Source organism: Streptomyces hygroscopicus, assembly GCF_026168105.1.
In the GTDB taxonomy this organism is placed as follows: domain Bacteria; phylum Actinomycetota; class Actinomycetes; order Streptomycetales; family Streptomycetaceae; genus Streptomyces; species Streptomyces hygroscopicus_D.
Window position 1 is genome coordinate 1 of the sequence record NZ_LBMW01000032.1, and the last position, 94681, is coordinate 94681.

87 protein-coding genes and 2 riboswitches are annotated in these 94681 nt (G+C 71.1%); of the genes, 35 read left to right on the top strand and 52 right to left on the bottom strand.

Annotated features, from left to right (window positions below):
- Positions 1 to 100: 100 nt before the first annotated feature.
- Positions 101 to 718, bottom strand: a complete 618-nt coding sequence (locus AAW14_RS26570; protein WP_265566467.1) for a septum formation initiator family protein — start codon at positions 716 to 718, stop codon at positions 101 to 103.
- Between the two features lie 210 nt (positions 719 to 928).
- On the bottom strand, positions 929 to 1885 hold the full coding sequence (rsmH, locus tag AAW14_RS26575) for a 16S rRNA (cytosine(1402)-N(4))-methyltransferase RsmH (protein WP_265566468.1): 957 nt from the start codon (positions 1883 to 1885) through the stop codon (positions 929 to 931).
- 440 nt (positions 1886 to 2325) lie between these two features.
- On the opposite strand from rsmH, the gene AAW14_RS26580 reads away from it, so the two are divergent.
- The 4 genes from AAW14_RS26580 to AAW14_RS26595 all read left to right on the top strand — a co-directional run bounded on the left by AAW14_RS26580 (position 2326) and on the right by AAW14_RS26595 (position 8015).
- Positions 2326 to 2868, top strand: coding sequence for a beta-class carbonic anhydrase (locus tag AAW14_RS26580; protein ID WP_265566469.1), 543 nt, complete (start codon positions 2326 to 2328; stop codon positions 2866 to 2868).
- 274 nt (positions 2869 to 3142) lie between these two features.
- Entirely contained in the window at positions 3143 to 4171 is a 1029-nt protein-coding gene (locus tag AAW14_RS26585; protein WP_265566470.1) for an AAA family ATPase, read from the top strand.
- On the top strand, positions 4171 to 5529 hold the full coding sequence (locus AAW14_RS26590) for a DUF58 domain-containing protein (protein WP_265566471.1): 1359 nt from the start codon (positions 4171 to 4173) through the stop codon (positions 5527 to 5529). Before AAW14_RS26585 ends, AAW14_RS26590 begins: the two co-directional genes overlap by 1 nt.
- On the top strand, positions 5526 to 8015 hold the full coding sequence (locus AAW14_RS26595) for a transglutaminase TgpA family protein (protein WP_265566472.1): 2490 nt from the start codon (positions 5526 to 5528) through the stop codon (positions 8013 to 8015). The genes AAW14_RS26590 and AAW14_RS26595 overlap by 4 nt, the downstream gene beginning before the upstream one ends.
- Before the next feature lie 398 nt (positions 8016 to 8413).
- Here AAW14_RS26595 and AAW14_RS26600 read toward each other — a convergent pair whose 3' ends face one another.
- From AAW14_RS26600 to AAW14_RS26610, 3 genes are all read right to left on the bottom strand, one after another.
- Positions 8414 to 8797, bottom strand: coding sequence for a DUF3040 domain-containing protein (locus tag AAW14_RS26600; RefSeq protein ID WP_265566473.1), 384 nt, complete (start codon positions 8795 to 8797; stop codon positions 8414 to 8416).
- A gap of 277 nt (positions 8798 to 9074) precedes the next feature.
- Complete coding sequence (locus tag AAW14_RS26605) at positions 9075 to 9845, bottom strand: methyltransferase (RefSeq protein ID WP_265566474.1); 771 nt, start codon at positions 9843 to 9845, stop codon at positions 9075 to 9077.
- 204 nt (positions 9846 to 10049) lie between these two features.
- Positions 10050 to 10589, bottom strand: a complete 540-nt coding sequence (locus AAW14_RS26610) for an SAV_6107 family HEPN domain-containing protein (RefSeq protein ID WP_265566475.1) — start codon at positions 10587 to 10589, stop codon at positions 10050 to 10052.
- Positions 10590 to 10789: 200 nt separating this feature from the next.
- On the opposite strand from AAW14_RS26610, the gene AAW14_RS26615 reads away from it, so the two are divergent.
- From AAW14_RS26615 to AAW14_RS26630, 4 genes are all read left to right on the top strand, one after another.
- Positions 10790 to 11770 carry an ATP-binding cassette domain-containing protein gene (locus AAW14_RS26615; protein ID WP_265566476.1) on the top strand — a complete coding sequence of 327 codons (981 nt, stop codon included), beginning with the start codon at positions 10790 to 10792 and terminating at the stop codon, positions 11768 to 11770.
- Complete coding sequence (locus AAW14_RS26620) at positions 11742 to 13826, top strand: YhgE/Pip domain-containing protein (RefSeq protein WP_265566477.1); 2085 nt, start codon at positions 11742 to 11744, stop codon at positions 13824 to 13826. Before AAW14_RS26615 ends, AAW14_RS26620 begins: the two co-directional genes overlap by 29 nt.
- Before the next feature lie 56 nt (positions 13827 to 13882).
- Positions 13883 to 14515 (top strand): TetR/AcrR family transcriptional regulator, encoded by a 633-nt coding sequence (locus AAW14_RS26625; RefSeq protein WP_265566478.1) that lies wholly within the window; start codon positions 13883 to 13885, stop codon positions 14513 to 14515.
- 457 nt (positions 14516 to 14972) lie between these two features.
- The gene (locus AAW14_RS26630; RefSeq protein ID WP_265566479.1) at positions 14973 to 16466 is read left to right on the top strand and encodes a phytoene desaturase family protein; all 1494 of its coding nucleotides are present in this window, start codon (positions 14973 to 14975) and stop codon (positions 16464 to 16466) included.
- A gap of 94 nt (positions 16467 to 16560) precedes the next feature.
- On the opposite strand, the gene AAW14_RS26635 is transcribed toward AAW14_RS26630, so the two are convergent.
- The 6 genes from AAW14_RS26635 to AAW14_RS26660 form a co-directional block, all read right to left on the bottom strand.
- Positions 16561 to 17484, bottom strand: coding sequence for a hypothetical protein (locus AAW14_RS26635; RefSeq protein ID WP_265566480.1), 924 nt, complete (start codon positions 17482 to 17484; stop codon positions 16561 to 16563).
- A gap of 56 nt (positions 17485 to 17540) precedes the next feature.
- Positions 17541 to 18464: a methylenetetrahydrofolate reductase [NAD(P)H] gene (metF, locus tag AAW14_RS26640; RefSeq protein WP_265566481.1), complete on the bottom strand. Its 924-nt coding sequence runs from the start codon at positions 18462 to 18464 to the stop codon at positions 17541 to 17543.
- Between the two features lie 174 nt (positions 18465 to 18638).
- Positions 18639 to 19289 carry a thiamine phosphate synthase gene (gene thiE, locus AAW14_RS26645; RefSeq protein WP_265566482.1) on the bottom strand — a complete coding sequence of 217 codons (651 nt, stop codon included), beginning with the start codon at positions 19287 to 19289 and terminating at the stop codon, positions 18639 to 18641.
- Positions 19290 to 19397: 108 nt separating this feature from the next.
- Positions 19398 to 19763, bottom strand: a complete 366-nt coding sequence (locus tag AAW14_RS26650) for an Rv2175c family DNA-binding protein (RefSeq protein WP_265566483.1) — start codon at positions 19761 to 19763, stop codon at positions 19398 to 19400.
- Positions 19764 to 19985: 222 nt separating this feature from the next.
- Positions 19986 to 21212 carry an NAD(P)/FAD-dependent oxidoreductase gene (locus tag AAW14_RS26655; protein WP_265566484.1) on the bottom strand — a complete coding sequence of 409 codons (1227 nt, stop codon included), beginning with the start codon at positions 21210 to 21212 and terminating at the stop codon, positions 19986 to 19988.
- 32 nt (positions 21213 to 21244) lie between these two features.
- Positions 21245 to 21595 carry a hypothetical protein gene (locus AAW14_RS26660; protein WP_265566485.1) on the bottom strand — a complete coding sequence of 117 codons (351 nt, stop codon included), beginning with the start codon at positions 21593 to 21595 and terminating at the stop codon, positions 21245 to 21247.
- Between the two features lie 52 nt (positions 21596 to 21647).
- Positions 21648 to 21759, top strand: a riboswitch (TPP riboswitch).
- Here AAW14_RS26660 and thiO point away from each other — a divergent pair.
- From thiO to AAW14_RS26685, 5 genes are all read left to right on the top strand, one after another.
- Positions 21758 to 22924: a glycine oxidase ThiO gene (gene thiO, locus AAW14_RS26665; RefSeq protein WP_265566486.1), complete on the top strand. Its 1167-nt coding sequence runs from the start codon at positions 21758 to 21760 to the stop codon at positions 22922 to 22924. It overlaps the preceding riboswitch by 2 nt.
- Positions 22921 to 23121: a sulfur carrier protein ThiS gene (gene thiS / locus AAW14_RS26670; protein ID WP_265566487.1), complete on the top strand. Its 201-nt coding sequence runs from the start codon at positions 22921 to 22923 to the stop codon at positions 23119 to 23121. Before thiO ends, thiS begins: the two co-directional genes overlap by 4 nt.
- A 3-nt stretch (positions 23122 to 23124) precedes the next feature.
- Positions 23125 to 23919, top strand: a complete 795-nt coding sequence (locus AAW14_RS26675) for a thiazole synthase (RefSeq protein WP_265566488.1) — start codon at positions 23125 to 23127, stop codon at positions 23917 to 23919.
- A gap of 112 nt (positions 23920 to 24031) precedes the next feature.
- Entirely contained in the window at positions 24032 to 25942 is a 1911-nt protein-coding gene (gene pknB, locus AAW14_RS26680; RefSeq protein WP_265566489.1) for a Stk1 family PASTA domain-containing Ser/Thr kinase, read from the top strand.
- 159 nt (positions 25943 to 26101) lie between these two features.
- The gene (locus AAW14_RS26685; protein WP_265566490.1) at positions 26102 to 26983 is read left to right on the top strand and encodes a deoxyribonuclease IV; all 882 of its coding nucleotides are present in this window, start codon (positions 26102 to 26104) and stop codon (positions 26981 to 26983) included.
- A 35-nt stretch (positions 26984 to 27018) separates the two neighbouring features.
- Here AAW14_RS26685 and AAW14_RS26690 read toward each other — a convergent pair whose 3' ends face one another.
- Entirely contained in the window at positions 27019 to 27651 is a 633-nt protein-coding gene (locus AAW14_RS26690; protein WP_265566491.1) for a sulfite oxidase-like oxidoreductase, read from the bottom strand.
- A 152-nt stretch (positions 27652 to 27803) separates the two neighbouring features.
- Here AAW14_RS26690 and bfr point away from each other — a divergent pair, with 152 nt between their 5' ends.
- Entirely contained in the window at positions 27804 to 28283 is a 480-nt protein-coding gene (gene bfr, locus AAW14_RS26695) for a bacterioferritin (RefSeq protein WP_265566492.1), read from the top strand.
- Between the two features lie 50 nt (positions 28284 to 28333).
- Here the strand turns inward: bfr and AAW14_RS26700 are convergent, their stop codons facing one another.
- Both AAW14_RS26700 and AAW14_RS26705 read right to left on the bottom strand, forming a co-directional pair.
- Positions 28334 to 28591 carry a (2Fe-2S)-binding protein gene (locus tag AAW14_RS26700; protein WP_265566493.1) on the bottom strand — a complete coding sequence of 86 codons (258 nt, stop codon included), beginning with the start codon at positions 28589 to 28591 and terminating at the stop codon, positions 28334 to 28336.
- 139 nt (positions 28592 to 28730) lie between these two features.
- Complete coding sequence (locus tag AAW14_RS26705; protein ID WP_265566494.1) at positions 28731 to 30083, bottom strand: class II 3-deoxy-7-phosphoheptulonate synthase; 1353 nt, start codon at positions 30081 to 30083, stop codon at positions 28731 to 28733.
- Positions 30084 to 30183: 100 nt separating this feature from the next.
- Between AAW14_RS26705 and AAW14_RS39865 the strand changes: the two genes are divergently transcribed.
- Positions 30184 to 30246: a trp operon leader peptide gene (locus tag AAW14_RS39865; RefSeq protein ID WP_416223381.1), complete on the top strand. Its 63-nt coding sequence runs from the start codon at positions 30184 to 30186 to the stop codon at positions 30244 to 30246.
- A 109-nt stretch (positions 30247 to 30355) separates the two neighbouring features.
- Positions 30356 to 32272, top strand: a complete 1917-nt coding sequence (locus tag AAW14_RS26710) for an anthranilate synthase family protein (RefSeq protein WP_265566495.1) — start codon at positions 30356 to 30358, stop codon at positions 32270 to 32272.
- Positions 32273 to 32522: 250 nt separating this feature from the next.
- Here the strand turns inward: AAW14_RS26710 and AAW14_RS26715 are convergent, their stop codons facing one another.
- From AAW14_RS26715 to AAW14_RS26730, 4 genes are all read right to left on the bottom strand, one after another.
- Positions 32523 to 33551, bottom strand: coding sequence for a 6-phosphofructokinase (locus tag AAW14_RS26715; RefSeq protein WP_265566496.1), 1029 nt, complete (start codon positions 33549 to 33551; stop codon positions 32523 to 32525).
- A gap of 150 nt (positions 33552 to 33701) precedes the next feature.
- Positions 33702 to 34349, bottom strand: a complete 648-nt coding sequence (locus tag AAW14_RS26720) for a response regulator (protein ID WP_416223382.1) — start codon at positions 34347 to 34349, stop codon at positions 33702 to 33704.
- 97 nt (positions 34350 to 34446) lie between these two features.
- On the bottom strand, positions 34447 to 35682 hold the full coding sequence (macS, locus tag AAW14_RS26725) for a MacS family sensor histidine kinase (RefSeq protein WP_265566498.1): 1236 nt from the start codon (positions 35680 to 35682) through the stop codon (positions 34447 to 34449).
- Between the two features lie 57 nt (positions 35683 to 35739).
- On the bottom strand, positions 35740 to 36492 hold the full coding sequence (locus AAW14_RS26730) for a lysophospholipid acyltransferase family protein (RefSeq protein WP_265566499.1): 753 nt from the start codon (positions 36490 to 36492) through the stop codon (positions 35740 to 35742).
- 163 nt (positions 36493 to 36655) lie between these two features.
- Here AAW14_RS26730 and AAW14_RS26735 point away from each other — a divergent pair, with 163 nt between their 5' ends.
- Complete coding sequence (locus tag AAW14_RS26735) at positions 36656 to 37435, top strand: alpha/beta hydrolase (protein ID WP_265566500.1); 780 nt, start codon at positions 36656 to 36658, stop codon at positions 37433 to 37435.
- Complete coding sequence (locus tag AAW14_RS26740) at positions 37428 to 37997, top strand: hypothetical protein (protein ID WP_265566501.1); 570 nt, start codon at positions 37428 to 37430, stop codon at positions 37995 to 37997. Before AAW14_RS26735 ends, AAW14_RS26740 begins: the two co-directional genes overlap by 8 nt.
- Positions 37998 to 38003: 6 nt before the next feature.
- Here AAW14_RS26740 and AAW14_RS26745 read toward each other — a convergent pair whose 3' ends face one another.
- From AAW14_RS26745 to AAW14_RS26770, 6 genes are all read right to left on the bottom strand, one after another.
- On the bottom strand, positions 38004 to 38759 hold the full coding sequence (locus AAW14_RS26745) for an endonuclease/exonuclease/phosphatase family protein (protein WP_265566502.1): 756 nt from the start codon (positions 38757 to 38759) through the stop codon (positions 38004 to 38006).
- A 117-nt stretch (positions 38760 to 38876) separates the two neighbouring features.
- The gene (locus tag AAW14_RS26750) at positions 38877 to 39830 is read right to left on the bottom strand and encodes an ROK family glucokinase (protein ID WP_265566503.1); all 954 of its coding nucleotides are present in this window, start codon (positions 39828 to 39830) and stop codon (positions 38877 to 38879) included.
- A 171-nt stretch (positions 39831 to 40001) separates the two neighbouring features.
- Entirely contained in the window at positions 40002 to 40520 is a 519-nt protein-coding gene (locus AAW14_RS26755; protein ID WP_265566504.1) for a DUF5304 domain-containing protein, read from the bottom strand.
- Positions 40521 to 40616: 96 nt separating this feature from the next.
- The gene (locus tag AAW14_RS26760) at positions 40617 to 41786 is read right to left on the bottom strand and encodes an ArsA family ATPase (RefSeq protein WP_265566505.1); all 1170 of its coding nucleotides are present in this window, start codon (positions 41784 to 41786) and stop codon (positions 40617 to 40619) included.
- Positions 41787 to 41908: 122 nt separating this feature from the next.
- Complete coding sequence (locus AAW14_RS26765) at positions 41909 to 42352, bottom strand: SRPBCC family protein (RefSeq protein WP_265566506.1); 444 nt, start codon at positions 42350 to 42352, stop codon at positions 41909 to 41911.
- A gap of 130 nt (positions 42353 to 42482) precedes the next feature.
- A complete protein-coding gene (locus AAW14_RS26770; RefSeq protein ID WP_265566507.1) occupies positions 42483 to 43280 on the bottom strand; it encodes a metallophosphoesterase family protein in 798 nt (265 codons plus the stop codon).
- Positions 43281 to 43586: 306 nt separating this feature from the next.
- On the opposite strand from AAW14_RS26770, the gene AAW14_RS26775 reads away from it, so the two are divergent.
- Positions 43587 to 45383 (top strand): AMP-dependent synthetase/ligase, encoded by a 1797-nt coding sequence (locus tag AAW14_RS26775; protein ID WP_265566508.1) that lies wholly within the window; start codon positions 43587 to 43589, stop codon positions 45381 to 45383.
- A 19-nt stretch (positions 45384 to 45402) separates the two neighbouring features.
- Here AAW14_RS26775 and AAW14_RS26780 read toward each other — a convergent pair whose 3' ends face one another.
- Both AAW14_RS26780 and AAW14_RS26785 read right to left on the bottom strand, forming a co-directional pair.
- Positions 45403 to 46989: a GMC oxidoreductase gene (locus AAW14_RS26780; protein WP_265566509.1), complete on the bottom strand. Its 1587-nt coding sequence runs from the start codon at positions 46987 to 46989 to the stop codon at positions 45403 to 45405.
- Between the two features lie 111 nt (positions 46990 to 47100).
- Positions 47101 to 47901 (bottom strand): helix-turn-helix transcriptional regulator, encoded by an 801-nt coding sequence (locus AAW14_RS26785; protein WP_265566510.1) that lies wholly within the window; start codon positions 47899 to 47901, stop codon positions 47101 to 47103.
- A gap of 158 nt (positions 47902 to 48059) precedes the next feature.
- On the opposite strand from AAW14_RS26785, the gene AAW14_RS26790 reads away from it, so the two are divergent.
- Complete coding sequence (locus AAW14_RS26790; protein ID WP_265566511.1) at positions 48060 to 48797, top strand: SDR family oxidoreductase; 738 nt, start codon at positions 48060 to 48062, stop codon at positions 48795 to 48797.
- Positions 48798 to 48935: 138 nt separating this feature from the next.
- Here the strand turns inward: AAW14_RS26790 and AAW14_RS26795 are convergent, their stop codons facing one another.
- Entirely contained in the window at positions 48936 to 50078 is a 1143-nt protein-coding gene (locus AAW14_RS26795) for a glycosyltransferase family 4 protein (RefSeq protein WP_265566512.1), read from the bottom strand.
- Between the two features lie 140 nt (positions 50079 to 50218).
- Between AAW14_RS26795 and AAW14_RS26800 the strand changes: the two genes are divergently transcribed.
- Positions 50219 to 51451, top strand: a complete 1233-nt coding sequence (locus AAW14_RS26800) for a glycosyltransferase family 87 protein (RefSeq protein ID WP_265566513.1) — start codon at positions 50219 to 50221, stop codon at positions 51449 to 51451.
- Positions 51452 to 51580: 129 nt separating this feature from the next.
- Here the strand turns inward: AAW14_RS26800 and AAW14_RS26805 are convergent, their stop codons facing one another.
- The 5 genes from AAW14_RS26805 to AAW14_RS26825 all read right to left on the bottom strand — a co-directional run bounded on the left by AAW14_RS26805 (position 51581) and on the right by AAW14_RS26825 (position 57255).
- Entirely contained in the window at positions 51581 to 52801 is a 1221-nt protein-coding gene (locus AAW14_RS26805; RefSeq protein WP_265566514.1) for a hypothetical protein, read from the bottom strand.
- Between the two features lie 66 nt (positions 52802 to 52867).
- Positions 52868 to 53887, bottom strand: coding sequence for a C40 family peptidase (locus AAW14_RS26810; RefSeq protein ID WP_265566515.1), 1020 nt, complete (start codon positions 53885 to 53887; stop codon positions 52868 to 52870).
- A gap of 339 nt (positions 53888 to 54226) precedes the next feature.
- On the bottom strand, positions 54227 to 55261 hold the full coding sequence (locus AAW14_RS26815; protein WP_265566516.1) for a C40 family peptidase: 1035 nt from the start codon (positions 55259 to 55261) through the stop codon (positions 54227 to 54229).
- Between the two features lie 370 nt (positions 55262 to 55631).
- The gene (locus AAW14_RS26820) at positions 55632 to 56981 is read right to left on the bottom strand and encodes an NYN domain-containing protein (RefSeq protein ID WP_265566517.1); all 1350 of its coding nucleotides are present in this window, start codon (positions 56979 to 56981) and stop codon (positions 55632 to 55634) included.
- A 34-nt stretch (positions 56982 to 57015) separates the two neighbouring features.
- The gene (locus tag AAW14_RS26825) at positions 57016 to 57255 is read right to left on the bottom strand and encodes a hypothetical protein (RefSeq protein WP_265566518.1); all 240 of its coding nucleotides are present in this window, start codon (positions 57253 to 57255) and stop codon (positions 57016 to 57018) included.
- Positions 57256 to 57411: 156 nt separating this feature from the next.
- Between AAW14_RS26825 and AAW14_RS26830 the strand changes: the two genes are divergently transcribed.
- Both AAW14_RS26830 and AAW14_RS26835 read left to right on the top strand, forming a co-directional pair.
- Positions 57412 to 58143, top strand: a complete 732-nt coding sequence (locus AAW14_RS26830) for a rhomboid family intramembrane serine protease (protein WP_265566519.1) — start codon at positions 57412 to 57414, stop codon at positions 58141 to 58143.
- Positions 58140 to 58421, top strand: a complete 282-nt coding sequence (locus AAW14_RS26835) for an Lrp/AsnC family transcriptional regulator (RefSeq protein ID WP_265566520.1) — start codon at positions 58140 to 58142, stop codon at positions 58419 to 58421. Before AAW14_RS26830 ends, AAW14_RS26835 begins: the two co-directional genes overlap by 4 nt.
- An 84-nt stretch (positions 58422 to 58505) precedes the next feature.
- Here the strand turns inward: AAW14_RS26835 and AAW14_RS26840 are convergent, their stop codons facing one another.
- The 6 genes from AAW14_RS26840 to AAW14_RS26865 form a co-directional block, all read right to left on the bottom strand.
- On the bottom strand, positions 58506 to 59867 hold the full coding sequence (locus AAW14_RS26840; protein ID WP_265566521.1) for an aminotransferase class V-fold PLP-dependent enzyme: 1362 nt from the start codon (positions 59865 to 59867) through the stop codon (positions 58506 to 58508).
- Positions 59868 to 60064: 197 nt separating this feature from the next.
- Positions 60065 to 60181, bottom strand: a riboswitch (SAM riboswitch).
- A gap of 420 nt (positions 60182 to 60601) precedes the next feature.
- Complete coding sequence (gene trpD / locus AAW14_RS26845) at positions 60602 to 61666, bottom strand: anthranilate phosphoribosyltransferase (RefSeq protein ID WP_265566522.1); 1065 nt, start codon at positions 61664 to 61666, stop codon at positions 60602 to 60604.
- Between the two features lie 135 nt (positions 61667 to 61801).
- A complete protein-coding gene (locus AAW14_RS26850; RefSeq protein ID WP_265566523.1) occupies positions 61802 to 63439 on the bottom strand; it encodes a cytochrome b in 1638 nt (545 codons plus the stop codon).
- Positions 63436 to 64494, bottom strand: a complete 1059-nt coding sequence (locus tag AAW14_RS26855) for a ubiquinol-cytochrome c reductase iron-sulfur subunit (protein ID WP_265566524.1) — start codon at positions 64492 to 64494, stop codon at positions 63436 to 63438. The genes AAW14_RS26850 and AAW14_RS26855 overlap by 4 nt, the downstream gene beginning before the upstream one ends.
- Positions 64491 to 65303, bottom strand: a complete 813-nt coding sequence (locus AAW14_RS26860) for a c-type cytochrome (protein WP_265566525.1) — start codon at positions 65301 to 65303, stop codon at positions 64491 to 64493. Before AAW14_RS26860 ends, AAW14_RS26855 begins: the two co-directional genes overlap by 4 nt.
- A 113-nt stretch (positions 65304 to 65416) precedes the next feature.
- Positions 65417 to 66037, bottom strand: coding sequence for a cytochrome c oxidase subunit 3 (locus AAW14_RS26865; RefSeq protein ID WP_103843096.1), 621 nt, complete (start codon positions 66035 to 66037; stop codon positions 65417 to 65419).
- Positions 66038 to 66224: 187 nt separating this feature from the next.
- Here AAW14_RS26865 and AAW14_RS26870 point away from each other — a divergent pair, with 187 nt between their 5' ends.
- On the top strand, positions 66225 to 66626 hold the full coding sequence (locus AAW14_RS26870) for a hypothetical protein (protein WP_265566526.1): 402 nt from the start codon (positions 66225 to 66227) through the stop codon (positions 66624 to 66626).
- Positions 66627 to 66715: 89 nt separating this feature from the next.
- Here AAW14_RS26870 and AAW14_RS26875 read toward each other — a convergent pair whose 3' ends face one another.
- From AAW14_RS26875 to coxB, 4 genes are all read right to left on the bottom strand, one after another.
- Positions 66716 to 67975 carry a L,D-transpeptidase gene (locus AAW14_RS26875; protein WP_265566527.1) on the bottom strand — a complete coding sequence of 420 codons (1260 nt, stop codon included), beginning with the start codon at positions 67973 to 67975 and terminating at the stop codon, positions 66716 to 66718.
- 131 nt (positions 67976 to 68106) lie between these two features.
- Positions 68107 to 68505: a cytochrome c oxidase subunit 4 gene (locus AAW14_RS26880; protein ID WP_265566528.1), complete on the bottom strand. Its 399-nt coding sequence runs from the start codon at positions 68503 to 68505 to the stop codon at positions 68107 to 68109.
- Positions 68502 to 70238: a cytochrome c oxidase subunit I gene (gene ctaD / locus AAW14_RS26885; protein WP_265566529.1), complete on the bottom strand. Its 1737-nt coding sequence runs from the start codon at positions 70236 to 70238 to the stop codon at positions 68502 to 68504. The genes AAW14_RS26880 and ctaD overlap by 4 nt, the downstream gene beginning before the upstream one ends.
- Positions 70235 to 71194 (bottom strand): cytochrome c oxidase subunit II, encoded by a 960-nt coding sequence (gene coxB, locus AAW14_RS26890; protein ID WP_265566530.1) that lies wholly within the window; start codon positions 71192 to 71194, stop codon positions 70235 to 70237. The genes ctaD and coxB overlap by 4 nt, the downstream gene beginning before the upstream one ends.
- Before the next feature lie 257 nt (positions 71195 to 71451).
- On the opposite strand from coxB, the gene AAW14_RS26895 reads away from it, so the two are divergent.
- Positions 71452 to 72828, top strand: coding sequence for a cysteine desulfurase/sulfurtransferase TusA family protein (locus tag AAW14_RS26895; protein WP_265566531.1), 1377 nt, complete (start codon positions 71452 to 71454; stop codon positions 72826 to 72828).
- A gap of 31 nt (positions 72829 to 72859) precedes the next feature.
- On the opposite strand, the gene AAW14_RS26900 is transcribed toward AAW14_RS26895, so the two are convergent.
- The gene (locus AAW14_RS26900; RefSeq protein ID WP_265566532.1) at positions 72860 to 73834 is read right to left on the bottom strand and encodes a carbohydrate kinase family protein; all 975 of its coding nucleotides are present in this window, start codon (positions 73832 to 73834) and stop codon (positions 72860 to 72862) included.
- 130 nt (positions 73835 to 73964) lie between these two features.
- On the opposite strand from AAW14_RS26900, the gene AAW14_RS26905 reads away from it, so the two are divergent.
- Together AAW14_RS26905 and AAW14_RS26910 are read left to right on the top strand one after the other, a co-directional pair.
- Positions 73965 to 74174 (top strand): hypothetical protein, encoded by a 210-nt coding sequence (locus tag AAW14_RS26905; protein ID WP_265566533.1) that lies wholly within the window; start codon positions 73965 to 73967, stop codon positions 74172 to 74174.
- Between the two features lie 165 nt (positions 74175 to 74339).
- Positions 74340 to 75860: a hypothetical protein gene (locus tag AAW14_RS26910; RefSeq protein WP_265566534.1), complete on the top strand. Its 1521-nt coding sequence runs from the start codon at positions 74340 to 74342 to the stop codon at positions 75858 to 75860.
- An 83-nt stretch (positions 75861 to 75943) separates the two neighbouring features.
- Here the strand turns inward: AAW14_RS26910 and erpA are convergent, their stop codons facing one another.
- Positions 75944 to 76300 carry an iron-sulfur cluster insertion protein ErpA gene (gene erpA, locus AAW14_RS26915; protein WP_265566535.1) on the bottom strand — a complete coding sequence of 119 codons (357 nt, stop codon included), beginning with the start codon at positions 76298 to 76300 and terminating at the stop codon, positions 75944 to 75946.
- A 335-nt stretch (positions 76301 to 76635) separates the two neighbouring features.
- Here erpA and nadA point away from each other — a divergent pair, with 335 nt between their 5' ends.
- Positions 76636 to 77820, top strand: a complete 1185-nt coding sequence (gene nadA, locus AAW14_RS26920) for a quinolinate synthase NadA (protein WP_265566536.1) — start codon at positions 76636 to 76638, stop codon at positions 77818 to 77820.
- Positions 77821 to 77906: 86 nt separating this feature from the next.
- On the opposite strand, the gene AAW14_RS26925 is transcribed toward nadA, so the two are convergent.
- From AAW14_RS26925 to AAW14_RS26945, 5 genes are all read right to left on the bottom strand, one after another.
- Positions 77907 to 81005: an efflux RND transporter permease subunit gene (locus tag AAW14_RS26925; protein ID WP_265566537.1), complete on the bottom strand. Its 3099-nt coding sequence runs from the start codon at positions 81003 to 81005 to the stop codon at positions 77907 to 77909.
- A 189-nt stretch (positions 81006 to 81194) separates the two neighbouring features.
- Positions 81195 to 81875 carry a response regulator gene (locus AAW14_RS26930; RefSeq protein ID WP_265566538.1) on the bottom strand — a complete coding sequence of 227 codons (681 nt, stop codon included), beginning with the start codon at positions 81873 to 81875 and terminating at the stop codon, positions 81195 to 81197.
- 22 nt (positions 81876 to 81897) lie between these two features.
- Positions 81898 to 83160, bottom strand: a complete 1263-nt coding sequence (locus AAW14_RS26935; RefSeq protein ID WP_265566539.1) for a sensor histidine kinase — start codon at positions 83158 to 83160, stop codon at positions 81898 to 81900.
- 228 nt (positions 83161 to 83388) lie between these two features.
- A complete protein-coding gene (gene pspAA / locus AAW14_RS26940; protein ID WP_265566540.1) occupies positions 83389 to 83667 on the bottom strand; it encodes a PspA-associated protein PspAA in 279 nt (92 codons plus the stop codon).
- A 49-nt stretch (positions 83668 to 83716) separates the two neighbouring features.
- Positions 83717 to 84511: a PspA/IM30 family protein gene (locus AAW14_RS26945; protein WP_265566541.1), complete on the bottom strand. Its 795-nt coding sequence runs from the start codon at positions 84509 to 84511 to the stop codon at positions 83717 to 83719.
- Positions 84512 to 84811: 300 nt separating this feature from the next.
- Between AAW14_RS26945 and AAW14_RS26950 the strand changes: the two genes are divergently transcribed.
- The 3 genes from AAW14_RS26950 (at position 84812) to AAW14_RS26960 (ending at position 87368) form a co-directional block, all read left to right on the top strand.
- Positions 84812 to 85441, top strand: a complete 630-nt coding sequence (locus AAW14_RS26950) for a DUF3043 domain-containing protein (protein WP_265566542.1) — start codon at positions 84812 to 84814, stop codon at positions 85439 to 85441.
- Between the two features lie 83 nt (positions 85442 to 85524).
- The gene (locus AAW14_RS26955) at positions 85525 to 86226 is read left to right on the top strand and encodes a class I SAM-dependent methyltransferase (RefSeq protein ID WP_265566543.1); all 702 of its coding nucleotides are present in this window, start codon (positions 85525 to 85527) and stop codon (positions 86224 to 86226) included.
- A 71-nt stretch (positions 86227 to 86297) separates the two neighbouring features.
- Positions 86298 to 87368: a S1C family serine protease gene (locus tag AAW14_RS26960; RefSeq protein ID WP_265566544.1), complete on the top strand. Its 1071-nt coding sequence runs from the start codon at positions 86298 to 86300 to the stop codon at positions 87366 to 87368.
- A 46-nt stretch (positions 87369 to 87414) separates the two neighbouring features.
- Here AAW14_RS26960 and AAW14_RS26965 read toward each other — a convergent pair whose 3' ends face one another.
- Positions 87415 to 87627 (bottom strand): hypothetical protein, encoded by a 213-nt coding sequence (locus AAW14_RS26965; protein ID WP_265566545.1) that lies wholly within the window; start codon positions 87625 to 87627, stop codon positions 87415 to 87417.
- A gap of 150 nt (positions 87628 to 87777) precedes the next feature.
- Here AAW14_RS26965 and AAW14_RS26970 point away from each other — a divergent pair, with 150 nt between their 5' ends.
- Positions 87778 to 88986 carry a bifunctional adenosylcobinamide kinase/adenosylcobinamide-phosphate guanylyltransferase gene (locus tag AAW14_RS26970; RefSeq protein WP_265566546.1) on the top strand — a complete coding sequence of 403 codons (1209 nt, stop codon included), beginning with the start codon at positions 87778 to 87780 and terminating at the stop codon, positions 88984 to 88986.
- Positions 88987 to 88993: 7 nt separating this feature from the next.
- Here AAW14_RS26970 and AAW14_RS26975 read toward each other — a convergent pair whose 3' ends face one another.
- Positions 88994 to 90076 (bottom strand): class I SAM-dependent methyltransferase, encoded by a 1083-nt coding sequence (locus AAW14_RS26975; RefSeq protein ID WP_265566547.1) that lies wholly within the window; start codon positions 90074 to 90076, stop codon positions 88994 to 88996.
- A 138-nt stretch (positions 90077 to 90214) separates the two neighbouring features.
- On the opposite strand from AAW14_RS26975, the gene cobT reads away from it, so the two are divergent.
- The 3 genes from cobT to AAW14_RS26990 all read left to right on the top strand — a co-directional run bounded on the left by cobT (position 90215) and on the right by AAW14_RS26990 (position 93973).
- Positions 90215 to 91306, top strand: a complete 1092-nt coding sequence (gene cobT / locus AAW14_RS26980; RefSeq protein ID WP_265566548.1) for a nicotinate-nucleotide--dimethylbenzimidazole phosphoribosyltransferase — start codon at positions 90215 to 90217, stop codon at positions 91304 to 91306.
- 137 nt (positions 91307 to 91443) lie between these two features.
- A complete protein-coding gene (locus AAW14_RS26985; protein WP_265566549.1) occupies positions 91444 to 93243 on the top strand; it encodes a phosphatidylglycerol lysyltransferase domain-containing protein in 1800 nt (599 codons plus the stop codon).
- 28 nt (positions 93244 to 93271) lie between these two features.
- On the top strand, positions 93272 to 93973 hold the full coding sequence (locus AAW14_RS26990) for a hypothetical protein (RefSeq protein ID WP_265566550.1): 702 nt from the start codon (positions 93272 to 93274) through the stop codon (positions 93971 to 93973).
- Here AAW14_RS26990 and AAW14_RS26995 read toward each other — a convergent pair.
- Positions 93910 to 94674 (bottom strand): hypothetical protein, encoded by a 765-nt coding sequence (locus AAW14_RS26995; protein ID WP_265566551.1) that lies wholly within the window; start codon positions 94672 to 94674, stop codon positions 93910 to 93912. The two genes, AAW14_RS26990 and AAW14_RS26995, sit on opposite strands and share 64 nt — an antisense overlap.
- Positions 94675 to 94681 lie beyond the last annotated feature (7 nt).

Genomic DNA, 94681 nt, shown 5'->3' on the forward strand with positions numbered 1-94681 from the left:
GGGCGGGCCCCGGGGCCCGGACGGCGCCGGGCGTCTGGTCGCGCGGGGCGACCGGGGCCGGGCACGCGACGGCGGGGCGGTTCCCTGTCGGACACTTCCGTCACCTGCCGTGGGTCGCGGAGGGATGTGCGGGCGGGGTGGAGGGCGGGGCCGAGGCGCGGGCTGCCGTGGGGGCGCTCCGCGACGGCGACTGCCTCTGCGATGGCGACGGCGACGGCGACGGCGCGGGCGACCGCGACTGCGAGGGCGACCGCGACTGGGAGGGCGAGGGCAACGGCGAACCCTTCGGGCTCGGGTACGGATCGAGCACCTCGGGCGGGCGCAGGGCCCCGCCGCTCACCGAGGACTGCTGGGCGGCGGCCTGCGGTTCGCCCTTGACGGTGCCGCCCGGGCCGAGGAAGGCGGGGTCGCCGCCCGGGACCATGCCGAGTTCGCGGGCGCGGCGCTGAAGGGCGTCGGGGGCCGAGTAGGCGTCCACGTCCCGTTGGAGAGCCTGCTCCTCGTCGGTGAGGCTCTTGGTCTGCCTCTGCAGGTCGTCGACCTTGAAGGCGCCTTCGCTGAGCGCGGAGTTCAGCACGAGCAGCCCGATGAGGCCGCCGCCGAGCAGCGCGACGACGAGCAGCACGAAGGGGGTACGGGCGGCGCCGCTACCACCGCCGGCGGGAATCAGCCGCGCGAGCCGGGCGGCGCGCCCCCTGAGTTCGGGTTTCCTGCTCACACACCCTCCCGCCGCGCTTCCCCGCCCCTGTGTCCTGTCGCCCGGTGCGTCACCCGGTGCCGGGATGCGCCAGGCGGCCCGGTGGGAGTGGAGGGCTGCTTCGGGCGGGTCGGGGTGGGGGCACCCGGCCGGGCCGGGCGCGCTTCGCCGGCCTGCGCGCCCGCGTACCGCTCGCGTCTGCTGCTCACTCGCCCGCCCCCTTCGTCCGGCTCACTCGGCGTCCTCACGGATGCGCTCGGCGCCGCGCAGGCGGGCCGGGGCCGCTCGGCGGTTGTCGGCGACCTCTTCCTCGCTGGGAAGTTCGGCACCACGCGTGAGGAGCTTGAGCCGGGGCTGGTAGCGCTCGGGGACCACTGGCAGTCCGGGGGGAGCGGTGGTTGCGGCGCCGGCCGCGAACACCTGCTTGACCAGGCGGTCTTCGAGGGAGTGATAGGAGAGGACGGCGATCCGGCCGCCGACGGCGAGGGCCCTGACGGCCGCGGGGATCGCCCTTTCCAGAACGGCGAGTTCGCCGTTGACCTCGATACGCAGCGCCTGGAACGTGCGCTTGGCCGGGTTGCCGCCGGTCCGCTTGGCCGCCTGCGGCAGCGCGTCGCGGATCAGTTCCACGAGGCGCGCACTGTTCGTGAACGGCTCCTTCTCGCGCTCGCGCACGATCGCCGACACGATCCGCTTGGCCTGCTTCTCCTCCCCGTAGGCGCGCAGGATCCGTACGAGCTCGCCCGCCGGGTAGGTGTTGAGGACCTCGGCGGCGCTGACGCCCGCGGTCTGGTCCATGCGCATGTCCAGCGGGGCGTCCTGCGCGTACGCGAAGCCGCGTTCCGCTTCGTCGAGTTGCATGGAGGAGACGCCGAGGTCGAAGAGGACGCCCTGGACGCGCGCAATGCCCAGGCGGTCGAGCACTTCGGGGAGTTCGTCGTAGATCGCGTGCACGAGCGTGGCACGCTCCCCGAAGGGGGCCAGCCGCTCCCCGGACAGGCGCAGCGCCTCCTTGTCGCGGTCGAGCGCGACGAGCCGGGCCTCGGGGAACCGGGTGAGGAGCGCCTCGCTGTGGCCGCCGAGCCCCAGGGTGCAGTCGACGACGACGGCCCCCGGCTCGGCGAGGGCCGGGGCCAGCATGTCCAGACACTGCCGGAGCATGACGGGCACGTGTCGACTCTTGCTCAAGGGGGCCTCTCAGATCCGGCGCGCCGGGTCCGCACGGCCGGTCCCCCGCCTCCCCGGCCGACTCCGGGTTGCCCCGCCGAAAGGGAAGCCTGCCGGGGCCGGAGCGTCAGCCGACCGGGTGCGGGAGGAGGCCGAGCCGTACGTACGCGCCGCGCACGCGGGGAGATACCGGCGCGCGGCCGATGCCTCCGGGGTGAACAGTCCGCAGGGAGAGCGTCTCGCCTCCCGCTTCGCGTCACTTTAGTCCACCCTGTCTTGCGGTCAATCAACCGGCCTGCGCGTCGCGCACCCTGGCCGTCGCGGCCGCGCGGCACGAAGGCATTCGCCCGTCCGGCGGAGGTTCCGCTTTCGTGTGGGTTACCTCACAACAAGACGGGGTGGCGTTCTTTGTCCCCTCTCACAGCAGGCCCGGATCGACGGTGACCAGTAACGTCATGGGTATGACGACTTCTGCATCCGTACCCACCGATCCCGAAGGCGCCATAGTCGGCTCCGTCACCGGCCGCCTCGTGGACGCCAACCAGCGATACGCCGCCGCGTTCACCGATCCCGGCATGGACGCCCGGCCCGTTCTGCGGGTCGCGGTCGTGGCCTGTATGGACGCCCGGCTCGACCTGCACGCCGCGCTCGGTCTCGAGCTGGGCGACTGCCACACCATCCGCAACGCGGGCGGTGTCGTCACCGACGACGTGATCCGCTCCCTCACCATCAGCCAGCGGGCGCTCGGGACCCGCAGCGTGGTCCTCATCCACCACACCGGCTGCGGTCTGGAATCCCTGACCGAGGAGTTCCGGCACGAGCTGGAGATGGAGGTCGGCCAGCGCCCCGCCTGGGCGGTCGAGGCCTTCCGCGACGTCGACCAGGACGTACGGCAGTCGATGCAGCGCGTGCGCACCTCCCCGTTCCTGCTGCACACCGACGACGTGCGCGGGTTCGTCTTCGACGTGAAGACGGGGCTGCTGCGGGAGATCGATCCGGCGTAACCCGTCCGGCACCGGCACCCCACCCCGTCACCACTCCACCACTTCGCGAACATTCTTTCGGGCAAAAACCCCGGCTCGGCTCTGCCGAAAAGATCGTAAGGCCGACATATCGCAGCCAGTTATCCACAGGCGAGTGACACGAACCGGTAACGGCAACAAGAATGCGGGTGTGGCATCACGCGGAACCATCCACGCGTGGTGTCCGTGTTTCGGGGTGGGCCGGTCAGCATCGCAGAGCGACGGCCCGGAGAAAGAACGGGCCGAGGAGGGCCGGGTGACGACCTATGACGATCGAGCGAGCCTTAGTGATCTGACCGCCACTGTGGAGCGAGTCCGCAGCTCGGTGGAGGGAGTGATCGAGGGCAAGCCCGAGGTCGTACGGCTTTCGCTGACCGTACTGCTCGCCGAGGGACATCTGCTGATCGAGGATGTCCCCGGCGTCGGCAAGACCATGCTCGCCAAGGCGCTGGCGCGCTCCATCGACTGCTCGGTGCGACGCATCCAGTTCACGCCCGACCTGCTGCCCTCGGACATCACGGGCGTCTCCATCTGGGACCAGCAGCGCCGCGACTTCGAGTTCAAGCCGGGCGCGATCTTCGCCCAGATCGTGATCGGCGACGAGATCAACCGCGCCTCGCCCAAGACCCAGTCCGCGCTCCTGGAGTCGATGGAGGAGCGCCAGGTCACCATCGACGGCAAGACCTACGAACTGCCCAGCCCCTTCATGGTGGTCGCCACCCAGAACCCGGTGGAGATGGAGGGCACCTACCCACTCCCCGAGGCACAGCGCGACCGCTTCATGGCCCGTGTCTCCATCGGCTACCCCAGCGCGGACGCCGAGCTGCAGATGCTCGACATCCACGGCGGGGTGAACCCGCTGGACGACCTCCAGCCGGTGGCGCACGCGCACGAGATCGTGAAGCTGATCGAGGCCGTCCGCGGCGTCCATGTCGCGGATCCGGTCCGGCGCTATGCGGTGGACCTGGTCGCCGCCACGCGCACGCACCCCGACCTCAGACTCGGCGCCTCTCCGCGCGCCACCCTGCACCTGCTGCGCGCGGCGAAGGCATCCGCGGCCCTGAGCGGCCGGGAGTACGCGCTGCCGGACGATGTGCAGGCCCTCGCCGTGGCCGTGCTGGCCCACCGTCTGCTGCCCACCGCGCAGGCCCAGCTCAACCGGCGTACGGCGGAGCAGGTCGTCCAGGAGATCCTGCAGCGCACCCCGGTGCCCGCGTCGCCCCAGCAGCAGTCCGGCCTCACGATGAGCCGTGGCTTCGGCCAGCAGCCGCCCCGGAGGCTGTGATGGCGTACGGGGGGACGACGCGCACCGCCGAGGAGGAGGGAGGCGGGCTGCGCACCGCGCTCGCCGGACTGACCACGCGCGGGCGCTCTTTCCTGGCCGCCGGCATTGCGGCCGCGATCTGCGCGTACGTGCTGGGCCAGGCCGATCTGCTGCGGGTCGGGCTGTTGCTCGCGGTGCTGCCCCTGGTGTGCGTCACGGTGCTGTACCGCACGCGGTACCGGGTCTCCGGCAGCCGCCGGCTCTCCCCCTCCCGCGTCCCCGCCGGCTCCGAGGCCCGGGTCCATCTGCGGATGGACAACGTCTCGCGGCTGCCCACCGGACTGCTGATGCTCCAGGACCGGGTGCCGTACGTGCTCGGGCCGCGTCCCCGGTTCGTGCTGGACCGGGTGGAGCCGGGCGGCCGCCGGGAGGTGTCCTACCGGGTGCGCTCGGACCTTCGCGGCCGCTATCCGCTTGGCCCGCTCCAGCTGCGCCTGACCGACCCGTTCGGGCTGTGCGAACTGACCCGCTCCTTCTCGTCGTACGACACCCTGACGGTCATCCCGCGCGTGGAGCCGCTCCCCCCGGTCCGGCTGACCGGCGAGGCGAAGGGGTACGGCGACGGGCGGCAGCGCTCGCTGGCGCTGGCCGGCGAGGACGACGTGATCCCGCGCGGGTACCGGTACGGCGACGACCTGCGCCGCGTGCACTGGCGCTCCACCGCACGCTACGGCGAGCTGATGGTGCGCCGCGAGGAGCAGCCGCAGCGGGCCCGCTGCACGGTGCTGCTCGACACCCGGGCAATCGCCTTCCAGGGCGCGGGCCCGGACTCGGCCTTCGAATGGGCGGTGGGGGGCGCGGCATCCACTCTGGTCCACATGCTCGAACGGGGCTTCTCCGTGCGGTTGTTGACCGACACCGGCAGCTCGGTGCCGGGCGAGGGCGCGGACGGGTTCGCGGGCGCCAGCCAGGAGTCCGCGGACGCGGCCGGGCTGTTGATGGACACGCTCGCGGTGATCGACCACTCGGACGGCACGGCCCTGTCACGCGCCTACGAGGTGCTGCGCGGAGGCAACGAGGGAATGCTGGTGGCGTTCTTCGGCGATCTCGACGAGGAGCAGGCCGCGATGGCCGCCAGGATGAGCAGACGCAGCGGCGGCGCGCTGGCCTTTCTGCTGGACGGCGACGCCTGGGTGCGCGAACCGACCGATGTGCCGGGCGCGTTGAACCGGAGTGAGGACCGGGTGCGGATGCTGCGTGAGGCGGGCTGGACCGCGCTGACGGTGCCCCGGGGCGCCTCGCTGACGGAGCTGTGGCGCGAGGCGGACCGGCTGCGTACGGGCGTGGGCGTCGTGAGCGGGGCGGAGGGACGGTCATGAGCGGGCGTGCGCGGCTGGCGCTGTGTGCCGCGGCGGCCACGCTGATGGCGGCGTGCGCCCTGCTGCCGCTGGTGACCCCGGCGACCTGGATCTTCGAGGCGGCGATCCTGGTGGCGGTGCAGACCGGTGTGGGGGCGCTGACCCGGCGGGTCCCGCTGGCGCGCCCCCTGACCCTCGTCTGCCAGGCGGCAGCCGGCCTGATGCTGCTCACGCTGACCTTCGCCCGGGCCCAGTCGATCGCCGGGTTCCTCCCCGGGCCCCAGGCGCTGCGCCACCTCGGGGTGCTGCTGCAGTCGGGCTCGGAGGACGTAGGGCGGTATGCGATCCCGGCGCCGCTGACCCCGGGGATCCGGCTGATGATCGTCGGCGGGGTTCTGCTGATCGCCTTCCTGGTGGACGCACTGGCGGTGACCTTCCGCGCCGCGGCACCGGCCGGACTTCCGCTGCTCGCGCTGTACTCGGTGGCCGCGGGCCTCTCCCAGGGCGGTGCCGACTGGCTGTGGTTCCTCGGTGCCGCGGGCGGCTATCTGATGCTGTTGCTGGCCGAGAGCCGGGACCGGCTCTCCCAGTGGGGACGTGTCTTCAGTGGCGCGCCCCGGACCACGGGCCCGGACTCCGGCGGTGCCCTCGCCCCCGTCCGCAGCGGGCGGCGCATCGGCGCGGTCGCGCTGGGCATCGCCCTGGTGGTGCCGCTCGCCCTGCCCTCACTGGAGGGCGGACTGCTGAACGGCGCGGGGGACGGCGTCGGAGCGGGCATCGGCGACGGCAACACGATCTCCGCGGTCAACCCCCTGGTGTCGCTGCGCGACAGCCTGAACGTGAACCAGGACCGCCAGGTGATGGTGTACCGCACCAACACGGACAACACCCAGGACATGTATCTGCGGATCGTCGCCCTGGACGACTTCGACGGTACGACCTGGAAGCCCGCGCAGCGGCACATCACCGCCGTGCCGGAAGCGTGGCCCACGCCGGCCGGTCTCGCGGGCGGTGTGCGGCGGACCGAGATCGACACGAAGATCTCGGCGGCGGGCTGGTACGCCCAGGACTGGCTGCCGATGCCCTACCCCGCGACAGGCGTGAAGATCAAGGGCAGCTGGCGGTACGAGCCGGTGGGCCGCACCCTTGTCGGCGACCACGGGCAGAACACGCAGGGGTTGCAGTACGACGTCAAAAGCCTGATCGTGCAGCCGACCGCGCAGCAGCTGGCGACGGCGCCCGAGCCGCCCCCGGCGCTGAAGCGCGAGTTCACGAAGGTGCCCGCGTCCCTGCCTGCGGTGGTGGCACAGACGGCCCGCAGGGTGACCGCGGGCTCGGCCAACCACTACGAGGAGGCGGTCAAGCTCCAGGACTACTTCGCGGCCAACGGCGGGTTCACCTACAGCACCCAGGTGGAGGCCGGCAGCGGGGCGGGCGCGATCGCGCGGTTCCTGAAGGAGAAGCAGGGCTTCTGCGTGCACTTCTCCTTCGCGATGGCTTCCATGGCGCGGACGCTGGGGATACCGGCGCGGGTGGCGGTGGGCTTCACCCCCGGTTCGCCCCAGGCCGACGGCTCGATGTCGGTGGGGCTGCGGGACGCGCACGCATGGCCCGAGCTGTACTTCGAGGGCGTGGGCTGGACCCGCTTCGAGCCGACCCCCAACCGTGGGTCGACGCCGACGTACACGCAGTCGGACACGCCGACCGGGGACAACCCGGTCGTACCGCGGCCGTCGCTGTCGTCGTCCACGGTGACGTCCGTCGCGCCGTCGGCGAGCGAGAGCTGCTCGGCGACGATGCGGAAGCTTCAGGCGTGCCCGGCCCAGTCCACGCACGCCGCGGCGGGCTCCGGGAACGACGGACCGCCGTGGTACCAGATCCTCGCCTGGACGCTGCTGGGGCTGGCCGTGGTGACGGTGCCGCTTGCGCCGATGCTGTGGCGGCTCAGGAGCCGGTCGGTGCGGCTGGCTTCCGCCCGGCACGCGTCGTCCGCTCCGCCGTCGGCCCGGGAGCAGGGGGTGGCCGAGACCGGGGAGAGTGTCCCGCAGGGTGAGCGGTACCCGGACGGGATGACCGAGCGGGTCGTGGGACACACCCTGGCCGTGTGGCGCGAGCTCACGGACACGGCCTGGGACTACGGCATAGCCCCGGACGACGCACTGACCCCGCGGAAGGCCGCCGAGCGGATCGTGCGCCTCGGCCGGCTGGACGCGCCGACGGCCGACGCCGTGCACCGGGTGGCCCGTGCCGTGGAGCAGGCGCTCTACGCCCCGCAGCCGCGCCCCCGGGCCGGTCTGGTCGACGATGTGCACACGCTGCGGGTGGCGCTGCGGTCCACGGTCAGCCGGCGGTCCCGGGTGCGTGCGGTCGTGGCACCGCGCTCGGCCGTACGTGCCGTGTGGACCGTCGGCGACCGCTGGGCGGCGGTCAGGGCCCGCTGGGCCGCGCGCTGGGCACGCTGGGCGACCGTGGTGAGGCGCCCGTCGGGGCAGCAGAGCGGCGGCTGACGTACGGCAGCCCGTCCGCTCCGGAAAGGCGAGGGCGGACGGGCTGCCGTACGTGGTCCGCGGTCCGGCTCCGGTTGCTTCGCGTACCTCTGCCCGGCACCGGTCGGGGGAACACCGGAGAGTGCCCGGCATTTGCTTCGCGTACCTCTGCCCGGCACCGGTCGGGGGGAACGCCGGAGAGTGCCCGGCATTTGCTTCGCGTACCTCTGCCCGGCACCGGTCGGGGGGAACGCCGGAGGGATCGCAGCACATGCGAAGGCCGGGGCGGGCCCGCGCCCGGCGGCCTCCCTGTCCGTCGACGCGTCCGAGCGTGCGAGCGTGCCAACAGGGGGCGACCACCTCGTCGGTGGTCGCCCCCTGTGCGTATGTCTTCGGTTGTCGCCCGGGGGGCCGGAGGGCTAGTGGCCCTGCTCGTCCCGGCGTCGCTGCCAGCGTTGTTCGATGCGGTCCATCATGGAGCGTCGCTGCCGGACCTGCCTGCGGACGCCCGGTACTCCCTGCTCGCCCGGCTTGGGGACCTTGCGCCAACTGGTCACGGCGAGCACCGCGCAGCCCAGCATGACGAGAAACCCGACCACGCTGATCCAGATCCGCTGTGCGACCATTCCGGCCATGAGGAGCGCGATACCCACCAGGAAGCCCGCCGCCGCCTGGTAGACCCGTCGCCGGGTGTAGGTACGCAGCCCGCTTCCCTCAAGCGCTGTCGCGAACTTGGGATCTTCGGCGTACAGCGCTCGCTCCATCTGCTCGAGCATTCGCTGCTCGTGCTCCGAGAGCGGCACGGAGTCCTCCTCATCGTGCAGTCGCCGGGGCGACCGGGGGGTCCCCTTCAGGATAGGCAGGGAATCGCCCCCTTGAAACCCGCCCCTCTGCGCCAATTGGCCAACCGGAGACCGCCATGGCCGTCCCGGCTCGCTGAGGCTTCCATTCCCCGGCGGCCGACCCGTCATGCCGGGCGGTCTCCCTCGATCATACGGCGCGGACCGCCCGATCGGGGGGCGTGTGGCGTACTCCATCCGCCGCCAAGCCGCTGATCAGCGGCGCGTCACGGGAGGCGGCTCAGTCCCCGAACGCCCCCTGCGTCTCGCCGAGGACATGGAGTTGCGTGGCGACGGAGTGGAACGCGGGGACCTCGGCTGCCGCCGCCTCCAGCTTGAGCAGCGCCTCCAGGGCGCCGGGTTCCGTGTCGACCAGGACCCCGGGCACGAGGTCCGCGAAGACCCGGACACCGTGTACGGCGCCGACACGCAGGCCCGCGTCCTGGACGAGCGCGGTGAGCTGCTCGGTGGTGAAGCGGCGCGGCACCGGGTCGCCCTCGCCCCAGCGGCCGTTCGGGTCCTCCAGGGCCTGCTTGGCCTCCTTGAAGTGCCCGGCGAGGGCCCGCGCGAGCACGGCACCGCCGAGACCCGCGGCCAGCAGGCTCAGCACGCCGTCGGGGCGCAGCGCGGCGACCACGTTGCGGACGCCTTCGGCAGGGTCGTCCACGTACTCCAGGACGCCGTGGCACAGCACCACGTCGTAGCCGCCGCGCTCGACCACATCGAAGAGGCCGTGGGCATCGCCCTGGACACCCTGGACCCGGTCGGCCACACCGGCTTCGGCGGCCCGGCGCTCGAGGGCGAACAGCGCATTCGGGCTGGGGTCGACGACCGTGACACGGTGACCGAGGCGGGCAACGGGCACGGCAAAGTTGCCACTGCCGCCGCCGGTGTCGAGCACGTCCAGCACGTCCCGCCCCGTGGCCTTGACGCGGCGGTCGAGGGCGTCCTTGAGGACCTCCCAGACCACGGCGGTACGGAGAGAGGCGCGGGGGCGCATCGGGTCCGACACGGCAGTTGACTCCTCGGCGCGGCACCGCCTGGGGTACGGCGGAGCGATCGGACGGCCCTCCTGCCCCGGTACCAGGGCGAAAGGCTTCAGGCGCCTCCACCCTATTGCCTCCAGCGCCGTGCCCCGAGCCCCGACCCACATCGCCTCCCGGGCGGGCCCGCGCGGGCCGGGCGCGCCCCGGCCAACGGCCCCCGGCACATGGGCTCAGCCCGCGTCCGGGATCTCCCGGTCCCCCTCCTTGCGCGGCTGCGGGAGCACCGGCTGGAGGATCAGCATCCGCTCGACCAGACGCAGGAACATCGCCACGTCCCGTATCAGGTCGTCCGCGTCGCGGGTGCCGGCCGCGCCCCGGATGCCGGCCTCGGCGCGGGCGCGGCGGGAGGCGCCGGAGGCGAACAGCGCACTCCACTCGGTGAGTTCGGGCGCAATCTCGGGGAGCACTTCCCAGGCGCTCCTGATCCTGGCCCGGCGTCGCACCGTGGGCTCCGGGCGTCCGCGCGCGGCGAGCACGGCGGCCGCCGTGCGCAGGGCCGCCAGATGGGCCGTCGCATACCGCTCGTTGGGCGTTTCGAGGACGGCCGCCTCCTCGAGTCCGGCGCGGGCCTGGGCGAGCAGGTCGAGCGCCGCGGGCGGGGCCGTGGCCCGGCGCAGCACCGGGTGCACGTCGCTCGCCGGGCCGGTCAGTGAGGGGGCAGGGCCGATGCCGCGCCGCCGGCGTGCGGCGGCTGCGTGGTGACTGGCCATGACGAACCTCCTGTCGTCTGTGTGACGGCACTGTGGCCGTATGTGCCCATCGTGCGGTATGGCACTGACAATCCGTTCTGACCTGGGCTTTTGCTTCGTTCATGGGTTCGGGGTAGTTTTTGCACTGACCAGTCAGTTCAAAACAGGTGCGGGCCCCGACCGGCCCGCCCTGTCAGGGGAACGAGGGGACCGAGGGGAACATGCACACGCAGGAGGCGGCACCGGGGGTAGCCGTCGGCGCCGCGGACTTCGGGCTCAAAGGACCGCGAGGCTGGGCGTTCCGGGGCGTCGGCTTCGACGCGGAGCCCGGCTCAATCATCGCCGTGGCGGGGCCCTCGGGCTCCGGACGGACCTGTCTGCTGCTCGCGCTGACCGGGAGGATGAAACCGAGCGAGGGGCACGCCACGGTCGGGGCGCACCGCCTGCCCAAGGAGATGTCCGCGGTCCGCCGGATCAGCGCGCTCGCCCATGTGCCGGGCGTCACCGACCTCGACCCGGCGCTGACCGTCGGCGAGCACCTACACGAACGGGCCCTGCTGGAAGCCCGGTTCGGGGACTCCCTGCGGGCCCTGCTGCGGCCGCGTGCCGAGAGGGCGGCCGAGACGGGGCGCCGGATCGAGACGGCGCTCGCCGCCGCGGGGCTCGACCCGCGGACGCTGCCCAAGGGCACCCGGACCGCCGTACGCGATCTGGAGCGTCTGGAGGGTCTGCGGCTGTCCGTGGCCCTGGCCCTGCTCGGCCGTCCGCGTCTGCTGGCCGTCGACGACACCGACCTGAAGTTGTCCGACGCCGAACGGACCGAGGCCTGGGACCTGTTGAGGTCGATCGCCGAGGGCGGCACCACTGTCCTCGCGGTGTGCGCCGAGGCCCCCGAGGGCGCGGTCGTGGTGTCGACGACACCCGACGGCGGCACCACACCCGACGGCGGCACCACATCCGACGGCAGGTCCACACCCGCAGGCGGCAGCAGGCCCGAAGAGGGCAGCACGCCCGAAGACGGCGTACGACCGGGCCACCACGAGGACTCTCCGCCTGCCGCGCGCTGCGAACAGGACCCGCCGCACGCCGTGCGCGGCGAGCGGGACGCGCGCGTGGAGGGCACCACCGACGAGCCGTCCGACGACGGCGACGACAACGACAAGGAGACAGCGGATGCGCTCGCCGAAACTGGCCGCGCTTGAGCTCAGGCGGTTCGGCAGGGGGAAGCTGCCCCGTGCGGCGCTGGTTGCCCTCCTGCTGCTGCCGCTGCTGTACGGCGCCCTGTACCTGTGGTCGTTCTGGGACCCGTACGGGCGGCTCGACCGCATCCCCGTGGCGCTCGTCAACGACGACAAGGGGGCGACGGTGGCCGGCCACAGACTCAGCGCGGGCGACGACCTCGTCCAGGGGCTGCGCAAGAGCGACACCTTCGACTGGCACGAGGTGAGCTCCGCCGAGGCCAGGAAGGGCGTCGAGGACGGCACGTACTACCTGTCCCTGACCATGCCGTCCGACTTCAGTGAGCGGATCGGCTCCAGCTCCGGGCACTCCCCCGAGACCGGCGCCCTGCAGGTGCGCACGAACGACGCGAACAACTACATCGTCGGGCAGATCTCCAAGACGGTGTTCAACGAGGTGCGCGCGGCGGCCTCCACGAAGGCCTCGCGGTCGTTCCTGGACAAGATCTTCATCTCGTTCTCGGACATCCACGGGGCGACCATGAAGGCCGCCAAGGGCGCCGACCAGCTCACGGGCGGGATCGGGAAGGCCGAGAAGGGCTCGAAGGACCTCGCCGACGGGCTCGGGGAGGCCAAGCAGGGCAGCGGAAAGCTGTCGAGCGGTGTGAACAAGCTCGACACGGGCGCGGGCGACCTCCGGGACGGCGCGCAGCAGGTCGCGGACGGCACACAGGCGCTGGCCGACCGGGTCCACGGGGCTGCCGACCAGGTGCGGCCCTTCCTGCGGGACAACGGCAGGCAGATCGCCGACACAGCGACGCTGGTGGCCGATTCGGCGGGTGTGATCAGCGGCCACCTCGACACGTTCGTCACCACGGCCCCGGTCGCGGCGGACGGCACCCGCAAGGCGTCCGAGACGCTGGACGCGGTATACTCCAGTCGCTGCACCGGGCAGCTCGTGCCCGACCCCGCGTGCGACGACCTCAAGAAGGCGAAGGACGCGGCGGCCGAGGCCGCACGGCTCGCGGGCGACGTGAACACCGTGGTGCAGGACTACCACCGCGACATGACCGCCATGCAGAAGGACCTCGCGACCCTCCAGCAGCAGGCTCGGGCGCTCGCCCAGGCCGCACCGCACCTCTCCGAGAACCTCGACGACGCGGTCACCAAGGTCGACGCGCTCAACAAGGGCGCGGCCGAGGTCGCCCAGGGGGCCGAGAAGCTGCACACCGGCCTCGGCACCGCCAGGACCGGCGCGGCGGACCTGGACGCGGGCGTCGGCAAGCTGTCGAGCGGGGCGGTCGACCTCAACGGAGGCATGTACAAGCTCGTCGACGGCTCGGGGAAGCTCGCCGGCGGACTGCACGACGGCGCGGGGAAGATCCCCGACTACGGCAAGCAGGACCGCGACCAGCGCACCCAGGTCATGTCCGACCCGGTGCAACTCGCCTCCAGGGCCCTGCACAAGGCACCCAACTACGGCACCGGCTTCGCCCCGTACTTCATCCCGCTGTCCCTGTGGGTGGGCGCGATGGTGGCGTACATGCTCATCCCGCCGCTGAACCGGCGCGCGCTCGCCGCGGGCGCCTCGGCCTGGCGCATCGCGCTTGCGGGCTGGCTGCCGGTGGCCGCCGTGGGCGTGCTGCAGACGGCCGCCCTCATGGCGGTGCTGCACTGGGCGATCGGTCTGCAGATGATGCGTGCGGCCGGGACGATCGGCTTCCTGTTCCTGGTGGCGGCGTGCTTCGGGGCGATCGTCCAGTGGCTGAACGCACGTTTCGGCGCGGCGGGCCGGATCCTCGTCCTCGCACTGCTGATGCTCCAGTTGACGTCGGCCGGCGGCACGTACCCCGTGCAGACAAGTCCCGGCTTCTTCAACGCCATCCACCCCTTCCTGCCGATGAGTTACGTCGTCGAGGCGCTCCGGAGGCTCATCACGGGCGGCGGTCTCGGGCCGGTGTGGCAGGCGTGCGCCGTGCTGGCGGCGTTCACCGCGGGCGCTCTCGCGCTCACCGCCCTGTCGGCCCGCCAGCGGCAGGTGTGGACGCTCGACCGGCTGCACCCGGAGCTGAGCCTGTGACGGCCATGGCCGGGCCTGTGCCCTCCGAGGAGGCGGTGCCTGTGACAATCAGGGCCATGGAACGCAGCAGCGCCGCCGCGGGAGGCGGCTCGAGCCGCCGTGAGGCGACCCGGCAGAAGCTCTACGAGGCGGCCGTCACTCTCATCGCGGAACAGGGGTTCTCCGCGACCACCGTCGACGAGATCGCCGAACGCGCCGGGGTCGCGAAGGGCACGGTCTACTACAACTTCGCGAGCAAGTCCGTCCTCTTCGAGGAGCTGCTGCGGCACGGTGTGGGACTCCTCACCGCGTCCCTCCAGGAGGCGGCCGACACCACCGATCGGGCCGGCGGCACCAAGGTGGACGCCCTGGACGCGATGATCCGCGCGGGACTCGGCTTCATCGCCCGCTACCCGGCCTTCACCCAGCTCTACGTGGCCGAGCTGTGGCGCACCAACCGGGCCTGGCAGTCCACGCTCATGGTGGTCAGGCAGCAGGTCGTCGCGGTCATCGAGTGCGTGCTGCGCGAGGGCGTGGCGAACGGTGAGTTCAGCGACGAGATCGACATCCCGCTGACGGCCGCCGCGCTGGTGGGCATGGTGCTGGTGGCGGCCCTGGACTGGCAGTCGTTCCAGCCGGAGCGCTCCCTGGACGACGTCCACGCGTCGCTGTCGCGGCTGCTGCAGGGGCGTGTGAGCGGCAGCCGGTAGGCCGCACTGGACGAAAGCGCCGGTCCGGGTGGGCCGCGTCCCCCGCGGGCCACCCGGAACCGGCGCTCCCTCGTGCTCCCCCGTTGATCCCCGTTCGGTCGTTCCCCCGGGTCTCCCCCTGTCTCGCTTCCGCCGGACTGGCCGACGGAAGGAGCGGCCAAGGGCGGGCGCCGTTCCGCCGCCCCGTGTCGGCGGTGCCGGAGCCGCACCCCTTTCCGTGTCTCCACTCTCTCGTTCGCGCAGGTCGGCCCCCATCCGCGCGCGTACTCATCTCATCGCCTAGGTACGGATACTCATGTCCGCGCGCTCATCCCCAGGACACTCCTGGGGCGGCCGACGGGCTTCGGGGCCCGCGCCGGCACTCGCCCACTCGGCGGCGAGAACGCTACAGCCCGACGAAACCGCTGGTCAGGGGCGCACGGCCGGATTGTCGGTGGCGGCCGATAGAGTCGCGGACATGGCACGGATTGCGGTGATCGGCGCCGGGACGGGCGCGATGGCGGCCGCCGCCCGGCTGGCCGTCGCGGGCCACCGGGTGGTGGTGTACGAACGTACGCGGACGTACGGAGGCGCGGTGCGCCGTTTCACGCGCGACGGCTTCTCCTTCGACACCGGCCCGGGTCTGCTGCCGCTTCCCGCGGTGTACCGCGATCTGTTCGTCAAGACCGGCAAGGAGCCGCTGGAGTCCTGCGTCGAGCTGGTCCAGGTCGACCCGTCGTCGCGGCACATGTTCGCGGACGGCTCGGAGGTCTCGCTGCCGAACGCCTCGCGGGCGGGGGCCGTCTCCGCGCTGGACACGGCACTGGGCGGGGGCAGCGGCGGTCGCTGGGGCGACTTCCTGGTGCGGGCCCGCGAAGCCTGGGACCGTACGCGTCGGCCGCTCCTGGAGGAGCCGCTGTGGCCCAACTGGCCGGTGCTCGCCGAGCGCGAGCCGTATCCGGCGGTGCCGCACAAGAAGCTGCTGCGCACCCGGCGGGCCGGGACACTCGCGGAGGTCGGCGCCTGGGAGTTGCGCGACCCTCGGCTCGCGGCCCTTCTGGAGTGCCATGCCCTGGCGTACGGCCTGGATCCCCGGACCGCTCCGGCGAGCGCGGCCGTGCTGCCGTACATGGAGCACGCGTTCGGTACCTGGTATGTGCGCGGCGGCATCAGGGAGTTGGCGCGCGCCGTGTACGAGCGGTGCCTGGACCGGAGGGTGGAGTTCGTCTTCGGCGCCGAGGTCACGGGGATCGTCGAGAAGGACGGCCGGGCCGCGGGGGTGGAGCTGGCGGACGGGACGGTGGCGGATGCGGACCATGTGGTGGCCGGGGTCGCGCGGGGTGTGCTGGACCGCCTGATGCCGGGGACGGCCGCGCGGGGTGCGGACGCGGTCACGGCGCAGCGCGCGATGCCCAGCCGTCTGACGCTGCTGCTGGCGCTGCGCGGCGGCCGGCCGGAGGGCACCGCGCACCGGACGGTGGTCCACACGCCCGACCGGGAGGACGAATTGGAGCGGCTCTTCGGCGAACCGGCCGGGCTTCCGGCCGCCCCGACGGTGACCGTGCTGCGTCCGGACGACCCCGCGCTGGTGCCCGACGCCGGGCACGAGGCGGTCACGCTGACGGTCACGGCGCCCTCGGGACAGAGCGTCTCCGACTCCGACGTGGACCGGATCGTCGGTGCCGCCGAGCGCGCGATACCCGGTCTTGGCGACCGCCTCCTGTGGAGGGAGGTGCGGCATCCGGCCGACGTCGCCGAGGACACCGGCGCGCCCGGCGGCGCGGTTCCCGCACCGGCCCTGGCCGCGGCCGGTGGCCGTCTGCTGCACCCGTCCAACAGCACCCGCGTGCCGGGCCTGTTCACGGTCGGCGGCTGGTCGCACCCGGGCGGCGGTCTGCCCCACGCCGGCATGTCGGGCGCCCTGGTGGCCGGGCTCATCGTGGAGGGTCCGGACTTCCGGGGCTCGCAGTGAGGCGCCGGGTGCGTCCGGTGGTGCGCTGAGACCCTGACGCGCCGAGAGCCCGGCGCTCGGCACCGGGCCCTTTGGCGATCACGACCGCGGTCGGTCAGAAGCGATAGTGCTCGTCGAAGCCCTGGCCTTGTGCCGTGCCGTTGCCCTGGTAGGGGTAGTGCTGCTCGGGCGGGAGTTCGCCGCCGGAGGCGTCGTCGGTGGTGCGCTGCTGGGGCACCCAGACACCACCGGGCGGCGTCTGGCCGTAGACGCCGGTCCCGTACTGGTCCTGGCCGTACGTCTGCTGCCCGTACTCCTGCTGGCCGCCGTACGTGGTGTCGTACGAACCGCCGCCGTAGCCCTGCGCGCCGAGGTACGGGTCGGAGTAGCCGGTGTACTGCTGCTGGCCGTTGTCGTAGCCGTACTGCTGCTGGCCGTATCCGGAGTAGCCGTCGTAGGCGTAGGCCTGCTGGTCCTGGGCCTGGCCCGGGCCGACACCGGAACCTCCGTAGGAGGCGTCCGTCGCGGCCGCGTACGCCGCGCCGGTGTAGACGCCGTAGGAGCCGGTGTCCTCGGGCAGTGGCTGCGGCTCGTACACGGCGGTCGCCTCCGCCGCGGTCTCGGCGGGCTGCGGCCGGTTGAAGACGTCGTCGTGATCGTCGTCGTACGCGTTGTTCTGGCGGTACGTACCGGCGGTCGGCTCGAGGTCGGGGGTCTCCGGGGCCGCGTCCTCACGGGCGGGCTCGCCCCGGCGGCGCTTGCTGCTGCCCCCCTCCTCGCGCGGACGGTTGCCGACGGCCCAGCCGGCCACGAAGCCACGGCGGAACGACAGCGTGACATAGGTCTGTCCGACCGCGAACGCGGCCGCACCGAGGCCGATGACCAGCACGGAGGGGATCAGGACGCCGAAGACGACGCCGAGGAAGCCGACGAATGCCAGCAGCCGCCAGCGCAGGCGCGCCTTGTACTGCAGCAGCACCTCGCCGAGCAGCCACAGCGCGACGACGCCGAACGCGATGTAGAGGACCGTCCAGCCCATGTACGCCCCTCTCCCAGTTGCCGCAACGCAGTGTGTCAAATGGCAGTGCGGCCGGTCTAGGCCCGCTGCGGGTGGTGCAGACCCAGGTTTTCGTAGATTTCCAGCGTCGCCGTGGAATTGTTGAGTGTAATGAAGTGCAGACCGGGGACTCCTTCGGCCAGCAGCCTCGCGCAGAACTCGGTGGCGAACTCGATCCCGATCGAGCGTACAGCCGCCGGATCGTCCTTCGCTGCGAGGATCCGCTCTCTCAGACCGTCGGGGATGACGGCGTTGCTGAGCTGCGGCAGCCGCTCCAGCATCCGCACGCTGGTCACGGGCATGATCTCGGGGATGACCGGGGTCGCACAGCCCGCGCCGGCGACCCGGTCGCGCAGCCGCAGATACGACTCCGGCTGGAAGAACATCTGCGTGATCGCGTAATCGGCACCGGCCCGGCACTTGTCGACGAAATGCGTGACGTCCGTGTCCCAGTCGTCGGAGCGCGGGTGCATTTCCGGGAAGGCGGCGACACCCACGCAGAAGTCGCCCGACTCCTTGATGAGCCGGACGAGTTCGGCGGCGTAGGTCAGGCCTTTGGGGTGGCGGACCCACTCGGCCATGGGGTCGCCGGGCGGGTCTCCGCGGACCGCGAGCATGTTGCGGATGCCGGCGTCGGCGTACTGGCCGATGATGTTGCGCAGCTCGGCGACGGAGTGATTGACCGCGGTGAGATGGGCGACCGGCGTGAGCGTGGTGTCCACGACGATCTGCTGGGTCTCCTTGACGGTGCCCGCACGGGTGGAGCCGCCCGCGCCGTACGTCACGGACACGAAGTCGGGGGCGACCGCCTCGACCCTCCGGAGCGCGCTCCACAGGTTCCGCTCGCCCTTGGGCGTTTTCGGCGCCGAGAACTCGAACGAGTACGTCGTCTTGCCGGTGGCGAGGATGTCGCGCACTGTCCGCGCGCGATCAGTCCTCGTGGATGCGGTTCCGAGGGCCATAGTCGCAGGTTAGCCAGGGGTCGACGGTCGCCCAACCGGACGCACGAAATTTGCCCGAATTGTCGATTTGTTGTCCACCTGTCGGACACCGGGGCGTCGACTCGTGCCCGGCGCAGAGCACTGCGTGGCGCTGAGCCGAGCCCCGCGCTGCGCTGAGCCGAGCCCTGCCTCGCGCTAGGCCGTGCGCAGCCGCTTCGCGAACTCGGCGGCCGCAGCGCCCGGGTCCTCGGCCTCCGTGATGGCGCGGACGACCACCACACGGCGGGCGCCCGCCTCCAGGACCTCGTCCAGGTTGCCCAGGTCGATGCCGCCGATGGCGAACCAGGGGCGGTCGGTGCCGAGGGCGGCGGTGTGGCGGACCAGGCCGAGGCCGGGGGCCGGCCGGCCGGGCTTGGTGGGGGTGGGCCAGCAGGGACCCGTGCAGAAGTAGTCCACGCCTTCCTGGACGGCTGCGGCATCGGCCTCCGCCTCGGAGTGCGTGGAGCGCCCTATGAGGACGTCGTCGCCGAGGACGGCGCGGGCCGCGGGAACAGGGAGGTCTCCCTGGCCCAGATGCAGAACGTCACTGGCGGCGGCGTGGGCGACGTCCGCGCGGTCGTTCACCGCGAGCAGCTTGCCGTGGCGGGCGCAGGCGTCGGCGAAGACCTGGAGGTGCTCCAGCTCCTCGGCGGCCTCCATGTCCTTGTCACGCAGCTGGACGATGTCGACGCCACCCGCGAGGACCGCGTCGAGGAACTCGGCGAGGTCGCCCTGGCGCTTGCGGGCGTCCGTGCAGAGGTAGACGCGGGCATCCGCGAGCCGGGCGGAGCGGGCGGTGTCGGGCACGGTGGGTTCCCCGGGGTAGGTGGCGTACGGGCCGCGGCGGGCGCGGTCGGCCGGAGCCGTGGCCCGTGGACCGCGGCCCGTACGCCGGGCGGTTGTTCTCGGATCGGATCAGACGGCGAGCGCCTGCGCGCGGCGCTTCACCTCCGTGCCGCGATTCTCGCTGAGGGCCTGCGCGGGGGTGCCGGGCAGGGTGGGGTCCGGGGTGAAGAGCCACTCGATCATCTCTTCGACCGTGAAGCCGTCGTCCCGCAGGAGCGTCAGGGTGCCGGACAGGCCCTTGACGACCTTGTCCCCGTCGATGAAGGCGGCGGGAACGTGCAGCGCGCGGTTCTCACCACGACGTACGGCGATGAGCTGGCCCTCCTTGACCAGCTGCCGGACGCGCGTCACCTCGACACCGAGCGCTTCGGCGATGTCGGGCAGGGTGAGCCATGCAGGGACGAGAGCATCGATCTTTGCGTCAATCTCGGTCACAGGATTAAGCGTGCCATCCCGGACTGACAGTCGGAAGCGGGGCGCCTCCGGGCGGGGTGCCGGTTGCCTCCGGCGGTGGACAGGGAACCGGCCCGGCGGGTGTTTCGCAGGTGCGGTGGACGCCCTGCCGCCGAGGCGGGGGCCGGCGCCCGGAGGCTTCCGCGGCACGGCGGGGCGTACGGGACGTGACCGTACGGCACCGCCCGGAGACGGAGAAGCACCTCACGCCGTGGCCTCCTTCAGCGGGCGGGACGGATCCGACAGGAGTGCCGGGTCCATGGGGGTGCCCGATTCGATCAGGCGGCGGCCCTGGGCCAGGTCCCGGGGGCGGCCCACCGCCAGCAGGGCCACCAGGCGGCCGGAGCGCAGCCAGCACACCGCCCATGCCGCGCCCTCCGGGTCCCCGCGCCACACGGTGGTGTCGGCGGACGCGTGATGACCCACGTACTGGACGAAGCGGCCGAACTGCTCCGACCAGAAGTACGGCACCGGGTCGTACGCCACCGGCGTCTCCCCGATGATGTTCGCGGCCACCGTGCGCGGACCCTGGAGGGCGTTGTCCCAGTGGTGGACCAGCAGGCGCTGCTCGTAGCGCCCCGACGGGAAGGACGCGCAGTCCCCCACCGCGTACACGTCCGGCGCCGACGTGCGCAGGTGCTCGTCGGCCAGCACCTCGCCGTCGAGGCCCAGCGCGATGCCCGATCCGGCCAGCCACGCGGTCGCCGGACGCGCCCCGATGCCCACGACCACCGCGCCCGCGGGCACCCGGGAGCCGTCGTCGAGCACCACGGCCCCCGGCTCGATGCGCTCCACGCGCGCGTTCGTGCGCAGTTCGGCCCCGCTGGCCGCGTACCAGCCCGCCATCGGCGCCGCCACCTCCGCCGGCAGGGCCCCCGCGAGCGGCCGGTCCGCGGCCTCCACCACCGTCACCGCGCAGCCTGCCTCGCGCGCCGCGGTGGCGAACTCGGCGCCGATCCACCCCGCGCCCACGACCACGATGTCGTGCTGCCGGGCGAGGACCGGCCGCAGCCGCTCGGCGTCGTCCAGCGTGCGCAGCAGATGCACCCCGGGCACGCCGTCGGCGCCCGGCAGCCGGATCGGTTCGGCACCGGTGGCGAGGACCAGGGCGTCGTAGGGGACGGGCCCCTCCACCGTGTCCAGTTCATGGTCGTCGGGCCGCACCCCGAGCGCCTCGCAGCCCAGCCGCAGCTCGATCCCCAGGGACTCGAAGTCGACGTCGAAGGCGGAGCCCTCGGCCTTTCCCAGCAGCACGGCCTTGGACAGCGGCGGCCTGTCGTACGGCTGGTGCGGCTCCGCGCCGATCAGCGTCACGCTGCCGGTGAAGCCCTGCTCCCGCAGGGCGACCGCGGTCTGCACCCCGGCCATGCCCGCGCCCACGACGACGGCGCGCCGTGCCGAATCGCTCCGTGCCTGCGTCTGCTCGCTCACCTGATCACCATAGACAACTGACAATTTGTCAGTCAGGGGGCGTGCTGAGTGACCTGCTCCACAACGCTCGTCCCGCTGCCCGGCTGCGACTCCCACTCCCACGTCTCCTCCAGGCGCACCCGCCCGTCGGGAAGCTCCACGACGCGCGAGACACAGTGCCCGGACGACGTGGTCCCGTCGCGCTTGAGCTGCACGTACCGGAAGTCGAGACCGTCACCCTGCCGCGTACCCACCAGACGGCCGCGCACCACGTCGCCGCCCGCGTACTCGGCCCAGATCTCGCCGTCCTCCTCGTGGTACGTGAACCGGGTGCGGGTACCGACCTGACCTGCGGCCTGGTCCGTGACGGGGGCGAGGACCAGACCGTCGAGCGAGCGGGCCATGAACGCAGGCTCCCTTACTGACGCAAACGGCACGGGCTAGGGTGGCCAACGTACAAGCACTCGCGGGAGCCCGGGCGCACCGGGCTGAGAGGGAGGCTGGCGGCCTCCGACCGTACGAACCTGATCCGGGTCATGCCGGCGAAGGGAGGGGGCTGGACGCCCATGTCGTCTACATCCACGTCAGACGTCCTCGTCGTCGGGGGCGGGATCATCGGGCTCGTGACCGCCTGGCGGGCGGCGCAGCGCGGGTTCGCCACCAGCGTGGTGGATCCCGAGCCGGGCGGCGGAGCGGCCCAGGTGGCCGCCGGGATGCTCGCAGCCGTCACCGAACTGCACTACGGCGAGCAGACGCTGCTCGCCCTCAACCTGGAGTCCGCCCGCCGCTATCCGGACTTCGTCGCCGAGCTGACCGGGGCCACGGGCCGGGATCTCGGCTACCGCCGGTGCGGCACGCTCGCCGTGGCGCTCGACGCCGACGACCGCGCCCATCTGCGTGAGCTGCACGCCCTGCAGCAGCGGTCGGGCCTCGCGTCGGAGTGGCTGAGCGGGCGCGAGTGCCGCCGCCTGGAGCCGATGCTCGCGCCGGGCGTGCGTGGGGGGCTCAGGGTCGACGCCGACCATCAGATCGACCCGCGCCGTCTCGTCGGGGCCCTGATGACGGCCTGCGAACGCGCCGGAGTGGTCTTCCACCGGCAGTGGGCGGAGCGGCTGACGGTGGTGCGGGAGCGGGCCGCCGGGGTCACGACCGCCGACGGCACCGGTCTCGCCGCCGGGCAGGTCGTCCTCGCCGCGGGCAGCCTCAGCGGCCGTCTCGGGGGCCTCCCGAGGGAGGTCCTGCCGCCCGTGCGCCCCGTGAAGGGGCAGGTGCTGCGGCTGACCGTGCCGAAGCGGTACGCGCCGTTCCTGAGCCGCACCGTGCGGGCCGTCGTCCGCGGCAGCCAGGTCTATCTGGTGCCGCGCGAGAGCGGCGAACTCGTCGTCGGCGCGACCAGCGAGGAGCTCGGCTGGGACACGACGGTCACCGCGGGCGGCGTCTACGAGCTGCTGCGGGACGCGCACGAGCTGGTCCCCGGGATCACCGAGCTGCCGCTCACCGAGACCCGCGCGGGACTGCGGCCGGGCTCCCCGGACAACGCGCCGCTGCTCGGCCCGGCACAGCTGGACGGTCTGCTGCTGGCCACGGGGCACTACCGCAACGGCGTCCTGCTCACCCCGGTCACCGGGGACGTCATGGCGCACGCCCTGACGACCGGGGAGCTCCCGGACGAGGCCCGCCCCTTCACCCCCCGGCGCTTCACCGCCGCCGAACTCACGGAGCAGCCCGCATGAACATCTCGGTCAACGGGGAGCCCCGCCAGTTCGCTTCGGGCATCGCGCTCGACGCGGTGGTGCGGACCCTCACCGCGGCCCCCTCGGGCGTGGCCGCCGCCCTCAACGAAACCGTCGTCCCGCGCGCGCAGTGGCCGTCCACGCGCCTGTCCGAGGGGGATCGCGTCGAGATCCTCACCGCAGTCCAAGGAGGCTGACCCATGGCCGACGATCCCTTCGTCCTCGGTGGTACGACCTTCTCGTCCCGGCTGATCATGGGGACCGGCGGGGCACCCAGCCTCGAGGTGCTGGAGCGGGCGCTGGTCGCATCCGGCACGGAGCTGACGACGGTCGCGATGCGACGCGTCGACGCCTCGGCGCACGGGTCCGTCCTGTCCGTGCTCGACAAGCTGGGCATCCGGGTCCTGCCGAACACAGCGGGCTGCTTCACCGCGGGGGAGGCCGTGCTCACCGCCCGCCTCGCGCGCGAGGCGCTCGAAACGGACCTCGTCAAACTGGAGGTCATCGCCGACGAGCGCACCCTGCTGCCCGACCCGATCGAACTGCTGGACGCGGCCGAGACACTGGTCGACGACGGCTTCACCGTGCTGCCGTACACGAACGACGACCCCGTCCTCGCCCGCAAGCTGGAGGACGTCGGCTGCGCCGCGATCATGCCGCTCGGCTCCCCGATCGGCTCCGGGCTGGGGATCCGCAACCCGCACAACTTCCAGCTGATCGTGGAGCACGCGCGCGTGCCGGTCATTCTGGACGCGGGGGCGGGTACGGCGTCGGACGCGGCGCTGGCGATGGAGCTGGGGTGCGCGGGTGTGATGCTCGCCTCGGCGGTGACCCGGGCGCAGGAGCCGGTGCTGATGGCCGACGCCATGCGGCACGCGGTGGAGGCGGGGCGGCTGGCCCATCGAGCGGGGCGCATTCCGCGCCGGCACTTCGCGGAGGCGTCCTCTCCCGCCGAGGGCATGGCTCACCTGGACCCCGAGCGGCCGGCCTTCTGAGGCCCTCCCGGGCGCCGCGCGCCTGCGGTATGCGTCACAGCTCGGCTGCAGTCGTGCCCCGGAATCGACGGAACGGCCGGGGCCGACAGTGTGCCCTCGTAGACTCACCTGCGTGGATACGACCCTTCAGGACCCTCTCGTCGGGCAGGTGCTCGACGGCCGCTACCGCGTCGACGCGCGCGTCGCGGTCGGCGGGATGGCCACGGTCTACCGGGCCGTGGACACCCGGCTGGACCGAGTGCTCGCGCTCAAGGTGATGCACCCGACGCTGGCCGCCGACGCGTCGTTCGTCGAGCGCTTCATCCGCGAGGCCAAGTCGGTGGCGCGCCTCGCCCACCCGAACGTGGTGCAGGTCTTCGACCAGGGCACCGACGGGTCGTACGTCTACCTCGCCATGGAGTACGTCGCCGGGTGCACCCTGCGCGACGTGCTGCGCGAGCGCGGCGCGCTGCAGCCGCGCGCCGCCTTCGACATCCTCGAGCCGGTGCTGGCCGCCCTGGGCGCCGCACACCGTGCCGGGTTCGTGCACCGGGACATGAAACCGGAGAACGTCCTGATAGGGGACGACGGCCGGGTCAAGGTGGCCGACTTCGGTCTGGTGCGGGCGGTGGACACCGTCACGAACACGACGGGCGCCGTCCTCGGCACGGTCTCCTACCTCGCCCCGGAGCAGATCGAGAACGGCACCGCCGACACCCGGGTCGACGTGTACGCGTGCGGGGTCGTCCTCTACGAGATGCTCACCGGGGCCAAGCCGCACCAGGGCGAGTCCCCCGCCCAGGTGCTCTACCAGCACCTGAACGAGGACGTGCCGCCCCCGTCGGCCGCCGTGCCGGGGCTGCCCGTGGACCTGGACGAACTGGTCGCGTCGGCGACCGCGCGCAACCCCGAGCTGCGCCCGCACAACGCGGTGGCGCTGCTCGGCCAGGTGCTGGAGGCACGCGGCGCGCTCACCGCCGAGCAGCTGGACGCCGTACCGCCGGGGGCCATCGCCTCGGAGCACCACAACGCCGAGGACCGGACGAGCGTGATACCGCGTCTGCTGCCGGTGAACCCGGTCAACGAGGACGAGGCCGTGCTCAACCGGACGAGCCGGCTCGAGAGCCCGGCGCCCGAGCCCCCTCGGCGCTCCGCGCGTCCCCGGCGCGGACTGCTGGCGCTGGTCCTCGCCGTGCTGGTGGTGTTCGGCGTCGGCGCGGGCGTCTGGTACATAAACTCCGGGCAGTTCACCAAGGTCCCGCCGGTGCTGGCGAAGACCGAGGCCCAGGCGCGGACGCGGCTGAGGAAGGCCGGGCTCGAGGTCAGGCAGGTCAAGCACGCCTACAGCGACACTGTGCTGCGCGGCACCGTGATCAGCACCGACCCGGCGGCGGGCACGCGGATACGCTCCAACGACTCGGTGACACTGACTCTCTCCGACGGCCCCGAGACGGTGGCGGTGCCCGATCTGAAGGGCTTGCCGCTGAACGAGGCACGGAACCGGCTGAAGAGGAACGGCCTGGTCGCCGGCATGGTCACGGACGCGTTCAGCGAGGACGTGCCCAAGGGGCAGGTGATCGGCACGGACCCGGTCGCCGGCACCCAGCGCCACGGCGGTTCGGCGATCGCGCTCAGCGTCAGCAGGGGCGCGCCGGTGGACGTACCCGACGTCACCGGCGCCTCCATCGACGAGGCGACGGCTCAGTTGCAGGGCGCGGGCCTTCGGGTGAAGATCGCCGACACCCAGGTCACCTCGGAGTTCGACGCCGGGAAGGTCGCCCGGCAGTCGCCGGGCGCGGGCCTGCAGGCCGGCACGGGCGACACGGTCACGCTGACGATCTCCAAGGGCCGTGAGATGGTCGAGGTACCGGATGTGACCGGCGACAGCGTCGACGACGCGAAGAAGACGCTCCAGGCCGCGGGCTTCCAGGTCGAGGAGGACCGGGGACTGCTGGGCCTGTTCGGCGACACGGTGAAGAGCCAGTCGGTGAAGGGCGGCCGGAAGGCACCGAAGGGGTCCACGATCACGATCACCATCCGGTAGTGACGGCCCGCAAGAACCGCAGGAGACCCGGGGCCCGGAAGGACCGCCGGAATCCGCAGCCCGGAAAGGCCGCGGGGGTGTGCAGGGGCGGTAGGCGGGTGTGCAGGTGCGGTAGGCCTCGAGGGAGAGGGCCGACGGGCCTGGCATGCTGGACGTGACATGAGCCGAACGCCTTTCCCCTTCCCCTCCCGCAATCCCGTCGGCGGCCACGTTCCGGTGGCCGGTGGTCTGCACTCCGTCGGGCTGTCCTACGCACGCGACCTCGGGGCCGAGACCGTGCAGGTCTTCGTCGCCAATCCGCGCGGCTGGGCGACGCCCGCCGGCAATCCGCGGCAGGACGAGGCATTCCGGACCGTGTGCGCCGCCGAGTTCATCCCGGTGTATGTCCACGCCCCGTATCTGATCAACTTCGGTTCGCACACCGAGGCGACCGTCGAGAGGTCCGTGGAGTCCCTGCGGCACTCACTGCGCCGGGGCCGCGAGATCGGCGCGCTCGGCGTCGTCGTGCACACCGGCAGTGCGACCGGCGGCCGGGAGCGGGCCGTGGCTCTGAAGCAGGTACGTGAGTACATGCTGCCGCTCCTGGACGAGCTGACACACGACGAAGACCCCTGTTTGCTGCTGGAGTCGACCGCGGGCCAGGGCGCGTCCCTGTGCTCGCGCACCTGGGACTTCGGACCGTACTTCGAGGCCCTGGACGCGCACCCCAAGCTCGGCGTCTGCCTCGACACCTGTCATGTCTTCGCCGCCGGGCACGATCTGACCGGGCCTGACGGCATGCACCAGACCCTCGACCTGCTGGTGGACACCGTCGGCGAGGGGCGGCTCGGGCTGATCCACGCGAACGACTCCAAGGACGTGGTCGGCGCCCACCGGGACCGCCACGCGAACATCGGCTCCGGCCACATCGGCGAGGACCCGTTCCGTGCGCTGATGACACACCCGGCCACCGCGGGCGTCCCTCTGGTCATCGAGACGCCCGGCGGCAAGGAGGGGCACGCGGCGGATGTGGCGCGGCTGAAGAGACTGCGGGACGGCTGACCGGCGGACTCACCCGCGCACCCGCGGGCCGGGGGTCAGAGCTCGGGACCGTCCCCGGCTTCCTCCTGGTAGGAGTAGCGCTGTTCCTTCCACGGGTCGCCGATGTTGTGGTACCCGCGCTCCTCCCAGAAGCCACGGCGGTCGGCCGTCATGTACTCGACGCCGCGGACCCACTTGGGGCCCTTCCAGGCGTACAGGTGCGGGACGATCAGGCGCAGCGGAAAGCCGTGCTCCGCGGTGAGCAGTTCGCCGTCCTTGTGGGTGGCGAAGATGGTGCGGTCGGAGGCGAAGTCGGCGAGGCGCAGGTTCGAGCTGAACCCGTACTCGGCCCAGACCATGACATGGGTGACCGTGGGCGCGGGCGGGGCGATCTCCAGGATCGTACGCGCCGGGACACCGCCCCACTCGGCTCCGAGCATGCTGAACTTGGTGACGCAGTGCAGATCGGCCACGACGGTCGCATACGGCAGGGCGGTGAACTCTTCGTGGTTCCAGCAGTGCTTCTCACCGTCCGCGGTGGCGCCGAAGACCCTGAACTCCCAGCGTTCGGGGCGGAACTTCGGAACGGGACCGTAGTGCGTGACCGGCCAGCCCCGCTGCAGTCGCTGTCCCGGCGGAAGCTCGACCCGTGCTGCTTCTCCAGATTCGCGCTCCACCGGATGACCCATGTATCCATCCTGACAGACCGCGGAGGGTGCACATGACCAGTCGGGGAACGAATCGGGCAACTCACACTAAGCGTGAACTTACTGGACGCCTCTCGGTGCCGATGCAATCATGCGCGCAACCCGCCAGTCCCCGCCTGGAAGGAGCCCGCGCCATGCAGGGCGACCCCGAGGTCATCGAATTCCTCAACGAACAGCTCACCGGCGAGCTGACCGCGATCAACCAGTACTTCCTGCACGCGAAGATGCAGGAGAACCTCGGCTGGTACAAGCTCGCCAAGTACACGCGGCACGAGTCGTTCGACGAGATGAAGCACGCCGAGGTGCTCACCGACCGGATCCTCTTCCTCGAGGGGCTGCCGAACTACCAGCGGCTCTTCCATGTGCGGGTGGGACAGACCGTCAAGGAGATGTTCGAGGCCGACCGACAGATCGAGGTCGAGGCGATCGACCGGCTCAAGCGCGGGATCAAGGTCATGCGGGAGAAGGGCGACATCACGTCCGCGAACATCTTCGAGACGATCCTGGCGGACGAGGAGCACCACATCGACTACCTGGACACCCAGCTCGATCTGGTGGACAAGCTCGGCGAGGCGCTCTACATCTCGCAGATCATCGAGCAGCCGGAGAGCTAGGCGGGAGCCGGGCCGGGGACGCGCCAGGACCGGGCTGAGCCGGGCGAGGGCTAGGCGGCCTCTTCCAGGGTGTCGGCTTCCAAGGTGTCGGCGGCGGCGAGCATCGGCTTCCCCTGGTTCGCGAGCTCACGGCGGGGACATGCGCCACGACCGAGCAGCGCCTGGATCCGCCGCACGCACGAGCCGCAGTCCGTGCCCGCCTTGCAGGCCGACGCGATCTGCCGGGGGGTGCAGGCGCCGTTCTCCGCATGCTGCTCGACCTGCCGCTCGGTGATCCCGAAGCAACTGCAGACGTACACGCGGTTCACCTCCCGACGGAATCGCTGGTGTCCATGCCATCCCGTTGATCGGTGAGGCAAACCTAACCTTACCGGCCGCGCCGGATCCACAAAAGGGGCGCGGACCGAATGTGATCCGCGCCCCACTTCGGCCGCCGGGCCGTGACGACTACTGGTCCCGGTACATCTCGGCGACCAGGAACGCCAGGTCGAGGGACTGGCTGCGGTTCAGACGCGGGTCGCACGCCGTCTCGTAGCGCTGGTGCAGATCGTCGACGAAGATCTCGTCGCCGCCGCCCACGCACTCGGTGACGTCGTCGCCGGTCAGCTCCACATGGATGCCGCCGGGGTGCGTGCCGAGCGCCTTGTGGACCTCGAAGAAGCCCTTGACCTCGTCCAGCACGTCGTCGAAGCGGCGCGTCTTGTGCCCGGAGGCCGCCTCGAAGGTGTTGCCGTGCATCGGGTCGGTCACCCAGGCCACCGCCGCGCCCGACGCCGTGACCTTCTCCACCAGCTCGGGGAGCTTGTCGCGGATCTTGTCGGCGCCCATGCGGACGATGAAGGTCAGCCGGCCCGGCTCGCGCTCCGGGTCGAGGCGCTCGATGTACTGGAGCGCCTCCTCGGCCGTCGTCGTCGGGCCGAGCTTGATGCCGATCGGGTTGCGGATCCTCGAGGCGAACTCGATGTGCGCGCCGTCCAGCTGGCGGGTGCGCTCACCGATCCACACCATGTGCCCGGACACGTCGTACAGCTGTCCGGTGCGCGAGTCGACCCTGGTCAGCGCGGACTCGTAGTCGAGCAGCAGCGCCTCGTGGGAGGCGTAGAACTCGACGGTCTTGAACTCCTCCGGGTCCGCCCCGCAGGCATGCATGAAGTTCAGCGCGTTGTCGATCTCCCGCGCCAGCTGCTCGTAGCGCTGCCCGGACGGGGACGACTTCACGAAGTCCTGGTTCCAGGCGTGCACCTGGCGCAGGTCGGCGTAGCCGCCGGTGGTGAAGGCGCGCACCAGGTTGAGCGTCGAGGCGGACGCGTTGTACATCCGCTTCAGGCGCTCGGGGTCCGGGACGCGGGCCTTCTCGGTGAAGTCGAAGCCGTTGACGGAGTCGCCGCGGTAGGTCGGCAGGGTCACGCCGTCGCGGGTCTCGGTGGGCTTGGAGCGCGGCTTGGAGTACTGGCCGGCGATGCGGCCGACCTTCACGACCGGTACCGAGGCGGCGTACGTGAGCACGGCGCCCATCTGGAGCAGGGTCTTGAGCTTGTTGCGGATGTGGTCGGCGGACACCCCGTCGAAGGCCTCCGCGCAGTCGCCGCCCTGGAGCAGGAACGCCTCGCCCCTGGCGACGGCTCCCATCCGGGCGCGCAGCTGGTCGCACTCGCCCGCGAAGACGAGCGGCGGATACGACTCGAGGTCCGCGATCACTGCGCGCAGAGCCTCAAGGTCGGGGTACTCGGGCTGCTGCGCCGCGGGCAGGTCTCGCCAGGTGTTGCCAGCGCTCGCGCTGGTCTTAGCGTTCACGGTCACCCCTAAACATTACGGGGTCGTGTCCGCTGCTCATCGGACGCGCTCGACAGATGAGACGATCCGTCCCCTCCGTGGACAGGGCTCGTGTAAGGTGCGTGGCATGTTCGCGCAATCGACCCTGCACCAGAACTGGTGGTGGACCGCTCGTCCGGCGGCCCACTGACTGCGCGTACCCAGAACTTCGCGAAGGCCGCCCGAGGGGCGGCCTTCGGCGTTTGTGCGACCGGGCCGTTCCTCTCCCGCAGATGATCCGCAGAGAAGGAACCCGCCCCATGAACCTGCTCGACCTGCTGGACGATCCCCGTCCGTTCGCCCTGCTGCGGCGCCGTACGCCCGGGCGCGATCACGACACCGTCGAGGTGCTGATCGGCCCGGTCGCTCCCTGTGAGCGCCTGGCCGACCTCCCCGACGAGGGGCTGGCCCTCGTCCCGTACCGCCAGATCCGCGAGCGCGGCTTCGACGTGCGCGACGACGGCACGCCCCTGCTCGCCCTGCGCCCCGAGGAGTCGTACGAGATCCCCCTGGACCGGGCCCTGGCGCAGCTGCCGGAGCACGAGGTCCGGGTCGAGGGCGGCGGCTTCGACATCTCCGACGAGGAGTACGCCGGGATCGTCGGGCGGGTGCTGCGCGAGGAGATCGGACGCGGCGAGGGCGCGAACTTCGTGATCCGGCGCACCTACGAGGGGGCGATCCCGGGGTTCGGCCGGGCCGACGCCCTCGCGCTGTTCCGCCGGCTGCTGATCGGTGAGCGGGGCGCGTACTGGACCTTCCTGGTGCACACGGGCGGGCGGACGCTGGTGGGAGCCAGCCCCGAGGTGCATGTACGCATGTCAGGCGGCACCGTCGTGATGAACCCCATCAGCGGGACCTATCGCTATCCCGCCGGTGGCCCGACCCCCGAGGACCTGCTCGCCTTCCTCGCCGACGGCAAGGAGATCGAGGAGCTGTCGATGGTCGTGGACGAGGAGCTCAAGATGATGTGCACGGTCGGCGACATGGGCGGGGTAGTCGTCGGACCGCGGCTGAAGGAGATGGCGCATCTCGCGCACACGGAGTACGAGCTGCGCGGGAAGTCCACGCTCGACGTGCGCGAGGTGCTGCGGGAGACCATGTTCGCGGCGACCGTCACGGGCTCGCCCGTGCAGAACGCGTGCCGGGTGATCGAGCGGCACGAAGTCGGCGGCCGTGGCTACTACGCGGGCGCGCTCGCGCTGCTCGGGCGGTGCGCGGGTGACAGGTCTGAAGGGTCGCCGGGCATGGGGACCCTCGACTCCCCCATCCTCATCCGGACCGCCGACATCGACGCGGACGGACGGCTGCGGGTGCCGGTCGGGGCCACGCTGGTCCGCGGCTCCGACCCGGCGGCCGAGGTGGCGGAGACGCATGCCAAGGCGGCCGGGGTGCTGGCGGCGCTGGGCGTGCGTCCGGCGCGGCCCCGCGAGGAGCGGGTAGGGCCGCGGCTGGCGGACGACCCCCGGGTGCAGGCGGCGCTCGACGGGCGGCGGGCCCGGCTCGCGCCGTTCTGGCTGCGGATGCAGGAGCGGGCCTCCGACTCCAGTGCCCTCACCGGGCGCGCGTTCGTCGTCGACGGCGAGGACACCTTCACGGCGATGCTCGCGCACGTCCTGCGGTCGTCGGGTCTCGAGGTGACGGTACGGCGGTACGACGAGCCGGGGCTGCGGGAGGCGGTGCTCGCACATGAGGGCCCGGTGGTCCTCGGCCCGGGACCGGGCGACCCGTCGGACGTGACCGATCCCAAGATGCGGTTCCTGCGGGGGCTGACGGCGGAGGTCGTCCGGGGGCACCGGCACGGGGTGCTGGGGGTCTGTCTGGGCCATGAGCTGATCGCGGCCGAGCTGGGCCTGGAGATCGTACGGAAGGAGGTTCCGTACCAGGGCGCGCAGACGGAGATCGACCTGTTCGGACGGCGGGAGACGGTCGGCTTCTACAACAGCTTCGTGGCGCGGTGCGACGACGAGGCGGCGGCCGAGCTGGCGGCGCACGGTGTCGAGGTCGGCCGCAGCGCGAGCGGCGAGGTGCACGCGCTGCGCGGGCCCGGGTTCGCGGGCGTGCAGTTCCACCCGGAGTCGGTGCTGTCGGTGGGCGGCGCGGCGGTGGTGCGGGAGCTCCTGGGTCAGCTGGCCGCGGTCGGCACGAGCACGCTCCCGGAGCGGCGCCCGGCCATGTAGCCCGGCCATGTGGCCGAGGACGTCGTGCACCGTGGCGCGGACGACCCGCCACGCCGGTCGAGCCGGCCGACCGACGGCACCCGGAGACCGACGGACCGGCAACGGCCCGAGCGCAGACAGGCCCGCGGACCGGCGGACCGGGCGCGACCGCCGGGGGCGCCGGCCCGCCGGCCCGGCGGCCCCGGTGTGTCAGGCGGTTCGTGCGCCGGAGCGATGGGCCGGCGCCCAGGGGACAGGGGCGGGCAGGGCGTCAGCCGAAGAAGACGCCGACCTCTTCGTAGAGCTTCGGGTCGACCGTCTTCAGCTTGGCCGTGGCCTCCGAGATCGGGACACGGACGACGTCCGTCCCGCGCAGGGCGACCATCTTGCCGAAGTCGCCGTCGCGGACCGCCTCGATGGCGTGCAGGCCGAAGCGGGTGGCGAGCCAGCGGTCGAAGGCGCTGGGCGTGCCGCCGCGCTGGACGTGCCCGAGCACGGTCGTACGGGCCTCCTTGCCCGTCCGGCTCTCGATCTGCTTCGCCAGCCACTCGCCGACGCCCGAGAGACGGACGTGCCCGAACGAGTCCCGCGACCCGTCCTTCAGGACCATGTCGCCGTCCTTCGGCATCGCCCCCTCGGCGACGACCACGATCGGCGCGTACGACGCCTTGAAGCGGGACGTCACCCATGCACACACCTGGTCGACGTCGAAGCGCTGCTCGGGGATGAGGATGACGTTCGCCCCGCCGGCCAGCCCCGAGTGGATCGCGATCCAGCCCGCGTGACGGCCCATCACCTCGACGACGAGGACGCGCATGTGCGACTCCGCCGTCGTGTGCAGGCGGTCGATGGCCTCGGTCGCGATGTTGACGGCGGTGTCGAAGCCGAAGGTGTAGTCCGTCGCGGAGAGGTCGTTGTCGATGGTCTTCGGGACGCCGACGACCCGGACGCCGTACTCGTCGGCCAGGCGCGCCGCGACTCCCAGGGTGTCCTCTCCGCCGATCGCGACGAGTGCGTCGACCTCCTCCTTGGCGAGGTTGTCCTTGATACGGCGGATGCCGTTCTCCTGCTTGAGCGGATTGGTGCGCGAGGAGCCGAGGATCGTGCCGCCGCGGGGCAGGATGCCGCGCACGGCGGGAATGTCGAGGCGGACCGTGTCGCCTTCGAGGGGTCCCCGCCAGCCGTCCCGGAAGCCGACGAAGTCGTAGCCGTACTCCTGCACGCCCTTGCGGACGATGCCCCGGATGACGGCGTTGAGCCCGGGGCAGTCGCCGCCTCCGGTCAGTACTCCGACCCGCATGGAAATGTCCCTTCGCCGCGGTTGCCTGATGCGGGTCACGCTAATGGTGACCCGCATCACTCCGGCATGGCGGGGAAGGTCAATTCCGGTGAAATGTCGGTTAGTTGATCAGCGTGAATCCACTCGAAAGCGGTAAGCGGCGACAACGGTTCACTCGCCGTCGAGTCCCCGCTCGATCGCGTACCGCACGAGTTCCACCCTGTTGTGCAGCTGGAGCTTGCCCAGGGTGTTCTGGACGTGGTTCTGCACCGTGCGATGCGAGATGACCAGGCGCTCGGCGATCTGCTTGTAGCTCAGGCCCTTGGCCACCAGGCGGAGCACCTCGGTCTCGCGGTCGGTCAGCCGCGGGGTCCTCGGCTCGTCGTTGCCCGGTGCGGGGGCCGGTTCGGAGGCGAGGCGACGGTACTCGCCGAGGACGAGGCCGGCGAGCCCGGGCGTGAACACGGGGTCGCCGACCGCCGTACGGCGCACGGCGTCGATCAGCTCCTGAGTGGACGCCGACTTCAGCAGATAGCCCGTCGCGCCCGACTTCACCGCTTCCAGCACGTCCGCGTGCTCACCGCTGGCCGACAGCACGAGGACCCGCAGCGCCGAGTCGGCACCGACGAGTTCCTTGCAGACCTGCACGCCGGGCATCCTGGGCAGGTTCAGGTCCAGGACGAGGACGTCGGGTGCGGCGGCCCGCGCGCGTCGCACCGCCTGCTCGCCGTCGCCCGCGGTGGCGACCACGTCGAAGCCGGACTCGGTCAGGTCGCGGGCGACGGCGTCCCGCCACATGGGGTGGTCGTCGACCACCATGACCTTGATCGGGGCCTGCGGTGTCCCGGTGGTCTCCGCAGTCATCACCCCTCCGCTCCCGCCGAGGCCGCCGGGCCCGTGGCCCGGGTCGCGTCCGTCATCGCTTCTCCGCCTTCCCCCGTGAGGCCCTCGGGTCCTTGATGTCCTTCGGTACCGTCAGTTCCACTTCCGTGCCCTGCCCCGGGACCGAGATCAGCTCGGCCGTGCCGCCGAGGTCGCGCAGCCGGCCGCGGATCGACTGGGCCACCCCCAGCCGCCCCTCGCCCTCGGCCTGGGCGAGCCGCCCCTCCGGGATCCCGGGCCCGTCGTCCCGGACGGTCACGACGATCCCGTCCGGCTCGTCCTCGACCAGGATCCAGGCGCGGGCCCCGTCCCCGGCGTGCCTGCGGACGTTGTCCAGGGCGGCACCGACGGCGGCGGCGAGTTCCCGTGCGGCGGCCGGCGCGACCGGCACGGGAGCGCCGGGCCCGGAGAGCGTCACCCGGGCACCGGCGTACGGGGCGAGCAGGGAGCGCAGGTCGAGCGGGCCCTCCTCGGGGTCCGGCTCGTCGACCGCGCGGACGACCGCGCCGAGCGTCGCGTCCCCCGACACCCGCGAGGGCGGCACCAGGCCGCCCGAGACCAGGGTGCGCAGCGCGACCTCTTGCTCACCGGCGAGCCGGCCCAGCTGCGCGGCCTCCCCGCCGAGCGCGGAGCCGCGGCGCTGCACCATGGCGAGCACCTGGAGCACGCTGTCGTGGATGTCCCGGGCCAGCCGCTCCCGCTCCCGGGTCGCGGCCTCGATCTCCAGGGCGCGGGCGAGGGTGCGCTCGGAGGCACGGGCGACCTCGACGACGTACCCGATCGCGATGGAGGCGACCCAGACGAGGACCACGTTGTGGACGGTGTCACGGGCCGGGGCGCCGCGTTCGAACAGGTTCACAGCGGCGACCGTCGTGGAGGCGAAGCCCGCCCAGCGCCAGCCGCCCTTGATGGCGTACGCGAGGACGGATCCGGCGGTCCATATCGACGGCAGGGTGGGGCCGCCCGCGACGATCCGCTCGTGCGCGTCGGCGAGGAGGGTGAGCAGGATTCCGGTGAGCGCGAGGGTGAGGTCGACGGCCAGGAAGCGCTTGGTGCAGCTCGCCGCGTTCGCCACCTTGGGGAGGGTGGCCAGGGTCCATACGCACAGCACGGCGTAGTACGCGACGGCCACCCAAGGCCGGGCGAATCTGTCGTAGGCGGTCGCGAAGAGACCGATGGCGTACAGCATCGTCAGCACGCGGTACGCGCTCAGCGCACGCCACAGCGGCTGCTCGACCGACATCCTGACGACCCGCTCGCGCTTGGCCATGTCCCCCCACCCCCCGAGCGTACGGACGGCGCCCTGGAAAGGCGCCGCTGCTGCTCGCTACTCGGCGTCCTTCGCCGCTGCCTTCTCCGCGTCCTTCTGCGCCTGTCCGGCTTCCTTCTGCGCCTGCTTCTCCGCCTTCGCCGCCTCCGCGATCTGCCGCTTGGCGGCGGTCGCGTACATGTCGACGTACTCCTGGCCGGAGAGCTTCATGATTTCGTACATGACCTCGTCGGTCACTGCGCGCAACACGAAACGGTCGTGCTCCATGCCCTGGTAGCGGGTGAAGTCCAGCGGCTTGCCGATGCGGATGCCCGGACGCATCAGCTTGGGAATGATCTTCCCGGGCGGCTGGATCTTCTCGGTGTCGATCATGGCGACGGGGATGACGGGCGCACCGGTGGCCAGCGCCACGCGCGCGAGGCCGCCGGGCTTGCCCCGGTAGAGGCGGCCGTCGGGCGAGCGGGTCCCCTCCGGATAGATGCCGAACAGCTCACCGCGCTCGAGGACCTCGATACCGCTCTTGATGGCCGCCTCGCCGGCGCCGCGCGCACCCGAACGGTCCACGGGGAGCTGGCCGACGCCCTTGAAGAAGGCCGCGGTCAGCCGCCCCTTCACCCCGGGTGTCGTGAAGTACTCGGCCTTCGCGATGAAGGTCACCTTGCGGTCGAGGACCACGGGCAGGAAGAACGAGTCCGAGAAGGACAGATGATTGCTCGCCAGGATTGCGGGGCCCTCGGCGGGAACGTTCTCGAGGCCTTCCACCCACGGCCTGAAGGCGAGCTTCAGCGGCCCCCCGATGGATACCTTCATCGCGCCGTACAACAACCGAGTGCCTCCTGTGTCTGTCGAACAGACCTTAACCCGGCCCTTGGGCAAAGACCCCGACGACCCTGGTCGGTGTCAGTGCCGTCGCGTACGGTGAAGTACCTGCAATCGACGTGCCCAGCCCCTTTTCATGAACAGGAGACCGAACGTGCCGGTCCTGCCTGGAGCCGAGCCGTACCGCCACGACGGCGGGGAGGTCGGCGTCCTCCTCTGTCACGGCTTCACCGGTTCCCCGCAGTCGCTGCGCCCCTGGGCGGAGTACCTCGCCGAGCGCGGCCTCACCGTCTCGCTGCCGCTGCTGCCCGGACACGGCACACGCTGGGAGGACATGCAGCTCACCGGCTGGGCGGACTGGTACGCGGAGGTGGACCGCGAGCTGCGCGTCCTGCGCGAGGGCTGCGCCCAGGTCTTCGTGGCCGGCCTGTCCATGGGCGGCGCCCTGGCCCTGCGGCTCGCCGCCAAGCACGGCGACGCGGTGAAGGGCGTCGTGGTCGTCAACCCGGCCAACAAGGTGCACGGCCTGTCCGCGTACGCCCTCCCGGTCGCCCGCCACCTCGTCCGTACGACGAACGGGATCGCCAGCGACATCGCCAAGGAGGGCAGCACGGAACTGGGATACGACAGGGTGCCGCTGCACGCGGCGCACTCCCTGCGGAACTTCTTCCGGCTGGTCGACGGCGAACTGCCGCAGGTCACCCAGCCGCTGCTGCTCCTGCGCAGCCCCCAGGACCATGTGGTGCCCCCGGCCGACTCGGCCCGGATCCTCAGCCGTGTCTCCTCCACGGATGTGACGGAGATCCTGCTGGAACAGAGTTACCACGTGGCGACGTTGGACCACGATGCGAACCGGATCTTCGAGGAGAGCCACACGTTCATCGGCCGGCTCGCGCCCAGTGTCGGCAAGGAAGGGACGGCCGCAGGTGGCTGAGCACGACTCCGACCGCGAGGACCGCGAGCCGGACGAGAAGGGCGTGCCGTTCGACGAGGAGGCCGCCTGGGCGGCGATCGTCGCGGGCTACGGCGCGGAGCCGCCGGACCCGCCGGGAAGCAAGCCGTTCAAGTCGGTCGAGGACCTGGCGCTTCCGGAGTTCGAGCCGAACGACGGCAAGGACGGCAAGGACGGCAGACCGAGGAGCGAGCCGGCCAAGCCGCTGGGCAGCTCGGTCTCCTTCGCGCCCGGGGTCGGCCCCCGTGACCACGCGGCTCCGGAGCCCTCCGAGGACGACTTCGACGAGGACGACGAGGGCCACTTCATCCCCCCGGAGCCCCCGCCGCTGCCCGCGACCGACACGACGGCGAAGTTCGCCTGGCTCGGGGTGGTCGGCGGCCCGATCCTGATCCTCCTCGCCGTGCTGCTGGGCTGGGACATGACGTGGTGGCTCACCACGCTCGGCGTCGGGGGCTTCCTGGGCGGCTTCGTCACGCTGGTGGCCCGAATGAAGACGGACGACGAGGACGACGGCGATCCCGGGCGGGGCGCAGTGGTCTGACCGGCGCTACGACGCGGGAACTCTGAGGGCGGCCAGCACCGGAAGGTGGTCCGTGGCCGCCCTCAGGTCGCTCCGGGTCACCCCGCGGTGGCCGAGCGGGACACCGCAGCCGAGGACCTCGATGCCCCGGCTGGCGAAGATCGCGTCGATGCGCTGGTAGGGGTCGCCGGACTGCCAGGTGTACTCCGCTCCCCAGGGTGCGGTGGCCCAGCCGTCCTGGAGGGCACCGGCCAGGCGCTCGAAGGCGGGACCGTCCGGGCGTTCGTTGAGGTCGCCGCCCGCGACGGCGTACGGCACGTCCATTCCGGCGAGCCGGTCGAGGAGCATGCCGCCCTGCTCGTACCGCTCGTCCCCCCGCAGACTCAGATGACAGCTGAGGACGCCGAACCGGGCGCGGCCGAACCGCACGACCGCCGTCGCGAAGCCCCGCCGGTGCTGTCCCGGGGTCAAGGGCAGCAGCACGTCCTCGGTGCGCTCGACCGTGGCACGCAACGAGCACAGCAGGGCCGGGCCGGCGGCCGTGGCGCCACCCGAGAGGACCACCAGACCGGAGGCCGCCGCGAGCCGGGCGAGCTTCTTGCGCCAGCGGAAGAAGCGGGGGGCCTCCTGCACGAGCACCAGGTCCGGCGCGCAGGCACGGATCACCCGGGCGAGCGCGTCGGTGTCGTCACGCATCGAGCGGATGTTGTAGCCGAGGACCCGGATGACGGCCGAACCGTCGGATTCCGTCCGGGAGTTGGGCAGCGTGATGGTCGTCGCCATGCGGATCAAGATACGCCGGGGCGTCCGGTGCGCCCCGCGCCGCCTGCGCCGGACACGGCGGCGCCCGCCGTCCCGGTTCGGGATACGGCGGGCGCTTCCGTGCGACGAAGGGGGCGATCACATGATCGGGTCGGGCTCCCGGGCCAGGTCCGCGGCACCGACCAGGCCCGCCTTGTTGCCCAGCTGGGCGGCGATGACATCGGCGACCGGGCGCCAGTTGCCGCCCACCAGCCAGCGCTTGTACGACTTGCGGATCGGGTCGAGGACCAGCTCGCCCTCGTCCGACAGCCCGCCGCCGACGATGAAGGCGGAGGGGTCGAAGAGCGAGGCGAGGTCGGCGAGGCCGGCGCCGGCCCAGCGGGCGAGTTCACGGTAGGAGTCGACGGCCACCGGGTCGCCCTGGCGGGCCGCCATGGAGATGTGCTTTCCCTCGATGCCCTCGGGGGTGCCGTCGCCGAGCGAGAGCAGGACCTCGGCGTTCTCGGGGGTGGCGTTGGCGCGCTGCTTGGCGTACCGGACGAGGGCGCGGCCGGAGGCGTACTGCTCCCAGCAGCCCTGTGAGCCGCAGCCGCACAGCAGCCCGTCCGGCACCATCCGGATGTGGCCGAACTCGGCGGCCACGCCGAAGTGGCCGCGACGGAGCTTGTTGCCGATGATGATCCCGCCGCCGAGGCCGGTGCCGAGCGTGATGCAGATGACGTTGCGGTGGCCCTTGCCCGCACCGAACTTGTACTCGCCCCATGCGGCAGCGTTCGCGTCGTTCTCGACGACCACCGGGAGGCCCACACGGGCCTCGACCTTCTCCTTCAGCGGCTCCTGGCGCCAGTCGATGTTCGGCGCGAAGTAGACCGTGGAGCGCTGGCGGTTGACGTATCCGGCGGCGCCGATCCCGACGCCGACGATCTCATGCCCGGCACGAGCGCCCTCGACGGCTGCGGCAATGGCGTCCACGATGGCCTCGGGCGTGCCCGGAGTCGGCACCGTGTGGATCGACAGGATGTTGCCTTCCTCGTCGACCACACCGGCCGCAATCTTCGTGCCACCGATGTCGACGCCGATGGTGAGTCCCATGAATCCCTCAGTTTCGGTCGAGCCCCGCTACGGCCAACCGTACCCGAGGGAACTCGGGGGCGTCGGGCGCCTCCCTGAGGCACCGGGAGGCCCGGCACCCCGCTCCCCGGCCCAGGCGCCGCCCGGCGATTCCCGCCGCGCGCTGACCGGACGCGAATCGTCGGACCCGGCCTAGTCGAGGTCGATGTGCTCGCCCGGTCCCTGCTCTCCGTCCTCCCGGCGGGGGTCGCTCTCCCCGAAAGTACGGTTCGTCCAGCGCTTCTCCTGGGCCTCGACGGCGGACCGGTAGGCCGCGAGCAGCTCGGAGCCGGCTGCGGCGAGGTGGTCGAAGACCTCCGGATTGCGCTCGATGACCGGTTCCACGGCTGCCTTGGCCTGCTGCACCACCTGCTGCACCATCTGCTGGGCAGCGCCCGAGGCCGCGGCGCCGAAGAGCGGCGTCTGCAGGCCGGACAGTTTGTCCGCGACGGCGTCGACCAGCTTTCGCAGCTCCTCGGCGGCCGAGCCGGGCTGGGCACCGTACTGGGCGCGGCGGCGGGCCTTCTCCGCGGCGAGGTCCTCGGCGCATGCCTTGGCCCAGGCGTCGGCATCGGTCGCCCGCTCCCCCGGGTTCCCGGCTTCGCTCGCACGGAAGGCACCCCTGCTGGCCTCCTCCTGAGCGGCGTCGGATGTGGGGCGCTCTTCGCTCATGGCGGACTCCTGACTGCGGTTCGTACTGTCGACGTTACCCGAACGGGGGTACGCGATTCACCGGGTACCGGGGCTGGTCCGGGGGCGGGGTCCCGGTCACATCCGGCGCGGCCACTGCTCGGGGTCCGGTGCGAAGCGGATGCGCAGCTCGCCCTCGCGCAGTGCGGCGCCGGCCACTGTGCAGCGGCGCAGGGCCGACGGAAGCGGAACGATCCGGCGGAACGGTCCCACGGTGATGACCAGCTCGTCGCCGCGGCGGACGAGGTCCAGTTCGTCGCGTATCGCGCCGGGCAGCGGGATGTGCCACACGAGCACGCCGTCCTCGGCGATCCGGTCGGTCAGGGGCCACTCGACCGGGGTGGGCCGCGGGTTGACGGCGGGGGTGGCGAGCGCGGCGAGGTCGTCGGTGCCACGGGGATCACGGCCGAAGTGCAGGACTCCGTGGACGGCATATGTCTCCTGCCACTCCTCCAGGGCCTTGCGCTGCTGGGCGGCGAGGCCGGCCAGCCAGGTGTCCTGGCCGGAGTCGGGCAGGAGGCGGTTCGCGACCAGGGTCTCGGGGCGCAGCGCGCGCAGGGCGAACCCGGTGACGGCGGTGCGGACGGCGTCGGCACCGGCGGGCGACGGCTCGGCGACCAGCCACACGCTGGTTGCGCGGTCGGCGACGACGGCCTCGACGGCGGCCAGTTCGACGTCCCAGCGGGCGGCGGCCTCGTACAGCCACTCGGCGGGCATCGGGACGCCCGCGAGCCGGCCGAGGACGGGGCGCAGGGCGCGGGCGGCCTGCCGTTCCGGCGGGAGCAGCCGGCGCAGATAGCGGCGGAGCTCCTCGGGCAGGGCGAGAAGAGTGAGGGCCCCCGGGACCGCGGGCAGGTCGACGACGAGGAGGTCGTACGACTCCGAGAGCGCCGCGTCGCGCAGGGCGCGCAGGAGGGCGAGCTCCTCGGCGCCGGGCAGGGGGGTGACCTCCTCGGCGTCCAGCCGGGAGGCGCCGAGGAGGTCGAGCGCGCCGGCCGCGCGGTCCTGGAAGGCGACGAGGTCCTCCCGGAAGCGGGTGGCCGCGTCCGGGCGCCAGGCGGTGACGCCCGGCGCGGCCTCGACGGGGTCGGCGCCCGTGGGAACGCCGAGTGCGGCACCGAGGGTGTCCGTGCGGTCGGCGCCGAGCAGAAGGGTGCGGGCGCCCTGACGGGCGGCTGCCAGCGCCGTGGCGGCGGCGACGGTGGTCCGGCCGGAGCCGCCGATGCCGGTGATCAGGATGGTGCGCATGAGGATGAACGCTACCGGGGCCCTCTCGGCGGGCTGCGCAGGACGTCCTCGGGCCCGGGGTTCCCGCCGCCCGGGAGCGCGGCACCGCCTGGGGCGGCACCCGCGCCCCGCCGCCCTATGCCCTACTCCTCCCCCGACTCCACCCTCTTCTTCAGCCCCGCGAGTGCCCGGTCGATGATGACCTTCTCCGCCTTGCGCTTGATCATGCCGAGCATCGGGATCTTGACGTCCACCGTCAGCCGGTACGTCACCTCGGTGCCGCCCGAGCCTGCCGGCTTCAGGAGGTACGAGCCGTCCAGGGAGCGGAGCATCTGGGACTTGACCAGGGTCCACGAGACCTCGCTGTCCCCGGTCCAGGTGTACGCCAGGGTCTGGTCGTCCTTGATCGCGCCCGCGTCCATGACCAGTCGTACCTGCTCGGCTCGGCCCCGCGGGTCCGTCGCGAGGACCTCCGCCTCCTTCACCTCGCCCGTCCAGTCCGGGTAGCGCGCGAAGTCGGCGATCACCCGCATGACGTCGGCCGGTGCCGCCTCGATCGTGATGCTCGAGCTGGTGTGTTCCGCCATCGCCGTGGCTCCTCCAGATGCGGTCCGGTGAGGGAGGGTGGTGCGCACGTGCGCACGTGTGTGCAGCGTGAAGGCTACCGCGCACGCGCTGTACCGGTACCACCCCACCTGCGGTTCGGCCACCGGCCGCTCACCACTGGAGAGTCCACGGTCTCCCGCTGCCCGCGAAGTGCCCGACATTGACGCATTCCGTCGCCCCGATCCGCATCCGGCGCACCAGCGGCTGGTGGACGTGGCCGAACAAGGAGTACCGCGGCCTCGTACGGCGGATCGCGTCCAGCAGGGCCCGGCTGCCGCGCTCGAAGCGGCGCGCCACCGTGTCGTACACCAGCTCGGGCACGTCCGGTGGGATGTGGGTGCACAGCACGTCCACGTCCCCCACCGCCTCGATCTTCGCCGCGTACTCCTCGTCGCTGATCTCGTACGGGGTCCGCATGGGCGTGCGCAGGCCCCCGCCGACGAAGCCGAAGGTCCAGCCGCCGATCTCCACCCGCTCGCCGTCGAGGACCGTGGTTCCCGGTCCCGCGTACTCCGACCACAGAGTCGGTATGTCGACATTGCCGTAGGTCGCGTACGTGGGTGTCGGGAACGCGGCGAACAGCTCGGCGTACTGCCGGCGCACCGCCTTCTCGATGGCCGAGGCGCGGTCCGTGGCCACACCGGCCCACAGTTCGGCGCCGAACGCGCGGGCCTCCTCGAAGCGGCGTGCGGTGCGCAGCTCCACCAGCCGGTCGGCGTTCTCCCGGCCGAACAGGTCCGGGAAGATCCCGCGCGAATGGTCGGCGTAGTCGAGGAATAGCACCAGGTCACCCAGGCAGATCAGAGCGTCCGCGCCGTCGCCCGCCCTCGCCAGGTCCCGCACGTTGCCGTGCACATCGCTGACCACATGAACGCGCGTCCTCGCGTTACCGACCGGTGTTGGTGCCATGACGATCAAGCGTAGGCGTGTGGGGCAAACGTGAACAGTGGCGGCCGGACCTGCGGTTACTGGCCAGTCCAGAAACGCGTGGACTACTGTGCGCGCAGGAACGCCAACACGTGTGACGCACGGAACATCTCGTCGGGACCCCCTGTCGGAAAAGCCATACCGGCGGGTAACGTCCGGGCAGTCCAGTCGTGCTCAGGGTTTCAACCAACTTCTGTTGCAGGAACCCTGCGCACTAGCCCGAGCCTTGGACCGCACCGTCGCAGCACACAGAGTCGTGGCGTCGGCGCCCTATGAGGAGCAGCAGTCTTGCGCGAGTTCAGCCTTCCGGCTTTGTACGAGGTCCCCGCGGACGGCAATCTGACCGACATCGTCCGCAGAAACGCCGCGCAGCATCCCGACGTCGCCGTCATCGCCCGCAAGGTGGACGGTGCCTGGCAGGACGTCACCGCCGCCGCCTTTCTGGCCGAGGTGCGGACCGCGGCCAAGGGACTCATCGCCTCCGGTGTGCAGCCGGGCGACCGGGTGGGGCTGATGTCCCGGACCCGATACGAGTGGACGCTGCTCGACTTCGCGATCTGGAGCGCGGGCGCCGTCACCGTGCCGGTGTACGAGACCAGCTCGCCGGAGCAGGTGGAGTGGATCCTCGGCGACTCGGGTGCGACCGCCTGCATCGTGGAGCTGGACACGCACTCCGCGGCCGTCGAGTCGGTGCGCGACCGGCTGCCCGTGCTCAAGCACGTCTGGCAGATCGAGGCCGGGGGCCTGGAGGAGCTGGGCCGCCTCGGCAAGGACGTCAGCGACCAGACCGTCGAGGAGCGCAGCTCGCTCGCCCGGGCCGACGATCCGGCGACCTTCGTCTACACCAGTGGCACCACCGGCCGCCCCAAGGGCTGTGTGCTCACCCACCGCAACTTCTTCGCCGAGTGCGGCAACATCGTCGAGCGGCTGCGGCCTCTCTTCCGCACGGGCGAGTGTTCGGTCCTCCTGTTCCTGCCGCTCGCGCACGTCTTCGGGCGTCTGGTGCAGATCGCGCCGATGATGGCCCCCATCAAGCTCGGCTGCGTCCCGGACATCAAGAACCTCACCGACGAACTCGCCGCGTTCCGGCCGACGTTGATCCTCGGTGTGCCGCGTGTCTTCGAGAAGGTGTACAACTCGGCCCGGGCCAAGGCTCAGGCCGACGGCAAGGGGAAGATCTTCGACAAGGCGGCGGACGCGGCGATCGCGTACAGCCGCGCACTGGACACCGCGTCCGGTCCGTCCCTCGGTCTGAAGATCAAGCACAAGGCGTTCGACAAGCTGGTCTACAGCAAGCTGCGCGCGGTGCTGGGCGGTCGCGGCGAGTACGCCATCTCCGGCGGCGCCCCGCTCGGCGAGCGTCTGGGCCACTTCTTCCGCGGCATGGGTTTCACGGTCCTGGAGGGCTACGGCCTGACCGAGTCCTGTGCGGCCACCGCGTTCAACCCCTGGGACCGGCAGAAGATCGGTACGGTCGGCCAGCCGCTGCCCGGCTCGGTGATCCGCATCGCGGACGACGGCGAGGTGCTGCTGCACGGCGAGCACGTGTTCAAGGGCTACTGGAACAACGAGGGCGCGACCGCGGAGGCGCTGGCCGACGGCTGGTTCCACACCGGTGACCTCGGCACCCTCGACGAGGACGGCTACCTCAGGATCACCGGCCGCAAGAAGGAGATCATCGTCACCGCGGGAGGCAAGAACGTCGCCCCGGCCGTGATCGAGGACCGCATCCGGGCGCACGCGCTGGTCGCCGAGTGCATGGTGGTGGGCGACGGGCGGCCGTTCGTGGGCGCGCTGGTCACCGTCGACGAGGAGTTCCTGGGCCGCTGGGCCGCCGAGCACGGCAAGCCCGCGGGTTCCACTGCGGCGTCGCTGCGCGAGGACCCGGATCTGCTCGCCGCGATCCAGGACGCGGTCGACGACGGCAACGCCGCGGTGTCGAAAGCGGAATCGGTGCGGAAGTTCCGCATTCTCTCCTCCCAGTTCACCGAGGAGTCGGGCCACCTCACGCCGTCCCTGAAGCTCAAGCGGAATGTGGTGGCGAAGGACTACGCGGACGAGATCGAGGCCATCTACCGGAAGTAGCGGGCCCCACGACCTCCTGTCATGACGCGGTGTCCTCGGCGAGGACCCGCGTCATGGTGCGTTCCGCGAGCGCGGTGATGGTGAGGAAGGGGTTGACGCCGATGGAGCCGGGCACGAGGGAGCCGTCGGTGACGTACAGCTTCGAGTACCCCTTCACCCGGCCGTAGTCGTCGGTGGCCCTGCCGAGGACGCAGCCGCCGAGCGGGTGGTAGGTGAAGTCGTCGGCGAAGGCCTTGCTGCCCGTGCCGAAGAGGTCGTACCGGTAGATCGTCGCGTTGGCCCAGTTGATCCGGTCGAAGAGCTTCTTCGCCATGCTCACGGAGACGGCGCTCTGGGCGGCGCTCCAGCCGAGCTTCGCCGAGTCCGTCGCCCGGTCGTACGAGAACGACGCGCGCTCGGGATTCTTGGTGATCGCCAGGTAGAGGCTGATCCAGTGCTCGAGGCCGATGGGCAGCGGGGCGATCTCGGCGAAGACGGGGTTGTCGGTGTTGGCCCAGTCGTCGATGCCCATGACCGGGATGGTGGCCTCGTTGGCGCCCACCGTGTCCCAGAGGTGGTTGGCGCGTCCGAGCATCACATTGCCGTTGGTCCCCCAGCCGGTGCCGACGCTCGCGTCGAGTGACGACAGGGCACCGGTCTCCCGTGCGCGCAGCAGGAGTTCGGTGGTGCCCAGGCTGCCGGCGCCGAGGAAGAGGTACGTGCAGGAGTACTGCTTGGTCTCCACGACGGCGCCGCTGGTGTCGATCCGGTCGGCGGTCAGCTGATACGTCCCGTCGGCGGCCCTGTGGATCTCCTTGACCCGTTCCAGGGTGTTGATGGTGACGTTGCCGGTGCCGAGCGCCGAGGCCAGATAGGTCTTGTCGAGGCTGCGCTTGCCGTGGTTGTTGCCGTAGATGACCTCGCCGGCCAGCGCGGACCTGGTCGCCGTGCCGGCGGCCTCACGCTGCATGTAGTCGAAGTCATAGACGTTCGGCACGAAGGTGGTCTTCAGGCCGGTGTTGTCGGCGGCCTTCCGCGAGGTCCGGGCGAAGCGGTACCACTCCGTCGACTCGAACCAGGAAGGGGCGATGGTGTTGACGCCGAGCATGGAGCGGGCGCGCGGGAAGTACGTGGTGTACATCTCGTCGGCGTCGACGGTGGGGAACTGCTCGCTGAAGTAGGACTGGACGGGGGTGACGGCCATGCCGCCGTTGACGAGGGAGCCGCCGCCGACGCCTCTGCCGACGTACACGGACATGTTGTCGAAGTGCACACGGTCGAGGACGCCGGGGTAGCGTCCGATGTCCTTGTTGACGACGTCCAGCCACAGGAAGGTGGCGAGCGGCGCCTCGGTGCGCGTACGGAACCACATCGATCTCTGGTCCGGGGCGCTCGTGGAACAGAACACCTTGCCGTCGGAGCCGGGCGTGTTCCACAGGCGGCCCATCTCCAGTACCAGGGTGCGGATGCCGGCCTGGCCTAGGCGCAGGGCTGCTACGGCGCCGCCGTAGCCGGAGCCGACGACGATGGCCGGGGCGGTGTCGACCGCGTCGGGCTCGGCCGCGTGCGCGGACTGGAGGCCGATGCGGGTGAACCCCAGGGTGGCCGCTGTCCGGAGCGCCACCATACCGAGTATTTGACGTCTAGTCAGATGACGATGCGTCAGTTTTTCTGTCATGGGCGCAGCATCGGCGGATTCACGGCTTCCGGCCAGAGTTTTCGCCGTTTTGGACAGAGCTCAATCGGCCGTCGCGCAGTCGCCGGAATAGATCACCAGCGTCTGCTCCGGCTGTTCGGCCAGGTGGAACGCGGTATACACGTAATCGACCACCCCCCGCCCCGGGCACCGCAGCCGTTTCCGTCCGCCGTGGCGGGCCTGCACGTCGTACTGCGGCCACCAGGCACGCACTTCCGGGCTGCCCGCGTTCAGCTCGTCGATCAGCCGGGTGTACCGGGGGTCGCCCGGGTGGCGTCCGGCCAGCCCCCGCAGCCGGGCGAGCAGCCCGCGCGCCTCGAGCTCCCAGTCGACCAGAACGTCCCGGGCCGCCGGTGCGAGGAACACCCAGCGGGCGAAGTTCGCCGGCCGGTCCGCCGCCGTGGTGAGGTCCCGGAACAGCTCGTCGGCTGCCCGGTTGCAGCTGAGCACGTCGTAATTGCCGCCGATGATGTACGCCGGGTGCGGCTGGAGCAGGAGCGGAACGGCAGCCACCTCGACAGCTGGCGGCTCGGGCTCCTCGGCCTCGGCCGTCGGCGCGTGACCGGCGAGCCGGAAGAGGTGACCGCGCTCGTGCCGGTCGAGCCGCAGCGTCGAGGCGAGGGCATCGAGCACCTGGTCCGAGGCGCGGATGTCCCGGCCCTGCTCCAGGTACGTGTACCAGGTCGCGCTGATCCCGGCGAGCAGCGCGAGTTCTTCCCGGCGGAGTCCCGGCGTCCGGCGTCGGCCGGTGTGCGGCAGTCCGACCTGGTCAGGGGTGAGCCGCTCTCGGCGGCTGCGCAGGAAAGCGCCCAACTCACGGCGTTGAACCGGCTGTTTCCGCATGGTGGCATCCCTGGTTCCAGAATGAACACACTCTGGATACCAAGGTAAATCCCTCGCAGCCTGGAGTCCGAGCGGGATCCGAGAGAACCGGGCAAGGTCCCAGAAATCCCAGTCGGGGTCCCGGAGGTCCCAGTGGGGTCGAGAATGAGGCGGAGAGCATGTCGGGAATCGACGGCAAGGTCGTGGCGGTCACGGGAGCCAGCAGCGGCATCGGCGAGGCGACCGCCCTGCTGCTCGCCGAGCGGGGCGCGCGGCTCGTCCTCGGTGCGCGCCGGTCCGAGCGTCTCGAGGATCTGGTGGCGCGGATCGAGAAGTCGGGGGGCGCGGCCGTGCAGACGCGCACGGACGTGACCCGACGGGACGACCTGCACACCCTGGTCGCCCTGGCCGGCGAGCGATTCGGCCGACTCGACGTACTGGTCGGCAATGCCGGGGTCGGTCCGATCTCGCCCCTGGACGATCTGCGCGTCGACGAGTGGGACCGAATGGTCGACGTCAACGTCAAGGGTGTGCTGCACGGGATCGGCGCCGCGCTGCCGGTCTTCCGGGCGCAGGGCGCGGGCCACTTCGTCACCGTCGCCTCCACGGCCGCGCTGCGCATCGTGCCGAACATGGCGGTGTACGCCGGTACGAAGTTCGCGGTCCGCGCCATCTGCGAAGGCCTGCGCCAGGAAGCCGGTGGCTTTCTGCGGGTGACCACCGTCTCGCCCGGCGTGGTCGGAACCGGCTTCGCCGAGGCGTCGACGAATCCTCAGGTCAGAGCGCAGATCACGGAGACCCGGGACCGGATCGCGATCCCGCCCGAGGCGATCGCCCGAGCCATCGCGTTCGCCATCGAGCAGCCTGCATCCGTCGACGTCAACGAGATCGTCGTCCGGCCCACCGCCCAGAACTGACCCGCTCAGGTTCGAGGCACTTCAAGGGGCGCGTTCCAGAGGCACGTTCACCAGAGGCAGGTTCACCAGAGGCGAGACACGTTCACCAGAGACACGTTCACCAGAGACACGTTCAACGGTGGGCGCTGAATGCCGAACTCAGAGCAAGTCCCTCAGCTTCTCCGCCAGCAAGTCCCAGCGCCATTTCTCCTCGACCCACTGCCTGCCCCGATCCCCCATGCGGCGGCGCAGTTCCGGGTCACCGAGGAGGGTGACGATGCGGTCCGCGGTCTCCTCGGCGGAGCCGCCCGGCACCACCCAGCCCGTCTCTCCGTCGAGGACCGCGTCGGGCGCGCCGCCCGAGTCGCCGGCCACCACCGGGAGGCCCGTCGCGGAGGCCTCCAGATACACGATGCCGAGACCCTCGACATCCAGGCCGCCCCGGCGGGTCCGGCACGGCATCGCGAAGACGTCGCCCGCCCCGTAGTACGCGGGCAGCTCCTGCCAGGGGACGATGCCCGCGAAGCGGACCGCGTCGGCGACCCCGGTCTCGTACGCGAGCCGGCGCAGGTCCCTCCCGTACGGCCCGCCCCCGACGACCAGCAGGACCGCGTCAGGTTCCTTGGCCAGGATGCGCGGCATCGCCAGGATCAGCGTGTCCTGGCCCTTGCGCGGGACCAGACGGGACACGCAGACCACCACCGGCCGGTCCGTGAGGCCCAGCCGGGCGCGTACCTCGTCGCCGCCCGAGCCGGGGTGGAACGTCTTCTCGTCGACGCCGGGCGGCAGCTGCACCATCCGCCCGGCCGCCCCCGGCGTCAGCGCGGAGGCGATGCGCGAACGCGTGTACTCCCCGAGGTAGGTGATCGTGTCCGTGGATTCGCCGATGCGGCGCAGCAGGCCGCGCGCGGCGGGCAGCTGCGCCCAGGCCGCCTCGTGCCCGTGCGTCGTCGCCACCAGCCGCGTGGCCCCCGCGCGCCGCAGCGTCGGCGTCATCAGGGCCAGCGGCGCCGCCGCCCCGAACCACACCGACGTGCAACCGTGCTCTTGCAGCAGCCCCGCCGCCCGCCGGGCCGTGCCCCCGGTCGGCAGCAGCATCGTCGTTCGGTCCCGGACGACGGTGAAGGGCTGCTCGGCGTCGAAGGCGGCCGTCTCCTCGCCGCCCTCCCGTCCACGCTTCCAGCTGGAGGCGTAGACGACCAGCCGCCCGGGCTCCAGGCGCAGTGCCATGTTGTGCAGGAACGCCTGGATACCGCCCGGGCGGGGCGGGAAGTCGTTGGTCACGATCAGGGTCTTGTGCATTGCCCGTCGACAGTACCGAACCTGGTGTGCGACCGGACTCACAGGACCGCAGGGCTGTGTTTCGTGGCCCTCGCACCCTCCGACGCGGGATCATTGCCTCACGGCTACGCGAGGCGAGACGCGCGAGGACAGGGGCTCAGGTGAACAGTGCAGGCACACGGCGGTTCCCGTACTTGCTGCTCATCGCCTGGGGCCTGACCAGGGTGGCTCTGCTGCTCTACGTCTACAAGGTGTGGACGTTCCCCGGCCCGGACGTCACCAGCGACGTCTCCGTGATCTACCAGAACTGGTACGGAACCCTGCGCACCGGGACGTTCCCGCAGAACGACGTCACCTGGCAGTACCCGCCCGCCGCCGCACTCGCGATCCTTTCCCCCGGACTTCTGCCCTTCCTGGGCTACGCGCAGGCCTTCTACCTCTTGGCCTTCCTCGCCGACCTGGCGGCTTTCTGTCTGCTCGTGTACGCGGGCCTGCGCCCCGGCAAGACACTGCGCGGGGCGTGGGTGTGGGTGTGCGGCGTCGCCGTGCTGGGCCCGACCGTGTACGCACGCTACGACCTGATGGTGACGGCGGTGGCGATCGCCGCGCTGCTGGCCGGGATGCGCCACCCGCGGGTGATGGGGGCGCTCGTGGGCTTCGGCGCGCTGCTGAAGGTGTGGCCGGCGCTGCTGCTGGCGGGCGCGGTCAGGCGCCGGGCCTGGGTCTCGGCCGCGGTGACGGCCTGCGGTGTCGCCCTGCTGTTCGCGCTGGCCATGCCCGGCGCGTTCTCGTTCCTGACCTTCCAGCGCAGCCGCGGCACCGAGGTCGAGTCGCTCGGGTCGCTGGTCTTCCATGTCGCCCGGCACTTCGGGTGGAGGGGCCAGGTGACGTACAACTACGGCTCGATGGAGTTCGTCGGTCCGTACGTCGACCGGGTCAGCGCGGTGGCCCTGTTCCTGACCGTGATCGCCTTCGGCTGGCTGCTGCTGTGGCGGGTGAGCGTCCGCCGTATGCCCCCGCGCGCGCTCGCGGACGCGGCGTTCGTGGCGGTGCTGCTGTTCACGATCACCAGCCGGGTGATCAGCCCGCAGTACATGGTGTGGCTGGTCGGGCTCGCCGCCGTCTGTCTGTGCTTCCGCGGCAGCCGGATGGCGCTGCCCGGCGGTATGGTCCTGGCCGCCTGCCTCGCCACCGTCCTGGAGTTCCCGGTCTACTTCGGGGACGTCGTCACCAGCACCCGGTTCGGCGTCGCCCTCCTGCTGATCCGCAACGGCCTGCTGGTGCTCGCCACGGTGACCGCCGCCTGGCAGCTGTGGCGCGGCACGGTCTCCCCGCCGGCCCCGACCGTGCCACCTCAGACGGCCCGCACCCAGGAGACCCTCACCCCCTCCTGACGGCGCGCGAGCCAGAGCAGCGACCCGCAGACGCTGCGGGTCGCCCGTGTGACGGGTGAGGCGGAACAGGCCCGGCTGCGCGAGGCGATCACGCTGCTGGAGCGCTGAAGCGCTGAACCTCCTTGAGGCTCAGCCCAGTTGCGCCGTCATATAGGCACGCCACTCGCGCGTGAACGTCTCCGGTGTCGTGCGGAGCACCTTCGCCAGCGCCTCCTCGACCGCCCCCGCGCGCCTGCCGTGGTCGCCCACCGCCCGGTAGAAGGCGTTCAGCCGGGCCTCTCCCCAGCGCTGGGCGATCATGCGGCAGGCCATCCAGCCGCCCTCGTACGCCCGCGCCAACTGCCCCGCGTCCCCGGTGAAGGCGAAGTCCGTGTCGCTCGGCAGCGCGGCCGGGACGTGTCCGGCCGCGATGGAGCGCCCGAGTTCGGGGGCGACCTGGGCGGGCGTACGGCCGCTGCCGAGGTAGCCGACCCAGTCGGCGTACCCCTCGGAGAGCCACAGGGGCGTGGCCGGTGTGGTGTGGGCGCGGGTGGCGACATGGGTGGTCTCGTGGCTGAGGACCACCTGTTTGCCCAGATCGCCGAGGACGGCGTACGCCTCCGGGTTGACGATGATCCGGTCCGCGGGCGTCGTCCCCGTGCCGCCCGCCTCCCCTGTGGTGACCGCGGCTATCCCTCGGTATCCGGACGCCGGCGCGCCGAGCAGCCCGGCCATGTCCTGGAGCGACCGCGGTACGAGCACCACGACGTGCCCCGGCCAGTCGGTTCCCCACGCACGTGTGACGGCGGGGACCGCACGGTCCGCGAGGTCCGCGTACCCGCGCAGGACATCGCGCGGCTGCCCCACGCCGAGGACGAGGCTGTGCGCGCCCATGACGACCTCGACGGGACCCTGCTCCCACAGCTGCCGACTCGCCTTCCCGGCGGGCCGGTCCGAGGTCACGTACCAGCGCCCGCCGGTGCGGGCCAGCCCCAGCGCACGGGCGGCGGTGACCGGCGCCCGGTCGTAGCCCTTGATGCGGTAGCGCAACTCGGCGTCGGCCGTGGCGCGGTCGCCGGTGCGGTGCAGCGCGGTGAGACGGTACGACCAGGCCGCCAGCGGCACGGCGCGCAGGTTGTCGAACTGGGCAGCACCGGTGACGCCTGCCACCGCGGCGCCATGGGAGGGACCCCCGGTCGCCAGGAACTCGGAACGGTCGCCGTCGAGGACCGCCGTCGCCCGCCGGTCGAGAACCTGCCGCACGGCGTCGGTCTGGGTGTCCCGCGCGGGCGCACCGCCGCAGCCGACGAGCCCGGCGAGCAGCAGCGCACAGCCCGCCACCGCCCCCGGAACCCGCGCACGACCAGCCACCGTCCGATCGTACGCGCCGCCCTCGCCTCGCTCCGGCCCGTACCGGTGCCGTACCGATGCCGGGGTTCAGGGCCTGGTGACCGACGAGATCGGCATCATCCCGACCGGGTCGTAGCGCACCGCGGCCCCCGGGTGGGGCGCGTGGATGACCTGTCCGCCGCCGACGTACATCGCCACATGGCTGGCGTCGGAACGGTAGACGACCAGGTCGCCGGGCCGGACCTGGGACAGCGGCACCTGGTGGCCGGCGAACCGCTGCTCCTGGGAAGTACGCGGAAGGCCGATGCCCGCGTGCGCGTACGACCACTGCATGAGGCCCGAGCAGTCGAAGCCACCCGGCCCGTTGGCGCCCCACACATAGGGGCGTCCGAGCGCCGAGCGGGCCGCGGCGAGGGCTGCCGCCGCGCGGGAGCCAGGGGGAACGGCCCCGGTGAGGTCGGGCACGTCGCCACCGGAGCGGGAAACCCGCCCGTAGGCGTCGCGCTGCGCCGACGGAAGGGAGTTGAGCAGCCGCCGCGCCGCGGCGAGCTTCTGCTCGACGGTCTTCTTGTGCTGGGCGACGGCCCGGCGGCTCTTCTCCAGCGCGGTGAGCTCGTCCGCCACCTCGGCGTGTTCCTTGGCCAGGTCGCGCAGGGCCGCCTGGAGTTCCCTCAGCTGCCCGGCCTGGCGGCTGCCGATCCGGTCGAGCACGGCCGCCCGGTCGAGGTATTCCCCGGGATTGTCGGACAGGAGCAGCGCGAGGGAGGCGGCGAGTCCGTCCGAGCGGTACTGGGCTCCGGCCAGCGCACCGAGCGCATCCCGTATGGCGTTGACGCGGTCCTGCTGCCGGGCGATGCGGTCCTGTGCCTGGCCGACCTGCCGGCGCAGCGAGGCTCCGCGCTCACCGGCCTTGTCGTACGCCTCGGTGGCCTGCTCCGCCTCCCGGTACAGCCGGTCCACCGTGGCCCGGGTGTCACCGCGCGGCGCGGCTCCCGCCGGTGTGGCTCCGAGAGCCGTGGCGGCTGCCGCCGCGGCGGACAGAACGGCTGCTGTGGTGCCACGGCCGCGACCGAGGCCGGATCGTGCAAGGCGGCGATGGGACCCCACGACCGGTCGCACTCCCTTCCGCTGACAGACCCCACCCCACGGCGAGGAAACGCGGCAGACAGTAGCCGGGTGGTCACTCCCGGTCCAAAGAGGCCGAGGGGCGCGCACAACGCGACGCCCCGCCGCTGACGCAGGTCATCGGCGGGGCGTGGGGTCAGCGGGAGTCGCTGGAATTCGCCCGTTCGGGCGGCCCTCAGGGGCGCATCGGGAGCACCCGGGATCCGGAAGGAGCACCCGGAGAGCGCGCCGGACAGCGCGCCGCGAGCGCCTCGGACGCGGACGCCGGGAGCGCGTCCGAGCCGCACGCCGGAGCGTGTCAGATGCGCACGCCGGAGCGTGTCAGATGCGGACGCCGAACTCGAACTGCATGTCGGACATCGCCTCGTAGCGCACGACGGCACCGGTGTGCGGGGCGTGCAGCACCTGGCCGTTGCCCGCGTAGAGACCGACGTGGTGGTAGTCGCCGAAGAATATGACCAGGTCACCGACCTTGAGGTCGCTCTCGCTGTAGATGCGGGTGCCGGCGTTGGCCTGCTCCTGCGAGGTACGCGGTATGGAGACGCCGGCCTGGGCGTAGGCCCAGGAGGTCAGGCCGGAGCAGTCGAAGGCGGAGGGGCCGGTGGCGCCGTAGACGTAGGGCGAGCCGATCACGCTCTGGGCCGCGGCGAAGGCGGCGGCGGCGCGGCCGGAGGCGGAGCCGGTGTCGCCACCGAGGGCGGAGCGGGCGCTGGCGCGGCTGGCGCGGGCCTGATCGGCCTGGAGGGCGGCCCGCTCCTGGGCGGTGAGGCTGTTGAGGAGCTTCTGCGCGTCGGCGAGCTTGCCCTGGACGTCTTCCTTCTGCTTGCCGAGTTCGGCGCGTGTGGCGGCGAGGTCCTTGAGCTTGTCGGTGGCTTCCTGGCGCTCCTGGGCCAGCTCGCGCTGCTTCTCCTGGATCTTCTTCAGCGCCTCGACCTGCTGGCTGCTCAACTGGTCGAGCGTGGACGCCTTGTCGAGGTAGTCGTTCGGGTTCGAGGAGAGGAAGAGCTGCACGGAGGGATCGATGCTGCCGGTGCGGTACTGGGCGCTGGCCATCGTGCCGATGCCGTCGCGCAGCTGATTGAGCTCGTCCTGACCACGGGCGACCTTGTCCTGCAGGGTGGAGATCTGCTTCTCCAGTTTGTCCTGCTTCTCCTTGGCCCCGTTGTACTTCTCGGTGGCCTGCTCCGCCTGCTGATAGAGCTCGTCGACCTTGGACTTGACCTCGTCCTTGCTCGGCTTCGCACTGGGGGCGGCGTTCGCGGCCTGTGCACTGAGGGCCACGGCGGCAGCGGCGGCGGTGGTGAGCACGGTCACTCGGGCACGGCTCGGCTGCTTGGGTCGACGGTGGGACGCCACGGGGGCGAGCTCCTTCTTCCTCCAGCCGCCTACCGACACGCCGGCGGGCGGTGCCCCTCCACCGTCACTCCCCATGAGTGATCACCCGAGCGGAGGTTCGAGGCCAGACCCTAGTGACCCTCTCGTGATCAGTTCAAATCCTGGCGTGAAAAATCTCGTCACCGTGCGCATTCTTTGCCCTCAACACACATGCAGTGATGTTGCCTTGACGCTACGTTGCGTGAAGATCATCCCAATTCGGGCATCCCCGGCGGAGGTTGCGGTTGGTGCGTACGCGACCCATGGGACGTACGGAGCGATCGCGTGCTGAGTTCGCAGGACACCGAAAGCCAGGGGCGAGGTGCCCAATGAAGAGGCTTTACGCCCGATTTCAGCCCCGGGAGAGGCGCTTGAGCAGCACGGCCGACGCCACCGGGCGCGCACCCGCTCTGGCGACCCCGTCGGCCACCTCGCGATCGGTGGAGGCCACGATGACCGGCCGGCCCGGAGGCTCCGCACGCACCAGCTGGCGGATCAACTCGTCGGCGGTGACGCCCGGTTTGGAGAACAGCACCCGCACCCCGCGCGGCGGCGCGAGCAGCACCGGAGCCACCAGTTCGGCCCCGTCGAAGACGCAGGTGACCTCGGCACCGGTCTGCGCGGCGAGCTGCGAGAGCTGACCGAGCAGCCTGAGCCGCTGCTTCTCCAGCGGCATCTGCGGATAACCGGTCTTGGTGACGTTGTAGCCGTCGACCACCAGATGCGCCTGCGGCAGCGCCAGCAACTGGTCCAGGATCGCGGGATCGTTTTCGGACAGCGCACGGGCGGCGATGTCCTTCGGGGTCATCCGTCCCGGTTCGACCGCGTCCACGGTCTCCGCCGGCCGCACGGAGACCGGCGGCAGCGCCAGTTCCCGCCGCAGGCCCTGCGCCGCGTCCAGCACGGTGTCGAGCAGCAGCCGTACCCGCATGTCCTCGACGCTGCGTCCCTCGCGCGCGGCCCTGCGGGTGGCCTCCAGGGTGGCCTCCACCTCGGCGAGACGCGCCTTGAGCCGCCTGGTCTCGCTCTCGGCGGCGGACACGTGCGACTGCCCCTCGGCGCGTACGGCCTCGACCTCGCCGTGGGCCTTGCGCAGGGCGGCCTCGCCCCGCTTGACGTCGCTGAGGGCGGCGCGCAGCTTGCGGTGAAGCGATTCGGCTTCCTTGCGCGTCGATTCCAGCTCCGTACGCAACCGCTCCGTCTCGGCGCGGGTCTGGCCGCGGGCTGCCGCGAGCTCCCCGCGCAGCCGCTCCAGTTCGGCCCGGCTCTCCTCGTCGGCGCGTTCGGCGTCCGCGCGCTGGGCCTCCTCGCCCGCGGCGGTCACGAGCTTCACCCAGCCCACCGGACGCAGTACATAGGCCGCGGCCGCCACGTCGAGCGGGTCCGCGGCCGGGGGCGGCGAGCCGGAGTCCAGGGCGCCGGCGAGCTCCGGCTGGGCCTCTCTGAACCGCTCGGCGATGCGCTGGCGGAACAGCGGGTCGGTCTCCAGGGCCGCCGCCATCGCGTTGCCGGCGAACTTGGCCCGACGGTTCGGGGCGAACCGCGCATACTGCCGCAGCTGCGCGGGCAGTTCGCCGAGCGTCAGTCCGCCGAAACCGTCGGACACGATCTGCACGACCCGGCGGCGCACACCGTCGGGCAGCGGACGGTCGAGCACCTCAGCGGTGCCGTCGACCGGCTCCCCGCCCGTGGTCTCCACCATCCGTCACCCCACTGTCCGTGCGGGACCGCCTCCCTCAGGAGCCGGCACCGGGCCTGTCCACGAGTTCCACTTGGTCCAGGGCGTTGCACCAGCGGCAACGCACCGACTCGATGGTCTCACTGACCACCTCGCGCTCCTCGACCTTCGGCTGTCCGGCCAGATCCAGATGCACGTACTCGACGACCTTCGACGAGCGGGTCACATCGAAACGCGTCAGGTTGCCACACTGCGTGCAGCGCCACCGGGTCGTCTCGGTCGGCAGAGGAACCGTCATCGTGGCTGCTCTTCCTTCTTCCAGTCTCCGTGATGCGCCAGTTTCCCTGGAGCGTGTGGGTCGTAACCCTACGGCCTGCCGGGTACCCGCCGCCCGCCCGTCCAGCGCGGCGAGGCATTCTGCACGCGTCGCTCCGGGTACGCCATGCTCTGTCCCATGATCAGCACCTGGGGCAGGACGGCCGTCCGAGCGCTGCGGGGCCAGTCGGCACCGGTGACGTACGGGCTGATGGCCGTGTGCTGTCTGCTCTTCGTGATCGGACCGGCCTCGGGACTGAATCCCGCGTACGGCACCGGGGACGCGCTGCTCGCCGCGCAACGGGCCTACTTCGCCCGCTGGGGGGTGGTGCCCGTGGAGCTCTTCGGCGGGGCGCCACGGGCCGCCCTCACGCCCGCGACGGCCCTGTTCGTGCACGGCAGCTGGGTGCATCTGCTGGGCAACATGCTCTTCCTCTGCGTCTTCGGGGCGATGGCCGAGGAGCGGATGGGCCACGTGGAGTTCGCCCTGTTCTACCTGGGCTGCGGCTATCTGGCGCTGCTCGGGTACTCGGCGGCCAACGCCGAGTCGGCGCAGACGCTGGTCGGGGCCTCCGGGGCGATCTCCGCGGTTCTCGGCGCGTTCCTGTTTCTGTTCCCCAATGCCCGGGTGACCAGTCTTTTCCCGTTCCTGTTCTTCCTGCCGCTGCGTTTTCCGGCCTGGGTGGTACTGCCCTTCTGGGCCACCCTCCAGTGGATGGCGGCCGGCCGCGCCGCACAGGGCCCGGGGGTCGCCTACCTGGCCCATCTGGTCGGCTTCTCGCTGGGCTTCGTCTACGCGTGGGTGCGCCACGGCCGTACGAGTAGGGTGAAACCCCCAGCCCAGGCCCCCGAGGGAGAACAGCAGCCGTGATCACCGCGATCGTCCTCATCAAGACCAGCGTGGACCGGATCCCCGAGATCGCCGAGTCGATCGCCGCGCTGGACTCCGTCAGCGAGGTCTTCTCCGTCACCGGCACCTACGACCTCATCGCCATGGTCCGGGTGAAGGCCCACGACGACCTGGCGGACGTGATCCCCGGCCGGATCAGCAAGATCCCCGGCGTCCTGGGCACCGATACGCATGTCGCCTTCCGCACGTACTCCCAGCACGACCTCGAGGCGGCGTTCGCGATCGGGCTCGACAACTAGACCGGGACGTCCCGCGACGTCCGCTCCCCCCGGCCGCCCTGGGGCCGCCGCAGGGAGCGCACCCGTCGCCCGTGCCTCAGGGAATCAGACCGCCGGGACGCAACGGCCGTCCTCCGTGCGGTAGTTCCACTTCGCACCGTCGCGGACCAGTTCCTTGACCGCGCGCACGAAACGCTCCACGTGCTCGTCGGGCGTGCCCGCGCCGAAGCTGACACGGATCGCGTTCAGGGACTTCTCACCGGGCGCGGCCTCGGGGGCGCCGCACTCGCCCTGGGTCCCCGGGTCGCTCCCCAGCAGGGTGCGCACGAGCGGGTGGGCACAGAACAGGCCGTCGCGGACGCCGATGCCGTACTCCGCGGAGAGCGCGGCGGCGAAGTGGGAGCTGTTCCAGCCCTCGACGACGAAGGAGATGACCCCGACGCGGGGCGCGTCGTCGCCGAACAGGGAGAGCACCTTGACCTCGGGAACCTCGGCGAGCCCTGCCCGCACCGCGCGGATCAGGTACTGCTCGCGGGCCACGAGCGTCTCCAGGCCGGCGTCGGTGAGCGCCTTGCAGGCGGAGGCGATGGAGTAGGCGCCGATCACGTTGGGCGAACCCGCCTCGTGCCGTGCGGCGCTCTCGTGCCACTCCACGTCCACTCCCCCGTCCGTGCGCCGGGTCACCTTGCGGCTGGCTCCGCCGCCCGCGAGGTACGGCTCGGCCTCCCGCAGCCAGTCGGCGCGGCCGGCCAGGACGCCGGAGCCGAAGGGCGCGTACAGCTTGTGGCCGGAGAAGGCGACCCAGTCGACGTCGAGGTCACGGACGGAGACCGGGTGGTGCGGGGCGAGCTGGGCGGCATCCAGGACGATGCGGGCCCCGTGCGCGTGGGCGGCCGCGGCCAGCTCGCGTACGGGCCACAGCTCGCCCGTGACGTTGGAGGCGCCGGTGACACACACGAGGGCCGGACCGTGGGGATCGCGGTCCGTGAGGGCGCGCTCCAGGCTCTCGACGGCCTCCTGCGGGGTGCGCGGTGCGTTGAGGCAGGTGACCCGGGCGTCCCGCCAGGGCAGCAGTGAGGCGTGGTGCTCGGTCTCGAAGACGAAGACCTGGCAGTCGGCCGGAAGGGCGGCGGCGAGGAGGTTCAGCGAGTCGGTGGTGGACCGGGTGAAGATCACCTGGTCGCCGTCGCGGCAGTCGAGGAACGCGGCGACGGTCCGGCGGGCGTTCTCGAACAGGTCGGTGGACAGCTGCGAGAGGTATCCCGCACCGCGGTGGACGCTGCCGTAGTACGGCGCGTAGGCCGCCACGTCGTCCCAGACCCGCTGCAGGGCGGGCGCGCTGGCCGCGTAGTCGAGCGCGGCGTAGGTGACTTCGCCGCCCGTGACGAGCGGGACGGTGACATCCCCGCCCAGAACGGGCAGCGGGGCACAAACGGACTGGTCGGTGGCAAGGGCGGAGACGGACATGGGTGCACTCCCGTGAAGGCAGGTGGGACCGCCGTGCCGGACGGCGCGCGTCAGGGCGCTGCCGGGTCGACGGCACGAGGCAAGGGTGAAAGGGGATGCGGAGGCGGGGCTCTGCGGCCCTAGCGCATTCGCTTGCTCACGGAAGGCTCCCTCGAACGACCAGGACCCCTGGTACGCGCTTTGTCAAAAGCGTGAGGGGTCCGCGCTTGCCGCAGACCTCGCTGCCTACGGCCTGGTCTTCACCCGGGGCACCCCGCCACGGACGGAGGGTTGCCGGACAGCCGGCCGGGGCCTGATGGCTGTCACTCATGACCTGAGCAGGAAACTACGTGAGCTGATCGTCGTTCCGCAACTTCTGTCCGCATACCGGGATGCGCGGAGGGTCACCGAGTGGAACCAAGTGACCTGGGGGGACCGAGGGACGCAGGGGGACCGAGGGACGCCGGGGTCACCCAGTGGCGCGGAAGGGCAGCGAGTGGCGCGGAGGGGACCGACGGACGCCGGGGTCACCCAGTGGCGCGGAAGGGCAGCGAGTGGCGCGGAGGGGACCGACGGACGCCGGGGTCACCCAGTGGCGCGGAAGGGCAGCGAGTGGCGCGGAGGGACCGAGGGACGCGGGGGGACCGACGGACGCCGGGGTCACCCAGTGGCGCGGAAGGGCAGCGAGTGGCGCGGAGGGGCAGCGACGCCTGGGGGCACCGGTCACACCGATGCCCCCGGTCGACGGCGAACCGCTACGCGTTGCTGGCCGCGACCCAGCGGTCGAGCACCTGCCTCGCGGCCCCGGAGTCGATCGCCTCCGCGGCCTTCTCCATCCCGACCCGGATCTGCTCGGCCAGCGTCCCTGACCCCGGATCCAGCGCCACCAGCGCCGCCGCCGAGTTCAGCAGCACCGCGTCCCTTACCGGTCCCGTCTCGCCGTCCAGCAGCCGCCGTGCGACCTCGGCGTTGTACGACGCGTCGGCGCCCCGAAGCGCCTCCACCGGCACCAGCTCGATGCCGACGTCCCTCGGGTCGAAGGACTCCTCGGTGACCTTGCCGTCGCGCACGATCCACACCCGTGACGTCGCCGTGGTCGTCAGCTCGTCCAGTCCGTCGTCGCCCCGGAAGACCAGGGACGAGTTCCCGCGCTCGGCGAGGACGCCCGCCACGATCGGCGCCATCCGTGCGTCCGCGACGCCCGCCGCCTGGGCCTTGACCTTCGCGGGATTGGTCAGCGGGCCCAGAACGTTGAACGTGGTGCGGATCCCCAACTGCCCGCGCGCCGCCGCCACGTGCCTCAGCGCCGGGTGGAACTTCACCGCGAAGCAGAAGGTGATCCCGGCCTCCTCGGCCACCTCCGCCACCCGCTGCGGCGTCAGCTCGAGATTGACGCCGAGCTTCTCCAGCACGTCCGAGGCCCCGGACGCGGAGGACGCGGCACGGTTGCCGTGCTTGACGACCTTCGCACCGGTGCCGGCCACGACGATCGACGACATGGTGGAGATGTTCACCGTCTTCGCGCCGTCGCCACCCGTACCGACGATGTCGACCGTCCGTCCCGGCACCTCGAGGACGTTCGCGTGCTCGTACATCGCCTGCACGAGCCCGGTGATCTCCTCGACCGTCTCGCCCTTCGCCCGCAGGGCGACGACGAAGCCCGCGATCTGTGCGTCCGTCGCCTCGCCACGCATGATCCGGTCCATCGCCCAGGCCGTCTCGGCCGCGCTCAGGTCGTGGCCGTCCAACAGCCGGTTCAGCACCAGCGGCCAGGAACGGCCCGCCGCGGTGTTGCCTCCAGCGGGGGTCACAGCGCTCATAAGCCGCTCCTGGGTCGGTGTCCCGAACGGGACGTGTGTCTCGAACAGCTCCACCCTATCCAGCCCGGGCACGGCGAAGGGCCCCGTCCAGTGCTTGGACGGGGCCCTTCGACCGTGGCGTGGCGCGCGCGGCGATCAGTGGTGGCCGTGGCCGCTCGTGATCTCCTTGTACTCCTCGACCGTGGGCTTGGGGATCTGGTTGTTCTCCCCGTAGTAGGCGTTGCTCAGCTTGGCGCGCAGCCGCTCCGAGCCCTTGACCTTCCGCTCGACGCCGTTCTCGTCGACCGTCGGGCCGATCTCGGCCGGCTCGTACTGCTCGTGCGCCGTGAGCGTGTGCAGCTGCTCCTGGCTGAGCGGCTCGTGGACCTCGATGAACTCACCGTGCGGCAGCCGCTTGATGATGCCCGACTCGCGGCCGTGCAGCACCTTGTCGTGGTCGCGGCGCTGGAGGCCGAGGCAGATCCGCTTGGTGGCGATGAACACGAGCACCGGGACCACGAAGAACGCGACGCGGACGAACCAGGTGATCGCGTTGATCGACAGGTGGAAGTGCGTGGCCCAGAGGTCGTTTCCACCACCGATCAGCAGCACGAAGTACCAGGAGATCCACGCGGCGCCGAAGGCCGTACGCGTCGGCGCGTTGCGCGGGCGGTCCAGGATGTGGTGCTCGCGCCTGTCGCCGGTGACCCAGGCCTCGATGAACGGGTAGACCGCGATCGTGACCAGGACCAGCGGGAAGATCACCAGCGGGATGAACACACCCAGGACGAGCGTGTGGCCCCAGAAGTTGATCTCCCAGCCCGGCATCACACGGATCAGGCCCTCGGAGAAGCCCATGTACCAGTCCGGCTGGGCACCCGTGGACACCTGGTCCGGACGGTAGGGGCCCATGGCCCAGATCGGGTTGATCGTGGCGATCGCCGCGATGGCCGCGATGACACCGAAGACCAGGAAGAAGAAGCCTCCGGCCTTGGCCATGTACACCGGCAGCAGCGGCATGCCCACGACGTTGTTGTTCGTCTTGCCGGGGCCCGCGAACTGCGTGTGCTTGTGGTAGAAGACCAGGATCAGGTGGCCGACCACCAGGCCGAGCATGATGCCCGGCAGCAGCAGGATGTGGATCGAGTAGAAGCGGGCCACGAAGTCGCCGCCCGGGAACTGGCCGCCGAAGAGGAAGAACGACAGGTACGTGCCGACGATCGGCACGGACAGGATCGCGCCCTCCATGAAGCGGACACCGGTGCCGGAGAGCAGGTCGTCCGGGAGCGAGTAACCGGTGAAGCCGGTGAACATGCCCAGGACGAACAGCAGGAAGCCGAACAGCCAGTTGATCTCACGCGGCTTGCGGAACGCACCGGTGAAGAACACGCGCATCATGTGCACGAACATGCCGGCGAGGAAGATCAGCGCCGCCCAGTGGTGGATCTGCCGGATCAGCAGACCACCGCGGACGTCGAAGCTGATGTGCACCGTCGAGTTGAACGCCTCGCTCATCAGCTGACCCTGCAGCGGCACATAGCTGCCGTGGTACACCACCTCGTTCATCGACGGGTGGAAGAACAGCGTCAGATACACACCCGTGAGGATGATGATGATGAAGCTGTAGAGGCAGACCTCGCCCAACATGAACGACCAGTGGTCGGGAAAGATCTTGCGCATGTTGGACTTGGCCAGGGAGTAGATCCCCAGGCGGCCGTCCGCCCAGTCCGCCACGCGCTCGCCGGCCGGTGCCCTTCCGCGCGTGCCGGATTCGTTGGTCGTCGTAGTACTCATCCGCGCTCCCAGAAGGCAGGACCGACGGGCTCTTCGAAGTCGCCGAGCGCCTCGAGGTAACCGTCCGCGTTGACGCCGATGCGCAGCTGCGGCAGGGCGTGACCGGCCGGGCCGAAGATGACCCGGGCACCGTCGGAGAGGTCGAAGGTGGACTGGTGGCACGGGCAGAGAACGTGGTGCGTCTGCTGCTCGTACAGGGAGATCGGGCAACCGACGTGGGTGCAGATCTTCGAGAACGCCACGATGCCCTGGTGGGACCACTCGAGTTCTCGCTTGTCCTTGATGTTGTCCGGCTGCAGCCGGACGATCATCAGGGCCGCCTTGGCGATCTGGACCTGGAAGTCCTCGTCGGTCTCCTCCAGGCCCTCGGGCTTGGCGAAGGTGAGCGAGCCGACCGCCACGTCCGCGGGACGCAACGGCTGGTTCGTGTTCATGTTGACGAGGAGCTTGCCCTTGGACCAGAGCGTGTGACGCAGCGAGGTGCCCGGCAGCGGGCCGAGGTCGCGCAGCAGCATGACGCCGGAGAGCGGCACCAGCGCCAGTGCGCCGAGCATCGTGTTGCGGATCAGCTTGCGCCGGCCGAGCTGCGACTCCTGGGCTCCCAGCTTGAAGTCGGCGAGAACCTTCGCCTTGACCTCGGGGGGCGCCTCGATCGGGTGACGCTCGTCGGCGATCTCCACGTCGGACATCAGGGTGCGGGCCCAGTGGACCGCGCCCGCGCCGATCAGGAAGAGCGCCACGCCCAGCGTCAGGCCCAGCGCGAAGTTCAGCGCGCTGATGTGCCCGATCGGGAAGACGTAGATCGACTCTTCCTTCGGAATCGCCACGTACGAGGCGATGAAGCCGATGGTGGCCAGCATCGACAGCGTGAACAGCATGGCGACCGTGCGCTCGGAGCGCCTGGCGGCCCGCTCGTCGATGTCCTGGATGCGGTGCTCATGGGGCGGCAGGCCCGGGTCTGCGAACGGGCTCTGCTCGTCCGCAACCGTCACGGCACCGTGCGCGGTGTCCTGCTCAGCGGGCAGGTTCTCTTCTGGAATGTCTTGGCTACTCATGACTTCTTGGCCTTTGCGGTCCGAGCGGCGACCCACACGGCGACCACGATCAGCGCGCCGAGTCCGAAGATCCAGGCGAACAGGCCCTCGGAAACCGGACCGAGACCGCCCAGCTCGAGGCCACCGGGGCTCACGGTCTGGTCACCGTTGACCGCGTTGACGTACGCGATGATGTCCTTCTTGTTCTGCTGCGACAGCGTGGTGTCGGGGAAGGACGGCATGTTCTGCGGGCCGGTCTGCATGGCCTCGTAGATGTGCTTCGGGGCGACACCCTCGAGGCTCGGCGCGAACTTGCCGTGCGTCAGCGCGCCGCCCTTGCCCGTGAAGTTGTGGCACTGCGCGCAGTTGGTGCGGAAGAGCTCGCCGCCCTTGGCGATGTCGGCACCGTCGGGGCTGTAGTCGTTCGCCGTCGGGACGGTCGGGCCGGCGCCGAGGGAGGCGATGTACCCCGCGATCTGGTCGATCTGGGTCTGCGAGTAGATGTTCTTCTTCCGCGGCACCTGGGGGCCCTGCGAGGTGGCGGCGGGCATACGGCCGGTGCCGACCTGGAAGTCGACGGCCGCCGCGCCCACGCCCACCAGGCTCGGACCGTTGTGGCTGCCCTCACCGCCGGTGCCGTGGCAGCTGGCGCAGCCCACCGAGTAGAGCTTCTTGCCCTCCTCGATGGCGAGGGACTGGGCGGTGTCATCGGCCTGCGCCTTCTCGGCGGGCGCGAACGCGGCGTACAGCCCCCCGGAGAGCGTCAGCGCGATGAGTAGGACGACGAACGCCGCCATCGGATGGCGTCGTCGTGCGGAGAGCTTTTTCACGGATTACCCCGGTGTCAGGATCTTCTGCGTCGATGCTTCTGGGAATGGATCGGATCGTCGCGGGCGATCGGTTCTCCTCGATCGGGTGAACGTCCGCCGCGGCCGACGGCCGACTACCTGATCATGTAGATCGTGGCGAAGAGGCCGATCCAGACGACATCGACGAAGTGCCAGTAGTAGGACACGACGATGGCGGCGGTCGCCTGCTCATGGGTGAACCTCCGAGCCGCGTAGGTGCGGCCGAGGACCAGCAGGAAGGCGATCAGACCACCTGTCACGTGCAGGCCGTGGAAGCCGGTGGTCAGGTAGAACACCGAGCCGTACGGGTCCGAGGAGAGCGAGAGGCCGTCCTTCTTGACCAGCTCGGTGTACTCGAAGATCTGTCCGCCGACGAAGATCGCACCCATGATGAAGGTGACGATGAACCAGCCCCGGAGCTTCTTCACGTCCCCGCGCTCGGCGGCGAACACGCCGAGCTGGCAGGTCAGGGAGGAGAGCACCAGGATCGTGGTGTTCGTCGCCGAGAACGGGAAGTTGAGATGGCTCGCCATCTCCTTCCAGTGAGCAGGGCCGGTCACCGATCGCAGGGTGAAGTACATCGCGAAGAGGGCCGCGAAGAACATCAGCTCGGAACTCAGCCAGATGATGGTTCCGACGCTGGTGAGGTTCGGCCGGTTGACCGACGGGTGCGCGTGCCCGGTTTCTACTGTCGTTGCTGTCGCCACGACCGACATTATGTCGGTCGCTTATCCCGCCCTCACTCCGGGGGGTGCCGTTCGGAGTGTCCGTACCGTGTGTACTGCCCGTATGGCGCATCGAAGCCCTGTCCGAACCGCTGTTGACCACGTGTTCAAGGGAGTAGCATCCGCCCCAGGGTCCCGTTCCGTACGACGGCACACACCACTGCGTACCGGAGGAAGCATGCAGCCGACCGCCACCGTGCTGGTCTACAGCGACGACTCCACCACTCGCGAACAGGTGCGGCTCGCGACCGGGCGCCGGCCCGCCCCGGACGCCCCCCTGGTCGAGTTCGTGGAGTGCGCGACGCCGGAGGCCGTCGTCCGGGAGCTGGACAAGGGCGGCATCGACGTGTGCGTCCTGGACGGCGAGGCCGTGCCGATGGGCGGCATGGGCGTCTGCCGCCAGATCAAGGACGAGATCTTCAACTGCCCTCCGGTGCTGGTGCTGATCGCGCGACCGCAGGACGCCTGGCTGGCGACGTGGAGCCGGGCCGATGCGGCGGTGGCGCTGCCGGTCGAGCCGGTGGAGTTCGCCTCCGCCTTGGCCGCGCTGCTGCGACGCAGGGCCCTTCAGGGCGCCTAGGGGCTCGGTCGTTCCCGTGTCATGGCGCGCGCGGGTCCGCCGGGGCATGCCGCGCAGTTCCTCGCGCCCCTTTCAGGGGCGCGGGGTGCTCACGTCGACTGCGGACGCAGCCTCGCGCGGTCCTGGACGCTTTGGCCCTTGGACGTGTCGGCCGTCAGGGCGCTGCCCTGGCCCCACTTGTCCCAGCCGACGTTCCAGTCGCCGTAGCCGTTGCCGAACGGTTCCATCTCCTTGCCCATGGAGTTGACGACCTGGACGATGTCGCCCTCCCGCACGGCGTTGAAGAACCACTCGGCGTTCGCGGTGCTCATCCCGGTGCAGCCGTGGCTGACGTTGGAGTATCCCTGGGAACCCACGGACCAGGGCGCGGCGTGCACGAACTCGCCGCTCCAGGTCACCCGGGCATCCCAGTAGACCCTCAGGTCGTAGGAGTCGCTCGAGCTCGAGGAGATGCCGATGGTGGTCCCGCGCATCCGTACGGAGTACGCCTTCGCGAGCACCACCTTGACGCCGTTGCGGGTCTCGTAGCCGCGCTTGCCCGTGGTGATGGGGATCCGCCTGATCTGCTGGTCGTTCTTGTAGACCGTCATCTGGTGCGTGGCCGCGTCCGTGATGGCCACGACGCGGTCGCCCGTGGTGAGCTTCAGGGGCTTCGTCTCGCCGCCCCACATGCGGTCGCCGATCTTCACACCGGCGAGGTTGCTGTGTGCGGTGATGGTGGCGTGGGCGGGCCAGTACTCCTTGGGGCGGAAGTGCAGCATCTTGTCGTCCACCCAGTACCAGGAGCCCTGGACCGCGGGCACCGAGTCCACCTTGAGGGCGCGCTCGACTATCGCGCGGGAGGCCTTGTCCTTGACGGGAACGCTGAGTTCGGCCGTGACGGGCTGGCCCACCCCGTAGGTGCCGGCCTGGGGTCCGAAGGTGACGTTCACCAGCTTCTTGGTCTTCGGGACGCTGGTGTCGAACTCGAGGACCTTGCGCCCGGGCATGCCGTCGTCGTCCTCCGTGCTCACCCGGACCGTGTAGTGGGCGCCCGCGGCCAGGGGTGACGTGCTGTGCCAGCGGCTGCCGTCGGCCGACAGTTCACCCGCGACGTAGCGTCCCCGGGAGTCGGTGACCGTGACGTCCGTGATGCGCCCGTCGCTGTCCGCGGTGATTTCGAGGGGCTTGTCGGGGTCGGCCTTCTTGGCGGTGCCGACAGGTACGTTGTGGCTGATCAGATCCGCCGCGTCGTACGGCTTCGCCGAGAGCGGGTCGCCGTCGGTTCCGCAGGCAACGAGGCCCGCGCCGAGGGCAATCACCAGCAGGGTGCAGCTGACGACCGTGCGGTGTCGCGGTGAGTGGCTCATGGACTCACGCTATGAACGTCCGTCAGCCTCGGCGCGTCCAGTGACCCGTGTGGGGGACGACGAAGGCGCCAAAAGAGGGAGCCCGGACCGCTCCCGTCGGAGTGTCCGGGCTCCCGTGCGCTCGGCGCGTGCTACTGGGTGCGGTTCTCGCCGCGGTAGTACTCGAAGACCCAGCCCCACAGGCCCACCATGATCAGCGGGGCCGAGAAGTACAGCAGCCACCAGCCGATCGCGACGGCCAGGAAGGCGAGTGCGCCACCGATGCCGAGGGAGAGCGGCTGCCAGCTGTGCGGGCTGAAGAAGCCGATCTCACCGGCGTCGTCGGCGACGTCGGCCTCCTTGTTGTCCTGGGCGCCCACGTCGACCCGCCGGGCCGTGAAGGCCAGGTAGTAGCCGATCATGACGCTCAGGCCGAAGGCCAGGAAGAGCGCGGTGGTGCCGGCCGGCTCCTTCGACCACAGGCCATAGATGACGGCCACGGCGAGGATGAAGACGGCCAGCCAGAGGAACATCTTGCCCTGGATCTTCACTTGCCGGCCTCCTTGCCACCGGAGACGGCCTTGCTACCGGCACCCGCGTGCTCGAGCTGCTCGAGCGCGGTGATCTCCGGGTGGTGCAGGTCGAAGGCGGGCGATTCGGATCGGATCCGCGGCAGGGTCAGGAAGTTGTGCCGCGGCGGCGGGCAGGAGGTCGCCCACTCGAGCGAACGGCCGTAGCCCCATGGGTCGTCGACGCCGACCGGCTTGCCGTACTTGGCCGTCTTCCACACGTTGTAGAGGAACGGCAGTATCGACAGACCGAGCAGGAACGAGGAGATCGTCGAGATCGTGTTCAGCGCGGTGAAGCCGTCGGCCGCGAGGTAGTCCGCATAACGACGCGGCATGCCCTCGGCACCCAGCCAGTGCTGCACCAGGAAGGTGCCGTGGAAGCCGATGAACAGCGTCCAGAAGGTGATCTTGCCGAGGCGCTCGTCGAGCATCTTGCCCGTCATCTTCGGCCACCAGAAGTGGAAGCCGGAGAACATCGCGAAGACGACCGTACCGAACACCACGTAGTGGAAGTGTGCCACCACGAAGTACGAGTCCGAGACGTGGAAGTCCATCGGCGGCGAGGCCAGGATGACACCGGTCAGACCACCGAACGTGAAGGTGATCAGGAAGCCGGTCGCCCAGAGCATCGGTGTCTCGAAGGACAACGAGCCCTTCCACATCGTTCCGATCCAGTTGAAGAACTTCACGCCGGTGGGCACGGCGATCAGGAACGTCATGAAGGAGAAGAACGGAAGCAGCACGCCACCCGTGACGTACATGTGGTGGGCCCACACCGTCACGGAGAGACCGGCGATGGCGATCGTGGCGCCGATGAGGCCCATGTAGCCGAACATCGGCTTGCGGCTGAAGACCGGGATGACTTCGGAGATGATGCCGAAGAACGGCAGGGCGATGATGTACACCTCTGGATGGCCGAAGAACCAGAAGAGGTGTTGCCATAGCAAGGCGCCGCCGTTGGCCGCGTCAAAGACATGGGCACCGAACTTGCGGTCCGCCTCCAGGGCGAACAGCGCGGCGGCCAGGACCGGGAAGGCCAGCAGGACGAGCACAGCGGTCAGCAGCACGTTCCACACGAAGATCGGCATGCGGAACATGGTCATGCCGGGCGCGCGCATGCAGATGATCGTGGTGATGAAGTTGACCGCGCCGAGGATCGTGCCGAAGCCGGAGAAGGCCAGACCCATGATCCACATGTCGGAGCCGATGCCCGGCGACCGGACCGCGTCCGACAGCGGGCTGTAGGCGAACCAGCCGAAGTCGGCCGCGCCCTGCGGGGTGAGGAAGCCACCGACGGCGATGGTCGAGCCGAACAGGTACAGCCAGTAGGCGAACATGTTCAGCCGCGGGAACGCCACGTCGGGGGCGCCGATCTGCAGCGGCATGATCCAGTTCGTGAAGCCGGCGAACAGCGGTGTCGCGAACATCAGCAGCATGATCGTGCCGTGCATCGTGAACGCCTGGTTGAACTGTTCGTTCGACATGATCTGCAGGCCCGGACGGGCCAGTTCGGCGCGCATGAGCAGGGCCATGACGCCGCCGATGAGGAAGAACGCGAACGACGTGACCAGATACAACGTGCCGATCGTCTTGTGGTCGGTGGTGGTGAGCCACTTGACGACGACGTTGCCGGGTTGCCTGCGCCGGACCGGCAGCTCGTTCTCGTACGAGTCCTCAGCTGCGGCGGCACCCTGGGGTTCGTTGAGGATGCTCACAGGTTGTTCGTCTCCCGGTTCTTCTCGTGGCTCGTCTGCGCGATGCCGGCGGGAATGTAACCGGTCTGCCCCTTCTTGGCGAGGTCCTTGAGGTGCTGCTCGTAACGGTCGGGGGAGACGACCTTCACGTTGAACAGCATCCGGGAGTGGTCGACGCCGCACAGTTCGGCGCACTTGCCCCTGAAGGTGCCCTCCTGGTTGGGAGTCACCTGGAAGGCGTTGGTGTGGCCCGGGATGACGTCCATCTTCATCAGGAACGGCACCACCCAGAAGGAGTGGATGACGTCACGCGAGGTGAGGACGAAGCGGACCGTCTCGCCCTTGGGGAGCCAGAGCGTCGGACCGGGCATGTTGGTCTGCGGGTTCCGCGTGGCGGGCGTACCGAAGTCGTAGACGCCACCGGCGTTCGCCGGGAACTCGTTCTTGTACCGGTCCGGGATCGCGCTCAGGTTCGGATCGGTCTTCGCGTCGCCCGTCACCCCGGGGACCGGGGTGACGTAGTTGAAGCCCCAGCTCCACTGGTACCCGACGACGTTGATGGTGACGTCGGGCTTCTTGGAGAGGTCGAGGAGCTTCGACTCGTCGCGGGCCGTGAAGTAGAAGAGCACCGAGACGATGATGAGCGGCACGACCGTGTACAGGGCCTCGATCGGCATGTTGTACCGGGTCTGCGGAGGAACTTCGACCTTGGTGCGGCTGCGCCGGTGGAAGATGGCCGCCCAAAGGATCAGGCCCCAGACCAGCACGCCGGTGGCGAGCGCGGCCGCCCATGAGCCCTGCCACAAGGAGAGGACCCGCGGAGCCTCATCTGTGACCGGGGTGGGCATACCAAGGCGGGGGAAGTCCTTGTATGTGCAACCGGTGGCGGTAGCCAGGACCAGGCCCGCAGTCAGTGCCTGCAGCAGCTTCCGCCGCATCGGGCGCCGCGGCGAGCGGTCGGAGCCGTTGGGACTCACGTAGCGCCTTCCCGAGAGTCTCGCCCGCGCTGTTGGCTGCGGCCTTCTCGCTGGTCGGTCGCCGCCCTGCGTCGGGCAGGGGTTTGGATGTTTATGCGGACCAAACCCTACTGGACGCTATTTGGGGGCGCGCGGGGAGGGTGCCCAACGCGCCGCCCGACACCCCGAAGGGGTGGAATGACCGGCTCTGGGCCCCAACTGACGGGCTCTGCGGCTCCTTCACCGGGCCTCGTGTGCGCACGCGTTAGCGTTGCAGTGTGTCCTACTTCGACGCTGCCTCCGCCGCTCCCCTGCACCCCGTCGCCCGCCAGGCCCTGCAGGCCTCGCTCGATGAGGGGTGGGCCGATCCCGCGCGGCTGTACCGCGAGGGACGGCGGGCCAGGATCCTGCTGGACGCTGCGCGCGAGGCGGCCGCCGATGCGGTGGGCTGCCGCCCGGACGAGCTGGTCTTCACCTCGTCCGGTACGCGGGCGGTGCACTCGGGAATCGAGGGGGCGCTCGCGGGCCGCCGCCGGGCCGGACGCCACCTGATCGTGTCAGCGGTCGAACACTCCTCGGTGCTTCATTCGGCGGAGGTGTTCGAGGCGGGCGGCGGGACGGTGACACGGGTGCCCGTCTCCCGCGCGGGCGCCGTCGCTCCCGAGGCGTACACGGAGGCGCTGCGCCCGGACACCGCGCTGGCCTGCCTCCAGTCGGCCAATCACGAGGTGGGTACGGTGCAGCCGGTGGCGGAGGTGGCCGAGGTGTGCCGGGCGGCCGGGGTGCCGCTGCTGGTGGACGCGGCGCAGTCACTGGGCTGGGGGCAGGTGGAGGGCGACTGGTCGGTATTGACCGCCAGTTCGCACAAATGGGGCGGGCCCTCCGGTGTCGGACTTCTCGTCGTGCGCAAAGGGGTGCGGTTCGCGCCTCAAGGGCCGGTGGACGAGCGGGAGTCGGGACGGGCGGCCGGGTTCGAGAACATCCCGGCGGTCGTCGCGGCTGCGGCGTCGCTGCGTGCGGTGCGGGCGGAGGCAGCCGGGGAGGCGGCGCGACTGCGGCAGCTGACGGAGCGGATCCGGGCGCGGGTGCCGGAGCTGGTGCCCGATGTGGAGGTGGTGGGCGATCCGGTCGGCCGCCTGCCGGGGATCGTCACCTTCTCCTGTCTCTATGTCGACGGGGAGACTCTGCTGCACGAGCTGGACCGTGCGGGCTTCTCGGTCTCGTCCGGGTCGTCCTGTACGAGCAGCACCCTGACGCCGAGCCATGTGCTCAAGGCGATGGGGGTGCTGACCGAGGGCAACGTCCGGGTCTCGCTGCCGCCGGGGACGCCGGCGGAGGAGGTCGACCGGTTCCTTTCGGTGCTGCCGGGCGCGGTCGGGGCGGTGCGGGACAAGCTGGGTGCGCCGTCCCCGCGGACCGACGCGCGAAAGGACGCGCTCGTCGTCGACGCTCTCGGCAAGCGCTGCCCGCTGCCGGTGATCGAGCTGGCGAAGGTCATCGGGGCCGTCCCGGTGGGGGGCACCGTACGCGTCCTGTCGGACGACGAGGCGGCGCGGCTGGACATCCCGGCGTGGTGCGAGATGCGCGGGCAGGAGTACATGGGGGAGGAGCCGGCGGAGCGGGGCTCCGCCTACCTGGTCCGCCGGCTCTCCTGACGGTCGTCGCCGGGGCGCGACCCCCGGGGGGTCAGACCAGGTACTCCTGGACCTCGGCCGCGGCCTCGTCGCCGTATGCCTTGGTGAAACGGTCCATGAAGTGGGCGCGGCGCAGCTGGTACTCCTGGGTGCCCAGAGTCTCGATGACCAGGGTCGCGAGCATGCAGCCGACCTGGGCCGCGCGCTCCAGCGGCACACCCCAGGCCAGGCCCGACAGGAAGCCCGCGCGGAAGGCGTCACCGACACCCGTCGGATCCACCTTGGCCGTCTCCTCCGGCACGCCGACCTCGATCGGGCCCTGGCCGGACCGCTCGATGCGCACGCCCCGCGAGCCGAGCGTCGTCACCCGGTGGCCCACCCTGGACAGGATCTCGGTGTCCGTCCAGCCCGTCTTGGTCTCGATCAGCCCCTTCTCGTACTCGTTGGAGAAGAGGTAGGTCGCCCCGTCCAGCAGTATCCGGATCTCGTCCCCGTTCATGCGCGCGATCTGCTGCGAGAAGTCGGCGGCGAACGGAATGGACCGGGAGCGGCACTCCTCCGTGTGGCGCAGCATCGCCTCCGGGTCGTCGGCGCCGATCAGCACCAGGTCGAGACCGCCCACCCGGTCGGCGACCGTCTTCAGCTCGATGAGCCGGGCCTCGCTCATCGCGCCGGTGTAGAAGGAGCCGATCTGGTTGTGGTCGGCGTCGGTGGTGCAGACGAAGCGGGCCGTGTGCTGGGTCTCCGAGATCCGCACGGAAGCCGTGTCCACCCCGTGCCGGTCGAGCCAGGCGCGGTACTCGTCGAAGTCCGAGCCGGCCGCGCCGACCAGGATCGGCGCGGTGCCGAGCTGTCCCATACCGAAGGCGATGTTCGCGCCCACCCCGCCGCGGCGTACGTCGAGACGGTCGACCAGGAAGGAGAGGGAGACCGTGTGCAGCTGGTCCGCCACGAGCTGGTCGGCGAAGCGGCCGGGGAAGGTCATGAGGTGGTCGGTGGCGATGGAGCCGGTGACTGCGATACGCACGGCGAGAACACGCTCCTGTGGGAGGGGGATTGACAGTTCACGCTACCCGGTCGGCCTGGCCCTCTGAAGCAGGCAAAACTACCCGATAGTAGTCTTTCTTTGTCGGGCCTGACGTGCTTACGGTTCCGTCATGACGAAGCTCGAGGTTCATGGCGCCTCCCCGATCGACCTGGAGGAGGAGATGGCGTCGCTGCGCGGCGACTGCATCCGTATGGTTCCGCACTGGGCCGCGCCGGCGAAGGCCCCGCACCGACCGGTCTCCCCGTCCCGGATCCACGGTGTCAGCGTGCCGCCCGCCTCCGCCCGCCTCCTGGACGCCATGTCCGACTACGGGGACTGACCAGGCGCCTTCGCCAGGTGCGCGCGCCCACGAGGGAACCGTGCGCTCCCCCGGTGCGTCCCATTGCCGTCCCCCGTAAGGGGGAGGCGGGGTACGACCCTGTTGTGTGCTTCTCCGGCACGGAAGGGTCTCCTGGGACAGCAGTGGAGCCGAAGGAGCGATGCGGTGAACACCGAGCGACCCGACGACGCGAGCGACGCGCCCGAAGTCATCGAGGGCACGGAGGAGGCCGCGACGCGACGGCGCTCTCCGGCGGTCGTCGCCTCGGTCGCGGCGGCGGTCCTGCTCGTCGGGGGCGGCGGGGCCTACCTCGCGGCGACCGCGTCCGGCGGATCCGGCGGATCATCGGCGCCGGGCGACGGCGGCGCTCCCCCGCCGCTGGCCCTCGACGGGTACAGCGGGGGCGGGACGTCCGGTATCGCGGTGGGCGAGCCCAACCCGTACGGCACGACGTACCAGATGCGGGGTCCGCTTCCGGGCGGCCCGGCCTCGGCGCCCGTGTACTGGGCGAAGGGTGAGGTGACGCGTGACGAGGTGGCCCGGCTCGCCGGCGCCCTGAACATCACGGGCTCACCGAAGCGCGTCGGCCAGGCGTGGACGGTCGGGGACGCCAAGGCCGGTTCGGGACCGTTCCTGCAGGTGAACGCGGAGGCGCCGGGAACCTGGACGTTCAGCCGCTACGCGCCCGGCTCCGAGGGCCTGTGCAAGGGCACGCGGCCGTGCACATCGGCCGGACCCGTGGGCGAGGCCGCCGCGCGGACGGCCGCCGCGCCGGTGCTCAAGGCGCTGGGCCAGGACGACGCCAAGCTGGACGCGCACCAGCTCATGGGCTCCGTCCGGGTGGTGAACGCCGAGCCGGAGGTCGACGGGCTGCCCACCCACGGCTGGTCGACCGGCATCCAGGTGGGCTCGAACGGCCAGGTGACCGGCGGCAGCGGCAACCTGAAGGCGCCGGTCAAGGGCGCCACGTACCCGGTGCTCGGCGCGAAGCGGACGCTGGAGCTGATGAACACCGCGCCCACGTCGTACGGCCGCAAGGGCATCGGCGGCTGCACCAGCCCCGTACCGCTCAAGGACCGGGACGAGAAGCCGTGCCAGGCGTCCACCGCGGCGCCGCAGCGGGCGTCGGCGACGGTGGAGGGTGCGGTGTTCGGGCTCGCCCTGCACTCCGTGGGCGGGAAGGCGGTTCTGGTGCCGTCGTGGCTGTTCCAGGTGCGGCCCGCGGGGGGCGGGGACGGCTTCACGGTGACGCACACGGCGGTCGATCCTCGGTATCTGACCGCGCCCCAGCCCCCGGGGCAGCCGAGTGGGCCGACTGCCCCGCGGGCGAGCGCGCCGGGCGAGAAGCCTTCGTCTGCACCGGCGAAGCGCGATGTGAAGGTGATGGGCTACACCGCCGACGGCGACAACCTCACGGTCACCTACGAGGGCGGGGTGTGCGCCGACTACGCGGCGTCCGTGCGTGAGAGCTCCGACAAGGTGACCGTCACCGTGACCGAGACGCCCTGGCCGGGCAAGGTCTGCATCATGATCGCCAAGGTCTACCACACGACATTTCACCTGATGGCGCCGCTCGGCGACCGCCAGGTGGTGGGCCCGGACGGCCAGGCGATCCCGAAGCTCACGGCGGCCACGCTGCCGCAGGCGCCCTCGGGAGGCATGGGGGGCGCGCCGCTGACGCGCTAGCGCGGCTCATGGAGATGCGAAGGCGGCGTCCCCGATGGGGACGCCGCCTTCGCACGCCTACCGTTTGCCGGTGTGGCGGGTGCTCAGCTGAAGGAGTCGCCGCAGGCGCAGGAGCCCGTCGCGTTGGGGTTGTCGATGGTGAAGCCCTGCTTCTCGATGGTGTCGACGAAGTCGATGGTGGCGCCGCCCAGGTACGGGGCGCTCATACGGTCGGTGACGACCTTGACCCCATCGAAGTCCTTCTCCACGTCGCCGTCGAGAGAACGCTCGTCGAAGAAGAGCTGGTAGCGCAGGCCGGAGCAGCCGCCGGGCTGGACGGCGACGCGCAGCGCCAGGTCGTCACGGCCTTCCTGGTCGAGCAGGGCCTTGACCTTGGCCGCGGCGGCGTCGGTCAGGATGATGCCGTCGGTGACGGTGGTGGTCTCGTCCTGTACGGACATCTACATCTCTCCCGGGTTGTACGGAGACTGCTTGCCGACGAGTGCAACCGGCGTGACCGCGGATTCATTCCGGGCCGGGCACGCTTCTTTCGCTTCTTCCCTCGTGCTCGTCGTTTCCTTCCTCATGCTCGCACATGCGGCGGAACCCGCACAGCGACCTGTGGACGGCCCAGGAGGCACCGCCGGGATTCACGTCACATAGACGTTATGGCCATCGTCAAACTGACATGAACCGGTTATGATAGATAACGTCAAATAGACGAAAAGGCATGTCCAGCATGTCCCGTCGGCCTGAACTCGGGCCGACGAGCCGCAGAACAGAAAGGGTGCGTGTCGTGACCACCGCCCAGACCCAGGAGCTCGACGTACAGCCGACGCCCCTCGCTCTCCTGCTGCTCGGCCGCGAGGCCGACCCGAAGAGCGAACGGGGCGTCGAGTGTCCCGGCGACCTGCCCTCGCCGTCCGACCCGGACCTGGTCGAGCGTGCCCGGGCGGCCAAGGAGAAGCTCGGGGACAAGGTCTTCGTGCTCGGCCACCACTACCAGCGCGACGAGGTCATCCAGTTCGCGGACGTCACCGGCGACTCCTTCAAGCTGGCCCGGGACGCGGCGGCGCGGCCGGAAGCCGAGTACATCGTGTTCTGCGGTGTGCACTTCATGGCGGAGTCCGCGGACATCCTGACCTCCGACGACCAGAAGGTGGTCCTGCCGGACCTGGCGGCCGGTTGCTCCATGGCCGACATGGCGACGGCCGAGCAGGTCGCCGAGTGCTGGGACGTGCTGACCGAGGCGGGGATCGCCGAGCAGGTCGTGCCGGTCTCGTACATGAACTCCTCCGCGGACATCAAGGCGTTCACGGGCAAGCACGGCGGCACGATCTGCACGTCCTCCAACGCCCAGCGGGCCCTGGAGTGGGCGTTCCAGCAGGGCGAGAAGGTCCTGTTCCTGCCGGACCAGCACCTGGGCCGCAACACGGCCGTGCGGGACATGGGCATGTCGCTGGACGACTGCGTCGTCTACAACCCGCACAAGCCGAACGGCGGGCTGACGGCCGGGGAACTGCGCGCCGCGAAGATGATCCTGTGGCGGGGCCACTGCTCGGTGCACGGGCGCTTCGGCCTCGACTCGGTGAACGAGGTGCGGGAGCGGATCCCGGGCGTGAACGTGCTGGTGCACCCGGAGTGCAAGCACGAAGTGGTGGCCGCGGCGGACTACGTGGGGTCGACCGAATACATCATCAAGGCGCTGGAGGCCGCACCGGCGGGCTCGAAGTGGGCCGTCGGCACGGAGCTGAATCTCGTACGACGACTGGCGAACCGTTTCGCGCCGGAGGGCAAGGAGATCGTCTTCCTCGACAAGACGGTGTGCTTCTGCTCGACGATGAACCGCATCGACCTGCCGCACCTGGTGTGGGCGCTGGAGTCGCTGGCCGAGGGCAACCTGGTCAACCGCATCGAGGTGGACAAGGAGACGGAGGCGTTCGCGAAGCTGGCGCTGGAGCGGATGCTGGCGCTTCCGTAGGTCCGCGGCTCCGCCGATGACACAGGGCCCGGCCCGCACTCCGTGCGAGCCGGGCCCTCTGCGTTCTGCTGGACGCCCGCGTTCTGCTAGACGCCCGCGGGCTCCAGGACCTCGGTCCTGGCCACCCGCTTCGCCGCCCGCTTCTTCGCCCGGCGCTCCTTGCGGAGCTCCAGCATCGCGTACAGCGTCGGGACCAGCAGGAGGGTCAGCAGCGTCGAGGTGACCAGGCCTCCGATCACCACCACCGCCAGCGGCTGGGCGATGAAGCCGCCCTCGCCCGTGATGCCGAGGGCCATCGGCAGGAGCGCGAAGATCGTCGCCAGCGCCGTCATCAGGATCGGGCGCAGACGGTGACGGCCGCCTTCCACCACGGCCTCCACCACGCCGTATCCCTGCCTGCGGTACTGGTTGATCAGGTCGATCAGCACGATCGCATTTGTCACCACGATGCCGATCAGCATCAGCATGCCGATCATCGCCGGAACGCCCATCGGGGTGCCCGTGGCGACGAGCAGGCCGATCGCGCCCGTCGCCGCGAACGGGATGGAGACGAGCAGGATCAAGGGCTGGGCCAGGCTGCGGAACGTCGCGACCAGCAGCATGAACACGATCGCCACCGCCGCCAGCATCGCCAGACCCAGGTTCTTGAACGCGTCGCCCTGGTCCTTCGAGACGCCGCCGATCTCGGCCGTCGCGCCCGCCGGCAGCTTCAGCGCGCTGATCTTCGACTGGAGGTCCGCGCTCACCGCGCCCGTGTTGTCACCCGTCGGGCGGGCCGTGATCGTCGCCGCCCGGCGGCCGTCGATCCGGGTCATCGACACCGGGCTGTCCACCAGCTTCACCGTGGCGATGTCACCCAGCTTCACCGGCCCCAGCGGAAGGCTCTTCAGCTGTTCCAGCGTCTGCGCCGGCTTCGCCGCCCTGATGACGACGTCCCGCTCGGTGTTGTCCAGGACCGCCTTGCCCGTCTTGGTGCCCTGCACGGCCTGGGCGACCGCGAGGCCCAGCGTCTGGTCGCTGAAACCGGCCGCCGCCGCACGGGAGTTGGCCCGGACGGAGATACGCGGCACGCTCTGCGACAGGTCGCTCGACACGTCCGTCACGTTCTTGAGCTTCGCCACCTCGGCGCGGACCTGCTCCGACGCCGTGCGCAGGACGTCCGGGTCGGCCGCCTTCACGACGACGCTCAGGTCCTGGCTGCCGAAGCCGTCACCGGCCGACACCGTCGTCGTTCCGATCCCGGAGAGCTTGGCGAGCCCGTCCTCGATGCGGTTCTGCACGTCCTGGTCCTTGGCGGAGTCGTCCAGCATCACCGAGTACGAGGCCTGGTTGGTGTCCGTGCCGCCGCCGAACGCCGCCATCCAGCCGGACGAGCCGACCGTGACCTGGTAGTCCTTGACACCCTTGACCCCGGCGAGCATCTTCTCGATCTTCTTGGCCTGGGTGTCCGTCGCCGCCAGGCTCGTGCCCGGCTTCAGCTTCTCCTTGATGCTGAGGACCTTCTGCTCGCCCTGGTCGAAGAAGTTCGTCTTCAGCAGCGGCGCCATGCCGAAGGTGGCGACCAGGACGACCACCGCGATCGCCACACTGGTGAGACGGCGGCGGGTCGCGAAGCGCAGCACAGGCACGTAGAAGCGCTGGAGCCGGCTCTTCGCCTCCTTCTCCTCCGCCTCGCGGCGCGCCTGCGCCGCGTCGTCGGGCCGGCCCTTCGGGGCGCGCAGGAACCAGTACGACAGAACCGGTACGACCGTCAGCGACACCAGCAGCGAAGCCAGCAGGGCCGCGGTCACGGTGATGGAGAACGGGCCGAACAGCTCGCCCACCATGCCGCCGACGAGGCCGATCGGCAGGAAGACCGCGACCGTCGTCAGCGTGGAGGAGGTCACCGCACCGGCCACCTCGCGGACCGCGGTGAGGATGGCCTCCTGCCGCTCCTCGCCGTAGCCGAGGTGCCGCTTGATGTTCTCCAGGACGACGATGGAGTCGTCCACGACCCGGCCGATGGCGATGGTCAGCGCGCCGAGCGTGAGCATGTTGAGGGAAAGGTCCCTCGTCCACAGCACGATCAGGGCCAGGACCACCGACAGCGGGATCGAGACCGCCGTGACAAGCGTCGAGCGGACCGACGCCAGGAAGACGAGGATCACCAGGACCGCGAAGAGCAGGCCCAGGCCGCCCTCGGTCGTCAGACCGTCGATGGACTTGGAGACCGCCGGGCCCTGGTCGCTGACCACGGTGATCGTGGAGCCGGAGCCGAGATCCTTGCGCAGGGTCGGCAGCTTGTCCTTGACCGCGTCGGAGATGGCGACGGCGCTGCCGTCGTGGTCCATGGTGACGTTCACGGCGAGGCTGGGCCTGCCGTCCGTACGGGTGATGGAGTCGGCCTTGGCCTCTTCCTGCCGGACGGTGGCGACGTCACCGAGGCGCACCGGCTTCTTGCCGGGCTCGGACGTGACCATCAGGTCCTGGAGCTGCTGCAGCGAGGTGAAGCCGCCGCCCACCTGGACCGTGCGGTTGCTGCCGTTCTCGTCGAAGGAGCCGGCGGGCACCGTCGCGCCTCCCGCCTGCAGGGCCTGGCCCAGCGCGGCGGTGGTGAGCCCGGCTCCGGCGAGCTTCGCGTCATCGGGCGTGACGGTGACCTGCAGGTCGCGTACGCCGGCCACGGTGACCCGGCCGACCCCGGCGATGTCCTTCAGGACGGGCACCACGGACTTGTCGAGCTGGTCGGACAGGGCCTGCTGGTCCTTGTTCGAGGTGACGGCGAGGACGACGGCCGGCATGTCGTCCGTCGAACCGGCGATGACCTGCGGGTCGACCGAGGACGGAAGCTGGGCGCGGGCCCGGTTGACGGCCTGCTGGACGTCGGCGACGAGCTGCTTGGTGTCGTTGCCGTAGTCGAAGGACGCCATGATCACGGCGTTGCCCTCGCTCGCCGTGGAGGTGACGCCCTTGATGCCGGAGACGGCCTGCAGGGTGTTCTCGAGGGGTTCGACAACCTGCTTCTCGACCACGTCCGGCGAGGCGCCCTGGTACGGCGCCAGGACGGAGACCACGGGCAGGTTGATGGTGGGCAGGAGTTGCTGCTTGAGCTGCGGGATCGCGATCGCCCCGAAGACGAGCGCGACGATCGACATCAGCGCTATCAGGGCCCGTTGCGCGAGGCTGAATCGGGACAGCCAGGACATGGGTCGGCGTCTCTCTCTGTGGCTGAGCGGAAGGTGCGGAGCGCAAACAGCGCCCTTCCTTACACCTTGAGCCATGGGCCTGGGCGATTCCGTCGCCCCTGGGTCCATTTCCTTATACGGCGCATACTGCGGGCGCAGTACGGCCAAAGGGAGGCCGCTCCACCCATGGATGTACCGGCCCGGCCCCTGTTACTCCACCCTCGGACGCACCAGTCCCGACTCGTACGCGATGACGACGAGTTGTGCCCGGTCGCGCGCGCCCAGCTTGGCCATGGCTCGGTTGACGTGTGTCTTCACCGTCAGCGGGCTGACCTCCAGGCGTTCGGCGATCTCGTCGTTGGAGTGGCCGCCGGCGACCTGGACGAGCACCTCACGCTCCCGGCCGGTGAGCGTGCCGAGCCGGTCGGAGCGGGCCGGGTCCCGTTCCTCGTCGCCGTCGCCCTGGGCGAGGAACCGGGCGATGAGACCCTTGGTGGCGGCGGGTGACAGCAGCGCCTCGCCGCCGGCCGCGACGCGGATGGCCGTCAGCAGTTCCTCCGGCTCGGAGCCCTTGCCCAGGAAGCCGGAGGCCCCGGCGCGCAGCGACTGCACCACGTAGTCGTCGACCTCGAAGGTCGTGAGTATCACCACCCGGACCTGGGCGAGATCGGGGTCGGCGCTGATCAGACGGGTGGCGGCGAGACCGTCCGTGCCGGGCATCCGGATGTCCATCAGGACCACGTCGGCGCGCTGCTCCTTGGCCAGCCGTACCGCCTCCGCGCCGTCGGACGCCTCGCCCACCACCTCCATGTCCGGCTCCGAGTCGACGAGCACGCGAAAGGCGCTGCGCAGCAGCGCCTGGTCGTCGGCGAGCAGGACACGGATGGTCATACGGGCTCTCCCTGGGCGGCGGTCACACGCTCTCCCCGGCCGCGGTCGTCGCGTGGTCCTTGACCGGCAGGATCGCATGGACCCGGAAGCCGCCTCCGTAGCGGGGACCGGCGGTGAGGGCGCCGCCCAGGGCGGTGACGCGCTCCCGCATGCCGAGCAGGCCGTGTCCGCCGTGTCCGTTGTGTCCGTCGCGTCCGCCATGTTCGTCGCCGGTGTTCTCGCTTCCGGTGTCGTCGCCCGTGCCGTTGTCGAGGACCGTGATCTCCATTCCGGCGCCCACTAGTACGACGCTGACCTCGGCCTTCGCCTCACGACCCGCGTGCTTCTGCACGTTGGTGAGGGCCTCCTGGATAACGCGGTACGCGACCAGGTCGACGGCGGCGGGCAGGGCGGTGCCCTGGTCGGCGCGGGCGACCTCGACGGGCAGGCCCGCATGCCGGAAGGTGTCGGCGAGTTCGTCGAGACGGGCGAGACCGGGGGCGGGCTCGGTGGGTGCCTCGGGGTCGCCGGACTGCCGGAGCAGACCGACGGTGGCGCGCAGTTCGTTGAGCGCGGAACGGCTGGCCTCGCGGACGTGCGCGAGGGCCTCCTTCGCCTGGTCGGGCCGCTTGTCCATGACGTGCGCGGCGACTCCGGCCTGCACATTGACGAGGGCGATGTGGTGGGCGACGACGTCGTGCAGATCGCGGGCGATGCGCAGCCGCTCCTCGGCGACGCGTCGGCGGGCCTCCTCCTCGCGGGTGCGTTCCGCGCGCTCGGCGCGCTCCCTGATGGCGTGCACGAAGGCGCGGCGGCTGCGGACGGCGTCGCCGGCGGCAGCGGCCATACCCGTCCAGGCGAAGAGGCCCAGGTTCTCCTGGGCGTACCAGGGAAGAGGGCCCGCGAGCATGGCGGCGCCGGTCAGCACGGTCATGGTGAGCAGTCCGACACGCCAGGTCGTGGGGCGGTCGGTGGTGGCGGCGACGGCGTAGAGGGCGACGACCGCGGACATCGCCACGGGGGCGCGGGGGTCGGCGGTGACGAGTTCCACCAGGGAGAGGGCGGTCGTGACCGCGAGGACGGCCATGGGGTTCCGCCGGCGCAGGACGAGCGCTGCCGCGCCGAGCGCCATGAGGGCGAGGCTCAGGGCGTCCGGGGTGCGCGTGCCCCACTTGGGACCGACTTCCGCGTGGGGGTCCACGAAGGAACTGGCCACCATGCAGACGAGGACGCCGAACGCGATGACGGCGTCCAGGGCCAGGGGGTGGGCGCGGATCCGGCACCGGGTGCGCTCTAGGGTGCTCACGGTTGATTACGGTACGGGCCCCCGGGCGCGGCGCGGAACCGGTCTCCCCCGGCGCCCGGCGGTGAGCGGCACCCGGCGTAGGGCGTACCGCCCGGGGGCTGCCGCCCCCAGGCCCCCACTTTTCGGCCAGAACGGCCTCGTCCGCAACTCCCCCGCTCTCGGCTTCGCTCGAGCGGGGCCCCCACGACGGGCAGGCTCGTCCGGACCCGGCCGAGCCGTGCCCCCGCCTCAGCCCGGGATCAGGCCGTCGTCGTTCAGCATGTCGCGGACCTCCGCCAGGGTCGCGTCCGGCGACGGCAGGATCAGTTGCGACGGCTCCAGGGCGTCGTCCGGGAGGGGGGTGCCGAGGCGGCGGACCGCGTCCAGGAGCGCGTTCAGCGTGCGACGAAAGCCCTGCTCGTCGCCACTCTCCATCTCCCGGAGCAGTTCGTCGTCCAGTTTGTTCAGTTCGGTGAAGTGGTCGTCGTCCAGCTTCACCTGCCCCTCCCCCATGATCCGTACGATCATGTCGCCCTCCTCAGGCGTGGGACTCGGTGGATGACCGCGATACTGAACGTCATTGCTTGTCGAAGCGCGGGGTGTCCTGCGGCTGGGACTGGGACTGCCCCTGGCCCGTGCCGCCTTCGATCGCCTGCTGCTGCGAGGAGCCCCCGGCCAGTTCCGCCTTCATCCGCTGCAGTTCCAGCTCCACGTCCGTACCGCCGGAGAGCCGGTCCAGCTCGGCCTGGATGTCGTCCTTGGCCATGCCGGAGGGGTCGTCCAGGGCACCGGAGGCCAGGAGCTCGTCGATCGCGCCGGCGCGGGCCTGGAGCTGGGCCGTCTTGTCCTCGGCCCGCTGGATGGCCAGGCCGACGTCGCCCATCTCCTCCGAAATGCCGGAGAAGGCCTCGCCGATCCGGGTCTGCGCCTGGGCCGCCGTGTACGTCGCCTTGATGGTCTCCTTCTTCGTACGGAAGGCGTCCACCTTGGCCTGGAGACGCTGCGCCGCCAGGGTGAGCTTCTCCTCCTCGCCCTGCAGCGTCTGGTGCTGGGTCTCCAGGTCCGTCACCTGCTGCTGGAGGGCGGCGCGCCGGGACAGCGCCTCGCGGGCCAGGTCCTCGCGGCCGAGCGCGAGGGCCTTGCGGCCCTGGTCCTCGAGCTTGGAGGACTGGCTCTGGAGCTGGTTGAGCTGCAGCTCGAGGCGCTTGCGGCTGGTCGCCACGTCCGCGACACCGCGACGCACCTTCTGCAACAGCTCCAGCTGCTTCTGGTACGAGTAATCGAGGGTCTCGCGCGGGTCCTCGGCCCGGTCAAGGGCCTTGTTCGCCTTCGCGCGGAAGATCATCCCCATACGCTTCATGACACCGCTCATGGGCTTCGCGCGCCCCCTTCTGACGGACTCCAGCTCACAGGTCTGCGACAGAACCCACAGTACGGGCCCTGCATCCATTACCGCACTGTTCGGGGACGGATGCGGTCATCCCCAAGGACGACTGCGTCCGTCCCCCGCTCAGGCGTAGGGAGTAGGTGTCCCCCGAGGTTACGTACGGGGAGACTCCCGGATTCCCTCAGCCGCCCTCCGGGAGAACATCGGCGGTCTTCCTTTTGGGGCCCCTCTGTCCCAGTACAGACGAACGGTGTTGCCGGATCGTTCCCCGCGGGACTGGGGTCCATGCGGGAGCACCCCGTACCCTTGGGTTTTGTGTTCCGTAGCCGTGCCAAGGAAGAGAAGGCACCGGCCGTCGACCAGACGCCGCTGACCGACTCCAAGCAGCCCCGAGACCCGCAGGCCCCGAAGGGCCGCCCCACGCCCAAGCGCAGTGAGGCTCAAGCCCAGCGCCGCGGCGTCGCCAACACGCCGACGACGCGCAAGGACGCCGCGAAGCGTCAGCGCGAGGAGCGCCGCCTCCAGATGGAGAAGCAGCGCCAGGCGCTGGCCGGCGGTGACGAGCGGTATCTGCCGGCGCGGGACAAGGGCCCGGTCCGCAAGTTCGTCCGCGACTACGTCGACTCGCGTTTCAACGTCGCCGAGTTCTTCCTGCCGATGGCCGTCGTCATCCTCGTGCTGAGCATGGTGCGGGTGGCCTCGCTGCAGAACATCGCGCTGCTGCTGTGGCTCGTCGTGATCGTCCTGATCGTGCTCGACTCGATCCTCTCCGCGTTCCGGCTCAGGAAGCGGCTGAACGAGCGCTTCCCGAACCAGAACAAGAGGGGCGCGATCCCCTACGCGCTCATGCGCTCGCTGCAGATGCGCCGACTCCGGCTGCCGAAGCCGCAGGTCAAGCGCGGAGAGCGGCCCTGAGCACGACGCCTTTCGCCGGGGGCGCTGCCGATGCCTGGCTGAGCAAGCTGGGCGGTCTGCGTGATGTCGTACGGCAGGAGCTGGTGGCCCGGCAGCTGGACGAGCAGATAGCCGGGCGGTTCCCGGTCGGGCAGCGGCTGCGAGTGCTCGACGTCGGGATGGGCCAGGGCACACAGGCGCTGCGTCTGGCCCGGGCGGGACATCGGGTGACGGGGGTCGAGCAGGACCCGAAGATGGTCTCCGTGGCGCGTGAGGCCCTGTCCGGCGAGCCGGAGGGCATCCGGGAGCGCATGCGGATCGTCGAGGGCGACGGCCGGGACACGGGCGTGCACTTCCTGCCGGGCAGTTTCGACGTGGTGCTGTGCCACGGCGTGCTGATGTACGTCGAGGAGCCGGACGCCCTGCTGGCGGGGCTGGCCCGGATGCTGGCCCCCGGCGGTCTGCTGTCGCTGCTGGTACGGAACGGGGACGCGCTGGCGATGCGGCCCGCTCTGTCCGGTGACTGGGCGGGCGCGCTGGGCGCGTTCGACACCGTGGCATACACCAACCGGCTGGGACTCGAGGTGCGCGCGGACCGGCTGGACGCGCTGACGGCGACGCTGGCGGGGATCGGGGCGCCGCTGCACGCGTGGTACGGGGTGCGGGTCTTCACGGACACGGCGGCGGACGGGGCGGAGCTTCCGGCCGATGTGGAAACGCTGCTTGCGGCCGAGGAACGGGCCGGCAGGACCGAGCCGTACCGCCGGGTCGCGGCGTTGCTGCATCTGTGCGGGGTGCGCGGCTGAGGACGGGCGGATGATCTCGTTCGGGTGAGCACCACAAGCCGGACGATCACCCCCGAACGGAGACTCGGGGCATGGACGCTTCCCGTATCCGTGCCCTCCGCCGGCTGTGCGCGGCCCTGCTCTGTTGTCTGACGCTCGCCGGCGGCTGCACGGACTCCGGCACCCCGGCGAAGAAGGACAGCCCGGCGATCGCGCGGACGACGTCCCCCAAGGCCGGGGACGAGCTGGAGAGCGAGTACCAGCGGGTCATCAGGAACGTACTGCCGTCCGTCGTGCAGATCCGGGCCGGCAACGCCCTCGGATCCGGCGTGGTGTACGACGGCAAGGGGCACATCGTCACCAACGCGCATGTGGTGGGGGGCGAGAAGACGTTCCAGGTGACCACGGCCAACAGCGAGAACGCCCTGACCGCGCGCCTTGTCTCCTCGTACCCGGAGCAGGACCTCGCCGTCGTCAAGCTGGACGAGGTGCCGAACGGGCTGAAGGCGGCGGTGTTCGGGGACTCGGCCAAGGTCGAGGTGGGCCGGATCGTCCTGGCCATGGGCTCTCCGCTCGGGCTGTCGTCGAGCGTGACCCAGGGCATCGTGTCGGCGACCGGACGGACCGTCAGCGAGGGGAACACGGGCGGCGGCACGGGCGCCACCATCGCGAACATGGTGCAGACCTCGGCGGCGATCAATCCGGGCAACAGCGGGGGCGCGCTCGTCGACCTCGACGCCCAGGTCATCGGTATCCCCACGCTCGCCGCGATCGACCCCGGGCTCGGGGGCAGCGCGGCCTCCGGCATCGGGTTCGCGATCCCGGCGTCCACGGTGAAGACGATCGCCGACCAGATCATCAGCAGCGGCAAGGTCACCGATTCGGGGCGGGCCGCGCTCGGGATCACCGGCCGCACGGTGGTGAACAGCAGCACCTACCAGCCGGCCGGGGTCGCGGTCGTCGACGTCAAGAAGGGCGGCGCGGCCGACAAGGCGGGCCTTCGGATCGGTGACATCATCATCAGATTGGGTGACACGGACGTGACCACCCTCACCTCCCTCGCCGAGGCGCTGGCCAATGCCAGGCCGGGGCAGAGGACCACGGTCATGTTCCTGCGCAGCGGAAGCCGGAAGACGGTCGGCATCACCCTGGGCGAGCAGTAGCCCCGGAGGCGGGCGGGGGCCGGGCAACAGCCCCCGCCCGGCGGGCCTAGGACTCGTCGGCGTGCAGGCTCATCGGCCCGTAGATCTCCGTTCCGTCCTCGAACAGCCGCACCTGGTCGGCGCCGCCGTCGAGCAGTTCCTTCCAGTGCTCCCCGATCCAGGACTCGGCGTCCCCCTGCGTGGTGAACTCCTCGGGCGCGACCGCGGGCTGGGCCTCCGCCCCGTCGGCCTTCTCGAACCGCCACGTCCATGCCGCCACGTACGCCTCCAAGATGTCAGCACATACAGACCAGAAGCCGGATCTTGGTCCGGCTGCTTCCTCGAGCCTATGCGGTCGGCCGGGTGCGCCGTCAGACCTTACGGGGCCTCGGACGCGCAGGACCTGCGGCGACCCGGGAAAATCGGGTCCGTGGAAGTGACTCTGCTCGGCACCGGTGCCCCCGCGGGACTCCCCCGCCCCGACTGTCCCTGCGCGTCCTGCGCACGTGCGCTCGGCCCCGAGGTGCGCGCGGCGACCGCCGCGCTCGTGGACGGGACGCTGCTGCTGGACCTCACGCCGGGAGCCGCGTTCGCCGCCGCGCGCGCCGGGCAGTCGCTGGGCGGCGTACGCCAGGTGCTGATGTCGCATCCGCACGACGGGCCGCCGGTCGAGGTCCCGGCGGGCCTGCCGCAGCCCGGGCGGGTGCCGGACGGACGGGAGCTGGCGCTGCTGACCGGGCACCGGGTGCGGGCTCTGGCGCTGGACGCGCCGGGCACGGGGTACGCGGTCACCGGTCCGGACGGTCTGCGGCTGCTGTATCTGCCGCCGGGCACGGCACCCGCGGGACTTCAGGGGCCGGCGGAACCGTACGACATGGTGCTCGCCGATGCCGTGGGACGGCCGGACGCGCTGGCGAAGCTGCGTGCGGTGGGCGCGCTCGGGCCGGCGACCGATGTCGTCGCCGTCCACCTCGACCACGACGTGCCGCCGGGCGCCGAGCTGCGGCGGCGGCTCGCGGCGGCGGGGGCGCGGGCGGTGCCGGACGGGACGACGCTGGCCGTCGGGGCCTACCCGGACGTATCCGCGTTGCCGGACGTGCCCCGGCGCACGCTCGTGCTGGGCGGGGCACGGTCGGGCAAGTCGGTGGAGGCGGAGCGGCGGCTCGAGGCGTTCCCGGACGTGCTCTACGTGGCGACGGGCGGGTCGCGGAACGGGGACACGGAGTGGGCCGAGCGCGTGGCGGCTCACCGGGAGCGGCGGCCCGGGTCCTGGCGTACCACCGAGACGTGCGATCTCGTACCACTGCTGGCGCAGGACGGGCCGCCGCTGCTGATCGACTGTCTGTCGCTGTGGCTGACCGATGCGATGGACGCGGTGAACGCGTGGGACGACGCCGAGTGGGCGGACGGCGGTGAGCGGGCGCTGCGGGCTCGGATGGAGGAGCTGGCGAGGGCGGTCCGCAACACGCGGCGGACCGTCGTCGCCGTTTCGAACGAGGTCGGCTCCGGCATTGTCCCGGCGACGGCGTCCGGTCGCCGCTACCGCGACGAACTCGGCCGTCTCAACGCGGCGTTCGCGGCGGAGTGCGAGCATGTGCTGCTGGTGGTGGCCGGGCAGGCGCTGACGCTACGCGCGTGACCTGACGCTACGCGGGTGAGGGCGCGCTGCGCGCGATGATCCGGTAGGCGTTCGAGAAGCGTGTGCGCCGCAGCAGCGGTGCCAGTGCATGGTCCAGGGCGGCGGCCGTCGCCACGAGCGGTGCGGCGGCACCCGTCAGGGCCGTGCGCAGCCGGCGCCGGAACACCGTCGAAGGGACCGCCCGCCGGGCGGCGTCCGGGGCGGGCAGCACCCGGTCCAGGGCCAGCGCGAGGGAGCCCGCGATGTCGTACGGCGTGTGCGGCTCACGGCGGTCGCTGGTGACGATGGTGCAGCCCAGCGCCTCCAGTTCGGCCAGCAGATTGCTCAGCGGCATCAGATGGAGGTGGCACGGCCGGCCGTACGAGACCCACCACCTGCCGAGCAGCGTGCCGAACGCACAGCCGGGGTCGGGGACTTCGATGAGCAGATGGCCGCCGGGGCGCAGCACCGTGAGGGCGGCACGCAGTTCCGCGCGCGGGTCGGAGGTGTGCTCCAGATGGTGGAACATGCTGACGACGTCGTAGCGGGAGCTCAGCCGCGTCAGGATCGCCGGGTCGGTGAGATGCCCGCGGTGGGCCTCCTCGACGCGGCCCGCGGCCCGGGCCTTCTCCACACGCCGGGTGGGGTCGAGGCCGTCGAAGGACGTGTACGGGTGGACCTCCTTGGCCGCCTGGGGGAAGTGGCCCTGCCCGGTACCGACGTCGAGCCAGCTCTCCGGCTCCGGGAAGGGCAGCATCGCGCGGGCCGCGGCCCGATGGCGGCGGGCGCTGCCGTGGGCGGCCAGGAGGCGTTCGGCGAGGCTGTCGAGGCCCGCGCGTCCGTCGTGGAAGTCGTGGTGGTGGAAGGCGAGTCCCTCAGCGGTGAAGCGGGGGTTCTGGAAGGCGTGCGCGCAGTCGTTGCACTCGTCGACGCCGAACGCGCCCGGCCTGTGCCGCGCCGGGCCCGGGGCGCGCAGTCGAATGTTCAGCCGCGTGGAGCCGCACCAGGGGCAGTCCTCGCGGCGCGGCTGACGGAACCGGTCGGCGCCCTGGGCGAGTTCGCCGGGCCGCTCGGCGCGGGGCGCGGCGGACGGCTGCGGGGCGGGCGGCATGGGCGGCTCCTGTCGGCGGCCGGGGAGTTCAGGACAATAAGCATTCAAACGGTACATATGGAATTCAGCTCACGGACGCAATGACGTGCCGTCGACGCGGCGCCCCCGCGTTCGATCACTGCCGGTACTGTTCGGCGAATGAGCTCGCTTAATCTCGACGACTTCACCGATCTGATCGAGCGCCCCGACGGCGGGGTGCGCCGCGACGCCGAAGAGCGCCGGGAGCGTCAGATCGTGCCGCCCGGGGCACTGGGCCGCCTGGACGACCTGGGTGAGTGGCTGGCGGCCGCGCAGTCCGCCGTACAGGTGCGGCCGATCGAGCGGCCGCGCGCGATGCTCTTCGCGGGCGATCACGGCGTCGCGGCGCTCGGTGTGTCGGCGCGGCCCGCGGGCAGCGCGGCACTACTGGTACGGGGGGTGCTGGAGGGAACCAGCCCGGCGTCGATCCTGGCGCGACAGCTGGACGTGCCCGTGCGGGTGGTCGACATGTCCCTCGACTGCGACCCGGACGAACTGCCGGCCGATGTCGTACGGCGTCGCGTACGGCGCGGCAGCGGGCGCATCGACATCGAGGACGCGCTCACTCCCGAGCAGGCGGAGGAGGCCTTCAGGGCGGGGGTCGCGGTCGCGGACGAGGAAGCGGACGCCGGGACCGATCTGGTGGTCCTCGGCGACGTGAGCGTCGGCGGAACGACACCGGCGGCCGTACTGATCGCCGCGCTGTGCGGGACGGACGCGTCCGTGGTGACCGGGCGCGGCGGCCTGCCGATCGACGACCTGGCGTGGATGCGGAAGTGCGCGGCCGTACGGGACTCGCTGCGCCGGGCCCGGCCGGTGCTGGGCGATCAGCTGCAGCTGCTGACGGCCGTGGGCGGAGCGGATCTGGCCGCGATGACGGGCTTTCTGCTGCAGTGCGCCGTGCGTAAGACTCCGGTCATCCTGGACGGCGTCGTCTCGGCGGCGTGCGCACTGGTCGCACAGCGGATCGCGTTCCGTGCGCCGGACTGGTGGCTGGCCGGGCAGAGCAGCGGCGAGCCGGCCCAGGCCAAGGCGCTGGACCGGATGGCGCTGGAGCCGCTGCTCGACCACGGTGTGACTGTCGGCGAGGGGACCGGGGCGCTGCTGGCCCTGCCGCTGGTGCGGGCCGCCGCCGCGCTCGCGGCGGAGCTTCCGGAGAAGCCCGTGCAGACGGCCGATGCGTCCGGCGAAGAGCTGCCGGGGCGGGAGTAGCACAAGCGGGTGGCGGGTGCGGCCGGTTCGGCTCCGCCGGGCCGCGCCGTCGTGCTTCTCGCCGTCGTGGCGGAAAGAAGAGGGCCGCCCGTACCGCTTCCCCGGAGTTTCCTGAGCGCCCCATATCATCGCCCTTCATGGGAGATGCCCGTTTTACCGCGGAACAGGAACAGGAACACACGGTTCGGTCGCAGGGCGGGGCACGGCGGTCCAGCCGGGCCTCCCGGCGGGCCGCCGCGTTCGCCGTCTGGTACCTGCGCGCCGTCACCTTCATCAACTTCCTTTCCGCCGTATGGGTTTCCCTCGCCCAGGACGTACGGCGGCACAACCAGCAGAACCTCTTCACGCCGTACCTGCTGACCGCGGGATTCGCCTCGGGCGTGTTCACGATGTTCCTCGCGGTCACCATGCGGCGGCGCAAACGGGCCGCGTGGATCCTCAACCTCGCGCTCTGCGGGCCCTTCCTGCTGCTGTTCGCCTTCGCCATGGCCTTCCCGGAGATCCGGCAGTACGCCCAGAACTGGATCTCCCTGGTGCTCACCGCGGCCTTCGCCGTCTCGCTGCTGGTCGGGTGGCGGGAGTTCTACGCCAAGGGTGATCGGTCCAACCCCCGGCTCGCCGCCGTCGTCGCCGTCGGCGGCCTGCTCGTCTCCTCGCTGCTCGCCGCACTCCTGGTGACCGTCACCAACACCGCGCAGGACGCGCACCGTTCGACGTTCCCGGAGCGCTGGCGCTACGGCACCCTGCGGCTGGTCTCGGTCACCGTCGACGACTCGCACTACCCCGGGATCGCCCCACCGAACTGGGTCAACGTCACCATCAACGTGTTCAGCACGCTGCTGGTTCTCGCCGTCCTGTACGCCGCCTTCCGCTCCCGGCGCGCGGTCGACCCGATCACCGAGGACGACGAGAAGCGGCTGCGGGCCCTGCTCGACAAGCACGGTGACCGTGACTCGCTCGGCTACTTCGCGTTGCGCCGGGAGAAGAGCGTGATCTGGTCGCCCACCGGCAAGGCGGCGATCGCGTACCGCGTCGTCGGCGGTGTCTCGCTGGCCTCCGGCGATCCCCTGGGGGACCCGGAGGCGTGGCCCGGGGCCATCGAGCCCTGGCTCGCGGAGGCGCGCGCGCACGGCTGGATCCCGGCCGTGATGGGCGCGAGCGAGGAGGCGGGAACCGTGTACGCGCGGCACGGGCTGGACGCGCTGGAGCTCGGCGACGAAGCCATCGTCGACGTCGGCGAGTTCACGATCGAAGGGCGGGCCATGCGCACCGTCCGCCAGGCCTACAACCGGGTGAGGCGCGCCGGGTACACGGTCCGCATCCGGCGCCACGAGGACATTCCCGCCGAGGAGATGGCCGCCCTCCTCGAGAAGGCCGACGACTGGCGGGACGGGGCCACCGAGCGCGGGTTCAGCATGGCGCTGGGACGGCTCGGCGACCCCGAGGACGGCCAGTGTGTGATGCTCGAGTGCACGGACGCGGCGGGCGAGTTGCGGGCACTGCTGTCCTTCGTGCCGTGGGGGCCGCACGGGCTCTCGCTCGACCTGATGCGGCGCGACCGGGACTCCGAGAACGGGCTCATGGAGTTCATGGTGATCGAACTGCTGCGCCGCGCCCGGGAGATCGGCATCACCCAGGTGTCGCTCAACTTCGCCATGTTCCGGTCCGTCTTCGAACGCGGCGCGCGTCTTGGCGCCGGACCGGTGCTGCGACTGTGGCGTTCGCTGCTCAGCTTCTTCTCCCGGTGGTGGCAGATCGAGTCGCTGTACCGGGCCAACGCCAAGTACCGGCCCATCTGGGAACCCCGGTTCCTGCTCTTCGAGAAGAGCGCGGACCTGCTGCGCATCGGCGCCTCCTCGGCGCGCGCCGAGGGGTTCCTGGAGGCACCCGGGCTGCCGAAGTGGCTGCACCGCCGGCACCTGCAGTCGCACAGATGAAGAGCGCCGGACAGATGAGGACCGCTGGATGAACGGCCTCGCCCGCCTGGCGCGTGCCGAATGGGGGCTGGTGTACGTCAGCGTGCGTCGGACCCTCGCGCGGCGGAGCCGGCGGGCGATGCCGATGACACCGGCGGCCGTGTGCCTGACATCGGTCCTGCAGTTCGTGCAGAACCAGTCGTGGGGCTTCCCGTTCGTGCAGAACCTCGGGTCCGTACGGGCCGAGGAACCGCTGTGGCGGGCCCTGCTGCGCACCCCGCTGTCCCTCTTCGTACCGGCCCTGGACCTGCCGGTGTGGGGGGCCCTCCTGCAGATCCTGTTCGTGTTCGGGATCGCCGAGCTCTGTCTGGGCTGGTGGCGCACGCTCGTCATCGCCTACGTCGTCACGCTCGCCGGAACGCTGTACGCGCGCGTGGCCATCGACCTCGGCCCGAACCATCCGCTGGGGCTGCCCGCGACGGACGCCCAGGTCGTCGACACCGGTCCGTCGGCCGCGGTGATCGGGCTCGCCCTGTTCCTGTGCTGGCGCTACCGCGCCTACCTCACGGGGAGCGCGGTGGTCGCCTCGATGGTCGCGGAACTCGTGGTGAAGGAGAACCTCGCGGGCAAGGAGCACATCGCCGCGATCGGGGCCGTGCTGGTGCTGTGCGCGGCCTCGGCGCTGCGTCAGGAACGGCGGTCGGGCAGCCGCATCCCTTGCGAATCGGGCTTGCCGCCGATCCAGTCCTGAGCCCGGCGGCTCAGCCTCGCCCAGCGGCGGTCGTGGTGGTAGGCCCGCAGACCGGCCCTGGCGCGGGAGCGCGGGCGGCGGCGGTACAACCGTCTGGCCCACAGCGAGCCGGGGCGGGCCAGACGGATGGCGCCAACCATGGCGATCAGCGGCACGATCACACCGAAGATCGCGGTGCGGGTCTTGCCCTTGCTCAGGGCCAGCAGCGAGAAGAGGAAGTTCACGACGACGGTCGCGATGACGGCGCCGCGGTCGTGCAGCTCCTCCGAGGAGAGGTCGTTGACGCCGAACGGCGCGAATCCGGCGAGGACCAGGCCCACCAGGGCCGCGGTGATCACCACGACCTCGACGCTCTTGCGGCCCTCCTCGGTCCAGTAGACGTCGTCCAGATGCAGGATCAGCGCGAACTCGTCCAGCACGAGGCCGGCCCCGATGCCGAACACGACCGCGAAGACACCGGAGCTCACGCCCTGACGGGGGCCGACCGCACCGAAGCCGCCGATGATGGTGAGGACGACGCCGGGGACGACGTGGTGGATGTGCAGGCCTCCGGCCTTGACGTTGCGGAAGGGTCCCCGGCCGGCGCGGATGAGGCGGGTGATGACGCGCGTGATCACGAACGTCAGCACGAAGGCACCGAGCGCGAGCAGCAGGGGGAGTTTGCCCGGCTCGATGATGTTCCGCTCCAGCCAGTTGCCCATGGGTGCA

Coding starts and splice junctions, on each gene's coding strand:
- AAW14_RS26580 (WP_265566469.1), top strand. CDS start 2,326: ATGACGACTTCTGCATCCGTACCCACCGATCCCGAAGGCGCCATAGTC.
- AAW14_RS26590 (WP_265566471.1), top strand. CDS start 4,171: ATGGCGTACGGGGGGACGACGCGCACCGCCGAGGAGGAGGGAGGCGGG.
- AAW14_RS26595 (WP_265566472.1), top strand. CDS start 5,526: ATGAGCGGGCGTGCGCGGCTGGCGCTGTGTGCCGCGGCGGCCACGCTG.
- AAW14_RS26610 (WP_265566475.1), bottom strand. CDS start 10,589: ATGGCCAGTCACCACGCAGCCGCCGCACGCCGGCGGCGCGGCATCGGC.
- AAW14_RS26615 (WP_265566476.1), top strand. CDS start 10,790: ATGCACACGCAGGAGGCGGCACCGGGGGTAGCCGTCGGCGCCGCGGAC.
- AAW14_RS26620 (WP_265566477.1), top strand. CDS start 11,742: ATGCGCTCGCCGAAACTGGCCGCGCTTGAGCTCAGGCGGTTCGGCAGG.
- AAW14_RS26625 (WP_265566478.1), top strand. CDS start 13,883: ATGGAACGCAGCAGCGCCGCCGCGGGAGGCGGCTCGAGCCGCCGTGAG.
- AAW14_RS26630 (WP_265566479.1), top strand. CDS start 14,973: ATGGCACGGATTGCGGTGATCGGCGCCGGGACGGGCGCGATGGCGGCC.
- AAW14_RS26635 (WP_265566480.1), bottom strand. CDS start 17,484: ATGGGCTGGACGGTCCTCTACATCGCGTTCGGCGTCGTCGCGCTGTGG.
- metF (WP_265566481.1), bottom strand. CDS start 18,464: ATGGCCCTCGGAACCGCATCCACGAGGACTGATCGCGCGCGGACAGTG.
- AAW14_RS26660 (WP_265566485.1), bottom strand. CDS start 21,595: ATGGCCCGCTCGCTCGACGGTCTGGTCCTCGCCCCCGTCACGGACCAG.
- thiO (WP_265566486.1), top strand. CDS start 21,758: ATGTCGTCTACATCCACGTCAGACGTCCTCGTCGTCGGGGGCGGGATC.
- thiS (WP_265566487.1), top strand. CDS start 22,921: ATGAACATCTCGGTCAACGGGGAGCCCCGCCAGTTCGCTTCGGGCATC.
- AAW14_RS26675 (WP_265566488.1), top strand. CDS start 23,125: ATGGCCGACGATCCCTTCGTCCTCGGTGGTACGACCTTCTCGTCCCGG.
- AAW14_RS26685 (WP_265566490.1), top strand. CDS start 26,102: ATGAGCCGAACGCCTTTCCCCTTCCCCTCCCGCAATCCCGTCGGCGGC.
- AAW14_RS26690 (WP_265566491.1), bottom strand. CDS start 27,651: ATGGGTCATCCGGTGGAGCGCGAATCTGGAGAAGCAGCACGGGTCGAG.
- bfr (WP_265566492.1), top strand. CDS start 27,804: ATGCAGGGCGACCCCGAGGTCATCGAATTCCTCAACGAACAGCTCACC.
- AAW14_RS26710 (WP_265566495.1), top strand. CDS start 30,356: ATGAACCTGCTCGACCTGCTGGACGATCCCCGTCCGTTCGCCCTGCTG.
- AAW14_RS26715 (WP_265566496.1), bottom strand. CDS start 33,551: ATGCGGGTCGGAGTACTGACCGGAGGCGGCGACTGCCCCGGGCTCAAC.
- AAW14_RS26720 (WP_416223382.1), bottom strand. CDS start 34,349: ATGGTGGTCGACGACCACCCCATGTGGCGGGACGCCGTCGCCCGCGAC.
- macS (WP_265566498.1), bottom strand. CDS start 35,682: ATGGCCAAGCGCGAGCGGGTCGTCAGGATGTCGGTCGAGCAGCCGCTG.
- AAW14_RS26730 (WP_265566499.1), bottom strand. CDS start 36,492: ATGAAGGTATCCATCGGGGGGCCGCTGAAGCTCGCCTTCAGGCCGTGG.
- AAW14_RS26745 (WP_265566502.1), bottom strand. CDS start 38,759: ATGGCGACGACCATCACGCTGCCCAACTCCCGGACGGAATCCGACGGT.
- AAW14_RS26750 (WP_265566503.1), bottom strand. CDS start 39,830: ATGGGACTCACCATCGGCGTCGACATCGGTGGCACGAAGATTGCGGCC.
- AAW14_RS26755 (WP_265566504.1), bottom strand. CDS start 40,520: ATGAGCGAAGAGCGCCCCACATCCGACGCCGCTCAGGAGGAGGCCAGC.
- AAW14_RS26760 (WP_265566505.1), bottom strand. CDS start 41,786: ATGCGCACCATCCTGATCACCGGCATCGGCGGCTCCGGCCGGACCACC.
- AAW14_RS26765 (WP_265566506.1), bottom strand. CDS start 42,352: ATGGCGGAACACACCAGCTCGAGCATCACGATCGAGGCGGCACCGGCC.
- AAW14_RS26770 (WP_265566507.1), bottom strand. CDS start 43,280: ATGGCACCAACACCGGTCGGTAACGCGAGGACGCGCGTTCATGTGGTC.
- AAW14_RS26780 (WP_265566509.1), bottom strand. CDS start 46,989: ATGGTGGCGCTCCGGACAGCGGCCACCCTGGGGTTCACCCGCATCGGC.
- AAW14_RS26785 (WP_265566510.1), bottom strand. CDS start 47,901: ATGCGGAAACAGCCGGTTCAACGCCGTGAGTTGGGCGCTTTCCTGCGC.
- AAW14_RS26790 (WP_265566511.1), top strand. CDS start 48,060: ATGTCGGGAATCGACGGCAAGGTCGTGGCGGTCACGGGAGCCAGCAGC.
- AAW14_RS26795 (WP_265566512.1), bottom strand. CDS start 50,078: ATGCACAAGACCCTGATCGTGACCAACGACTTCCCGCCCCGCCCGGGC.
- AAW14_RS26820 (WP_265566517.1), bottom strand. CDS start 56,981: ATGGTGGAGACCACGGGCGGGGAGCCGGTCGACGGCACCGCTGAGGTG.
- AAW14_RS26825 (WP_265566518.1), bottom strand. CDS start 57,255: ATGACGGTTCCTCTGCCGACCGAGACGACCCGGTGGCGCTGCACGCAG.
- AAW14_RS26830 (WP_265566519.1), top strand. CDS start 57,412: ATGATCAGCACCTGGGGCAGGACGGCCGTCCGAGCGCTGCGGGGCCAG.
- AAW14_RS26840 (WP_265566521.1), bottom strand. CDS start 59,867: ATGTCCGTCTCCGCCCTTGCCACCGACCAGTCCGTTTGTGCCCCGCTG.
- trpD (WP_265566522.1), bottom strand. CDS start 61,666: ATGAGCGCTGTGACCCCCGCTGGAGGCAACACCGCGGCGGGCCGTTCC.
- AAW14_RS26850 (WP_265566523.1), bottom strand. CDS start 63,439: ATGAGTACTACGACGACCAACGAATCCGGCACGCGCGGAAGGGCACCG.
- AAW14_RS26855 (WP_265566524.1), bottom strand. CDS start 64,494: ATGAGTAGCCAAGACATTCCAGAAGAGAACCTGCCCGCTGAGCAGGAC.
- AAW14_RS26865 (WP_103843096.1), bottom strand. CDS start 66,037: ATGTCGGTCGTGGCGACAGCAACGACAGTAGAAACCGGGCACGCGCAC.
- AAW14_RS26870 (WP_265566526.1), top strand. CDS start 66,225: ATGCAGCCGACCGCCACCGTGCTGGTCTACAGCGACGACTCCACCACT.
- AAW14_RS26875 (WP_265566527.1), bottom strand. CDS start 67,975: ATGAGCCACTCACCGCGACACCGCACGGTCGTCAGCTGCACCCTGCTG.
- AAW14_RS26905 (WP_265566533.1), top strand. CDS start 73,965: ATGACGAAGCTCGAGGTTCATGGCGCCTCCCCGATCGACCTGGAGGAG.
- erpA (WP_265566535.1), bottom strand. CDS start 76,300: ATGTCCGTACAGGACGAGACCACCACCGTCACCGACGGCATCATCCTG.
- AAW14_RS26925 (WP_265566537.1), bottom strand. CDS start 81,005: ATGTCCTGGCTGTCCCGATTCAGCCTCGCGCAACGGGCCCTGATAGCG.
- AAW14_RS26930 (WP_265566538.1), bottom strand. CDS start 81,875: ATGACCATCCGTGTCCTGCTCGCCGACGACCAGGCGCTGCTGCGCAGC.
- pspAA (WP_265566540.1), bottom strand. CDS start 83,667: ATGATCGTACGGATCATGGGGGAGGGGCAGGTGAAGCTGGACGACGAC.
- AAW14_RS26945 (WP_265566541.1), bottom strand. CDS start 84,511: ATGAGCGGTGTCATGAAGCGTATGGGGATGATCTTCCGCGCGAAGGCG.
- AAW14_RS26950 (WP_265566542.1), top strand. CDS start 84,812: ATGCGGGAGCACCCCGTACCCTTGGGTTTTGTGTTCCGTAGCCGTGCC.
- AAW14_RS26960 (WP_265566544.1), top strand. CDS start 86,298: ATGGACGCTTCCCGTATCCGTGCCCTCCGCCGGCTGTGCGCGGCCCTG.
- AAW14_RS26975 (WP_265566547.1), bottom strand. CDS start 90,076: ATGCCGCCCGCCCCGCAGCCGTCCGCCGCGCCCCGCGCCGAGCGGCCC.
- cobT (WP_265566548.1), top strand. CDS start 90,215: ATGAGCTCGCTTAATCTCGACGACTTCACCGATCTGATCGAGCGCCCC.
- AAW14_RS26985 (WP_265566549.1), top strand. CDS start 91,444: ATGGGAGATGCCCGTTTTACCGCGGAACAGGAACAGGAACACACGGTT.
- AAW14_RS26990 (WP_265566550.1), top strand. CDS start 93,272: ATGAACGGCCTCGCCCGCCTGGCGCGTGCCGAATGGGGGCTGGTGTAC.
- AAW14_RS26995 (WP_265566551.1), bottom strand. CDS start 94,674: ATGGGCAACTGGCTGGAGCGGAACATCATCGAGCCGGGCAAACTCCCC.